We start from the raw sequence: 115,343 nt of genomic DNA, 5'->3' as shown, positions 1-115,343 counted from the left end.
CGAGGGTCGGGCCGGGAGCTAAGGTGTCGCTGCTGAGCGACCACCCGGGGCCGCGAACGGAGGACGTGTTCCCAATGACCGTGCATCGGGTACCGGCTCAGATCGGGCTTCCCGACGAAGCACTACCGCAGCCGGTCCTCTCACAGGGGCTCCCGCCACCCGGGGCCGGTCCGGAGATCCCGGCTTCGTCGGCCACGGAGGTGGAGCGATCCCGGCTCGACGGCGCATTGCATCGCCTCCGCGCCGGTGAGGTGCGATGCGTCTGCCTGTGGGCTGCCGCCGGTTCCGGCAAGACGACTCTGCTGGCCGCCTGGGCGCGTCGCCTCCAGCGGGCGGGGGAGTCGGTCACGTGGATACGCGCACCGGAGCCGGGTCGGTTCCGTCCCGACGATGTCTGGCGGACGGCCACGCTCGCCGGGCACTCCGATCGCGCCGATCTTCCCTCGGAGGTGCCGGGCGGCGGGGAGACCCGGTACGTCTTCATCGATGACCTGGACCCCGCCGGGGCGGACCGGCAGGGGATGCTGGGCGAGCTGGTCGCGTCGGCGCCCGCCGGCATCCGTCTCGTGATCGCGGGGCGCACGCCGCCGGGCGCGGAGTTGGCGCGCCTGCGTGCCTCCGGATCGATGGTGGAGGTGCCGCCCGCAGACCTCGCATTCGATCGAAGTGACCTGCTGGCGCTCGCCGCCGGTAATCGTCTTCTCCTGACCGAGGAGGAGACGGCGATCCTGCTACAGCGCACAGCGGGGTGGGCGACCGGGCTGGCGCTGATCGTGCCCTCGCTGCGGGGACGAGCGGACTCCGCCCGGCTGGTGCGCAGTTTCGACGGTGACGATCCCGCGGTGGCCGGCTTCCTCCGATCGGAGATCATCGCCGGCTGGGCTGACGGTGACGAGAACACGATGCTGCTCGCCGCCGTCAGGGCCGTCGTCTCGATCGATCTGGCCGTCGAGGTGACGAAGCGAGTGGATGCCGGGGCGGTGCTGGACCGGCTGGCGGGTCCGGGCGCCCTGATCACCAGGGAGAGCGGCGCGGGCACCGGTGGGTATCGCATCCACCCGATCCTTCTGGCCTATCTGCAGGCCGAGGCGCGGCGGCGTGACGTTGCCGCGGCCGTGGCGGCGCACGAGACCGCGGCCCGGTGGTGTGCGCGCCGCGCCGAGGGGAACGACGCCATCGAGCAGGCACTTGCCGCCCGGCTGCCGGGCCTCGTCGCCGAAATGCTCGCCGCCTTCGGTGTCGACCTTGTGCTCAGGGGAACGCCCGATCTCGTGCTCAGGGTTTTGGCCGAGCCGGCCGCGCTCGCCGGGTTCTCGGGGTCACCCGTGGTGGCAGCTTTGAGACTGCTCCTGGACGCGCCGTACTTTCCCGACCGTGGGCGGGCCCGCCACCTGATGGCGGAACTCGACGCGGCGGGCCGCCCGACCGGCACCGGCGCGGACATCTGGCCCGTGGTGACCGACGCGCTCACCGCCTTCTTCGCCACCGCCCCCGACGAGATCCGTGACCGCCTGGCCGGACTGAGTGCCGCCCGCAACGGCCCGGGGCGTCGGTCTGACCTCGGCGTCGAGCTGCTGGCCGCGACCGCGGAAGCCTGGTGCCACGCCGGACTCGGCGAAGCGGAGCGGTCGGAAGCGGGACTGCGAACGGTGGCCGTGACCGCGCGGAATACGGGCTACGCGTGGCTGTTCCTGCTCGCCGGTGATATCGCCGCCACCGCGGCCTCCCGACGCGGCGACTGGGCCGGTGCCGGTCTCATCGACGATCAGCTGGCTCTGGCCACTGCACCCGCAGCGGGCCCCATCACCGGTGTCAGGGGGTCCGTGGCGGGGGCGCCGTTCGACCGCGCCGCAGCCCGAGCCTGGGTCTCGCTGCAGATCCGACGGTACGAACGCTGCGAGCCGGTCGACTCGAGCACCCTGGAGCGACTCGTCACGGCCGACCCACTGGTATCCGATTCCGGACTGATCGTGCCCGCGCAGGCCCTGCTCGCCCTGTCCGCGGTGTCGGCGCACCCGAGGCCGCGCTCCGTGCTCGAGAATCTGAACAGGGTGATGCGGGAGAACGCGGTCGGCCACCCGCGCGTCCTGAGCCTGTGCTGCATCCCCTGGTTCGATCTGACCGGTGCGCTGGACGGGAGGACCGAGGCCCGTCGGGTCACACGCCTGGTGGATGCCGTGCTGGGCTCGGACTCGCTGGAGGCCGTGCTGCTCCGATCCCTCGCCGACCCGCCGCCCCGGGATCGCCACGGAGCCGGCGGTCGGCTGGAAGCCGCCGCAACACCGGCCGGCCGGTGCTGGCGCGGGTCCACGCTCGTGAGCGCCTGGATCGTTCTCGCCGACCTCGCCGAGGAGAGTGAACGTCCAGCCGAAGCGGATGCCCGTCTGGTGCGCGCGCTGCGCCTGGCCGAGCAGCTGCGTGTCGAGCGGGCCTTCCTGGCCATGGGCGGGCTCGGGGTGTCGCTACTCGAGGCCAGGATCGGGCGGCTGGCCGCCCTGGACGGTTTCGCCAACCGGATTCTGGCTCTGGCGGGGCGGGCACCGGGGGAGACCCGCCCGGCCCGGGTCCCGGCCACGGACGCACCGCTGACCGAGCGGGAGCGGAACCTGTTGCGCGAGTTGCCCTTCCATCAGTCCGTGGCGGACATCGCCCGCAAGCACAACGTCAGCCCGAACACCGTCAAAACGCATCTGCGCAACATCTATCAGAAGCTCGCGGCCACCGACCGGGCTCAGGCCGTGGTCATCGCGCACGAGCGCGGTCTGCTCTGACCGAGCCCCCCCCCGAATGGGAATGGTTCCGCCGGACTCGGACCACTAGGCTTCGAGGGTCTTGTGCCCCTGCGCGCCGCGCGGTGTGCCAGGCCGCGCGCATGATCTTCGTGCCGGCGGAACGGAAGGACCCCATGTTCGAATTCCTGCTCAGCCCCATCGCCGGTCTCATCACTCTGGGCATCGTCGTCTTCCTGGTCGGCCTGATCTACGCCAAAACCGTCTACAAGAACGCGGGGCCGGACGAGGCCCTGGTCATCACCGGCAAGAAGTCGAAAAAGACCATCGTCGACGGTGCCACGTTGGAGGAATCCGGGCAGCGCGTCGTTCACGGCCAAGGTGTGTTCATCACCCCCTTCTTCCAGAAGGCGTTCAAGATCAGCCTCCGGAGCCGGGCGATCGAGATCACGGCCCTCGCCCAGGACCAGAACGGCGTCACCCTGACCGTGGAAGCCGTCGCGATCGTCAAGGTCGGCGACGACCCGGCCGCCATCCGTGCCGCCGCGCAGCGATTCCTCGGCCAGGACAAGAACATCGACGGGTTCGCCCAGGAGGTGCTGTCCGGTTCGCTGCGGTCCTCGATCGGCGGAACCAACGTGATGACCATCATCCAGAAGCGTGACGAGCTCGGCTCCTCCGTGCTGGCGACCGCGCGGGAGTCCCTCGCGAACCAGGGAGTCGATGTCGACTCATTCGAGATCAAGGGCATCACCGACGAGAACGACTACATCCGCGACCTCGGCCGCGCGGAGCAGGCCAAGGTGCGGCGCCAGGCCGAGGTCGCCGAGCACCAGGCCAACCGGGAGGCCCAGGAGGCCTCCATCCTGGCCGAGCAGGCCATCGCCGAGGCCCAGAACACGCTGGCACTCCGGAAGGCCGCGTTGCAGCTGGATACCGACAAGGCCGCCGCGGAAGCCGCCGCGGCCAAGCCGCTGGCCGAGGCCAAAGCCCAGCAGGCCATCGTGCAGGAGCAGGAGCTCACCGCTCAGCGGCGCGCGTCGCTCCGCAAGGCCGAGCTGGAATCCGAGGTCAACGCGATCGCCGACGCCGACGCGTACCGCATCCGGGTGACCGCCAGCGCGGCGGCCGAGGCCGCCGTGGCCGGCGCGAACGCCGACCGCGATAGCCGTATCGCCAACGCCGAGGCCCTCCGCGCGGAGGGTCAGGCCGAGGCCGACGCCATCCTGGCCCGCGGTACCGCGGAAGCGACCGCCACGCGGCTGTCCGCCGAGGCCGTCGCCGAGCAGAGCGAGGCGTTGATCCAGCTACGCATGGTGGAGATGCTGCCCGAGATCGCCCGCGAGCTGGCCGCCCCGATGGCGAACATCGACAGCCTGACGGTCATCTCCACGGATGGCGCCAGCCAGCTGACCAAGAACGTCGCGTCCGGCTTCACCGAGGTCGACGGGGTGCTCAAGTCCACCATGGGCCTCGGCATCCGGGAACTGCTCGGCAACCTCGTCGGCGGAGTCGCTGCCGGTGCCTCCGCGGTGAAGACCGCCAAGCCGCAGGCGCCGCTCACGACCGCCCAGCAGGCCGACGTCGACCACGCTTTGGCCGCACCGGCCGTCGAGGCCTAGCGCCCGAAACGAGGGATCCCATGCTTGAAGCAGCACACACCAGCAGATGTCGGCGAGCATCGTCACGGTCCAGCGTCCGACGCGTCATGGCCGTTGCAGTCGGCTTGGTCATCGCCGTCGTTCTCACCGGCTGCGGCGCTGAATCGCACCGTGGGGGGTCGGCCTCAGCGACCGATTCCACCAGCTCCTCAGCACCACCCAGCGGGACCTCTGCACCGCCCACGGCGGCCTCCGCACCCTCGTCTCGTCTCGGCTTGACCTGTAGCGAGCTTCTTCCGGAGACAGTCGTCGCCGCGGCCGTAGCCCCTGGGCTGTCAGCGGTCGAGTTCACCGCGAATCCGGGTTACGCGACACCGGCCGCCTACTCCATCGGCCAGCGGGGCGGCACGGCCTGCGCTGCCAGTAACGGTGTCGTACCTGAGCCCGGCGGCACCGCCCCCGGCTATCGGGGCGTGACGCTGCTCATTCTTCCGGATTCCGTCGACCAGTGGGAACGCTACGCGACCATGTACGCCTCCGCACTCAGCACGGTGACGGCGACCTATGGGGAGGCCGGTGGAGTCCAATGCTTCGGCCGGGGCAACGATTCCAGCTGCACGGCGAACATCCTCGTTCACGGTGCCTGGATCGATCTGGAAATCCAGGGAATCGAGGTTGCCACCAACGTGGACGACCGCGGGGTAGCAGCCCGAGTGCAGCCGCTCCTTGAGGCCGTGGTCGGCCGGGTGTCGCGCGCATCTGCTGCGGGGCCGCTTTGGCAGCCGCCGGCCGATACCGCGACTCTCCCGGCCGATTGCTCGTACGCCACCGCCGCCGAAGTTGCCGACGCCCTGACCGTTCCGGGCGTCAGCATCGGTGGCGACGGAGGCTCCGGTGGCGGTTGGAGCCTGCTGGCCGCCGCTACGGAAGACGCCGGGGTGGACCGCTGTCTCTGGTTTCTGGAGGACGAGACCACGTTTGTCGGCTACATGGCTGCGCTGCACGGAGGCGCCTGGGCGTTCGATCGGGCAGCGGAGCTCCTCGTTCCCACAGGCGCCCTTCAGGTTGTCGAGGAGCCGATCGTGGGAGTGGACCGTGCCACCTTCGGCTGCGGATTCCACCTCGGGTGCAGTCTCAACGCCGTCATCGGAGGTAATTGGGTGAGACTGAACGCTGAATCGAGTCCCGAATCAAATGTCGACGAACTCAAGGCGAAATTGATCGGCCTGGCCGGTCACGTTGCCGGACGGATCAACTGATAGCGGGGTGTCGACCCTCAGCCCAGAATCAGCGGGCGATCGCCGTGCGGGTCGCCTTCAAATGAGTGTGGTGAAAATTGCCGTACACGCCCATGATGGCGGTAAGGCAGCAAAGCGTCGCGACTAATCTCGGCGGAAGGCCGGATTCGGCCGTATTTCAGCGGGTGAACGACTCCGTGGCGGCGAAGTGGAAGCGGTTCCCGGACGGGTAACGTGGTTGCTTGCGGGGCACATCCGGCCGCTCCGTGCAGCACGGCGAGCAAGGGGAGAATTCCAGATGACGGATGCCGCGATGGACCCGATCTCGGCGGTCGCGCCCCGCCTCGCCGGCCGGGCATCCTCCAGCCAGCGCTGGTCGAACCTGATGTTCGTGCACTGGCGTGTCGACGCGGCACTCGTTGCGCCGCTGCTGCCGGAGGGCCTGGCGCCCGACGAGTTCGACGGCACCAGCTGGGTCGGGCTGATCCCGTTCGTGCTCGACCGGGCCACCGTCTTCGGCAGCCCGCCCATTCCCTACTTCGGCACCTTCGTCGAGGTGAACGTGCGCCTGTACGCGGTGGACGCGAACGGGCGCCGCGGCGTGGTCTTCGTGTCGCTGGAGGCCTCCCGCCTCGCCGCGGTGCTGGCCGCCCGGGCACTGTTCTCGATCCCGTACATGTGGTCTCGAACCCGCCTCGAGGTTGCGGCGGGGGAGTACCGCTATACCTCACGCCGCCACCTGGCCGCCGCGGCGCACACTGACATCGTGGTGCGGCCGACCGCCCGTCCGGTCGTCGGCGACCCGCTCGCGGACTTCCTGACGGCGCGCTGGGCGCTGTTCACGCGCACACGAGGCCGTACGATGCACCTGCGGAACCACCACGAACCGTGGGAGCTCTTCCAGGCCGAGCTGATCAGTCTCGATGACACCCTGCTCGCCGTGGCGGGGTTCCCCGGGCTGGCCGGACGCGCGCCGGACTCGGTGCTTTACTCACCCGGTGTCACCACCTGGTTCGGTGCCGCCGGCTGAGCCTCGCCGGGATTGGTGAGGCTGAACTGCGTCCTCCACAAACCGGGTTTGATCGGGTTATCCACAGTGCGTTTGTGGGTGGGTGGATGCTGCGGACAGTGTCGGTGGGTGCCCGTAACGTGTGTGTCATGAAGCCCTCATTCATCGAAGAGCAAGAGGCCCTCGCGGCGCATTTCGAGGCGATCGCGGCGGCCGAACGGGCCATCGCGCAGGCGTTCGCCCGGCGGGCGGACCTGGTCGAGGCGGGTCGCCGGTTCGGGCAGGCGCGGGCGATCGCGGCGGCGAGGCTGCCGGGGTCCCGGTGGGGTGCCGCCGAGGTCGCGGAGCGGGAGTTCGTGAGCGAGCTGGCCTGCACGCTCCGGGTTCCGCGGCGTACGGCGGAGAACCTGATCGCGGAGAGCCGGGCCCTGGCCGACGAACTTCCCGCGACCCGCGCCGCGCTGGCGACCGGGGAGATCAGTTACCAGCAGGCGAGGGTGGTGATCGATCAGGCGTGGTCGGTGCCGGAGGAGGCGCGGCCGGCGTTCGAGGCGGAGGTGCTGGGGTCGGCAGGCACGCTGACGGCGTCGAAGCTCAAGTGCCGGGCGCGGCTGCTCCGGGAGCGCCTGCATCCGAGGACGATCACGGCCCGGCACCAGAAGTCCATCCGGGACCGGGCGGTGTTCTTCGAGCCCGAACCCGACGGTATGGCGTCGCTGACTCTCTATGACACAGCGGAGAAGGTGGCGGCGGCTCACGAGCGGGTGATGCTCGGCGCGGTGAGCCTGCAGGGCCCGGAGGAGGAGCGCACGCGGACCCAGTTGACGGCGGATGTGTTCGCGGACATCATCCTCGACGGGGTCACCCCGTCCGGAGTGGGCGAGGGCATTCGGGGCGCGGTGAACGTGACCGTTCCGGTGTTGACCCTGATGGGGGTAAGTGAGGAACCGGGGTTTCTGGAGGGGTACGGTCCGATCGACCCGGACACGGCTCGGCAGATCGCGGCCGGGGCGCCGAGCTTCAGCCGCATCCTGGTGCACCCGGAGACCGGGGCGGTGCTCTCCGTCGGCCGCGACCGGTTCCAGGTGCCCAAAGATCTGAAACGGTTCCTGCGGGTGCGGGACAAAACGTGTCGGTTCCCCGGCTGCAACCGGTCGGCGGCGCACTGTGATCTCGACCATTCCCTGGATTGGCAGTTCGACGGGCTGACCGCGCACGACAACCTCGCCCATCTATGCCCAGGGTGTCATGCATTGAAAAGCGAGACCGGATGGCAGGTGCGCCACCTCGGCGACGGATTGCTGCAGTGGACGTCACCGACCGGGCGCACCTTCGTGAGCGAGCCGGCCACGATCATCCGCCCGGCGTCACCTGTGCCGGCACGTGCACCGGCGCGCACGGGCGCGGCGTCGCAGGTTGAAGCCGAGCCCGCGCCGTTCTGATCGGCGGGAGCGACAGACGTCAAGTTCGACCAGTCCCTCGATCGCCCACCCGAAGCCGGCAACCGACTTCGAGGGGGCCGGCGAAGCCTGGAGCTACGCGCGTGCGCTCAGGTCGAGAAGTCGGTCGCGGTCGCGTCGGTAGAGTGCGGCGTGGTCGACGAAATCATTGCGACCGGTGTCGGTGGCACGTCGGTCCGTGAAAACGGCAAGATCTGCCAGGCGGTCTGCTGCTGTACGCAGAATGGCGGCCTGGGCGAAGTCATAACCGTAGGCACGAATGAGTGCAGCGAGCCGACCCGGGCGAGCATCCGAATCCGGCACGTCCTCGTCTGTGTACTCGCCGAGCGGGACCAGCCGATACGCGAGGTAAGCGAGATCCCAGATCCGAGGCCCGGGGGAGGCCATGTCGACATCGATCAGGCCCGTGATGTGCCCGTCTTGGAAAACCATGTTGTACGGAGCGACGTCGTTGAGGCACATCACCTCGATCGGCTCGTGCGCAGGCAGCTGCCATATGTCGGCTCGATGCGCGAGTGGCACGCTGGCGTCATGTACGCGCCGGAGCAAGGCCCCGGCCTCGAGCAGAATCGTCCGCGACCACATCCAGGGTGGCATCGGGTAATTGCCGACGATCCCCGGGAGGTAGGAGAGTACCTCGCGGCCCTCCTCGTCCAGGCCGAATGGCTCAGGGATTTCCGTCACGCCCGCCGCGCGGAGTGTGGTCAGAAGCTGATGGACCGCGGGAGTCCAGGGTCCGGACGGGCGGTGAACGGTGTCGCCGACCCGCACGACCGTGCTCGAGTTCCCTCCCACCAGAACCTCTTCATCCATTAGTCCAACCTAAGGGCCGCACGCGGTACGCACGCAGGGATGTCGAGCGAACGGCCCGACTATCGATATCTTCCGGATGTCAGAACTTTCGCAGCAGTGTGTCCCGACCTTGAGACACGTTCCAACGTTCGGTCGCATTATCGAGAAGACACACGGCCTAGGTGGTTGATTTCAAACCAGCCAGCCGGAGTACGGCTGATAGGCCTTCGGGAGTTCCTGGCCAATGTCGTTGGACCGCTTCACGACCCGCCCGGCGAGTCGCGAAGCGCAGAGCGATTGCGACCACGATTGCGTCGTCGGCGTAGCCGAGAACCGGGATGAAGTCCGGAATTAGGTCAATCGGCGACAGCAAGTAGACCAAAAGAACGGCAAGCCAGATTCGAACACCAAACGACACTTTGCGATCGCCCGAGAGACGGTTGAGCAGCCGTGCGACATCAGGCGCGAGGCGCAGAAGGTCAGGGAGCGAAAAACCGCCAGGGTGCCGCCTCTGTTCCAGCCAGAGGACAAGAACCAGGGCCAACCACAACACCACCAAACCGCCCAGCATGCCCAGCACGACTTCCAACCAGGACGTCATGAGCGGCGATCGGTGGAGGTCATATTCTGATTCTCGCATTGGGGACCGGCCACATCCGCTGCGGACAAAGAAGCGTGCAAGCACAATCAATTTCCGAGGTGCCTTCGGGTCGAACCGTGGATGTCTCGGTATCACGCACGCCCATCGTCCGTGGATTCCGTGCGCTGGACAAGCTGAGCCGCCGAAAGCCGGTCCCGGGTGCCGTGCCCGGCGCGACCGAGAACGTCGCGTCCTGAGCCGAAGCACCGGCAGGCCCGTCAACCGTCAGGCGGGAAACTCCCACCGGGCCCGGGTGGCATCAGCCGGACCAGGCACCCCGACCCCGTTCAGCGCCGGCGTCCGGATGCCGTCGCCGCGGCCAGCGAGACGCTGTGGGGACTGCTCGCCACGCACGGTCTTTTCGCCTCGGGCATGGTCGGCGTTCTGCTGGCCTCCCTGGCCCTCGTCGGCTGCCTGAACGCCTGGCGCAGCGGCAAGTCCCTTGCAGCGGCGAGTCCGTCTCCTGACGCGCGGGATGCGGGCAGGGGGAGTGCTGCCCCCCTAGAATCTGCGGTATGGCACTCCTCTATCAGGCCGAGCTGCGGCCGTCGAAGATCGAACTCATCGAGGCGTGGGCGCCGACCCAGCCGTGGTGTGAAGGCAGCGACGGCGCGAGCTTCACGAGCGTTGGCTCGTTCCGCTTCGACGACCCTGATGGCGAGGTCGGAATCGAAACCATACTGGTCACGGTTGGCGACGGCCCCGTTCTGCAGATACCGCTGACCTACCGTGGCGCACCGCTCGTGGACGGTGAGGCCTGGCTCATCGGTACGATGCAGCATTCAGTGCTGGGCCGGCGGTGGGTGTACGACGCTACCGGAGACCCCGCGTATCTGACGGCTGTCGCCACGGCCGCGCTCACGGGTGGGCGCCAGGCCGATCAGTACATCGACATCGACGGAGAGCGGGTCCTCCGTGAGTCGACGGCAGTCGTCGTCGGAAGCGGGAAGAGTGACACACCCTTGCCCTCGCTGTCTTCGGCCGGCCCGGTGTCCACCCGGCACGATCGTGGCACGACGGTTGTGGAATCGGGCACCCTCCGACTGGTCGTGGAGCGGCTGCTCACCCGGCGTGACTCCCAGAGCCGGGGATCGAGTCGGCCCGCCGCTTTCGACGACCACGCGCCAACAGCCGTATTGACCGGCACCTGGACGGACCAGCTCTCTCCGCAAACACTCGTTCAGGTCCAAATCCAGGTGCAGGCTCACTGAGTGGACGACGTCACCCTCACCCTTCCCACCGGATCCGCGGCCCTTCGGCGTGCCGTGTTGCAGGATCTGACAGCAATCGTGGGACTCCTTCATCCGATTCCATCAGCGCGTCAAGAGGCGACACGGGCAGTTCGGAGGATCGCCCCGCCTACGAGCGGGTAGGGCTCCGTCAGGCGAGCAGGCCGAGGAACCGTCCCGCGAGCCCCGCGCACGCAATCGTCGCGACGAAGAACACGGTCACCCAGACCACGCCCGGGATGTGGGTCAGACGGGCCAGCTGATCGGCGTCGGAAGTGGTGCCACGGCTCCGTGACCGGGACCGCTGCAGTTCGACCACGGTGCGCACCGCTCCGAGCAGCAAAAACGCGGTGATCAGCAGGACGAAGACGCTCTGCACCGGGGGGGTGCCGAACCAGGTGATGCCGAAGACCAGGCCCGCGGTGACGAGCACGGACCAGAGCCCGAACCAGTTGCGGATCTGCACCAGCAGCAGCGCCAGGGCCGCCAGCAGCAGCCACAGCAGGCCGATGTCGTACCCGAGACTGAGCATCCGTGCGGCGCCCAGCCCCAGCAGGGCAGGAGCCGTGTAGCCGGCCAGCAGGGTCAGGACCATGCCGAGTCCGCGCGGGCGCCCGCTGCTCACGGTCAGCCCGGAGGTATCCGAGTGCAACCGGATGCCACCGAGCCGCCGGCCGCTGAACGTCGCCACCACGGCATGGCCACCCTCGTGCGCGATCGTGATGACGTGGCGGCTGACCCGCCACAGGGCCGGCACCAGCACGAGCACGGCGGCGGCCACGATGGTCAGCCAGGCGGTGACCGCGGGCAGAGGTTCGTTGCGGGCGGAGAGCTGCCCCCAGATTTCGCTCAGCCCGTCCATGGTTGTCAGCCTAGATGAGACCGACCGGGAGCCATATACTGACCGCAGATACCGGCTACCAGTGAAAGGACCGTTTCTATGAGTGCTTCGGACAAGATCAAGAACGCCACCGAGGAGGCCGTCGGAAAGGCCAAGGAGTCCGTCGGCAAGATGACCGACAACGAGCGTCTCGAGGCTGAAGGAAAGGCCGATCAGACCAAGGCGAACCTCAAGCAGGCCGGTGAGAACGTGAAGGATGCGCTCACAGACTGACCGAGCCGGTTTCAGCGACCGACAATCGAACCGTCAAGCGAACCAACAACCAAAGAAAGGCAGGGGAGAATCATGAACATCCTCCTCATCGTCATCGCAATCATCGCCGTCGCTCTTCTCCTCACCGGAGGATTCGTCGAGTCGCTCAACTTCCTGATCTGGGTAGGCATCGTGCTCGTCGTCATCGCCGTGATCGTCTGGCTGGTCCGGATGATGTCCGGAAAACGGACCTGATCGGGCTGCGGCCAGTCGACTTCGACCCGCACCGTCAAACGAGAAAAGCCCCGGATTTCCGGGGCTTTTCCTGTGTGTGGGCGATACCGGACTCGAACCGATGACCTCTTCCGTGTGAAGGAAGCGCGCTACCAACTGCGCCAATCGCCCCGGCGGTTCATCTACAACCGCGAGTTCCGATACTAGCCCAGACCGGGCGGAAGGCGCACATCGAGGGGGCCGCAACACGCCGGGGAGGCTCGGTTTGAATATGAACCGGAGTATCGGCTAGAGTCTTCAAGCGCGCAGAAATGCGGGCAGTTGCGGATGTGGCGCAGTGGTAGCGCATCACCTTGCCAAGGTGAGGGTCGCGAGTTCGAATCTCGTCATCCGCTCGAATGGGATCGGCCGTGAGGCCGGTTCTTTTTGGTACGAATCCCAAGTGGTGGGTTGGCCGAGAGGCGAGGCAGCGGCCTGCAAAGCCGTCTACACGGGTTCGAATCCCGTATCCACCTCCACTTCTGGAAAGTCATTCTGGAAAATGGGCGATTGGCGCAGCGGTAGCGCGCTTCCCTGACACGGAAGAGGTCACTGGTTCGATCCCAGTATCGCCCACAGTTCTTGTGCGAGACAGATAAACCCCCGGTAACTCGGGGGTTTTTTCTTTCCCCGCGACTGGCCCGAAATCCCGGTGAAGTCGGGCCCTCCTCGGTCTCGCCGCGATGAATCGCCGGGGAGGGTGCGGCGGGGTCGGTCGGAATCGGCTAGAGTCTTTCAAGTCAGCGGAAACGTTGACAAGTGCGGATGTGGCGCAGTGGTAGCGCATCACCTTGCCAAGGTGAGGGTCGCGAGTTCGAATCTCGTCATCCGCTCGAATGGAATCGGCCGTGAGGCCGGTTCTTTTTGGTACGAATCCCAAGTGGTGGGTTGGCCGAGAGGCGAGGCAGCGGCCTGCAAAGCCGTATACACGGGTTCGAATCCCGTATCCACCTCCACTTCTGGAAAGTCATTCTGGAAAATGGGCGATTGGCGCAGCGGTAGCGCGCTTCCCTGACACGGAAGAGGTCACTGGTTCGATCCCAGTATCGCCCACAGACAAACCCCCGGTAAATCGGGGGTTTTTTCTTTGCCCAGAATGGCCGTGCCCGTCTGGGTCGAGGCGCGCCGCTAAAGTTGAGGGGGTTCGACCAATACTGAGGAGTAATACACGTGGCTGACGGCTTTGAGCTTTTCACCGACCGGTCCGTTGTCGCAATGCGCGTCAACGGCGAGCTCAAGGATCTCGCCACGACGGTGACTCCCACGGATGTCGTCGAACCGGTGACCATCGGCTCGCCCGACGGCCTCAGCATTCTGCGCCACTCGGCCGCGCACGTGCTTGCGCAGGCCGTGCAGACCGTGAACCCGTCCGCTCGCCTGGGCATCGGCCCGCCCGTCACCGACGGTTTCTACTACGACTTCGACGTCGAAGAGGCGTTCACCCCCGAGGACATCAAGTCTCTCGAGAAGGCCATGGACCGCATCATCCGTCAGGGTCAGCGGTTCGTGCGCCGCGTCGTCACCGACGACCAGGCCAGGGAAGAACTCGCGGCCGAACCGTACAAGCTCGAACTGATCGGGCTCAAGGGCGGGGCCGCGGAGACCGCCGACAACGAGTCGGTCGAGGTCGGCGGCGCCGAGCTCACCATCTACGACAATGTTGACCCGAAGACGGGGGAGACGGTCTGGAAAGACCTCTGCCGCGGCCCGCACCTGCCGAACACCCGCATGATCGGCAACGGGTATTCCCTGACCCGCCTGGCCGCCGCCTACTGGCGCGGGTCCGAGAAGAACCCGCAATTGCAGCGCATCTACGGCACCGCCTGGCCCACCAAGGACGAATTGCGCGCGTACCAGGCCCGCCAGGAAGAGGCCGCCAAGCGCGACCACCGCAAGCTCGGCGCCGAGCTGGACCTCTTCAGCTTCCCCGAGGAGATCGGCTCGGGCCTCCCCGTCTTCCATCCCCGGGGCGGCATCATCAGGCAGGAGATGGAGAACTACTCCCGCAAGCGCCACACCGAGGCCGGCTACGATTTCGTCTACACGCCGCACATCACCAAGTCGAACCTTTTCGAGACGTCCGGGCACCTCGACTGGTACGCCGACGGCATGTTCCCGCCGATGAAACTGGACGCTGAGTACGACGCCGACGGCCATATGACCCGCCAGGGCGTCGACTACTACCTCAAGCCGATGAACTGCCCGTTCCACAACCTGATTTTCCGTTCCAGCGGACGCAGCTACCGCGACCTGCCCATGCGGCTGTTCGAGTTCGGCTCGGTCTACCGCTATGAGAAGTCCGGTGTCGTGCACGGCCTCACCCGCGTGCGCGGAATGACGCAGGACGACGCGCACATCTACACCACCCGCGAAGGCATGAAGGAGGAGCTCACCAGCACCCTCAACTTCGTGCTCAAGCTGCTCGCCGACTACGGCCTCGAGGACTACTACCTCGAACTCTCTACGAAGGACCCGAAGAAGTTCGTCGGCACCGCGGAGGCGTGGGCGGAAGCGACCGACACCCTGCGCGAGGTTGCCGAAGCATCCGGCCTCGATCTCGTGGCCGACCCGGGCGGCGCCGCGTTCTACGGTCCGAAGATCTCCGTTCAGGCCCGCGACGCGATCGGCCGCACCTGGCAGATGTCCACGATCCAGCTCGACTTCAATCTGCCGGAGCGGTTCGACCTCGAATACACGGCTCCCGACGGCTCCCGTCAACGTCCGGTGATGATCCACCGGGCCCTGTTCGGGTCGATCGAGCGCTTCTTCGCGGTGCTCACCGAGCACTATGCCGGGGCCTTCCCAGTGTGGCTGTCCCCGGTTCAGGTCGTCGGCATCCCGGTGTCCGAGCAGTACGGCCCGTACCTGGACGAGATCGTCGGCCGCCTCAAAGCCGCGGGCGTGCGCGCCGAGGTCGACCACTCCGACGATCGCATGCAGAAGAAGATCCGCAACCACACCAAGGCGAAGGTTCCCTTCCAGCTGATCGTCGGCGAGGATGACCGCGATAACGGTGCCGTGAGCTTCCGGTTCCGCGACGGCACCCAGGACAACGGCGTGCCGGCCGACGAGGCCATCGCGCGCATCATCGCCGCGATCGAGACCCGCGCCCAGGTCACAACTACGGGCCAGGCCTGACATGGACCAGCACAGTGACGAGTTCGAGGGACTCGAGCAGTCATCGGAGTTCGCCGCGGTTCCGGATGCCTTCCAACGCCTCTGGACCCCGCACCGCATGGTCTACATTCAGGATGGTCAGCAGCCGCACCCGGACGATTGCCCCTTCTGCCTGGCTCCCGGCATGACCGACGAGAAGGCGCTGATCGTGGCCCGCGGCAAGCACGCCTACGTGTTGCTAAACCTGTTCCCCTACAACAGCGGGCATCTGCTGGTCTGCCCGTACCGCCACATCGCGACGTACGACGAGGCCAGCCCGGAGGAGATCGCCGAGATCGGCAGTCTCACCCAGGTGGCCATGCGCGTGCTCAAGGCGGTGTCGCACTGTGACGGCTTCAACATCGGCATGAATCAGGGCCGCATCGCCGGCGCGGGCATCGCCGGGCACCTGCACCAACACATCGTTCCCCGCTGGGCACTCGACTCGAACTTCTTCCCGATCATCGCCGGAACGAAGGCGATTCCCCGCCTTCTGGGCGATGTGCGGCGCGAAGTCGCAGGCGGCTGGCCGACGGACCAGAGCTAGCCTCACCTACCCCTCCGCGCAGGCACCCGCCGGGCGGAACCGACAACACGCAAGGAATAGAATCAAAGCTATGACTGAAACCACTTCCGCCTTTGGTTCGAGCCGCGTCAAGCGTGGACTCGCCGACATGATGAAGGGCGGCGTCATCATGGACGTCGTCAACGCCGAGCAGGCTCGCATCGCCGAGGACGCCGGTGCTGTCGCCGTCATGGCCCTCGAGCGGGTTCCCGCTGACATCCGTTCTCAGGGCGGTGTCGCCCGCATGAGCGACCCCGACCTGATCGACAGCATCATCGCCGAGGTCTCCATCCCGGTGATGGCCAAGGCCCGCATCGGCCACTTCGTCGAAGCGCAGATCCTGCAGGCCCTGAACGTCGACTACATCGACGAGTCCGAGGTGCTCAGCCCCGCCGACTACGTCAACCACATCGACAAGTGGAACTTCACGGTTCCGTTCGTCTGTGGTGCCACCAACCTTGGTGAGGCGCTCCGCCGCATCACCGAGGGCGCGGCCATGATCCGGTCCAAGGGCGAGGCCGGTACCGGCGACGTCTCCGAGGCCATGAAGCACATCCGCACCATCAAGGGCGAGGTTGCACGACTGGCCGGCCTGAGCAAGGACGAACTGTACGTCGCCGCGAAGGAACTGCAGGCACCGTACGAACTCGTCGCGGAGATCGCAGCCACCGGCAAGCTCCCCGTCGTCCTGTTCGTCGCCGGCGGCGTCGCCACCCCTGCCGACGCCGCCCTGATGATGCAGATGGGCGCTGACGGCGTGTTCGTCGGCTCCGGCATCTTCAAGTCGGGCAACCCGCAGGCGCGCGCGAACGCGATCGTCAAGGCCGTCACGTTCTACGACGACCCCAGCGTGATCGCATCGGTCTCCCGTGGGCTCGGCGAGGCCATGGTCGGCATCAACGTGTCCGACCTGGCGGCGCCGCACCGCCTCTCCGAGCGCGGCTGGTAGCCACCCGTCCGTGATCGTTGGAGTTCTCGCCCTTCAGGGTGACTTTCGGGAGCATGCCGGGGTGCTGCGGTCCCTCGGTGCCGACGTCGAACTCATCCGCCGCCCGGAGGAACTGGCCCGCATCAGCGGGCTGGTGATCCCGGGCGGCGAGTCCAGCGTGATGGACAAACTGGCCCGGGCGTTCGGCCTCGCCGACCCGCTCGCGGAGGCCGTGCGGAGCGGCCTGCCCGTGTACGGCACCTGTGCCGGTCTGATCATGCTCGCCGACACCGTCATCGACGGGATCAGAGGCCAGCAGACCATCGGCGGCCTCGACATCGCGGTGCGCCGGAACGCCTTCGGCTCGCAGACGCTGTCGTTCGAGACCGATCTTGATGTGCCCGTGCTGGGTGATCCGGCGGTGCACGCCGTGTTCATCCGAGCTCCCGTGGTGGAGACCGTCGGGCCGAGCGCACGGGCTCTGGCCACGCTCTCCGACGGGCGCTGCGTCGCGGTCGAGCAGGACAACTTGCTCGGCACGTCGTTCCATCCGGAGATCACCGGGGAGTACCGCTTCCACGAGTATTTCCTGCAGAAGGTGGCCGCCGCGAACTTCCGTCACTAGGCTCCGGTCATGGCCGACTGGGTGGCGCTCCTGCGCGGAATCAACGTCAACGGGATCACCATCGCGATGGCCGAGTTGCAGACCGTCTTCCGCGACCTCGGCTACGCAGACGTTCGCACGGTCCTGGCCAGCGGCAACGTGCTGTTCACGACGGGTGAAACGGATGCCGCGGCGCTCAAACCCCGGATCGAACGTGCCCTCTCGAGCGCCTTCGGCTATCAGGCCTGGATCGTGCTCGTGGGGGTCGGCACCCTCGATTCGGTGGTGCGGGCGTTCCCGTTCGACGCCCAGCGGGACGGCTGGCATCCGTACGTCGTATTCGGGGCCGGGCAATCAGCCCTCGAAGAGTTGCACGCGTCGGCCGGCCGGCTGGACCCGGACACGGAAGAGGTACGGCCCGGGGAGGGCGTGCTCTACTGGCAGGTGCGCCGGAGCGTCGGCATCAACAGCCCGTTCAGCAAGCTGAGCGGCAAGGCCCGCTACCGGTCGACCACGACCACCCGCAACCTCCGCACCCTGACCAAGCTGCTTGCCGCGGTTCCGGGCGCGTGAAGCCCGTCCCATCAGGCATCGCGGGTTAGAATGGGGCGCACCTCCAGGTGCAGCGATCAGTGGCACAGCAGTGCAGCGACCAGCGGCAGCAGGCACCCCGGCGCCAATCGACAGCCACGTCACGACAGCCAAAGACAACGGGAGACTCATGTCCGGACATTCCAAGTGGGCGACAACGAAGCACCAGAAGGCGGTCACCGACTCACGTCGGGCCAAAGCCTTCGCCAAGTTGATCAAGAACATCGAAGTGGCTGCCCGCATGGGCGGCGCCGACCTGTCGGGAAACCCGACCCTGGTCGACGCGATCCAGAAGGCCAAGAAGACCTCCGTCCCCAACGACAACATCGACCGTGCCGTCAAACGCGGCGCCGGACTGTCCGGTGAGGTCGTCGACTACACGACGATCATGTACGAGGGCTACGCCGCGCACGGCGTCGCCATCATGATCGAGTGTCTGACCGACAACAAGAACCGCGCCGCCGCCGAGGTACGCACGACCGTTTCTCGCAATGGCGGCAACATGGCCGATCCCGGCAGCGTGGCCTACAACTTCCACCGCAAGGGCATTGTCGTGGTGCCCAAGGGCAACAACGTCACCGAAGACGACGTGCTCGCTGCCGTGCTCGACGCCGGTGCCGAAGAAGTCGTCGACGACGGCGACAAGTTCGAGGTCTTCAGCGAAGCGCACGACCTCGTGGCGACCCGCACGGCCCTGCAGGACGCCGGAATCGATTACGACTCCGCCGACATCGCCTTCGTGCCGCAACTCAAGGTCGAGGTCGACGCCGAGACCGCCCGCAAGGTGTTCCGGCTGATCGACGCGCTCGAAGAGCTCGACGACGTCCAGAACATCTTCAGCAACTACGACGTGTCGCCCGAGGTCATCGCGGAACTCCAGGCCGAAACCGAGTAGCGACCATGTCAGTCCGGGTTCTGGGCATCGATCCCGGGCTGACCCGCTGCGGCGTCGGCATCGTCGACGTGGCCGGCAACCGCGCCGCGACCCTGGTCGACGTGACGGTGCTGCGCAGCTCACCCGACCTGCCGCTCGAACAGAGGCTCCTGCTGATCAGCCGCGGCCTGGAAGACATGTTCGACCGGCATAAGCCCGCGGTCGTCGCCATTGAGCGGGTGTTCGCCCAGAACAATGTCAGCACCGTGATGGGCACCGCCCAGATCAGCGGTGTCGCGCTGCTCCTCGCCGCCCAACGCGGACTGGCCGTGACCCTGCACACCCCGAGCGAGGTCAAGGCCGCGATCACCGGCTACGGATCCGCCGACAAGGCCCAGGTGGGCGCCATGGTGGCGCGGGTGCTGGGCCTGAAAGAAGTGCCGAGGCCCGCGGATGCCGCGGACGCGCTGGCCATCGCGATCTGCCACGCCTGGCGCACCGGGGCAGCCGGCGGCACCCTGCCCACCAGCGCCGAGGTGGTGGCCGGAACCCTGACCCCGGCCCAGAAGGCATGGCGCGCCGCCGAGCGCAGCCAGGTGTCCCCGGTGCCCCGTAGTCTGAAGCGGTGATTGCTTCCGTTCGTGGCCTTGTCCTGTCTGCCGTGGGTTCCGTGGTCGTGATCGAGCTCGGGGGATTCGGACTGGCCGTTCAGGTCACCCCGGCCACCGCCCTGTCCCTGCGCGTGGGCACGGAGGCTCGACTCTCGACCACACTCATCGTGCGCGAAGACTCACTCACCCTCTTCGGCTTCCCGTCCGCCGACGAACTCGAGGTCTTCGAGCTTCTGGTCGGAGTCACCGGGGTCGGACCGAAATCGGCCCTCGGTGTGCTCGCGGTGCTGAGTCCCGGCCAGATCGCCCAGGCCGTCTCAGCGGAAGACGACGGCGCGTTCCGCAAGGTCAGCGGCATCGGGCCGAAAACGGCGAAACTCATCGTGCTGTCCCTGGCCGGCAAGGTGTTCGTGACGACCGCGGCCGCGGCCTCCGCCCGCCCGGCGCCGACCAGTGCGTCCGCGAACGTGCAGGCCGCCTTGATCGGTCTCGGCTGGTCGGAGAAGGTGGCCGCCCAGGCCGTCGACGAGACCCTGGCCGAGAGCCCGGAACCCGATCAGGTCGGTGTGGCCGCGCTCCTCCGCCTTGTGCTCGCCAGACTCGGCCCGGCCCAGCAGGCATCGGAGCGTCGCTCGTGACCGGCGGACAGGGCCTGGCCGGCGACCCCGGCGTGGAGCTGACCAACCCGGTGCTCGAAGGCGACGCCGAGCTGGCCTTCGAGGGGGCCCTCCGTCCCCGCAGCCTGGCCGAGTTCGTCGGCCAGCAGAAGGTGCGCGGACAACTCCAATTGCTCCTGACGGCCGCCACCATGCAGAGCCGCACCCCCGACCACATCCTGCTGGCCGGCCCGCCCGGACTCGGGAAGACCACTCTGGCCATGATCATCGCCTACGAGGGCAACCGGCCGCTGCGGATGTCCAGCGGCCCTGCCATCCAGCACGCGGGTGACCTGGCGGCGGTACTCTCCTCACTGGTTCCCGGCGAAGTGCTGTTCATCGACGAGATCCACCGCATGGCCCGCTCCGCCGAGGAGATGCTCTACCTGGCGATGGAAGACTTCCGCATCGACATCATGGTCGGGAAGGGGGCCGGCGCCACCTCGGTCCCGCTCGACCTGGCACCGTTCACCCTGGTCGGCGCCACCACCCGGTCGGGGCTGCTGCCCAACCCGCTGCGCGACCGGTTCGGCTTCACCGCCCACCTGGAGTTCTACGCCGACCACGAACTCGAGCGGGTGCTCGAGCGCGCGGCCAAACTGCTCGACCTGGTGATCGACACGACGGCCATCGCCGAGATCGCCGGACGGTGCCGAGGCACACCCCGAATCGCCAACCGTCTGCTCCGACGCGTGCGGGACTACGCGCTGGTGCACGGCGGAGACGCCGACGTGGCCGCGGTGCACGCCGCACTGGAGCTCTACGACGTGGACGCGATCGGGCTGGACCGGCTGGACCGGGAGGTGATGCGCATCATCCTGACCCGTTTTGGGGGAGGGCCGGTGGGCCTCAACACCCTCGCCGTGTCCGTGGGGGAGGAATCCGAGACCATCGAGGCCGTCGTGGAGCCGTTCCTGGTGCGGATCGGGTTTCTGATGCGCACTCCACGCGGCAGGGTGGCGACCGCGGAAGCGTGGCGGCATTTCGGCCTTGCCGCCCCTCGAACGGGCGGGCCGCCAGTCCCTCTTATGCTGGATGACCTATAATTCGAGTTGGTTCGCCTAGAACCATTCGTGCGGGCTCCCCGGAGTCGGCACGCACAAACTTCGGCCTCGCGCCGCAACCGGAAGGTCTCACAGTTCTATGGATCCGTTGACTCTTGTCATGCTCGCCGTTCTCGCGGCGCTCGTATTCTTCATGTTCCGCAACAGCCGCAAGCGCCAGAAGGACCTGGCTGCCCTGCAGGCCCAGATGGTCGTCGGCGCCGAGGTCATGACCAACTTCGGCATGTACGGAACCATTCTGGCCATTGATGAAGAGGCGAACAAGGTCGCCCTCGAGATTGCCCCCGGAACCGTCGTGCAGCTGCACCGTCAGACCATCGCCCGCGTCGTCGAACCGATCGTGGCCGAGCCCGAGGCGGAGGGCGTCGCCGAGCTGAACCAGGGCAGCGCCACCGTCATGGGTGAACCTGACTTCGGCCAGCGCGTTGCCGACTCCGACGAAGAGCCCAAAAAGGGCGACGCGTAACCCATCCCTCCCCATGCCCGCTCCTCGGAGCGGGCATGAGCATAGAAAGCTGAGTTCTCTGGTGGCAAAGTCGTCTCCGGCCAAAAAGGCCTGGCGTTCCCTCACGTGGCTGGGCGTGATCATCGTCGGCCTGATTGCGCTCAACACGGCCGGCGTGCTCACCGGCGGCGGATCCTGGACGCCCAAGCTGGCCCTGGACCTCGAGGGCGGCACGCAGATCATCCTGGCGCCGAAGCTTGAGTCCGGTCAGTCCGTCTCCTCGGACCAGCTCAACGAGGCCGTGAAGATCATCCGGCAGCGGATCGACTCGGCGGGCGTCTCTGAGGCGGAGATCAACACTCAGGGCGGCCAGAACATCGTCGTGTCCATCCCCGGCGTGCCGGATGATGAGACGATCAACCGGATCGAGTCCTCGGCCAAGCTCGAGTTCCGCCCGGTCCTCGTGGCTGGAGCCCCGTCCGCGGCGAGCGTCGGCGAGGACGTCGTCGGAGAAGACGGGGTCGCCACGCCGGCCCCGACCCCCACGGTCGACCCGAACCTGGCAAGCACCCCGACCGCGGTGCCCACCGACGGGAGCGACCTGAACTGGATCACCCCGGCGCTCCAGGCCGAGTACGAGGCCTTCGACTGCAGCAAGATCGACACCACCAATGTGGCGCCGGCCGCCGAGCCGCTGGTCACCTGCGAAGCGGACGGCTCCACCAAATACATCCTCGGCCCGGTCGAAGTCAGCGGCGAGAACGTCTCCGACGCGACCAACGGCCAGCAGACCACGCAGAGCGGCGCCACGACCGGTGAATGGGTCGTCAACATCGTGTTCGACGGCACCGGAACCAAGGCCTTCGCCGACGTCAGCACCAGACTGAACGGGCTCACCGGAGCGCAGAACCAGTTCGCGATCGTGCTCGACGGCAACGTCATTTCCGCCCCCCGCACCCTGGCGGCCATCACGGACGGCAACGCCCAGATCAGCGGTGACTTCGACCAGGACTCATCGAAGGCCCTCGCCGACCAGCTCAAGTTCGGTGCCCTGCCGCTCAGCTTCACGGTACAGAGCCAAGACACCATCTCGGCAACCCTCGGCTCCAGTCAGCTCACCGGCGGCCTGATCGCAGGTCTGATCGGACTCATCCTGGTCGTGCTCTACTCGCTGATCCAGTACCGCCTGCTCGGCCTGGTCACCGTCGCCTCGCTCACGGTCGCCGCGGTCATCACCTACCTGCTGATCACGATCCTGTCGTGGCGCGAAGGTTACCGGCTGTCTCTGGCCGGCGTCGCGGGTCTGATCGTCGCGATCGGCATCACCGCGGACTCCTTCATCGTCTACTTCGAACGGGTGCGCGATGAGCTCCGGGACGGGCGTGGGCTCGAATCCTCGGTCGAAGCCGGTTGGAAGCGCGCCCTGCGCACGATCCTCGCCTCCGACGCGGTCAACATCCTGGCCGCCGGGGTCCTGTTCATCGTCGCCGTCGGCAACGTGAAGGGTTTCGCCCTCACCCTGGGCCTGACCACCCTCGTCGACGTGCTCGTGGTCATGCTCTTCACCCACCCGATGCTCCAGCTGCTGGCACGCACGAAATTCTTCAGCGACGGCCACAACCTCAGCGGCCTCGACCCGCGGGCCCTGGGCGCGACGTACCGTGGACGGGCGAAATTCCGCCCCTCGGACGACCTCCCGTCCGCCAAACTGTCCTCGGCCAGCCGTGAGGCAGCCAAGCGTCAGACCATCGCCGAGCGCAAGGCGTCAGAACTCGTCGGTTCCAGTGCGGATCGATCGACCGATGGGAAGGATTCCTAATGGCCAGCTTCTCCCAATTCGGCAACGACCTGCACACCGGCAAGCGCTCGTTCGACATCGTCGGGCGCCGCAAAACCTGGTACCTGGTCGCAGCGGTGGCGCTCCTCGTGGCCATCGTGGTTCCCCAGCTGCGTGGCGGCTTCGTCTTCGGCATCGAGTTCACGGGGGGCTCCGAATTCGTGGTCTCCCAGGTCGCCGACCAGGATCAGGGTGCGGCCACCGACGCCGTGACCGAGGTCGTCCCATTGGCGGCACCGAAGGTGTCCAGCGTCAGCACCACCGGCATCCGGGTGCAGACCGACCAGCTCACCAGCACCGAGACCCGTGAGGTTCGCGCCGCACTGGCGGATGCCTACGCGGTTCCGGTCGAACAGGTCACCGCGTCCTTCATCGGCGCGACCTGGGGCCAGGACATCACCGGGCAGGCCGTGCGCGGACTCATCATCTTCCTGGTGCTCGCCGCCATCGGCATGGCCCTGTACTTCCGTACCTGGAAGATGTCACTCGCGGCCATGACGGCGCTGATGCACGACCTCGTCATCACCGCCGGGATCTATGGCATCACCGGGTTCGAGATCACCCCGGCCGCCGTGATCGGGTTCCTCACGATCCTCGGCTACTCGCTCTACGACACGGTCGTGGTGTTCGACAAGATCCGCGAGAACACGTCGGAAGCGGGCGCCGAGACACGCACGTTCGCCGAATCCGTGAACCTCGCCGTGAACCAGACCCTGGTGCGCTCGATCAACACCTCGGTCGTCGCCGTGCTTCCGGTCGCCTCGATCCTGTTCATCGGAACCCTCGTGCTCGGGGCGGGCACCCTGCGGGACATCTCGCTGGCCCTCCTGATCGGAATCCTCGCCGGCGCCTACTCGACGATCTTCATCGCGTCGCCGCTGTACGCCCAGATCCGCTCCGCGGAGCCGGCGGTGCGCAAGGCCGACCTCAAGGTCCTCGCCCTGCGGGCGAAGGCCGGGCCGGCCCCGAAGGTCGCCGAGGAAGTCAGCGCTTAATCAGCGCCTAGTCAGCGCTGAGTCACCGGCGGGCAGCACCCCGCTCCCGAGCCGTAAGTGGTATCCGATCCGGCTCGGGAGCAGTAATAATTGATCAAACGGATGGAGGTGGCCCGATGGCCGAACTGACAACGCCTCCTGCCTCCCCGACTCCGCTCCCGCCGGCGTCGCTACGTCGCCTCGTGCCCCGGATCTTCTCCCGGGCCCAGCCGGTCGGCGCCGTCGACACGCTGCTGAAGACCGTGCGGATGCACCACCCCAAGGTCGACCTCTCGATCATCGAGCGGGCCTACGTCATCGCCGAGCAGGCCCACGAGGGACAGTTCCGCCGGAGCGGCGAACCGTACATCACGCATCCGGTCGCGGTCGCGCAGATCCTGGCCGACCTGGGCATCGGCCCCAAGACGGTCTCGGCGGCCCTGCTGCACGACACCGTGGAAGACACCGAGTACACGCTCGACCAGTTGAGGAGTGATTTCGGCGACGAGATCACCATGCTGGTCGACGGCGTCACCAAGCTGGACAAGGTCAAGTACGGCGACAGCACCCAGGCCGAGACCGTGCGCAAAATGATCGTGGCGATGTCCAAGGACATCCGGGTGCTGATCATCAAGCTCGCCGACCGCCTGCACAACGCGCGCACCTGGGGATTCGTCCCCGCCGAGTCCGCGACTCGCAAGGCCACCGAAACGCTGGAGATCTACGCACCGCTCGCACACCGGCTCGGGATCCAGACCATCAAGTGGGAACTCGAGGACCTCTCGTTCGCGGTGCTGTACCCCAAGCTCTACGCCGAGATCGACAGCCTCGTCAAACAGCGCACCCCGCAGCGCGAGGAGTTCGTGCAGCACGTCATCGACTCGATCGTCGATGACCTGAAGGCCGCCCGCATCCGGGGAAAGGTCGCAGGGCGCCCCAAGCAGTACTACTCGATCTACCAGAAAATGGTCGTGCGCGGCCGCGAATTCGACGACATCTACGACCTGGTCGGCATCCGGGTGCTCGTCAATTCGGTGCGGGACTGCTACGCGGTGCTCGGCGCGATCCACGCCCGCTGGACGCCGCTGCCCGGCCGGTTCAAGGACTACATCGCCACCCCCAAATTCAACCTGTACCAGTCGCTGCACACCACGGTCCTCGGCCCGAGTGGCCGCGCCGTGGAAATCCAGATCCGCACGCAGGAGATGCACCAGCGGGCCGAATTCGGTGTCGCCTCACACTGGAAGTACAAGGAACAGGTCACCGGCAAGAGCGCGGGACCCGGCCCGCAGAGCGACACCGACATGGCCTGGCTCGCCCACATCTCCGACTGGCAGGCAGAGACGGCCGACCCGGGGGAGTTCCTCGACTCGTTGCGCTATGAAATCGGCGCCAAAGAGGTTTACGTCTTCACCCCCAAGGGCCGAGTCATCGGACTGCCGGCCGACGCCACCCCGGTCGACTTCGCCTACGCCGTGCACACCGAGGTCGGCCACCGCACCATGGGCGCCAAGGTCAACGGGCGCCTCGTTCCCCTGGAAAGCCCCCTCGTCACCGGTGACGTCGTCGAGGTGTTCACCTCGAAGAATCCCGACTCCGGGCCGAGCAAGGACTGGCTGAATTTCGTCAAGAGCCCACGGGCCCGCAACAAGATCCGGCAGTGGTTCACCAAGGAGCGCCGCGACGAGGCGATCGAGCAGGGGCGGGACGCCATCGCCCGCGCCATGCGCAAGCAGAACCTGCCACTGCAGAAACTGATGAACCAGGATTCCTTCGCCGAGGTCGCCGCGGTGATGAAGTACGAAGACGTCTCCGCGTTGTACGCCGCCGTCGGCGAGGGGCATGTATCGACTCAGTCGGTGCTGGAGAAGGTCGTTGCCACCCTGCAGAGCGTCGAAGAGAGCGACGCCACCGATCTGCCGTTCATTCCCCACGGGCGCACGCAGACGCTGCGGAACAGCGACTCGGGAATCCTCGTGCGCGGCGCCCCCGACATCCTGGTGAAGCTGGCCCGGTGCTGTACCCCCGTTCCGGGAGACAAGGTCGTGGGGTTCATCACCCGTGGCGCCGGGGTATCGGTGCACCAGGCATCCTGTCGCAACGTGCAGTCCCTGCTCAAGGAACCCGAGCGCATGATCGATGTGGACTGGGCGCCGACCTCCAAGAGCCTGTTCCTGGTACAGATCCAGATCGAGGCGCTCGACCGCGCCGGTCTGCTGTCCGATGTCACCCGGGTCCTGTCCGAGCATCACGTCAACATCCTCTCGGCGACCGTGCACACATCGACGGACCGGCTCGCGATCAGCCGGTTCGTCTTCGAGATGGGCGACACCACCCACCTCGACCGCGTGCTCAACGCCGTGCGCCGCATCGACGCCGTGTACGACGTGTACCGCGTCAACGAGGGCTGAGCAAACCATCTAAACCGGCAGATCGTCGAGGTGCCTCTGTACCTCCCGCAACCGGGTCAGGGTGGCCGCCTTGAACGGCAGGTTGGGGGCGGCGCACAGGATTCGTGCAGGGTCGGCGCTGGTGCAGCCCGCCAGACGCAGCAGGGCGGCGATGAGGGGGACCAGACCCCGGTCGGCCGACTCGCCATGCCAGCGGGCCAGGTCCACGGCCGTGCGCAGCGGCCGCGTCACACGGAGGCCGGAGATCGTCTGGAGCTGGTCTGCCGGGCAGCTGACCTCGCGGATCTGCAGCCGGGGTGAGGGGACCAGCTTCATCCGGGCGGAACTCTGCACGCAGAACTGGTGCCGGTGGGGTTCCGGGGCCAGACCGTAGATCCAGGCGGCGGTCAACCGCTCCGCGATGGCCCGGGGCGATGAGAGCAGCATGCCGACGGCACGGGCGCGCCGCGCCGGGTCATCCACCTCGTCGACCGGGCACCAGAAGTCGCCCAGGGGGAAGAGCTCACCGTCGAGACGGGCGCAGCACAGCTCCGCAAGCGGCAGGTCATGGGCGGAGAGCACCGCGTTCAGGCGAGGGTTCATCGAACCAGCGTGCGGTGCGGTCCGGTCATCCGCCAACGAAAAACGGGGATCTGTGGACAGATCCCCGTTCGTCGAGCAGTGGACGGCCGGCTACTGGCCGATGGCCTTCAGCCACGCCTTGCGAGTCTCGAGAGCCTCGGTGGCATCCTTGATCGCCGCGGCATCCCCGCCGGCCTGCGCGGTGGCCAGTTCGGACTCCAACTTCGCGATGGCGTCGTGCAGCTGGCCGGCCAGACCCTCGGCGCGAGCCTTGGTCTCCGGGTTGTTGCGCTTCCAATGATCGTCGTCGAGCTTGCGCACGGCGGCCTCGACCTTGCGCATGCGGTCTTCGACGGATTTGACCGAGTCGCGCGGAACCTTGCCGATGTCGTCCCACCGGCGCTGGATGGAGCTCAGCGCGGTGCGGGCCTTGGCCCGGTCCGTCTCGGTCAGCAGCAGTTCGGCCTCGGTGAGCAGCTCGAGCTTGAGAGTCAGGTTGCCCGCGAACTCCTCGTCGTCGTGCGCGTCGATTTCGGACTTGACGGAGTAGAGCACGTCACCGGCCGCCTTGAACTTGGCCCACATCGCATCGTCCTGCTTCTTACCGCTGCGGCCCGCGAGCTTCCACTCGTCAAGCAGATTGCGGTAGGCCGGGATGCCGTCGGCGCCCTTCGGCGCGAGGGCCTCGGCCTGCTCGATCAGGCGCTGCTTGCGGTTGCGAACGTCCTTGTGGGCACTGTCGAGCTCCGCGAAGAATGCCTTGCGGTTCTGCTCGATCGTGGTGCGGGCCGCTCGGAATCGCTTCCACAGATCGTTGGCCTCGCCCTTGGGGATGCGCGGGGCGTCGTGCTGGTGGGCCTGCCACTTCGCGAAAAGCGCTTCGAGGGCGGCGCTGGTCTGCTTCCACTGCGTCTTGGCCGGGTCTTCCGCGGCGAGAGCCTCGGCCTCGGCGACGATTGCGGCACGCTCGGCGACGGCAGCGGTCGCGGCGGCCTTGGCTTCGGCTCCCTGCTGCTCGGTGAGCTCGGTCACGGCCCCACCGAGAGCACCCAGGCGAGCGGCCAGCGCTGCCAGGTTGCCGACCGCGTTGGCGTTCGCCACGGCCTCCGTCAGATGTTTGACGGACTTCGCGATGTCGGCGGCAGGTGCGCCGCCCTTGGCGCGCTGTTCGAGGAGCGTGACCTGGCCGTTGAGCTCAACGTATTTACGTTCGAAGTAGGCCAGTGCCTCCTCCGGCGTCGCGTCGGGATACTGTCCCACGGCGCGCTCGCCTGTTGCCTCGCGCACGTAAACCGTGCCGGTTTCGTCTACGCGACCCCATGGTTGCTGATCTGTCGTAGTCAAGAGCCTCACCTTATTGATGTCGTTGTGTGCTCACGAGTGAGCCAATACCCGGTCAAGCCTATTGCAAGCCCGCGCGCTGTTTGTCTGTTCTACTGAACTGATATCTGAGTGATGCTGGTCGGCACCGTGGGGGCGCCGTCGGAAGAGCCGTCGGCGACGCCGGCATCCGTGATCTGGGCCTTGACTTCATTCAGCCCGCTGGTCACCCGTCCGAGGACCGTATAACCGCCCACCGCGTCGGCAGGGATGGTCGTGTCGTCGTACACGATGAAGAACTGGCTGCCCATACTGTAGGCGTTGTCGCCCTGGCGGGCCATGGCCAGGGTGCCGGCCGGGTACACATCGTCGGCGGGAGCGTTCTCGATCGGTCCGTAGCTGTAACCGGGTCCACCCGATCCTGTTCCGGCCGGGTCACCGCACTGCAGCACGAAGAATCCGCCGTCGGTGAGTCGATGACAGGTCACGCCCTGGTAGAAGCCGTCGTTGATCAGACTGATGGTCGAGGACACGGCCTGCGGGGCGAGGCCCCCATCGAGCTCGATCCCGAGCGGGATGCCGTTGAGGGCCAGCGTGCCGGTCCAGGTGCGGTCTTCCGCAAGGGAGCTGGGCGGCACGTCGCCGCTGTTCGCACCGTCGGCCGGAGCGGCCGAAGCGCTGGGGGAGTCGGCGGGGGAGGCGACAGTAGACGGTGCCGTGCTGCCGGGGCCGCCACTGAAGAACAGAATCTGGGCGCCGATGGCCAGGGCCACTACCGCGACCACGCTGACGCCGGCGATGAGGTTGTCCCGCGCGCGCCGCTTCACCTGGTGCTCATGAACGAAGCGCCGAGCCTGGAACGTGCGCACACGCGAGCGCGCCTCGCGGGCTTGACGTTCTTGCTTCTTGTTCGGTAGCACGTTGCAGCCTCCAGGAGGCCTCCAGCGGAAGGCCAGGTCGAAAGGGACGGTCCCGGCGTCTGACGCCCGAACCACGATGAACTCTACGCAACCCGGTAAAGGCGGGCAAACATCCGCTCCGAAACAACGCGAACCGGATCGGCCCGGACACCGGCACAAACTACGCTGGACCCATGGTGGATTCACAACCGGGACTGCGCAGCGGCGCCACACCCCTCGCCGTGCGGATGCGCCCGACGAGCCTCGAGGAGGTCGCCGGCCAGAAGCACCTGCTCACGCCGGGCTCCCCGCTGGTCAGCCTGGCCGGAGACAAAACGGGGGAGCAGGGCGCGGTCTCGGTCATCCTGTGGGGGCCGCCCGGCACCGGCAAGACCACCCTGGCCCAGGCCATCGCGCGCAGCTCGGGCCGCCGGTTCGTGGAACTGTCCGCCGTGTCGGCCGGCGTGCGGGACGTGCGCCAGGTGATGGAAGAGGCGCGCACCAGCCGGGATCTCTACGGTCTGTCCACCGTGCTCTTCCTCGACGAGATCCACCGGTTCAGCAAGGCCCAGCAGGATGCCCTCCTCCCCGGGGTGGAGAACGGGGTCATCATCCTGGTGGCCGCCACCACCGAGAACCCGTCGTTCTCGGTCATCTCCCCGCTGCTGTCCCGCTCCCTGCTGCTGACCCTCGAAACGCTCAGCGACGACGATCTCGGTGTCGTCGTCGACCGGGCCGTCGTCGACCCCCGCGGCCTGGCCGACCGGTTCGTGCTCGACCCCGAGGCCCGGGCCGCGATCATCCGGCTCGCGTCGGGCGACGCCCGGCGGGCGCTGACCGCCCTGGAAGCCGGTTCGGTGGCGGCGGCGTCCTCCGTCGACGCGGAGTCCGACACCAAGCCCGTCATCACCACCGAGATCGTCGCCCTCGCCGTCGACCGGGCGCTGCTGCGCTATGACCGCAACGGCGATGAGCACTACGACGTCATCAGCGCCTTCATCAAATCGGTGCGCGGCTCGGATGTCGACGCGTCTCTGCACTACCTCGCGCGCATGATCGAGGCCGGCGAAGATCCCCGGTTCATCTGCCGCCGCATCATCGTGCTGGCCTCGGAAGACATCGGCATGGCCGACCCGCAGGCGCTCCTGATCGCCATCGCCGCCGCGGACGCCGTGCAGTACATCGGCATGCCCGAGGGCCGCATTCCGCTCGCCCAGGCCGTCGTTCACCTGGCCACCGCACCCAAATCCAATGCGGCCTACGTGGCGCTGGACGCGGCGATCGCCGACGTGCGGAACGGCAAGACCGGCCGGGTGCCGAAGCCGCTGCGGGACGCGCACTACCCGGGCGCCAAACGCCTGGGCCACGGCAAGGGCTACAAATACCCCCACGACGATGCCCTCGGCGTGCTCGCCCAGCAGTACCCGCCGGACGAACTCACCGACGTGCGCTACTACGCACCCACGGAACACGGGCATGAGCGTGAGGTCTCGGCCCGCCTCGCCAAGCTACGCAAGATCATCCGTGCCCGGTAGGCAGCCTCAGCGTGCCGTTGTGCTAACCTGAAGCCTGCCTACAACTGGAATCGGCATGCGGCTGCGTCCGATTTCAGTTCGGATGGGTTTCGCTCTGTAGCCGGGCGTCCCGTGGCACCACCCCTCTGAACTCCCATGACGCCGGCCTGTGCCGATTCACCATGCTGAATCGCGTTGCAGTCACGCGCCCTGGTTTCCCCTTGTTTGCAGTTCCATCGAAAGGACACCGTGTCTACCAAGTCACGTACCCGCAGTAAGACCCGCCTCTCGCGGGCCCTGGGCATCGCCCTGACCCCGAAGGCCGCACGCTACCTCGAGAAGCGTCCGTACGCACCGGGCGAGCACGGTCGCACCAAGCGCAAGACGGACTCCGACTACGCCGTCCGCCTGCGCGAAAAGCAGCGCTTACGCGCCCAGTACGGCATCCGCGAAGCTCAGCTCAAGATCGCGTTCGAGGAAGCTCGCCGCGCCCAGGGACTGACCGGTGAGAACCTCGTCGAGATCCTCGAGACCCGTCTCGACGCTCTGCTCGTTCGCTCCGCGATCGCCCGCACCACCGCTCAGGCCCGTCAGATGATCGTGCACCGTCACATCCTGATCGACGGCCAGCTGGTCGACCGTCCCTCCTTCCGCGTGAAGCCGGGACAGCTCATCCACGTCAAGCCCAAGAGCGAGGGTATGGAGCCGTTCCAGGTTGCAGCCGCCGGCGGCCACGTCGACGTTCTGCCGAAGCTCCCCGCATACCTCGAGGTCGAAATCGACAAGCTGCAGGCCCGCCTCGTGCGTCGCCCGAAGCGCATCGAAATCCCCGTGACCTGTGAAGTCCAGCTCGTCGTCGAGTACTACGCGGCCCGCTAGGCTCCTTTTCACCCGCACCGCCGTCCGGCGCTGCACCTGAACTACGCTGGAGAGCGGATCACCCCCGGGTGGTCCGCTCTTTGCGTACGCACCCGCTCGTGAATGCCGAATCTGGAATGGATGGTTGGTCAATGTCTGGTGGAGATATTGTCGGGCTCGTATTTGCGGGTGCCTTCCTGGTGCTGGTCGGATTCCTCGCCCTGCCCCTGTTCAAGCTCGGTCGCGTCTTCGACGAGACGACACTGGCCATCCGTGACCTGACGCACACCGTCACGCCGCTGCTGGAGGAATCCACCCGGACCATCCAGGAAACCAACGCGCAGCTGGCGCGGGTGGACACCATCACTGCGAACGTGGCAGATGTCACTGGCAACGTCTCCGCACTGGTGGCCCTCGTCGCGGCGACCGTCGGCGGCCCGCTGGTCAAGCTGGCCGGCTTCTCCGCCGGGGTTCGTGCGGCCCTCGGGGCGGCCCGCCCGGGCGGCACCCGCCGCCACCGCAGGTAGTCGGGTACTCTGGACAGGAGCCGTCCCCGCCTGGGATTCGCCGGTCAGAAAGTCGTTCGAGGCACGGGGACCGCTGAGCGATCGGCCGTTTCACCACCTATCAGGGTCGCCACACACACGTCAGGGAGCATTGTCATGAAGAATTTCATCTGGTTCGTCGTCGGTCTGACCACCGGGCTCCTCATCGCCCGTGAGGGTGGCAAGACGCGACAGGGCAAGCAGTTCTTCGCCGATCTCGACACCAAGGCGCGCGAATTCGGTGAGGCGATCTCGGACGGCTACCGCAAGCGCGAGGCCGAACTGAGAGACGCCATCGGCGACATCGCGTCGGGCACCGAGGACACGATCGAGCACCTCGCCAAGCATTAATACCCACTTCTTTTCCGCTTCAACGAACTACGGAACTAATGCAGACTGCTGAAATTCGCGGGCGCTGGCTCGACTTCTTCGCCGATCGCGGGCACACCGTTGTCCCCTCCGCCTCGCTGGTCAGTGACGACCCCACACTCCTCTTCACCGTGGCGGGGATGGTTCCGTTCGTGCCCTACCTGACCGGTCTTGTGCCGGCACCCTACCCGCGAGCGACGAGCGTGCAGAAATGCATCCGCACCAACGACATCGAAGAGGTCGGCAAAACGCCGCGTCACGGCACCTTCTTTCAGATGAACGGCAACTTCTCGTTCGGCGACTACTTCAAGGAGCAGGCGATCGGCTACGCCTGGGAACTGCTCACCAGTTCCGAGGCCGACGGCGGCTACGGCTTCGCCGAGAAAGACCTCTGGGTCACCGTCTACCAGGACGACGAGGAGGCCTTCCGCCACTGGCGCGCCCTCGGCCTGCCCGAGCACCGGATCCAACGCCTCGGCATGGACACCAACTATTGGTCGACGGGCCAGCCCGGGCCCGCCGGACCCTGTTCCGAGATCTTCTTCGACCGCGGCCCCGCCTACGGCCGCGACGGCGGCCCGGCCACCGACGACGACCGCTACGTCGAAATCTGGAACCTCGTCTTCATGCAGTACCTACGCGGAGAAGGAACCGGCAAGAACGACTTCGTCATTCTCGGCGACCTGCCGAAGAAAAACATCGACACCGGCATGGGCCTCGAACGTGTCGCCTTCCTCAAGCAGGGCGTGCAGAACATGTACGAGATCGACCAGGTTCGCCCGGTCCTCGACCGGGCCGCGGAATTGTCCGGCCGTCGCTACGGCGCCGTTCACGACGACGATGTGCGGATGCGGATCGTGGCCGACCACGTGCGGTCGTCCCTGATGCTGATGAGCGACGGAGTCATGCCGTCCAACGAGGGCCGCGGGTACATCCTGCGCCGCCTGATGCGTCGCAGCGTGCGCGCCATGCGCCTCCTCGGCGTCGACGCCGCAACCTTCCCCGAACTGTTCCCGGCCTCGCGCGACGCCATGGCCGGCGCGTACCCCGAGGTCAAAGCCGACTACGCGCGCATCAGCCAGGCCGCCTATGCCGAGGAGGAGACCTTCCTCCGCACCCTGGCCAGCGGCAGCGCCGTTCTCGATCTCGCGGTCGCGAAGACCAAGAAGGCCGACAAGGTCGTGCTGCCGGGTGACACGGCGTTCCTCCTGCACGACACCTACGGTTTCCCGATCGAGATCACGCTCGAGATGGCCGAAGAGGCCGGCCTCAGCGTCAACCGCGAGGCCTTCGACACCCTCATGGCCAAGCAGCGCTCGATGGCCAAGGCCGACGCAAAGGCCAAGAAGACGCACCTCGCCGACCTGTCGGTCTACAGCGCCTTCCGTGCGTCGGGGGAGACCGTCTTCACGGGTTACGACGCCCTGCAGGCCGAATCCAGCGTGCTCGGAATCATCGTGAACGGGCTTTCCGTCGACCGCGCCGTGTCCGGTGAGATCGCCGAGGTCATCCTCGCCGAGACGGCCCTCTACGCCGAATCGGGCGGCCAGGAGGCCGACGCCGGTCTGATCGTGGGAACCGGCTACGAGCTCGAGGTGCTCGACGTGCAGAAGCCCGTGAAGGGGCTGATCAGCCACAAGGTGCAGGTGCGCTCCGGCGAGGTCGGCGTCGGGGACGCGGCCACCAGCGTCGTCGACCCCGACTGGCGCCGTGGTGCCCGGCAGGCTCACTCCGGCACCCACGTGCTGCACGCCGCGCTGCGCCAGGTGCTCGGCCCGAACGCACACCAGTCCGGCTCATACAACAAGGCCGGATTCTTCCGCCTCGACTTCTCCTGGAACCAGGCTTTGTCCCCGGCGACCCGCAGCGAGATCGAAGAGATCTCCAACAACGCCATCCGGGACAACCTGCCGGTGCGGACCCGTGAGCTGCCGCTGGCGGAGGCGAAAGCACTCGGCGCGATGGCGTTGTTCAGTGAGAAGTACGGGGACCGGGTGCGCGTCGTCGACATCGGCGGCCCCTGGTCGCGGGAGCTGTGCGCGGGAACTCACGTCTCGTCCAGCGCCGAGATCGGCATGATCAACCTCGTCAGCGAGGGCTCGGTCGGTTCCACGAACCGCCGGGTGGAATCGCTAGTGGGCCTCGAGGCTTTTCGCGACCTGGCCGCCGAGCGCGCCCTCGTCTCCCAGCTGACGGCGAACCTGAAGACGCCGCGGGAGCAGCTTCCCGAGCGTATCAACGAGCTCGTGCAGAACCTCAAGGCCGCCGAGAAGAAGATCGCCGCGTTCGAGGCGCGGGCTCTCACCGACAAGGTGCCGGCCCTCGTCGCCTCGGCCGCCCTGGCGGGTTCCGTCAATGTTGTGGCCGAGCACGTCGGCGCGCTGGGGTCCGCCGACGACCTGCGGATGCTGGTCACGGCCACCCGCACCCAGCTCGGCAGCACGCCGGCGGTCGTGGCCCTCGCGGCCGTGGTCGCCGACAAGCCCGTCGTCATCGTGGCCACAAACCCTGCGGCACGGGAGGCCGGGCACCGCGCCGGTGCCCTGGCGAAGCAGGTCGCCGGCATCCTCGGCGGTGGCGGCGGCGGCAAGGACGACCTCGCCCAGGGCGGTGGCACCGACGTTGCCGCCATCCCGAACGCCCTCGCGGCCGTCCGATCCGCCGTTGCGGGCTGAACCATGCGTCATGGTGTGCGGGTCGGAGTCGATGTCGGGAAAGCCCGCATCGGCCTGGCCCGCAGCGACTCGCACGGCATGCTGGCCACCCCGGTCGAGACCGTGAGCCGCGATCACTCGGGCACCTTGGACGTGGCTCGAATCATGGCCGTCGTGGCCGACCTCGATGCCGTCGAGGTCGTGGTCGGGCTGCCGCTCGCGCTGTCCGGCAACAGAACGGCGTCGACCGACGACGCCGTCGGGTTCGCCGAGCTGCTGGCCCGGGCCCTGAGCATCCCGGTACGCCTGGTCGATGAGCGGCTCTCCACCGTCGCGGCACAGTCGGTCCTGCGCGCCGCGGGGCGGAAGGCCAAAACTCACAAACCCGTGGTCGACCAGGTCGCCGCGGTCATCATCCTCCAGCACGCCCTCGACACCGAGCGGTCCCTGGGCGCACCCGCCGGCACCGCCGTCGAACCCGGGCCCGACCAGCTTCCAGCCGCGCTGCCGCCGACTGCCGCACGCAATGAAGGGCAGCCTCCACGATGACACCCCATCCCGCCGACGTCCCCGGAGCTCCGACCGAGCCGAACGACCTCACGAACCCGATCGACCCGGGCGACCCGACCAATCCCCGAGACCCGGCCGAGCCTCTCGGCTCACGCCGGGCGATCCGGGAGTCACGGGAGGAGGGCACCCGGTCGAGTCGGCGCGCCCTGCTGTACTCCGCCCCGCCGCGGCCGAAGAAGCGCCGCCGGAGGGCCTGGGGCTGCCTGATCGTCTCCCTGGTGCTGGTCGGACTCGCCGGCGGCGCCGCCGTCCTGCTGCAGGAGCCGATCGGCGCGGTCATCGGCATGGTGCAGGGACCGGCGGACTACGACGGCGCCGGCGCGGGCGACGTCGTGGTGATGATCCACGAAGGCGAAACCGGTCAGGACATCGCGAACTCCCTCGTCGAGCAGGACGTGGTGAAGAGCTACGACGCTTTCTACCAGGTGCTGCGCACGGAGACCCCGGCGCCCGTGTTCCAGCCCGGCGCCTACCGTCTCGCCGGCAAGATGAGCGGCCGAGCCGCCCTCGACGCCCTGCTCGACCCGGACAACAAGCTCGAGCAGACGGTGGTGATACCCGAGGGGACCACGACCGCGCCGATTCTGCAGCTGATCAGCGAGGGCACCAGCATCCCACTGGCCGACCTCAAGGCTGCGGCCACCGACGTCTCGCCCTATGGCCTGCCGGCCGAGGCGAAAACCCTCGAGGGATTCCTGTTCCCGGCCACCTACACTTTCCCCCCGGAGACCACGGCTTCGGAGGCCATCCGCACGCTCGTCGAGCGCCAGTTCGAGGCCCTCGATTCGGCCGGTGTCGCGCCCGAGAACCGCTGGAAGACCGTCGTGCTCGCGGCCCTGATCCAGCGCGAGGCCGGGATCGAAGAGGACTTCTACAAGGTGTCCCGCGTGTTCCTGAACCGGCTCAACCCGGCGCAGTGGCCGAGCGGGCTCCTGCAATCCGACGCGACGGTGGCCTACGGAACCGGGGCGACGGAACGGGTGAAGACAACGGATGCCGAACGCGGCGATGTCTCCAACACCTTCAACACCTATGTGCACCCGGGGCTTCCCGTCGGGCCGATCTCGAACCCCGGCGACATTGCAATCGACGCCGCCGTGAACCCGGCCGACGGCACCTGGCTGTATTTCGTGTCCTGGAACCTGGACACCGGGGAGACGATCTTCTCCACCACGATCGAGGAACACGACGCCGCGGTGGCCAAGTGGCTGGCCTGGATGGCCGAGCACCCCGAGTATGGCTGAGCCGAGAGCATCCGCCCCCGTCCCCGCCCGGCGCCTCGCGGTGCTGGGCTCGCCCATCGTGCACTCCCTCTCGCCGGTGCTGCACCGTGCCGCCTATCGGGTGCTCGGCCTGGACTGGCACTATGACGCCGTGCGGGTGCCGGCCGGCGGACTTCCGGACTTCCTCGCCTCCCTGGGCACCGATTGGGTCGGTCTGTCCCTCACGATGCCGCTCAAACACGAGGTCCAGGTGTCTCTCGACGGCGTCGACCGGGTCGCCGCGCAGACCGGATCCGTCAACACGGTGCTGTTCGGCCAGTCCGACGGCCGACGCACGCTGCACGGTTTCAACACGGATGTCACCGGCCTGGTGCGCGCTCTCGCCGAAGCCGGCGTGCGGCGCGCGGTTCACGTGACCCTGCTCGGCGCCGGCGCCACCGCGGCATCCGCCCTGGTCGCCGCGGCCGAACTGGGCGCGGAGATGGTGGACGTGCTCGTGCGCACCCCGGCGAAGGCGGCCGACCTGATCGACCTCGGCCGAAACCTCGGGCTCGTGGTGACGGCGTTCCCGCTGACCGACCTGCCCAACCCCGCGCGCATCAGCGACCTGGTGATCAGCACCCTGCCCGGCGGCAGCGACCCGGGCGCCGAGTTCCCGGCGGAGCTTCGCCGTCAGGCGCTCCTGTTCGACGTGAGCTATGCACCCTGGCCCAGCGCCCTCGCCCGGTCCTGGTCGACGGCGGGCGGCACCGCGGTGTCCGGCGAGGGCATGCTGCTGCATCAGGCCCTGATCCAGGTGCGAATCTTCGTCACCGGGGACCCGTTCGAACCGCTGCCGAACGAGGCCGCGGTGCTGCACGCCATGCGCGGCGCCCTGACCCGACAGGCTGTGACAGGATAGTGGTCATGCTTCGTTGGCTCACTGCCGGAGAGTCCCACGGCCCCGAACTCATCGCTATCGTCGAGGGTTTGCCCGCTGGGATCCCGGTCACCCTGGATGCGATCCGCCTCGATCTCGCGCGCCGGAAACTCGGCTACGGCCGAGGTGCGCGGATGAAGTTCGAGCAGGACGAACTGAACATTTCCGGCGGCGTTCGCCACGGCCTCACCATGGGCGGCCCGGTCGCCCTGCGGATCGGCAACACCGAATGGCCCAAGTGGGCCGAGGTGATGAGCCCCGAGCCGGTGGACACCCCGTCCGGCCGAGGCCGCGGCGCCCCTCTGACCCGGCCTCGGCCCGGCCACGCCGACCTGGTCGGCATGCAGAAGTACGGTTTCGACGAGGCCCGACCGGTGCTGGAGCGCGCCAGCGCCCGCGAAACCGCGGCCCGCGTCGCGCTCGGCGCCGTCGCCCGGTCGTTCCTGGCCGAACTCGGCATCACCCTGATCAGCCACACCCTGTCGATCGGGCCGGTCCGCGTGCCCGACGACGCCCCGCTTCCCGCGCCCGGCGACGTCGACGCCCTCGACGCCGACCCGCTGCGCTGCTTCGACGCCGCCACCTCCGCCCGGATGGTGGCCGAGGTCGACCAGGCACACAAGGACGGCGATACCCTCGGCGGCGTCGTCGAGGTGCTGGCCTACAATCTTCCCCCCGGACTCGGTTCGTTCGTGCACTGGGACCGTCGACTCGATTCGCAGCTGGCGGCCGCGCTGATGGGCATTCAGGCCATCAAGGGCGTCGAAGTCGGCGACGGTTTCCTGACCACCACCCGGCGCGGCTCGGAGGCGCACGACGAGCTCGTCCAGTCCGACGGTCGCATCCACCGGGTCAGTGACCGGGCCGGCGGCACCGAAGGCGGCATGAGCACCGGAACCGTGCTGCGCGTGCGCGCCGGAATGAAACCCATCTCCACCATCCCGCGCGCCCTCCGCACGGTCGACGTGGCCACCAGCGAGGCGGCCCCCGCGCACCACCAGCGGTCGGATGTCTGTGCCGTGCCCGCCGCGGGCGTGGTCGCCGAGGCCATGGTCGCCCTGGTTCTCGCCAACTCGGTCCTGGAGAAGTTCGGCGGCGACGCGGTCGTGGAGACGCGCCGCAACCTGGACTCCTACCTGGCCGGCATCCCGGCGAACCTCCGGACGGGCGCGTCCAGCGACGCCTCCCTCTAACGCCGCCGGACTCCCGCAATGCCCGCGCCGACGCATCCGATCCTGCCTCTCGTCTTCATCGGGCCGATGGCCGCCGGCAAGACCAGGATCGGCAAGCGTGTGGCGAAGGCCCTCGACGTGCCGTTCATCGACACCGACCATCGCATCGTCGCCGAGCATGGGCCGATCAAGGACATCTTCGAGCAGCACGGCGAGGAACACTTCCGGGCGCTCGAACGCCTGGCCGTGGCCCGCGCCCTCACCGAGCAGGCCGTGGTCTCGCTCGGCGGGGGAGCCGTGCTCGACGCGCAGACCCAGGCCGACCTGGCCGGGTGCTCCGTGGTGTACCTGAGCGTGTCCGCTCGAGCCGTCGGAACGCGGATCGGCGGAGCCACACGACCGCTGCTGACGGGCGGCATCGCCGACTGGAAGCGGATCTACGCCCACCGGCGCCCCGTGTACGAGGCGCTGGCCGGCATCCGTTTCGACACCTCACACCGTCCCCTGGACGCCATCGCTGATGACGTCGTGAAATGGACCAAGAAAAGATCATGACCGGAGCACCTGTGCCAGATCCCACCGAACCCGCCGCCGAACCCGCCGCCGAGCCCACCACCGTCATCACGGTCGCGGGTGTCGACAGCTACCCCGTGCTGATCGGGCGCGGCCTGATCGACGACGTCGTCGAACAGCTCGGTCCGAAGGTGGCAAAGGTCCTCATCGTGCACACCTCCCACCTGGGCGCCCGGGCCGTCGCCCTGCGGGAGAGCCTGCTCGGCAAATTCGAGGTCCTGATCGCCGAGGTGCCCGACGCAGAGGCCGCCAAACGGGTCGAGGTGGCCGCCTTCTGCTGGCAGGTCATGGGCCAGGCCGACTTCAGCCGCACGGATGCCGTCATCGGCTTCGGCGGCGGTGCCGTCACCGACCTGGCCGGTTTCGTGGCCGCGACCTGGCTCCGCGGCGTGCGCCTCGTGCAGATCCCGACCAGCGTGCTCGGGATGGTCGACGCGGCCGTGGGCGGCAAGAACGGCATCAACACCGCCGAGGGCAAGAACCTCGTCGGCACCTTCTATGCGCCCGCCGCCGTCATCTGCGACCTGGACGTGCTCGACGACCTGCCGCGCAACGAGATCCTGGCCGGCTTCGCCGAGATCGTGAAGGCCGGGTTCATCCAGATTCCCGAGATCCTCGACATCGTCGAGGCGGATGTCGCGGCCGTCACCGACCCGCACACCCCGCAGTTCCGGCGCGTGCTCGAACTGGCGATCGGGATGAAGGCCCGGGTCGTCGGGGAGGACTTCAAGGAGTCCGGCCTGCGCGAGATCCTGAACTACGGGCACACCCTCGGCCACGCGGTCGAGCACGCGGAACGCTACGGCTGGCGCCACGGCGCGGCCGTCGCCGTCGGAATGATGTTCGCGGCCGAGGTCGCTCGGCTGAGCGGCCGGCTCTCGGACGAGGCCGTGGACCGGCACCGCCGCATCCTGGAATCGCTCACCCTGCCCACCAGCTACCCGGTCGGCCGCTGGAGCACCCTGCTGGCCACGATGCAGCGCGACAAGAAGACCCGCAGCGGCATGCTGCGGTTCATCGTGCTCGACGACATCGGCAAGCCGACGGTGCTGGAAGGACCGGACGCGTCACTGCTGTTCGCCGCCTACCAGGAGATCGGCTCCTAACCGGCATCAACCCAGCGGTGGCAGACTGGCACGATGATGGTCATCCACAAGCGATTCGTCAGAGCCGTCGTCGCTATGAGCGATCGGTCGACGGATGCCTGAGCGCACCCTGATCCTGTTGCGGCACGCCAAGTCGGACTGGTCGCACGGGCAGGCTGATGTCGACCGGACGCTGGCCGAACGCGGGCTACGGCAGGCGCCGCGCACCGGGGAGTGGCTGGCCGGCAGCAGCTACCGCATAGATCTCGCGGTCGTGTCTCCGGCGGAGCGCGCGCGGGCCACCTGGGACCTCGTCGTGGCCGAATTCGCGCACACCCCGCCGATCCAGGTCGACGACGCCGTGTATGCCGCCTCGTCCGGCGAGTTGATGGGCGTCGTGCGGGCACTGCCGGGCTCGGTTCGCACCGTCGTCCTGGTGGGCCATAACCCCGGGCTGGAGAATCTGGCCGGGGCCCTCGCGGGCCGGCCCGTGTCCCTGCCGACCTCGGCCCTCGCCGTGATCGGGTGGGACGGTCCTTGGTCGTCCGCCGGCCGGGTCCCGGCCGCCCTCCTGGCCCTGGGCCGCCCGCCGGCGGTGGAAGAGACGCATCTTTAGTGCGCGAGGGCCGGCAGCAGGACCGCCATGAACGCGGCGAGAATGAGGAGGCCGCCGCGGTGACCGATCCGGAGGCAGACCCCTGACGGTTGCCGGTGGCGCAGTGTGGACCGAACTGGGGGAAGTGCCGACGGATGCCGGTGCAGCCGCCCCGGGAGGCTTTCAACGGTGCCACCGCATGACATCTCCCTATAGTTTTCAGTCGGCGTGTTCGGCGCCGCCGTTCCGGCACATGTGCCCCGAATGTAGCCCCCCTGTGGCGCGGCCCGCGAGAACGGGCGGGGCCGGATCAGTCTCCGAGCCAGGACCAGTGGTTCATCGGCCAGTTGATCACCAACGCCCGGCCGACCACATTGTCGACGGGAACGAATCCGGTGCCGGCCGTGGCCGAGTGAAGCCGGCTGTCGGCCGAGTCGTAACGGTTGTCGCCCTCCACCCAGAGGGAGGCGGCCGGCACGGTCACGGAGAAGTCGAAGTCCGACGTGCGGGACACCCCCGGCGGCAGCTTGAGGTAGGGCTCGCTGATGGGCTCGCCGTTGACCGTCGTGCGGCCCGCGGCGTCGCAACAGGCCACGTCGTCCCCGGGCAGGCCGATGACGCGTTTGACCAGATGGCCGGTGGCGTCCGGATCACCGGAGAGCCTACGGATGCCGTCGAGCAGGGGGTTCCCCGCTTCCTGCGGGGCCGGCTCGGCCGGGCCCAACCATCCGCCGGGGTCTGTGAACACGACGATGTCGCCATGACCGATGTCGACGATGTCGGGAACGAGCTCGTTCACGATGATGCGGTCATTGATCTGCAGGGTGTTCTGCATCGATCCCGTCGGAATGTAGAACGAGCGGATCAGGAAGGCTTTGGTCAGGAACGAGACGACCAGTGCGATGGCGAGGATTGCTACCAGGCCTCGGAGGGCGCGACGCCTCCGACGTGTGCGGGCCTCGGCGGTGACCGGAGCGGGCCCGCGCCGACCGTCCCGGCGGCGCCGCCCCGAGATCTCGTGATCTGTCACTTCATCCCCTGACGTCTATGAACGCCGACGTTGATGAACGCCGCGGCCCGACAGGCCCCGCCCTCAGTCCGTGGGACGGCTGCGCGGGCTGACGTTGGAGCGCAGGGAATCGACCCGCTCTCGTGCCTCGTCTTCCGTGCGGTAGGTCTCCGGCGACGGGATGATCTGCCCGTTGTCCGCGGAGAAACAGAACCGGAAGCCCCCCGACGGGTCCTGGTAGATTTCGAATTTTCCGGCCATGTCACACCCTTGTCCTTGGCCTGGCACCGGCCAAACGACCGACATCGACACGTTACCGCCGCGGAACGGCGCCGGATAGGGGGCTCCTCGCGGCGAACCAACCCGATGTCTGCCGGCACGGGGCGCGAACAGATTTCGCGGCTTATGATTGGAGCAGACCGACGACCCGATGGGAACACTTTTCGCATGACTGCGCGCGCACCATTCTTCGTTCGCAATCGGGTGGACGGCACCGACGGGGCACTGGCCGAGCGGGCGGGCGGCACCGGCGTCCGTGACACGATCACGCGCTACTACTCCCTGACCAAGCCCGGCGTGCTGTACGGCAACGCTCTGACGGCCGCGGCCGGCTTCCTTCTGGCGGCCCGGGGTCAGGTGGATCTCCTCCTGTTCGCGGCGCTCTGCGTGGGGACGACGCTCGTGATCGCCTCGGCCACCGTGCTCAACAACGTGCTCGACCGCGACATCGACACGGTGATGGAACGCACCAAGAAGCGGGCCACGGTCACCGGCCGCATCGGCGTTCGAAACGCCGTCATCTTCTCGAGCCTGCTGTTCGTTTCCGGCATGGCGATGCTCATCGCCTGGACGAACTGGCTGGTGGTCGTGGTTGGCCTCGGCGGCTTCCTGGTCTACGTCGTGCTTTACGGCATGCTGTCCAAGCGCCTGTCGATCCACGGCACCCTGGTCGGCAGCGTCTCCGGTGCCGCGCCCATCCTCGCCGGCTACGTCGCCGTCACCGGCGCCGTCGACATCGGGGCTGTGCTCGCCTTCCTGGCCGTGTTCCTCTGGCAGATGCCCGAGTTCTACTCCATCGCCATCTACCGCCACGACGAGTACGCCCGGGCGGGTGTGCCCGTCATTTCCGTGGTGCGGGGGATCCCGAACACCACGGTGCAGATCCTCGTCTACACGGTCGGCTTCGTCGTCTCGACCCTGCTTCTGCCCGTGTTCGGCTACGTGGGCTACCTGTATACGGCTGTCATGGGCGTGCTCGGCCTCTACTGGATCTGGCTCGGCGTCGTCGGCCTGCGCGCCACCGATCCCGCCGCCTGGGCCCGGCGAATGTTCCGCTACTCGCTGGTCATGATCCTGGTCTACTGCGTGATGATCTCCGTCGGGCCGATTCTGCCCTGATCCGGCCCTGACCTCTGACGCCGGGCGCACTCCCTTAGGCTGTGGGGATGAGTACAGTCCTCGTTCTGAACGGCCCGAATCTGGGGCGGCTCGGCAGCCGTGAACCCGACGTCTACGGCTCGGCCGACCTCGACCAGCTGCGCGCCACGCTGAGGCAGGCCGCCCCGGAGGGGATGACGGTCGACGTGCGCCAGACGGATGACGAGGCCGAGCTCATCCACTGGCTGTACGAGGCCGTCGATGAGCGCATCCCCGTCATCCTGAACCCGGCGGCGTTCACGCACTACAGTTACGCGCTGCGGGATGCCGCCGCTCTCGTGACGAAGGCCGGCATCACCCTGGTCGAGGTGCACCTGTCCAACCCGCACGCCCGGGAAACGTTCCGCCACACGAGCGTCGTCAGCGCCGTGGCCACCGGCGTGATCGCCGGGTTCGGCTTCGATTCGTACCGCCTGGCCCTGGACTTCATCGCCCGGTCGGTGCCGCCGACCGCCTGATCGGCCGGATCCCGCGCCTTTGGTGCTCGGGCCGCGGGGCAACTACACTCATTTGAGGCCGATTCGGCCGCGCACCTTCCTAATTGAACCAAGTGAACGGAACACCTTTTCATGGCATCAACCGCCGATATCCGAAATGGCGTCGTACTCAACATCGATGGCCAGCTGTGGGCAGTCACCGATTTCCAGCACGTCAAGCCGGGCAAGGGCGGCGCCTTCGTCCGCACCAAGCTGAAGAATGTCGTGACGGGCAAGACCGTCGACCGCACCTTCAACGCCGGCGCGAAGATCGAGACCGAGAACGTGGACCGTCAGGACTTCCAGTACCTGTACGCCGACGGCGACTCCTACGTCTTCATGGACGTGTCCGATTTCGACCAGCTGCACGTGCCGGCCGTCGTCGTGGGCGATGCCGTCAACTTCATGCTCGAGAACCAGAACGTGACGATCGCCCTGCACAACGGCAACCCGCTCTATGTCGAGCTGCCGGCATCCGTCGTGCTGGAAATCACCTACACCGAGCCGGGCCTGCAGGGCGACCGCTCGACCGGCGGCACCAAGCCGGCCACCGTCGAAACCGGCTTCCAGATCCAGGTTCCCCTGTTCCTCGAGCAGGGCACCCGCGTCAAGGTCGACACCCGCACCGGGGACTACCTGGGCCGCGTCAACTAGTGAGCGCACGGACCAAGGCGCGCAAGCGCGCGATCGACATCCTGTACGCCGCCGACGTGCGGCAGACCACCATCCCGGAGTCCCTCGCCGTCGAAGCGGAGCGCGCCGCGAACGAGCCGGCCCGGATGGCGTCGTGGCTGTACGCCCGGGACATCATCGACGGGGTCGTCGACCACCGCGAGGAGATCGACGAACTCATCGAGACGTACTCGCAGGGCTGGACCCTGAAGCGCATGCCCGTCGTCGACCGCGCCATCCTGCGGATCGGCATCTGGGAGATCCTTTTCAACGACGCCGTTCCGCACGCTGTCGCCATCGATGAGGCGGTCGAGGCCGCCAAGATCCTGTCGACGGATGACTCGGCCGGCTTCGTGAACGGACTTCTCGGGCGCATCGCCCAGACCGCACCGTCCGCGTAATCCGTCCTACCAGGGGGCAGCATGACCGACAACGAGCCCGACCCGACCCGATCCCCGGAGCCGCCGGCCTACGCACGGCAGCCGGTCCCGGCGGCGCCGAAGACGAACACCCTCGCGATCGTCTCACTGGTGTCGGCCTTCTTCGTCTCCCTGGCCGCCGTGATCACCGGGCACCTCGCCCTGGGGCAGATCCGCCGCACCAATGAAGCCGGCCGGGGTCTGGCGGTCGCCGGGCTCGTGCTCGGCTACCTGGGAATCGTGAGCACCACCCTGGCGGTCGTGATCGCCATCGTCTTCGCCGCGACCGTGTTCCCCTTCATCCTGGCGGCGGTGGACGGCAACGGGCCCGGACTGCCGTCGATCTCCGCCACGAACGAGCCGCAGACGGAAGAGTCGGACCGGGATGCCTCGCGGGAGGCCCTGCCCACCGGTATCGTCGGCGCGGCCCACTTCGACGACGGCTACCTCTCGGTCGGTACCGGCGCGGCGCTGGTCGACGTCTACGTCGACCCGATGTGCCCGTACTGCCGCCAGTTCGAGGAAACGAACGGCACCCAGCTGGCCGCCCTCGTCTCCGACGGGTCCATCACCCTGCGGCTGCATTCGCTCACCTTCCTCGACCGGGTGTCGCAGGGAACGGCCTACTCGACCCGGGCATCCGCCGCGCTGACCTGCCAGGCCACCCTCAACCCGGGGCAACTGCTCGGCTACCAGGCGGCCCTGTTCGCGAACCAGCCCGCCGAGAACTCCGAGGGGCTCGCCGACTCCGAGCTCGCGGCCCTCGTCGACAGTCCCGTCGACATCAGCGCCTGCCTCGCCGCCGGCGAGTACCAGGCCTGGTCCCAGGCCAACACCGAACAGGCCCTGAACGGCCCGATCCCGGATGCCGAGATCACCCGGGTCCAGGGCACGCCGACCGTTCTCGTCAACGGCAGCGTCTATGCCGGCGGTCTGACCGACGCGGCGGAATTCCTGGCCTTCCTCACGGCTGAATCGGTCGGCTGAGTCGTCCCGTCGGCCGGTCTTCCGAGCCGGTTCGGGCTGGGGGAGCCCCGCCAGGTGCTAAGGTGAAGATCGGAAATGACATCCTTTAACAGCCGTCCGGTGAGGCGGGGAAGGAGGTCGGGTTGATGGCACGCACCGTGCTGAACCAGGCTGATATCGCCCGAGCGTTGACTCGGATCTCCCACGAGATCCTGGAGTCCAATCGAGGCGCCGAGAACCTCGTGATCCTCGGCATACCCACCCGTGGGGTCGTCCTGGCCCGTCGAATCGCCGAGACCATCCAGCGCATCGAGCCCACCGCGACGAATGTCAGGGTCGGCTCTCTGGACGTCACCATGTACCGCGACGACCTCGGCCACACCCGCACCCGGACGCCGTCGCGCACCCTGGTGCCCGGCAGCATCGACGGCGTCACGGTCGTGCTCGTCGACGACGTGCTCTACTCGGGCCGCACCATCCGCGCCGCCCTCGACGCCCTCGGCGACCACGGCCGCCCCACCATCGTGCGCCTGGCCGTGCTCGTGGACCGCGGCCACCGCGAACTGCCCATCCGAGCCGACTTCGTGGGCAAGAACCTGCCCAGCTCGACCGCGGAACGCATCAACCTGCACCTGCTCGAGGTCGACGGCGACGAATTCGTCAGCATCGACGGCGGGCCCCCTGGCGGCGAACACCCGGACGGTGTGGACACGGAGGCGGCGTCATGAGGCACCTCCTGTCGACCAAGGGCCTGAGCCAGGGCGAGGCGATCCGGCTGCTCGACATCGCCGAGGACATGGCGGATGTCGCCGACCGCGAGGTGAAGAAGCTCCCGACCCTGCGGGGCAAGACCGTGGTCAACCTGTTCTTCGAGGACTCGACCCGCACCCGGATCTCCTTCGAGGCCGCCGCGAAACGGCTGAGCGCCGACGTGATCAACTTCAGCGCCAAGGGCTCGAGCGTGTCGAAGGGCGAAAGCCTCAAGGACACCGCCCAGACCCTCGCAGCGATGGGTGCCGACGGGGTCGTGATCCGCCATCCCGCGTCCGGGGCCCCCCACGTGCTCGCCGAGAGCGGCTGGATCGACGCGGGCATCATCAACGCGGGCGACGGCACCCACGAGCATCCGACCCAGGCGCTCCTGGACGCGTTCACCATCCGTCGCCGGCTGCACCGGGGCGCCGCGCGCGGCAAGGGCCTCGACGGGGTCACCGTCACCATCGTCGGCGACATCCTGCACTCCCGGGTGGCCCGCTCGAACCTGTGGCTGCTCACCACGCTCGGCGCGCACGTGACGCTGATCGCGCCGCCCACCCTGCTGCCGATGGACATGAGCGGCTGGCCGGCCGAGTCGGGCTTCGACCTGGACGCGGCCATCGACGCCGGACCCGACGTGGTGATGATGCTCCGAATCCAGCAGGAACGGATGAACGCCGCCTTCTTCCCGAACAGCCGCGAGTACTCGCGCCGCTGGGGCCTGGACGATGAGCGCTTCGGCCGACTCGCTCCGACTACCATTGTGATGCACCCCGGCCCCATGAATCGCGGCCTGGAAATATCTTCAGCGGCGGCAGACTCGGCCGGCTCAACCGTGCGCGAACAGGTCGCAAACGGAGTTTCAGTGCGGATGGCGGCACTGTATCTGCTGCTGTCCGGAGATCGGGAGGATTCATAGATGTCCAGCGACAGCACTGCCAGCACGCCGTACCTGATCCGGGGCGCGACGCTCCCGGACGGCGCCCTTACCGACCTCGTCCTCGCGGACGGCCGGATCGCCGAAATCGGTTCCGGGCTCTCCCGCGCCGGCGCGACCGTCGTCGACGCGGCCGGCCTGATCGCTCTGCCCGGCCTGGTCGACCTGCACACGCACCTTCGCGAGCCGGGTTTCGAACAGAGCGAAACCATCCTGACCGGCAGCCAGGCCGCGGCCGTCGGCGGCTTCACCAGCGTCTTCGCAATGGCCAACACCTCACCCGTGCAGGACACCGCCGGCGTCGTCGACCAGGTCCTCGCCCTCGGTGAGCGCGCCGGCTACGTCACCGTTCAGCCGATCGGCGCGGTCACCGTCGGACTCGCGGGGGAGCGCCTGGCCGAATTGGGCGCCATGGCCACCAGCCGCGCCCGGGTGCGGGTCTTCTCCGACGACGGCTTCTGCGTCTCCGACCCGCTGCTGATGCGCCGTGCCCTCGAATACGTCAAGGCGTTCGACGGCGTCGTCGCCCAGCACTCCCAGGAACCGCGCCTGACCGAGAAGGCCCAGATGAACGAGGGCGCCCTCTCCAGCGAGCTCGGCATGGTCGGTTGGCCCGCGGTCGCCGAGGAGTCGATCATCGCCCGCGACGTGCTGCTCGCCGAACACGTCGGGTCGCGCCTGCACGTGTGCCACGTGTCGACGGCCGGCTCGGTCGACGTCATCCGCTGGGCCAAGGCCCGCGGCATCCAGGTGACCGCCGAGGCCACCCCGCACCACCTGCTGCTCACCGAGGACCTGGTCGTGGGCTACGACGCCCGGTTCAAGGTCAACCCGCCGCTGCGCCGCCGCGAAGACGTCGACGCCCTGCGCGCCGGCCTCGCCGACGGCACCATCGACATCGTCGCCACCGACCACGCCCCGCACCCGGTCGAGGCGAAGGACTGCGAGTGGGATGCCGCGGCGAACGGCATGGTCGGACTCGAATCCGCCCTGTCGGTGGTGCACGCGGCCGTCGTCGACACCGGGCTGCTCGACTGGACGGACATCGCCCGGGTGCTCTCCCGGACGCCCGCCCGGATCGGCCGGCTGTCCGGCCAGGGCCAGGGCCTGATCGTCGGGGCTCCCGCCGAGCTCACCCTCTACGACCCGGCCGCGAGCCGCGTCTTCGGGCGCGGCAACCTGGCCGGCAAGAGCGCCAACTCGCCCTACCTGGCGATGAGCCTGCCGGGACGGGTGCTGGCCACGTTCCACCGGGGCTACGCCACGGTCCTGGACGGCGCGCTGCGACCCGCCGCCGAAATCGCGGCGGTCGGGGGGCGAACCCATGGCTAGGACCATCGCCACCGTCATCACCGTCGCCGTGCTCCTCGGCCTGCTCGGGCTCATGCTGCGCAGCTGGCGGGGTCGCACCCGCCGGGATGCCGCCCTGCCCGCCGGGTACCCGCTGCCGGTCGACACGGCCCGGGAGCTGGTCTCCGCCGCGGTGCTTTACGTCGCCACCACCCTCCGCGCCCAGCCTCTGGAGCGCCTGAACATCCCCGGCCTGGGTTTCCGGGCCCGGGCCCGCCTGACCATCACCGAGGCCGGCGTGATCCTGGCCCTGGCCGGCGAGGAGGCCGTGTTCATCCCCACCTCGGCCATCGCCGTGCTGGAAGACGCCACCGTTGCGATCGATCGCGCCGTCGAGACCGACGGCCTGCTGCTGCTCGGCTGGCGGCTGCCCGGAGCCCCGGGTCAGATCGTCGACAGCTATTTCCGCATCCTGGACCCATCCGACCGCGTCAGCGTGAACGACGCCATCCGAACCATTGCGGCCGACGCCCTGCGCCCGGCCGCGCCTGATGAAAGCGAGGCGTAGCGTGAGCGACGCAACGACCCCCGACCGACCCACCCCTGCCGTGCTCGTACTCGAAGACGGCCGCCGCTACGAAGGCCGCGCCTACGGCAGCGTGGGACAGACCCTCGGAGAGATCGTCTTCGCCACCGGCATGACCGGCTACCAGGAGACCCTCACCGACCCGTCCTACGCCGGTCAGATCGTGCTGATGACGGCGCCGCACATCGGCAACACCGGCGCCAACGACGATGACATGGAATCCCGCCGGATCTGGGTCTCCGGTTTCGTCGTGCGGGAGCCCGCCCGCATAGCCTCCAACTTCCGGTCCACCCGCAGCCTCGACGACGACCTGACGGGTGGGGGAGTCGTCGGAATCAGCGGCGTCGACACGCGTGCGATCACCCGCCACATTCGCTCGGCCGGCGCCATGAAGAGCGGAATCTTCTCCGGCGACCGCTTCGCCCTCTCCGACGGTGAGCAGCTCGAGCTGGTGCGCTCCGGCGCCGGCATGCGCGGCCGCAACCTGTCCGACGAGGTCTCCACGGTCGAACCGTTCTCGGTGCCCGCGCAGGGCGAGAAGATCGGCACCGTCGCCGTGCTCGACCTCGGGGTCAAGACCGCCACGCTGGGCCACCTCGCCGCCCGCGGCTTCGAGGTGCTGGTGCTGCCGCAGTCGGTCACCGCCGAGCACGTGCTGTCCCTGAAGCCGTCGGCCCTGTTCTTCTCCAACGGCCCCGGCGACCCGGCCGCCTCCGACCTGCACGTCAACCTTCTGCAGGAGGTGCTGCGGGCCGGCGTGCCCTACTTCGGGATCTGCTTCGGCAACCAGCTGCTCGGCCGCGCCCTCGGTTTCCGCACCTACAAGCTGCCGTTCGGGCACCGGGGCATCAACCAGCCCGTGCTCGACAAGACCACCGGCCGGGTGGAGATCACCTCGCAGAACCACGGGTTCGCCGTGGACATGCCCATCGAGGGCGTGCACGAGTCCCGCACCGGCTTCGGCCGGGTGGAAGTGAGTCACTACAGCCTCAACGACCAGGTGGTCGAGGGCATCCGCTGCCTCGACATTCCGGCCTTCTCGGTGCAGTACCACCCGGAGTCGGCGGCCGGCCCGCACGACGCCGAGTATCTTTTCGATCGGTTCAGGGATGTGGTGGTTGCCAATCGAGCGGCCGCCGGAGCAGGAGACGCCAAGTAATGCCCAAGCGCGACGACATCAACAGCGTTCTCGTCATCGGATCGGGTCCGATCGTGATCGGCCAGGCCTGCGAGTTCGACTATTCCGGAACCCAGGCCTGCCGGGTGCTGCGGGCCGAGGGGGTCCGGGTCATCCTGGTCAACTCCAACCCGGCCACGATCATGACCGACCCCGACTTCGCCGACGCCACCTACATCGAGCCGATCACCCCGGAGATCCTCGAGACGATCATCATGAAGGAACGCCCCGACGCGATCCTGCCGACCCTCGGCGGGCAGACCGCGCTGAACGCGGCCATCCAACTGCACGAGCGCGGCATCCTGGCCAAGTACGACGTCGAACTGATCGGCGCCTCCTTCGACGCCATCCAGAAGGGCGAGGACCGGCAGATCTTCAAGCAGCTGGTGCTGGACGCGGGCGCCGGCGTCGCCCGCTCCCACATTGCCCACACGGTCGAAGAGGCCGTCGGCTTCGCAGGCGACCTCGGTTACCCGCTCGTCGTGCGCCCCTCCTTCACCATGGGCGGCCTCGGCTCCGGCTTCGCCTACACCGAGGCGGAACTGCGCCGCATCGTCGGCGACGGGCTGCACCAGAGCCCGACCAGCGAGGTCCTGCTCGAGGAATCCATCCTCGGCTGGAAGGAATACGAGCTCGAAATGATGCGCGACACGGCCGACAACACGGTCGTCGTCTGCTCCATCGAAAACGTCGACCCGGTCGGCGTGCACACCGGTGACTCGATCACCGTCGCCCCGGCGCTGACCCTGACCGACCGCGAATACCAGAAGCTGCGCGACATCAGCATCGACATCATCCGTGCCGTGGGCGTGGACACCGGCGGCTGCAACATCCAGTTCGCGATCAACCCGGCCGACGGCCGCATCATCGTGATCGAGATGAACCCGCGCGTGTCCCGCTCCTCCGCCCTGGCCAGCAAGGCCACCGGCTTCCCGATCGCCAAGATCGCCGCGAAGCTCGCGCTCGGCTACCGGCTCGACGAGATCCCGAACGACATCACCGGCGTCACCCCGGCCAGCTTCGAACCCACCCTCGACTACGTCGTGGTCAAGGTGCCCCGGTTCGCGTTCGAGAAGTTCCCCGCCGCGGACCGGCGCCTGACCACCACCATGAAGTCCGTGGGCGAGGCGATGGCCATCGGCCGTAGCTTCGCCTCCGCGCTGCAGAAGGCGCTCCGCTCGCTGGAGAAGCGCGGCTCGTCGTTCCACTGGGGTGCCGAGCCCCGCACGGTGGAGGAACTACTCACGGTCGCCGAGATGCCCACCGACGGCCGGATCGTGACCGTGCAGCAGGCACTCCGGAAGGGCGCCACGCTGGAGCAGGTCTTCGAGGCCACCAAGATCGACCCGTGGTTCCTCGACCAGATCGTGCTGATCAACGAGATCGCCGATCAGATCGCCGCCGCCGAACGCCTCGACACGGATATCCTCCGCATCGCCAAGGACCACGGCTTCTCCGACGCGCAGATCGGCGAGCTGCGCGGCTTCGGCGAAGCGGATGTGCGCACGGTGCGCCACATCCTCGGCGTGCGGCCGGTCTTCAAGACCGTCGACACCTGCGCGGGGGAGTTCCCCGCGCTCACGCCGTACCACTACTCCAGCTACGACCAGGAGACCGAGGTCGTGCCCAGCGACCGCAGGAAGGTCGTCATCCTCGGCTCCGGCCCGAACCGGATCGGCCAGGGAGTCGAGTTCGACTACTCCTGCGTGCACGCCTCGTTCGCCCTCTCCGAGGCCGGCTACGAGACCATCATGATCAACTGCAACCCGGAGACGGTCTCGACCGACTACGACACCTCCGACCGGCTCTACTTCGAGCCCCTGACCCTCGAGGACGTGCTCGAGGTGATCCACGCCGAAAGCCAGAGCGGTGAGCTCGTCGGCGTGGTCGTGCAGCTGGGCGGCCAGACCGCGCTCGGCCTCGCCAAGGGCCTCGAAGCCGAGGGCATCCCGATTCTCGGCACCACCCCGGAGGCGATCGACCTGGCCGAGGAGCGCGGGCTGTTCTCCGGCATCCTCGATCAGGCCGGCCTGCTCGCGCCCCGCAACGGGGTCGCCACCGACTACGCCGGAGCCTCGGTGGTAGCCGAGGAGATCGGCTACCCCGTGCTGGTGCGCCCGAGCTACGTGCTCGGCGGCCGCGGCATGGAGATCGTCTACGACTCCGCGTCGCTGGCCGACTACTTCACCCGGATGGCCGGCCAGGGCATCATCGGCCCGTCGCATCCGCTGCTCGTGGACCGGTTCCTCGACGATGCCATCGAGATCGATGTGGACGCCATCTACGACGGCACCGAGCTCTACATCGGCGGCGTGATGGAACACATCGAAGAGGCCGGGATCCACTCCGGCGACTCCAGCTGCACCCTGCCGCCGGTCACCCTCGGCCGCGCGGAGATCGACCGGGTGCGCGAGGCGACGCTGGCCATCGCCCGAGGCATCGGCGTGCGCGGACTGCTCAACGTGCAGTTCGCCATCGGCGCCGGCGTGCTCTACGTGCTCGAAGCGAACCCGCGCGCCTCACGCACGGTGCCGTTCGTGGCCAAGGCCCTCGGCATCACCCTGGCCAAGGCCGCCGCGCTGATCATGGTCGGCAAGACCATCGCCGAACTCAAGGTCGAGGGCAAGCTGCCCCTGATCGACGGTTCGCGGGTGCCGATGGATGCCCCGGTCGCCGTGAAGGAAGCCGTGCTGCCGTTCAACCGGTTCCGCACGCCCGAGGGTCTCGTCGTGGATTCCGTGCTCGGCCCGGAGATGCGCTCGACCGGCGAGGTCATGGGCATCGACCGCGACTTTCCGCGGGCTTTCGCCAAGAGCCAGCTCGCCGCCTACGGCGGGATCCCGCTGACCGGAACCGTGTTCGTGTCGGTCTCCGACCGGGACAAGCGCGCGATCATCCTGCCCATGCTGCGCCTGCAGCAGCTGGGTTACTCCATCATCGCCACGGAGGGGACCGCCGAGGTGTTGCAGCGCAACGGCATCCGCGCCGGCATCGTCACCAAATTCAGTGAGAAGGCCGACGAGGCGGACGTGTCGATCGTGGAACTGATCCGCCGCGAAGAGGTGCAGATCGTGATCAACACGCCCGGCGGCCGCACCGCCCGCGCCGACGGCTACGAGATCCGCGCGGCCGCGGTCGCCGCGGACCTCCCGCTGTTCACCACCATCGCCGAGTTGAGTGCCGCGGTGGCCTCGATCGACGCGATCCGCGGCGGCTTCGAGGTGACCTCGCTCCAGGACTACGCCCTCACCCGGGCCGCAGCCCTGTGAGCGGCGGGCAGGAACCGGCCGAGTCGACTGCGCCGGCCGCATTCGGTGACCGGCTGGGGAAGACCCTCGCGATCCGGGGACAGGTCTGCGTCGGCATCGACCCGCACGCCTGGCTCCTGACCGACTGGGGACTGCCGGACACGGCCGCCGGGGCGGAGTCCTTCGGCCGCCAGGTTGTGGCCGCCGCCGCCGGCCAGGTCGGCCTGGTGAAACCCCAGGTGGCCTTCTACGAGCGTTTCGGCTCCGCCGGGTACAGCGCCCTGGAACGGGTGCTGGCGGATGCCCGGGCGGCCGGGCTGCTCACGATCGCCGACGTCAAGCGTGGCGACCTCGGCACCAGCGTGGAGGCCTACGGCCAGGCCTGGCTGAGCGCGGGATCCCCGCTCGAGGTCGATGCCATGACGGTGAACGCGTACATGGGCGTCGGCTCGCTGGAACCGGTGTTCACCCTCGCCGCCCGGACCGGCAAGGGACTCTTCATGCTGGCCGCCACGTCCAACCCCGAGGCGGCGGCGTTCCAGCGCGCCGTGATCACGGAGGGAAACCAGACCGGCCGGACCGTCGCCCGGGCCGTCTTCGACGATGCCCGCGAGCGGAATGAGCGGTCCGGGGGCTCCGCACTCGGCTCGGTCGGGGTGGTGCTCGGCGCCACGCTGGACCTGGCCGCGTTCGGTCTGGACCTCTCGAATGCCCCTGCCCGAGCACTCACCCCCATCCTCGCCCCCGGGTTCGGCCACCAGGGAGCGCAGGTCGCCGATCTGAGGAACTTGTACGGGGGGTACGCTCAAGGCGTTATCGTGAGTGAATCGCGCAGCGTACTATCGGCCGGCCCCGACCGAATCAAACAAGCGATTGCGCGCCGAGTAGTTGAAGCAGGAGCTGCCCGTGGCTGAGAAACGCCCCACCCCGCCCGACGTCGATCGGGTTGCCGCCTCGCGAGCCGCCGTGGCCGCGCGCCGCGCGCGTGCCGCAGTTAAAGGCCAGATCGCGAAGGGAAAACGCACTGCGCTGGAAGTGCTGGCTGCCGCCATCGAGAGCCCGGATGGCGTCGAAGGGCGCCTGCGGGTGACCGAGTTCCTGATCAGCATTCCGGCGATCGGCGTCACCAAGATGCACCGCATCATGGAGAAGCTGGAGATCTCGCCGTCGAAGCGTCTGGGGGGCCTCGGCAAGCACCAGCGCGACCGGCTGCGAGAATTTCTCACCACGCGCACCGCCGCGAGGCGGTTGGATTCCTCCGCGAAGCTGGTCGTGCTCGCCGGTCCCACCGCGGTCGGCAAGGGGACCGTCGCGGCGCACATCCGTCAGCACTACCCGGACGTGCACCTGTCGGTCTCGGCCACGACGCGCAAAGCTCGACCGGGCGAAACCGAGGGCGTGAGCTACTTCTTCGTCGACGACGTCGAATTCGACCGGATGGTCGCAGCCGGCGAAATGCTCGAATGGGCGACCGTGCACAACGCGTACCGCTACGGCACCCCACGAAGTCCCGTCACGGACGCGTTGAACCAGGGCCACAGCGTGCTCCTGGAGATCGACATCCAGGGGGCCCGCGCGGTTCGGCGGGCCATGCCGGATGCCAGACTGGTCTTCCTGCTCCCGCCGAGCTGGGATGAACTGGTGCGTCGGCTGATCGGCCGGGACACCGAGACGCCCGCCGAACAGGCCCGCCGGCTGGAGACCGCCAAGCTCGAATTGGCCGCCCAGGGCGAGTTCGATTACCGGGTCGTGAACCACGACGTGGGCGAAGCGGCGCGCGAGGTCGTAGACTTGATGAATCTGCGTACGGCGCCGTTGCTGCCGTAGCGCCCGTTTTCCGTGATTCTGCGCAGTCCGCAGCACAAACCGCTCTGAAGGAGTGACACCAATGGCTACCAAGCTCACTGGCATCATCGACCCGCCCATCGACGATCTGCTCACCAAGGTCGACTCCAAGTACGCCCTCGTGGTCTTCGCCTCCAAGCGCGCCCGTCAGATCAACGACTACTACGCCGACCTGCACGAAGGCAGCCTGTTCGACAACGTCGGCCCCCTTGTCGACTCGACCGTCGACGACAAGCCGCTGTCCGTCGCGCTCCGCGAGATCAACGAGGACAAGCTCACCTCCCGCCCCATCGTCGAGTAATACGAGCGAACCCCAAGCGCGCAGGATGTCGTCAGGTCGCACGATCGTCGTCGGGATAACCGGCGGCATCGCTGCCTACAAGGCCGTCAACGTCGTGCGCGCTTTCGTGCTGCGGGGGGACTCGGTGCACGTCGTGGCGACGCCGGCAGCGCTGCGATTCGTCGGTAAGCCCACCCTGGAGGCCATCTCCCGCAACCCCGTGCACACGGACCTCTATGAGGGCGTCGCCGAGGTGCGGCACGTGGCCATCGGCCAGTCCGCCGACCTGATCGTCGTGGCCCCGGCCACCGCGAACAGCATCGCGAAGCTCGCCGCCGGCCTCGCCGACGACCTTCTCGGCAACACCATCCTGGCCAGCACGGCACCGCTCGTGATCGCCCCGGCAATGCACACCGAGATGTGGAACAACGCGGCCACGGTCGCCAATGTGGCCACCCTGCGCTCCCGCGGCATCGTCGTCGTCGGCCCGGGGGTCGGCCAGCTCACCGGCTCCGACACCGGGGCCGGCCGGATGGAAGAGCCCGACACCATCGTCGCCGCCGCCCTGGCAGCCCTCACCGCGGCCGACGGCGTCGCCGCGCACGGCACCGTTGAATCGACTGCCGATTTGGTCGGCAAGCACATCGTGATCACCGCTGGTGGCACCCGCGAACCCCTCGACCCCGTGCGTTTCCTCGGCAACCGTTCCAGCGGCAAGCAGGGAGTCGCCCTGGCGGAGGCCGCCCTCGCCCGGGGCGCCAGCGTGACCCTGATCGCCGCGAACCTCGAGGTTGCCGCCCCCGCGTCGGTCGAGCTGCGGCTCGTGGGCACGGCGCTCGAACTCGAGGCGGCCGTCACAGAGGCCGCCGCCGGGGCCGATGCGGTGATCATGGCGGCAGCGGTCGCCGACTATCGGCCGCTGCTGGTGCAGGACGACAAGATCAAGAAAGACGACACCGGCGATACCCTGCTGCTCGAACTGACCCGCAACCCCGACATCCTCGCCGGCCTCGCCCAGGCGCACCGGCCGGGCCAGGTCCTGATCGGGTTCGCCGCCGAGACCGAGACCGATCCGGTCCGACTGGTTGCCCTCGGTCGAGCGAAGATGGCGCGGAAGGGCTGTGACTTCCTGGTGGTCAACCGCGTGGGCTGGGCGGAGGGCTTTGCCTCGGACCGTAATGCGATCACGGTGCTCGATCACGCCGGAGATATAGTGTGTGAGGCATCCGGAACCAAACTGTCGGTGGCCGGGCGCATCCTTGACCTGATCATCTGAGCCCGCCCGGGCAGCCGTTCACCCGCACCGCCGTCGTCGGCAGCCGCGGTGGTCTGCACAGGCTCCGGAGCGGCTCGACCCGGACACCCGGCCTCCCGGCCGGGCGCACCTTGTGCCTTTTCACGTTCACTTCTTCTACACGTTGTTCAGCAACAGAGATGGGCCAGATGCGCGATCTACGCCTCTTCACTTCGGAGTCGGTCACCGAGGGTCACCCCGACAAGATCTGCGACCAGATCTCCGACAGCATCCTCGACGCCCTGCTGACGGAAGATCCGCACAGCCGGGTCGCCGTCGAGACCCTCGTCACGACCGGTCTGGTGCACGTCGCCGGGGAGGTCACCACCGAGGCCTACGTCGAGATCCCGTCGATCGTGCGCAAATGCATCACGGACATCGGTTACGACTCCTCCGACGTCTGGTTCGACGGCCGCTCCTGCGGCGTGGAGATCTCCATCGGCGGCCAGTCGCCCGACATCGCGCAGGGCGTCGACGACGCCTACGAGAGCCGCGAGGAATCCAGTATCGACGCGTTCGACCGCCAGGGCGCCGGCGACCAGGGCATCATGTTCGGCTACGCCACCCGGGAGACCCCCGAGCTGATGCCGATCCCGATCTGGATCGCGCACCGCCTCGCCGAACGCCTCGCCGAGGTGCGCAAGTCCGGCGAACTCGACTACCTGCGTCCCGACGGAAAGACCCAGGTCACCATCGGCTACGACGGCATCACACCACGCACCGTGGAGACCGTCGTGCTGTCCACCCAGCACTCGCCGACGGTGTCCAACGAAAAGCTGCGCGCGGAGGTGGAGGAACTCGTCATCCGCCCGGTGCTGGGCCGCGTGGAACTGGACTCGACCGGACTGAACATGCTGATCAACCCCACCGGACGGTTCGAGATCGGCGGCCCCCAGGGCGATGCCGGACTCACCGGCCGCAAGATCATCATCGACACCTACGGCGGATCCAGCCGGCACGGGGGCGGTGCGTTCAGCGGCAAGGACCCGTCGAAGGTGGACCGCTCGGCCGCCTACGCCATGCGCTGGGTGGCCAAGAACGCCGTGGCAGCCGGTCTCGCCGAGCGCCTCGAGATCCAGATCGCCTACGCAATCGGCAAGGCAGCACCGGTCGGGCTCTACGTGGAGACCTTCGGCACCGGGGTGATGGCGGATCGTGACATCACCGCGGCGATTCGCGAGGTCTTCGACCTGCGGCCCGCCGCGATCATCCACTCGCTCGACCTGCTGCGCCCGATCTACGCGCAGACCGCCGCCTACGGCCACTTCGGCCGCGAGCTGCCCGACTTCACCTGGGAGCGGCTCGACCGGGTCGACGAACTGCGAAGCGCTGCCGGACTGTGACCCGGCAAACGCTGTGACCCGGCAGACGCCGTGACCCGGCAGGCGCTGTGACCCGCCAGGCGGGCCGACGATGACCCGGCCAGGCCTCGTGGCCCGGGTGCTCATCGACTCGCCGCTGCCGCAGCTCGACCACCTCTTCGACTACAGCATCCCCGACGAGCTCGCCGGCATCGCCCTGCCCGGCGTACGCGTGCGGGTTCCGTTGCGCTCGGCCGGCCGCGTCGCCGACGGGTACCTGATCGAGGTACTCGGCGCCTCCGCACCGGACGCAGAACCCGCGGCGCTGCCCGGCCCGGACGCGGGCGCCGAGTTCCGCGGCGCACTCAGCCCTCTCGAGAGCGTGGTCTCGGCCGCCCGGGTGCTCACCCCCGAGGTCTGGCAGCTCGCCCGCCGGGTTGCCGACCGGGCCTCCGGGAACGCGAGCGACATCATCCGTCTCGCCGTGCCCCCGCGCCAGGTGCGGGTGGAGAAGGCCTGGCTCGCTGCGCGGGCAGCGGACGCCGCCGACTCGGCCGACACTGCCGAGGGTGCCGAGGTTGCCGCCGCCGCGGCGCCGGCCTTCGGCGACTACCCGGCCGGCACGCTCGACACGGCCGTCGCCGATCGCGCGCGCCTCTGCGTCGCCGCGGTGCCCGACCTGCGGCTGCTGCCGGACGGGCAGACGGTGGGGCAGTGGGCGCTCACCCTGGCCGAACTCGCGGTGGCCAGCCTGGCCGCCGGGCGGAGCGCCATCCTGGTCGTGCCCGACTACCGCGACCAGGACCAGCTGCAGGCGGCCCTCGACCTGCTCGCCCCGGCCGGCTCGGTCAGCCGTGTCGACGCGCGCCAGCCGAACCCGGACCGGTACCGGGCCTTCCTGGCCGCCCTCGCCCCGGCCCCCCGGATCGTGATCGGCAATCGGTCGGCGGTGTACGCGCCGGCCCACGACCTCGGTCTGATCGCGCTTTTCGACGACGGCGACCCGCTGCACGGCGAGCCGCTCAGCCCCTACGTGCACGCCCGCGACGCCGCGCTCGTGCGCCAGGGCCAGTCCGGCTGCGCCCTCGTCTTCCTCGGCCACGCCCGCACCGTCGAGGTGCAGCGACTGGTCGAACTGGGTTGGCTGAGCGCGGTGCACCCCGCGAAGAACCGACATCCGCGGGTCATCCCCACCGACTTCCAGTCCGAGCCCGACCAGCAGGCCCGCGCCGCCCGCATTCCGACGGCAGCCTGGCGGGCCGCGAAGGAGGCCCTCGCCCACGGTCCCGTGCTGGTGCAGGTGGCCAGCCCCGGCTACGCGCCGATGCTCGCCTGCCAGAGCTGCAAGAAGGCCGCCCGCTGCACCACCTGCCAGGGCCCGCTCGCCCTGGCCGCGAAGAACTCCACCCCCTCGTGCCGCTGGTGCGGGGCCCTCGCCGCCAACTGGAGCTGCACGCACTGCGACGGGCGGGCCCTGCGGGTCGTCACCCTCGGTACCGGGCGCACCGCCGAGGAACTCGGCCGGGCATTCCCCGGCGCGCTCATCATCGTCGCCGACGGCGACCATCCCCTGCAGCACCTCGGGCCCGAACCGGCCCTGGTGATCGCCACCCGCGGGGCCGAACCCATCCCCACCGGCGGGTACCGGGCCATCCTGCTGCTCGACGGCGAACGGATGCTGGCCCGGGAATCCTTGCGGGTGGGGGAGGACTGCCTTCGCTGGTGGTCCAACGCCGCGGCCCTCGCGGCCCCGGGCGCCGCCGTGATCCTGGTCGGCGTGGGCGGGCTCGTCGCCCGGGCCCTCAATTCCTGGCAGCCCGAGATGCTCGCCGCCTCGGAACTGGCCGACCGCCGCCAGCTCCGGTTCCCGCCGGCCGTGCGGGCGGCATCCGTCACCGGCACCGACGCCGACGTCGCCGCGGTCCTGGCCGACCTCGCCGGGATGGACGGCGTCGACGTGCTCGGCCCGGTCACCACCGAGGAACCGCTCGTACGCGCGATCGTGCGACTGCCCTACGCCAGCGGGGACGAGGTGGCCCGAGCGCTCAAGGCCGCGATCGTCCGGAACGCCGCCCGCCGCCGGCGCCCGAAGGGGGCGGCCTTCCGCCCCGCGCCTACACTCAAAGTACGATTCGACGACCCGGAGCTGCTCTAAATGAAACTCGTCTTCGCCGGCACCCCCCAGGCGGCCGTGCCCGGCCTGGTCGCCCTGGCCCGGTCCCACCACGAACTGGCGGCCGTGATCACCCGGGCGGATGCCCCGCTCGGCCGCAAACGCGTGCTGACCCCGTCCCCGCTCGCCAGCGCCGCCGAGGAACGCGGACTGCCCCTGCTCAAGACCAACCGCCTCGACGAGGCCGCGACCGCGCAGATCGCCGCGCTGCAACCCGACCTCGGCGTCATCGTCGCCTACGGCGGGCTCGTGCGCGAACCGCTCCTGTCGGTGCCCCGGCTCGGCTGGATCAACCTGCACTTCTCGCTGCTGCCGCGCTGGCGCGGGGCCGCTCCCGTACAGCGCGCCCTGATCGCCGGCGACGAGCTGACCGGCGCCGCCGTGTTCCAGCTGGTGCCCGAACTCGACGCCGGCGCCGTGTTCGCGTTCCTGACGCAGACCATCGCCGAGAACGACACCGCTGGCAGCCTGCTGCGGGACCTCAGCGACAGCGGCGCGCGCCTCCTGCTGCAGGTGATCGACGCCCTCGAGGCCGGCGCAATCCAATCGAACCCGCAGTCCGGCCCGGTCACCCTGGCCCCCAAGCTGACCCTGGCGGATGCCCGCATCGACTGGTCCGAACCGGCCGTCTCGGTGCGCAACCGGGTGCGGGGCGTGACCCCGGAACCGGGTGCGTTCACGGTGCTCGGCAACGCCCGCCTCAAACTTCAGGATGTTGCCCTGACCCAGGGTTTCGAGCCCCAACCGGCCGGCCTGATCCGAGAGATCGATAAGAAAGTGCTGATTGGAACGGGGACCGAGCCGCTCGAGCTGGTCACCGTGCAACCGGCCGGAAAGACACAGATGAAGGCAATCGACTGGTGGCGTGGAGTGAATGGGACGGAGGTGGTCGCCTCATGAGCGGCGACCGCGGCCAGGGCCGAGCGCAGGCCGGCCGCCAGCAGGCGCCCCAACAGGCCGACCTCGTGCAGCCGGCCCGGCGGGTGGCCTACGAGGTCATCGCCGCCGTGCGGGAATCCGACGCCTACGCGAACCTGCTGCTGCCCACCCGCATCAAACGGGCCGCGCTCAGCACCGCGGATGCCGCGCTGGCCACCGAACTGACCTACGGCACCCTGCGCATGCAGGGCTTCTACGACCGGGTGATCGCCGACGCGGCCGGCCGGCCCGTCACCGCGATCGACCCGGCCATCCTGGACGTGCTGCGTCTCGGCGCGCACCAGCTGCTCGCCACCCGGGTCGCCACCCACGCCGCCGTGAACGAGTCCGTCGAACTCGCCCGCCAGGTGGGCTCCCGTGCCGCGACCGGTTTCGCCAACGGGGTGCTGCGCACCATCTCCCGCTCCAGCCCCGAGCAGTGGCGCGAGCGCGTGCTGAGTGAGGCCGGCGACGACGACGACCGCCTCGCCGCGGAGCACTCGCACCCGGTCTGGGTGGTGCGGGCGTTCCGTCAGTCGCTGCGCCTCGAGGGCCGTGAGGCCGAGCTCGAGGAACTGCTGGCCGCCGACAACGCCGCGCCCAGGGTGAACATGGTCATCCTGCCCGGCCTCAGCAACACGGAAGACACCGTCGGGCTCGGAGTTGCCAACGATTTCTCGCCCGCCGGCTTCGTGCTGGCCGGCGGTGACCCCGTGCACCTGATGCAGGACAGCGGCGGCCGGCTCCGCGTGCAGGACGAGGGGTCCCAGTTGGCGGCCCTCACCCTCAGCCGGGCCCGCCCTGTCGCGCCGGGGGAGCGCTGGCTCGACCTGTGCGCCGGCCCCGGCGGCAAGGCCGCCCTGCTCGCCGCCGAGGCGTTGGCCGGCGGCGCCAGCCTCGTCGCCAACGAGCTCGTCCCGGCGCGCGCCACCCTCGTGCGCAAGGCGCTGGCCGCCGTGCCTGCCGAGGTGCCGGTCTGGGAAGAAGACGGCACCCGGTTCGGCGACGACCACCCCGAGGAATTCGACCGGATCCTGCTCGACGCCCCCTGCACCGGGCTCGGCGCGCTGCGCCGGCGCCCCGAGGCCCGCTGGCGCAAACAGCCCAAGGACGTCGCCGAACTCTCCGATCTGCAGTCCGGCCTGATCCACGCGGCCCTCGGCGCGCTCAAGCCGGGCGGTGTGCTGGCCTACGTGACCTGCTCGCCGCACATCGCGGAGACGCGTGGGATCGTGGCCACCGCGCTCAAGAGATGGGACGGCCGGGTGCGGACCCTCGACACGGCATCCGTACTGCAGGGGCTGAGCAGCTCCGAGCTCGATTTGCCCGGCGACGGGGGCAGCGTGCAGCTGTGGCCGCACCGGCACGGCACCGACGCCATGTTCATCACCCTGCTCGAGCGCACGGAGTAGTCGTCTCCACCTGGGCCCGGCCTCGATGCGCCGGGCCCGGGCACTCCCGCCGCCGGGGTGTGCCGCAGTAGGGTGAAAGCATGGTCACCCGGATTAACCCCAGCATCCTTGCCGCCGACTTCGCCAATCTCGAACGGGACCTGGGCCGCATCCGCACCGCCGACCTCGTGCACGTCGACATCATGGACAACCATTTCGTTCCGAACCTGACATTCGGCCCGCCCGTCGTCGACCGCCTCGCCCAGGTCTCCCCGCTGCCCTTCGACCTGCACCTGATGATCGAGAACCCGGAACGCTGGGCACCCGGCTATGCCGAGGCCGGCGCGTACTCGGTCACCTTCCACGCGGAGGCCACCACCAACCCGGTCGGCCTGGCCCGCAAGCTGCGCTCGATCGGCGCCCGCGCCGGCATCGCCCTCAAGCCCGGCACCGCCATCGAGCCCTACCTCGAGCTGCTGCCCGAATTCGACCAGGTGCTGGTGATGACGGTGGAACCCGGCTTCGGCGGGCAGAGCTTCATGCCATCCACCATGCGCAAGCTCCGCACCCTGTCGGCGGCCGTGAAAAAGTCCGGCCTGGATGTCTGGCTGCAGGTCGACGGCGGCATCACCGAGGACACCATCGTCATCGCCGCCGAGGCCGGGGCGAACACGTTCGTCGCCGGCTCCAGCGTGTTCAACGCCGCGGACCCGGCGAAGCAGATCGCCCTGCTGCGCGCCGCCGCGACCGAACACCAGCACGCGCACTAGTACCCTAGAGGAGTGAAGACTTTTGACGAACTGTTCGCTGAACTGAGCGACAAAGCACGGACCCGCCCCGACGGCTCAGGGACCGTGCGCGAACTCGACGCCGGCGTGCATGCCATTGGAAAGAAGATCGTCGAAGAAGCCGCCGAGGTCTGGATGGCCGCCGAGTTTCAGAGCGACGATGAGACCGCCGCCGAAATGAGCCAGCTGCTCTACCACGTGCAGGTGATGATGCTGGCGAAGGGGCTGACCCCTGCCGACCTGTACCGCCATCTGTGACGCGTCATCAGAGAGACTCCACCCGGTTGACCCCGTGAGACCTGTTCGCCAGAACGTGAAGACGCAGAGAGTGCCCAAATGCTGAGAATTGCCGTGCCCAACAAGGGCTCGTTGTCCGAAACCGCCGCGCAGATGCTGTTCGAGGCCGGTTACACCGGTCGTCGCGACCCGCGTGACCTCGTCGTCGCCGACCCCCGCAACGGCGTGGAGTTCTTCTACCTGCGCCCGCGCGACATCGCGACCTATGTGGGCTCCGGAGCCCTCGACGTGGGGATCACCGGCCGCGATCTGCTGCTCGACTCCGGCTCCACCGCCGAGGAGATCGCCAGCCTCGACTTCGGCGACTCCACCTTCCGCTTCGCCGGCCCGCACGGCCGGTTCACCGCCCTGGCCGACCTGTCCGGCCTCCGCGTCGCCACGAGCTACCCCGGACTGGTCGAGGCCTTCCTCGCCGAGCACGACGTGAGCGTGACCCTGGTCACCCTCGACGGGGCCGTCGAGTCCGCCGTGCAGCTGGGCGTGGCGGATGCCGTCGCCGACGTCGTCTCCACCGGGTCGACCCTGCGCAAGGCCGGCCTCGAGATCTTCGGCCCGGTCATCCTGCAGTCCACGGCCGTGCTGATCAGCTCCGACAACGACAAGCCCGCCATCGCGACGCTCCTGCGCCGGCTGCAGGGCGTGCTCGTGGCCCGCCAGTACGTGCTGATGGACTATGACATCCCGCGGACGCTTCTCGACGACGCCTGCCTGCTGGCGCCGGGTATCGAGTCGCCCACCGTATCGTCCCTGCACGACCCGGAATGGGTCGCCGTGCGCGTGATGATCCCGCGCCTCGACATGAACCAGGTCATGGACGCCCTCTACGAGCTCGGTGCGCGCGCCATCCTGGTCAGTTCCATCCACAACGCCCGGCTGTAATGGGCGGGTGCGGCGACAGACGGATGCGCGGACACACAATGGAGGCACAATCGTGAGTCTTTCGGTGCGGGTCATTCCCTGCCTCGACGTGGCAGACGGCCGCGTGGTCAAGGGTGTGAACTTCCAGAACCTGCGTGACGCCGGCGACCCGGTCGAACTCGCCCGCCGGTACTACGAGCAGGGCGCCGACGAACTGACCTTCCTCGATGTGAACGCCACGGTCGACAACCGCGCCACCACCTACGACGTCGTGCGCGCCACGGCGGAGCAGGTCTTCATCCCGCTCACGGTGGGCGGCGGCATCCGCACGGTCGAGGACGTGTCGCGGCTGCAGGCCAGCGGCGCCGACAAGGTGGGCGTCAACAGCGCCGCCATCAGACGGCCGGCCCTGATCGGCGAGATCGCCGACCGGTTCGGTTCCCAGGTTCTCGTACTCTCCCTCGACGTCAAGCGCAGCGGGCGCACCGAGTCCGGCTTCGTCGTCACCACCCACGGCGGCCGCACCGAAACGGACCTCGACGCCCTCGCCTGGGCGCGCACGGCCATCGAGCTGGGGGTCGGCGAGTTGCTCGTCAACTCCATCGACGCGGACGGCACGAAGGCCGGCTTCGACGTCGAACTCATCGCCCTGATGCGCGGCCTGAGCAGCGTGCCGGTGATCGCGTCCGGCGGCGCGGGCCGGGTCGAAGACTTCCCCCCTGCCATCGCTGCGGGGGCGGACGCCGTGCTCGCGGCATCCGTGTTCCACAGCGGCCAGCTGACCATCGGCGACGTCAAGGCGGAGCTTAGGCGCGCCGGACTGCCCGTGCGCTGATGGCGCCCCGCCTCACCCGACCCGAAACGGCTCTTCCATGACCGACGTGCTCTCCACCCCCGACGACGCCCTGGCGCGGGCCGTCTTCAACTCCGACGGCCTGCTGCCGGCAGTCATCCAGCAGTGGGACACCGGTGAGGTGCTCATGCTCGGCTGGATGAACCGGGAAGCGCTGCGCCGCACCCTCACCGAGGGGCGGGTGACGTTCTGGTCGCGCAGCCGCCAGGAATTCTGGCGCAAGGGGGACACCTCCGGGCACGGCCAGTACGTGAAGTCCGCCGCGCTCGACTGCGACGCGGACACCCTCCTGGTGCAAGCCGACCAGGTCGGGGCCGCCTGCCACACCGGCTCCCGCACCTGCTTCGACGGTCGCGGCATCGAGATCGTGACCGGCGCCCGCCCGTCCGCGCCCGACCAGGCACCCGACGGGCCACGCACCGACGAGCCGGAGGACTGACCATGGCACCGAACAGCGGCCAGTCGGCGTCGACCACCGCCGAACAGTTCGCGGGACTGATCGACAACCACCGGGTGTTCCCGGTGGTGCGCGAACTCTTCGCCGACGGGGAGACCCCGGTGGGCATCTACCGCAAGCTCGCCGCCGGCCAGCCGGGAAGCTTCCTGCTCGAGTCCGCCGAGCAGGGCGGCATCTGGTCCCGGTTCTCGTTCGTTGGCGTGTCCTCGTTCGGTGTGCTCACCCAGCAGGGCGACGAGACCCGCTGGCTCGACTACGGACTCTCGGCCGAGCGCGCCCTGGGCAACGCCAAGGACCTCGGCCCGCTGGCGGCCCTCGCGGCCCTCCACAAGCGCTGGGAAACCCCGCGGATGCCCGGCCAGCCGCCGCTGACCGGCGGCCTCGTCGGATTCATCGGCTGGGAGGCGATCCGCCAGATCGAGCGGCTGCCGAACCGTCCGCCGGCGGACTACGACGTGCCCGGACAGGCCTTCAGCTTCGCGGCCGACCTCGTCGTGATCGACCACAAGTACGGCACCGTGCAGCTCATCGCCAACGTGCTCAACGACGGCCACGACGAAACGGATGCCCTCTGGGCGGCCGCCCAGGACCGGCTCGACGCCCTGCAGACCCGCCTGGCCGAGCCCTCCGAGGCCTGGCTCGCCGAGGTCGACTTGAGCCAGCCCGCCTCCCCGGCGAACCGCACCCGGCGCGAGGACTTCCTCGCCGCCGTCGACGTCGCCAAGGAACACATCGTCGACGGCGACGTGTTCCAGGTGGTCATCTCCCAACGATTCGACCAGGAGTGCACGGCCGACCCGATCGACGTCTACCGGGTGCTGCGCAGCCTGAACCCGTCGCCCTACATGTACCTGCTGAGCCTGGAATCGCCGGAGAAGGAGACCTACTGGATCGTGGGCTCCTCCCCGGAGGCGCTGGTGAAGGTTCAGAACGACCGCGTGTTCACGCATCCGATCGCCGGGTCGAAGCCGCGCGGGGCGACCCCGGAGGCCGACGCGGACTTCGAAACCGAACTCGCCGGCGACCCCAAGGAACGCGCCGAGCACCTGATGCTCGTGGACCTGGCCCGCAACGACCTGCTCAAGGTCTGCGCCCCCGGCTCGGTCGAGGTGACCGAGTTCATGCGGATCGAACGGTTCAGCCACATCATGCACCTGGTCTCCTCGGTGGAGGGCAACCTGCTGCCCGGTCGGTCCGCCATCGACGTCTTCCGCGCCACGTTCCCGGCCGGCACCCTCTCCGGCGCCCCGAAACCGCGCGCCCTGGAGATCATCGACGCGCTCGAGCCCGCTCAGCGGGGCGTGTACGGGGGAGTGGTCGGCTACTTCGGGTTCGCCGGGGATGCCGACCTGGCCATCGCCATCCGTACCGCGACGATCATGAACGGCGTCGCCCGCGTGCAGGCCGGTGGCGGACTCGTCGCCGACTCGGACCCTGCTTCGGAATATCAGGAGTCGCAGAACAAGGCGGCGGCGCCCCTCCGCGCGGTCGCCGTCGCGAACGCCATGAAGCGGGTGCGCTAGGTGGCGTCCGCACGGCGTCTCAAGCTCGGACACATCCTTGTGATGCTGTTGGCCAGCGGCCTCGCCCTGCTGGCCTGGACCCAGGTCTGGGTGAACGCCGTCGTGGGGCAGTCCGGCTCGGCCCGGCAAAGCCTCGAGGTTTCCGGCTCCACGGCCGCCCCGGCCGTGACCGCTCTCGCCCTGGCCGGCCTGGCGTTGGCCGGCGCCGTCAGCATCGCCGGCCCCGTCATCCGGGTGGTCCTCGGTGTGCTCGAGGTGCTGCTCGGCTTCTCCGTGATCCTCTCCGCTTTTCTCGCCATCACCGCTCCGGCGGCGGCCAGTGCCGGCGCGGTCACGGACGCGACCGGGATCTCCGGCGTCGACTCGGTCGTCGACGCGGTCACCGAGGCCGCCCTGACGCCGTGGCCGTTCGTCGCGCTGCTCGCCGGCGTGGTCATGTTCGGCGCCGGGGTCGGGGTCCTCGTCACGGCCAGGCATTGGCCCGGGCCGACGTCACGGTACCAGGCCGTCCGCTTCGAAACGGCCGAGCCGGGCGAGATGACGGCTGTCCACGGCCCCGACGGTGCCGACTCCTCCACTCCCGGCTCCACTCCCGGCTCCACGTCCGACGCCGTCGACGACTGGGACGGCCTGAGCCGCGGCGAAGATCCCACCGCGCCGCGCTGAGTCCCGACCCGGTTCCGGGTTTCCCCCCACCGGCCGGGGAGGTCGGCGAACCGTGGGGGCCGCTAGACTTGCCGTGCCCGTCAACGCACAAAAAGGAGAATCATGAGCTTCGAATCGGTAGACCCAGGCGAAGGCCATTCGATCGCGGCCTGGACCGCCGTCACCATCATGCTTCTCGCCGTCGCCATCGGCACGGTGGCCTTCTTCCTCGTGATCCCGTGGCTCGTCTGGGCCTCCGCCGGACTGCTCGTGGTCGGTCTCCTGGTCGGCTGGGTCCTCGCCAAGATCGGCTACGGCGTAGCCGACACGGCACACCAGGAGCACTAGTCGAGTGCTGTCTGACCTTCTAGCCGGGGCTGTGGCCGACGCCGAGCAGCGTCGGGCCGAACGTCCGTTGTCCATCGTCGAGGCCGCCGCCGCCTCGCAATCACCCGCGATCGACGCCCTGTCCGTGCTCGCTCCCGCGGACCGGGTCAAGATCATCGCAGAGGTCAAGCGCGCCAGCCCGTCCCGCGGCACGCTGGCCTCGATCACCGACCCGGCGGCCCTGGCCGTGTCCTACGAGTTCGGCGGCGCCAGCGCGATCAGTGTCCTCACGGAGGGCCGCAAGTTCCTCGGCACCCTGGCCGACCTCGAACAGGTCCGGGCCGCCGTGAACATCCCGGTTCTGCGCAAGGACTTCATCGGTCTGCCCTACCAGGTCTTCGAGGCTCGGGCGGCCGGGGCCGATATGGTCCTGCTCATCGTCGCCGCCCTCGACCAGGCCACCCTGGTCTCCCTGCACGACCTCGTGCGCCAGCTCGGCATGACCGCGCTGGTGGAAACCCACAGCGCCGAGGAGGTCGACCGGGCCGTGTCCATCGGCGCAAGCCTCGTCGGGGTGAACGCCCGAGACCTGTCCACGTTCCAACTCGATCAGAACCTGTTCGGCCGGCTCGCCGACCGCATCCCCTCCGGCGTCGTCCGCGTCGCCGAGTCTGCAGTCAAAACCGCCGCCGACGTGGCTCATTACCGCTCCGACGGCGCCGACATCGTGCTCGTCGGCGAGGCCCTCGTCACGAGCGATCCCATCCGAACCCTCTCCGAATTCCTGGCGGTTTAAATGTCTACGTCCCTCAGAACAGAAACAGGCCCGTACTTCGGCGACTTCGGCGGAAGGTTCGTGCCGGAATCCCTCGTGGCTGCCCTGGACGAGCTGACCAACGAGTACGCGCTGGCCCGGCAGGACCCGGCCTTCGCGGCCGAACTGATGCAACTGCACCACAGCTACACCGGGCGTCCGTCCATCATCACGGAGGTGCCCCGGTTCGCCGCGCACGCCGGCGGTGCCCGAATCATCCTCAAACGGGAAGACCTCAACCACACTGGCTCGCACAAGATCAACAATGTGCTCGGTCAGGCACTGCTCACCAAGCGCATCGGCAAGTCCCGCGTCATCGCCGAGACCGGCGCCGGCCAGCACGGCGTGGCGGCCGCGACGGCCGCCGCCCTGTTCGGGCTCGACTGCGTCGTCTACATGGGCGAGGTGGATACGGAACGCCAGGCCCTGAACGTGGCCCGGATGCGTCTGCTCGGCGCCGAGGTCGTTCCGGTCAAGACCGGGTCCCGTACCCTCAAGGACGCCATCAATGAGGCCATGCGCGACTGGGTCACCAACGTCGAGACCACCAACTACATCTTCGGGACCGTCGCCGGGCCGCATCCGTTCCCCGCGATGGTGCGCGACTTCCAGAAGATCATCGGCGTAGAGGCCCGCCAGCAGGTGCTGGACCTCACCGGGCGCCTCCCCGACGCGGTCACCGCGTGCGTCGGCGGCGGCTCGAACGCCATGGGCATCTTCCACGCGTTCCTCGACGACCCGGAGGTGGCCCTGGTCGGCTACGAGGCCGGCGGCGATGGTGCGGAGACCCTGCGCCACGCCGCGACGATCACCAAGGGGCGCCCCGGCATCCTGCACGGCGCCCGCAGCTTCCTGCTGCAGGACGAAGACGGGCAGACCGTGGAGTCGCACTCGATCTCCGCGGGCCTGGACTATCCCGGTGTGGGCCCGGAGCACGCGTGGCTCGCCAGCATCGGCCGGGCCACGTACCTGCCGGTCACCGACGACGAGGCGATGAGCGCCCTCCGGCTGCTCAGCCGCACCGAAGGCATCATCCCCGCCATCGAGTCGGCTCACGCCCTCGCCGGAACCCTCGACCTCGGCAAGCAGCTCGGGCCGGACGCCACCATCCTGGTGAACCTCAGCGGGCGCGGCGACAAGGACATGGAAACCGCAGGCCGGTACTTCGACCTGCTCGACAAAGGCGCGGAACAGGTATGAATATCGACGCAGGTCACGGCCCCACGACCGGAACGACGAGCACGGTCGAGGCGACCATCATTCGCCGCCGCTCCGAGGGCGGAGGCGCCCTGATCGGTTACCTGCCCGTCGGGTTCCCGACCCTGTCCGAGAGCATCGACGCGGCCGTGGCGCTCGCGCACAACGGCGTCGACATCATCGAGTTGGGCCTCCCGTACACCGACCCCGTGATGGACGGACCCGTCATCCAGGCGGCCACCCAGCAGGCACTGGCCAACGGTTTCCGGCTGCGCCACGGGATCGAGGCCGTCGCGGCCATCACCGCCCAGGTGAACGTGCCCGTACTGGTCATGACCTATTGGAATCCGATTCTGCAGTACGGCGTCGACCGCTTCGCCGACGACCTGCTCGCGGCGGGGGGCGCCGGACTGATCACTCCCGACCTCATTCCCGACGACGCCGCCGCCTGGGTGGGCGCCAGCACGCGCACGGGCCTCGACCGCGTCTTCCTCGCCGCTCCGTCGTCCTCCGACGATCGGCTGCGCCAGGCAGTGGATGCCAGCCGCGGCTTCGTCTACGCGGTCTCCACCATGGGGATCACCGGCGCCCGCGGCGACGTGGATTCGGCCGCACGAGTGCTCGTCGACCGCCTCCGCGCCGTCGGCTCCACGAGCGCCTGCGTGGGACTCGGAATCTCCACCCCGGAGCAGGTGCGGGAAATCCTTGCCTACGCCGATGGTGCCATCGTCGGTTCCGCCCTGGTCAAGGCCCTGTCCGATGGGGGAGTGCCGGCTCTCGCCGCCCTCACCCGCGACCTCGCCGCCGGCGCCCGGGATCTTCGCCCCGCGAACTAATTCCCACTGGCTAGGGTAAGTTGACCGAGGCGGTCTCGGCCACTCCCCGACGCCATGATGAAAGGTAGTCCCCAGGTGTCTTTTCCTCTGAGCATCCCGAGCCCGAGCCCCGAATGGAGCTCGTTCACCCTCGGCCCGTTCACCATTCACGCCTACGCCCTGTGCATTCTGGCCGGGATCATCGCCGCGACCGTCATGACGAGCCGCCGGCTGACCAAGCGCGGCGGCGAGCCGGGAGTGGTGCTCGACATCATCCTCTGGGCCGTTCCGCTGGGCATCGTCGGCGCGCGCATCTACCACGTTCTCACGCACCCCTCCGACTACTTCTTCGAGGGCGCCGACCCGTTGGAGGTGTTCGCCATCTGGAACGGCGGGAACGCCATCTTCGGAGCGCTTCTGGGCGGTGCCGTCGGAGCGTACATCGGCTGTCGCATGTCGGGCATCCGGTTCTGGGCCTTCGCAGACGCCCTGGCACCCGGGATGCTGGTGGCCCAGGCCATGGGTCGCCTCGGCAACTGGTTCAACGAGGAGCTCTTCGGGCTGCCGACCGACCTGCCATGGGGCCTCGAGGTTTCCGCGGCGAACCCTGCCCTCCCGATCGGGCTTCCCCCCGAGACCCTGTTCCACCCCACCTTTCTCTACGAGATGATCTGGAACGTGGTCGGTGTCGTCTTGATCCTGGCCATCGAACGCAAGGTCGCGCTCCGCTGGGGTAAGGCCTTCGGCGTCTACCTGATCTGGTACGGCCTCGGCCGCAGCTTCTTCGAATCCATCCGGGTCGACCCGAGCGAGATCTTCTTCGGCCTCCGCACCAACGTCTGGGCCGCCCTCGCCGCGATCCTGCTGGGCATCATCCTGATCGCGGTGCAGAGCCGACGCCACACGGGACTGCCCGCGAGCGTGTATGTTCCCGGTCGCGAGTGGAAGGGCCCCGACGCTGAGGTAGAGTCTGAAGAGTCTGATTCGGACCCCGAAGATCACGGTGATGAGGCCGTCGGTCCCGCTGAAGCAGACGACGTTGCAGCCACAAGCACCAGCAACTCGCGCCTCTAGGCCCAGGTAACCTTCAACCTGTACCACGGCTTGTGACCCGGAATGACGGGCCGCCGCGCACATGTCTCCCTGAGCGGGCCAGCGTCGTCCCCACTCGCCAGTTACTTTCGTGAGGACGGTCCAATGCCGCAAACACCCCTCTTCTCGCGCTTCAGCGCCGTGCCGAAGCCGCAGGGCCTGTACAACCCGGCCGATGAACGCGACGCCTGTGGCCTCGCCATGGTCGCCACGCTTCGCGGCACCGCCGGGCACGACATCATCACTCTCGCCCTCGACGCGCTCCGCAACCTCGAGCACCGCGGCGCGGTCGGCTCGGATGCGGGCACCGGCGACGGAGCGGGCATCATCACCCAGGTTCCCGACGAGTTCCTGCAGGCGGTGACCGACTTCGCCCTGCCCGAGGCGGGCCGCTACGCCGTCGGCAACGTATTCCTGCCCACCGACCCCACCAAGCGCAGTGACATCAAGCGTCAGATCAATCGGATCGCCCTCGAAGAGGGTCTGGTCATCCTCGGCTGGCGCGAAGTGCCCGTGCGCCCCGAGGAGGTCGGCAACCTGGCCCGCGCGGCCATGCCGGCCATCCAGCAGCTGTTCGTGCGGAGCACCCGCACGACCGAGGCCGGGGACACGGTCAGAGACATCGCCCTGGACCGCCAGGCCGTCCGGCTGCGGAAGCGCGCCGAACGCGAGCTGACGATCTACTTCGCGTCGCTGTCCTGCCGCACCGTGGTCTACAAAGGCATGGTGACGACGCTCCAGTTGGAACCGTTCTACCCGGACCTGTCCGACCCGCGCTTTGTCTCGAAGCTCGCCCTCGTGCACTCCCGCTACTCCACCAACACGTTCCCGTCCTGGCCGCTCGCGCAGCCGTTCCGCATGATCGCGCACAACGGCGAGATCAACACGGTGCAGGGCAACCGCAACTGGATGCAGGCGCGCCAGTCCCAACTCGAATCCGAGTTGCTCGGCGACCTGGCGCCACTGCTGCCGATCGTCACCCCCGGCGGCAGCGACTCGGCCTCCTTCGATGAGGTGGTGGAGCTGCTCAGCCTTTCCGGCCGTTCCCTCCCGCACGCCGTGATGATGATGGTTCCGGAAGCCTGGGAGAACCAGACCGACCTCGACGAGGAGCGCCGCGCGTTCTACGAGTACCACTCCATGCTGATGGAACCGTGGGACGGCCCGGCCGCGATCGTCTTCACCGACGGATCTCTCGTCGGCGCCACCCTCGACCGCAACGGGCTGCGACCCGGCCGCTACCTCATCACCGATGACGGCCTCGTCGTGCTGGCCAGCGAGATCGGCGTGCTCGACATCGATCCCAGCCGGGTGGTGCGCAAGGGCCGCCTGCGACCCGGCAAAATGTTCCTGGTCGACACGGTTGCGGGCCGTCTGATCGAAGACGACGAGATCAAGGCCGACCTCGCGGCCAGTGAACCGTGGGGAACCTGGCTGGACGCCGGGCGGATCAACCTCAAGGACCTGCCCGACCGGGAGCACATCGTGCACCCGCCGGCATCCGTCGTCCGCCGCCAGCGCACCTTCGGCTACACCGAGGAAGAGGTGCGGATCCTGCTCGCGCCGATGGCGCGCCTCGGTGGGGAACCGCTGGGGGCGATGGGCTCCGACACCCCCATCGCCGTGCTCAGCGACCGGCCCCGGCTGTTGTTCGACTACTTCACGCAGCAGTTCGCCCAGGTGACGAACCCGCCGCTCGACTCGATCCGCGAGGAAGTCGTCACCTCCCTCAAGCTCGGACTCGGCCCGGAGCGCAACCTCCTGTCGGTGGGCCCCGAGCACGCCCGTCAGGTCGTGCTCGACTTCCCCGTGATCGACAACGACGAGCTGGCCAAGATCCAGCACATCGACACCGCGCCGGGCAGCCGCACCACCACGACCATCCGCGGACTCTACCGGATCGAAGACGGGCCGGACGCCCTCGCGGCACGCATCCAGGCGATGTGCGCCGAGGCCGACGCGGCCATCGCCGACGGTGCCATGTTCCTCGTCCTCTCCGACCGGGACTCCAACAAGGACCTCGCCCCGATCCCGTCGCTGCTGATGATCGCCGCGGTGCACCATCACCTGATCCGCACGCAGAACCGGATGAAGGTGGGCATCGTGGTCGAGGCGGGTGACGTGCGCGAAGTGCACCACGTCGCGCTTCTGATCGGCTACGGCGCGTCCGCCGTCAACCCGTACCTCGCGATGGAAACGTGCGAAGACCTGGTGCGCAGCGGCTACATCACGACCGGGACGCCCGAACAGGCCGTGCGCAACGTGATCAAGGCCCTCGGCAAGGGGGTGCTCAAGATCATGTCCAAGATGGGCATCTCGACCGTCTCCTCGTACGCGGGCGCGCAGACCTTCGAGGCCGTGGGCCTGAGCCAGGACTTCGTCGACCAGTACTTCACCGGCACCACCAGCAAGCTCGGCGGCATCGGCATCGAGGTCGTCGCGGCCGAGAACGAGGCTCGGCACCGGGCCGCCTACCCCGAGGACGCCGCGGTCACCGCGCACGAACGCCTCACCACCGGCGGCGAGTACCAGTGGCGCCGCGACGGGTCCCCGCACCTGTTCAACCCGGACACCATCTTCCGGTTGCAGCACTCCACCCGCACGCGCCGCTACGACATCTTCCGTGAGTACACGAAACTCGTCGACGACCAGGCGTCCAGCCTGATGACGCTGCGCGGCATGTTCACCTTCACCACCGGCAAGCGCCACCCCGTGCCTCTGGACGAGGTGGAACCGGTCTCCTCGATCGTGAAACGTTTTGCGACCGGGGCGATGAGCTACGGCTCGATCTCCGCGGAGGCGCACGAAACCCTCGCCATCGCGATGAACCGCCTCGGCGGCAAATCCAACACCGGCGAGGGCGGGGAGGACCTCGACCGTCTGCTCGACCCGGAGCGACGCAGCGCCGTCAAGCAGGTGGCGTCCGGTCGGTTCGGTGTCACCAGCATGTACCTGTCCCACGCTGACGACATCCAGATCAAACTGGCGCAGGGTGCCAAGCCCGGCGAGGGGGGCCAGCTGCCGCCCACGAAGGTCTACCCGTGGATCGCGCGCACCCGGCACGCAACCGCCGGCGTCGGCCTGATCTCGCCGCCCCCGCACCACGACATCTACTCGATCGAAGACCTCAAACAGCTGATCTTCGACCTGAAGCGGGCGAACCCGGATGCGCGCATCCACACCAAACTGGTCAGCCAGTCCGGCATCGGCGCGGTTGCCGCCGGCGTGGCCAAGGCCCTCTCCGACGTCATCCTCATCTCCGGCCATGACGGCGGCACCGGCGCGAGCCCGCTCAACTCCCTCAAGCACGCGGGAACACCCTGGGAACTCGGCCTCGCCGAAACCCAGCAGACCCTGATGCTCAACGGGATGCGCGACCGTGTCGTGCTGCAGGTCGACGGCCAGTTGAAGACCGGCCGCGATGTCATCATCGGCGCGCTGCTGGGCGCCGAAGAGTTCGGCTTCGCCACCGCGCCGCTGATCGTGGAGGGTTGCGTCATGATGCGCGTCTGCCACCTGGACACCTGCCCCGTCGGGGTGGCCACCCAGAACCCGGAGTTGCGCAAACGTTTCACCGGCAAGGCCGAGCACGTTGTCAACTTCTTCGAGTTCATCGCCCAGGAGGTGCGCGAGTACCTCGCCGAACTCGGTTTCCGCAGCCTCGACGAGGCCATCGGCCACCGCGAGGTGCTCGACGTCAACGGGGCTCTCACCCACTGGAAGGCCGCCGGGCTCGACCTGTCGCCCATCCTGGTCGGTCCGGACTTCTCCGCGGGGGAGCCCCGGCAGTCCGGTCGGGCGCAGGAGCACGAACTCGAGCTCCACTTCGACAACGAACTGATCCGGCGGAGTGCCAGCGTGCTCGAACACGGTGGGCGGGTCTCGATCACCATGCCCATCCGCAACACCGAGCGCGCCGTCGGCACCATGCTCGGCCACCAGGTCACCGTGCGCCACGGGGAGAACGGTCTGCCGTCCGGCTCCATCGACGTCACCCTCACCGGCAGCGCCGGCCAGTCCTTCGGCGCGTTCCTGCCGAACGGCGTCACCCTGCGGCTCGAGGGTGACTCCAACGATTACGTCGGCAAGGGCCTCTCCGGAGGCCAGATCACCGTTCGACCCGACCGGGGCAGCCTGTTCCCGGCCGAGCAGAACGTGATCGCCGGCAACGTCATCGGCTACGGCGCGACCCAGGGCAGCATGTTCATCCGCGGAATCGTGGGCGAACGCTTCCTGGTGCGCAACTCCGGCGCCACCGCCGTGGTCGAAGGCGTCGGCGACCACGCCCTCGAATACATGACCGGGGGACTGGCTGTCATCCTCGGCGAGACCGGACGCAACCTCGGGGCCGGCATGTCCGGCGGAACCGCCTACGTCTACGGTCTCCGCACCGAGAACGTCAACCGGCAGGCCCTCGACTCCGGCGAGCTCACGCTTCTGCCCCTCGGCGGCGCGGACCGTGAGATCGTGCTCGACCTGCTCGAACAGCATCACGACCAGACCGAGTCCGCGCTGGCGGCCCGGTTGCTGGCCGATTTCGAGACCACCATGTCCACTTTCGTCAAGGTGCTGCCGCGCGACTACGCGGCCGTCCTGGCCACCAGGCAGACCGCTGTCACCGAGGGTCTCGACCCCGATGGCGTCGTCGTCTGGAACCGCATTCTGGAGGCAACCAATGGCTGATCCGAAGGGATTCCTCAAGACCACGGACCGGGAGCTCCCGGCACGGCGTCCTGTCGCCGTTCGACTCATGGACTGGAAAGAGGTCTATGAGCAGGGCGACGCCACGCAGCTGAAACGCCAGGCCGGTCGCTGCATGGACTGCGGCGTGCCCTTCTGCCAGCAGGGCTGCCCCCTCGGCAACATCATCCCGGAGTGGAACGACCTCACCTGGCGCGACGAGGGCCGGCAGGCCATCGAACGTCTGCACGTGACGAACAACTTCCCGGAGTTCACCGGGCGCCTCTGCCCGGCGCCCTGCGAGGCGGCCTGCGTGCTCGGCATCAGCCAGCCGCCGGTCACCATCAAGCAGGTCGAGGTCTCCATCATCGACCAGGCGTTCGCCAACGGATGGGTGCAGCCCCAGCCGCCGGGACGCCTCACCGGCAAGACGGTCGCCGTCGTCGGCTCCGGTCCGGCCGGCCTCGCGGCCGCCCAGCAGCTCACGCGGGCCGGCCACACGGTCGCGGTCTTCGAACGAGACGACCGCATCGGCGGGCTGCTGCGCTACGGCATCCCGGACTTCAAAATGGAGAAGAAGCACCTCGAAACCCGTCTGGCCCAGATGACCGCGGAGGGCACCCGCTTCCGCGCCGGGGTCACCATCGGAGTCGACATCGGCTGGGACGAACTCCGGGCCCGCTATGACGCCGTGGTGGTCGCCACCGGTGCGATGGTGCCCCGCGACCTGCCGATCCCCGGGCGCGACCTGCCCGGCGTGCACTTTGCCATGGAATACCTGGTGCAGCAGAACCGGGTCGGCGCCGGCGACACGGTCGATCAGCAGATCACCGCGGAGGGCAAGCACGTGGTCGTCCTCGGCGGCGGCGACACCGGCGCGGACTGCATCGGCACGGCGCACCGTCAGTCCGCGGCATCCGTCACCAACCTCGCCATCGGTCGCCAGCCGGGCCGGGACCGACCGGAGCACCAGCCCTGGCCGCTGTCGCCGACGCTCTTCGAGGTGTCGAGCGCCCACGAAGAGGGCGGCAACCGGGAGTTCCTGGTGTCGACGGTGGAGTTCCTGGCCAACGAGGTCGGCGAGGTGCGCGCCATCCGCGTTGCTGAGACCGAGTTCCTGGACGGACGTCGCGTGCCCAAGGCCGGAACGGAGCGAGAGATCCCCGCGGATCTGGTGCTCCTGGCCATGGGGTTCTCCGGCCCCGAATCACGCGAGCTGACCGACCAACTACACGTACCGGTCGATGGGCGGAGTAATGTCGAACGCGACGATAACTACCAAACCAGCCATGAAGGCGTATTCGTAGCCGGTGATGCCGGTCGCGGCCAGTCACTCATCGTCTGGGCCATCGCCGAAGGCCGGGCTGCCGCGGCGGCCGTCGACAAATTCCTCGAAGGCGAGACGCAACTGCCTGCCCCGGTCAAACCGACCGACCACGCCTTCGCACTCTGATTGGTCACTGATCCAGTGATTCGATTCCAAGAGATCCACCACCCCGTGGTCTCCCACCCCACAACAGAAAACATGCGCCAAAGAAGCGCGGAAACCGGAGAATTTCAGTATGAGACGCGCCAAAATTGTTGCCACCCTCGGGCCGGCAGCGTCTAGTTACGACCAGATTCGAGCCATCATCGATGCCGGAGTCGACGTCTGCCGGATGAACCTCAGCCACGGGGACTATCAAGTCCACGAGGGTGTTTATGCGAATGTGCGCAAGGCCGCCAACGACTCCGGTCGCGCCGTCGCTGTCATGGTCGACCTGCAGGGGCCGAAGATCCGACTCGGAAAGTTCGAGGGCGGCCCTTACGAACTGGCCGTCGGAGACATCTTTAAGATCACCACGGAAGAAATCCTGGGCACCAAGGAACTCTCCGGCACCACGTACAAGGGTTTGCCCCAGGACGTCAAGCCGGGCGACTTCCTGCTGATCGACGACGGCAAGGTCAAGGTCGAGGTGGTCGCCACGAACGACACCGTCGTGACGACCACGGTCATCGTCGCCGGCCCTGTCTCGAACAACAAGGGCATCAACCTGCCCGGTGTAGCGGTCAACGTGCCGGCCCTGTCCGAAAAGGACGAGGCCGACCTGCGCTGGGGCCTCCGCCTCGGCACGGACCTGATCGCGCTGTCGTTCGTTCGCGACGCCGCCGACATCACCCGCGTGCACGAGATCATGGCTGAAGAAGGCCGTCGCGTTCCCGTGATCGCGAAGATCGAGAAGCCGCAGGCCGTGGAGAACCTCGAAGGCATCGTCGACGCGTTCGACGCCATCATGGTCGCCCGAGGCGACCTCGGCGTCGAGCTGCCGCTCGAGGCCGTCCCGATCGTTCAGAAGCACGCGGTCGAGCTGGCTCGCCGCATGGCCAAGCCGGTCATTGTGGCGACGCAGATGCTCGAGTCCATGATCCACAGCCCGGTGCCGACGCGCGCGGAGACGTCTGACGTCGCCAACGCCGTACTCGACGGCGCCGATGCGGTCATGCTCAGCGGTGAGACCAGCGTCGGTGAATACCCCGTCGTCACGGTCCAGACGATGGCGCGCATCGTCGCGTCGACCGAGGACCACGGTCTGGAGCGCATCGTTCCGCTGACGAACAAGCCCCGCACCCAGGGTGGTGCGATCACCCTCGCCGCCATCGAGGTCGCCGAGTTCGTCGAAGCGAAGTTCCTGTGCATCTTCACCGAGTCCGGTGACTCGGCACGGCGGATGTCCCGTCTGCGTTCGAAGATCCCCATGATGGCCTTCACCCCGGAGCCCGGCATCCGTCGTCGCCTGGCCCTCACCTGGGGCATCCAGACCTACCTGGTGGACCGCGTCACCCACACGGACGCCATGTTCGGTCAGGTCGATGACATCCTGCTCGGCCAGGGCCTGGCCCAGCTCGGTGACAAGGTCGTCGTCATCAGCGGTTCCCCTCCCGGAATCGCGGGTTCCACGAACGACATCCGTGTTCACCGCGTCGGCGATGCGCACAATGAAGTTCACCCGGCCTACGCGAAGAGCTAGCGCCGCCTGAACGAAAATAAGCCCCGCCTCCCGGTTTCGGGTGGCGGGGCTTCCTCGTGCCGCAAGTTTCGTGCTGCACCCACCGCCTCCGGGCGACACCCTGTTCCCCTTCAGTGTCGCCCATGAGGCTGTGCGCGTGAACACTCCTGAACGGAGCGCGACCGGACGGCCTGTGGCGTGTGCGGGTCCCCCGACCCGGTAGCGTAGACATGTCCAACCAGGGTTTCAGGCTAGCACCTGTTGGACATGTCTAATGTCACGTCCCGTCCGCGCACGGGGCGTCGGCGCGGAAGGGGGGGCAGGACGTGAACTACGAAGCACGCACCGAACGGGCGCGGGAGCTGGTGTCCGCCCTCGAACTCCCGCGTCCGCTGACCGCCGAGAAGCTGCACCAGCACATGGAAGGGCTGCGCGGCAAAGCGATCGTGATCCGGGCGGCCAGTCCGCGCCTGATCGAATCCGGAGTCTGCGGGCTGTGGATCGAAGTCGCGGGGGAGGAGTTCGAGCGCATCCACCATGCCCCGACGGACTCAGTCGTTCATCGGCAGCAGTTCATCAACCACGAATTCGGCCACATGATCCTGCGGCACGAGAAACAGCTGGTGTCCGCCGAGCGGATCGCGCTGCTCACTCCGCTCATCCCGCTGGACTCGATCGCGTACGCGCTGTCCCGCAGCAATTTCACCGATGAGCAGGAAGCCCTGGCCGAGGCGATCGGCGACCGGCTGGCACTGATCATGCTGCGCGACAATGCGGACGCGGCCCACGGCCCCCGCACCGGTTTCGGCCGGGTGCTGTGATGCAGATCATCCTCCTGACGGTGTGCGCGCTCATCTGGATCGCCGTAGCCCTCTCCCTGCCGTCCGTGCTGGGCGGTCGTCGTCACCGCCTCTTCTGGGCACTGGTTGCTTTCGCCACGACCATGACCTTGCAGCCTCACGTCGTGTACGACGCCGTGGAAAAGCTGCTCGGCGGGGACAACGTCACCTACTTCATCTTTCATGCCACAGCGATCGTCGCCATCGGCCTCCTGGACGGCATCGTGCAGGAGGCAGTGTCGGTCGGTGGTCTCACCCGGCAGCGAAAAAAACTGACCGCCGTCGTCACCGCCGCAATCGTGGCCGCCCAGGCCGTCCTGTTCTTCGGCGGGGACTGGCGATTTCGAGACCAGATCCACGAGTCATTCCCGAATCGCTGGGATTTCGCAGCCTACTCGGCCACCACGTGGATTGCGATCGCACTCTTCTCCGTTTCGGTGGGGTGGGCATGTGCGTCCGACCTGCGCAATCAGCGTCGGTTGATCACTCGGGTGTCCCTGGCTCTCGTGGTCTTCGGTTGCCTCGGGGCACTGGCCTACACGACCATCAGCCTGGCGAGCGTAACCGAAGCCTTTTTCAACCCGGACTTTGTTTTCGAGGGCTGGCCGCGCATTCTTTACAACATCGCTCTCGCTACGGCTCCCATCGGTCTCGGCCTGGGTTTGGGGCTGACGGCCATGGCTGACGGGGTCCTCTGGTCACGGAAGACCGTTCGCGATCGGGCGCTGCTCTGGCGGATCACCCCGCTGTGGGAGCGCCTTGTGGCAGACTCCCCGGAGCTCAGCATCGAGCTGCACCTTTCGCGTCCGGGGCTGCTCCTCGTACGGTCTCCCGGTGCTCACCTGTACCGGCGCTATGTCGAGGTTCGGGACAGCCTGCTCCTCGATCCCGGCCAGAACCTGGCGGCATCCGAGCGGATGCTGATCGACGTCGTCGAGGACCACGTTCGGGCGGTCCCTGCCGCAGCCCCGATGGTCACCACCCTTGCCCGTTCAGCGACACCCCGACAGGACCACACATCGTGATTGACCAGCGCTTAGCCGACGGAAGGCCCAGCACGCCCGGCGAATCGATCAGCCCGCAGCGCGAGCTGGCACGCAAGCTCAACCTCCTGCTCGACGTCGTCGTCGCCGAGGGCAACACGCCGCACACCTACAAGCAGATCGCGGCGGGGCTCCAGGCTCGGGGCCTGTCGTTGTCCCGTGCCCGCTGGGCCTACATGATCACGGGGGACGGACCCCTCGTGACCGATATCGACCTGCTCGTGGGCATCGGCGAGTTCTTCCGCATCCCCCCTGAATACCTGCTGGGCTCCGACGGAGACCTCCCGGAACGCGTCGACTCCCAGCTGGCGTTCGTGAAGAGCCTCCGCGCCCAGCGAGTCGTCAACTTCGCCGCACGAACGCTCGGGGATGTGTCTCCGGAGACGCTGCGGTCGATCACCGCGCTCCTGGAGGAAGACATGCAGGGCGGTGCCGAGCCTCGGCCCGCTCAGGACTGAGCCAGGACCGAGGCAAAACTGAGCCAGGACCGAGTTCGGGAGAGAGGCGAAATAGCCCGTCCCAGTAGGGATTTCGGTCTGGGGTGTTGGTACCGGTGGTGGGACTCGAACCCACACGTCCTTGCGAACAAAGCATTTTGAGTGCTCCGCGTCTGCCATTCCGCCACACCGGCTCACAACACCTGCATCAGAATACCGTAGGCTTTCCCCCGTGACCGACCAAGATTCCATCCCAGTACCTCCTCGCCGCGTTGTCGTTGCCGAGGATGAGTCCCTCATCCGCCTCGACATCGTCGAAATCCTCCGTGACGCCGGATTCGAGGTAGTCGGTGAAGCCGGCGACGGTGAAACCGCCGTCGCCCTGGCCACCGAGCTGCGACCCGACCTGGTTATCATGGACGTGAAGATGCCGCACCTCGACGGCATTTCCGCGGCGGAGCGCATCACCAAGGCGCACATCGCTCCCGTCGTCCTGCTGACCGCCTTCAGCCAGAAGGAACTGGTCGAGCGGGCAACGGAAGCCGGCGCGCTGGCCTACGTGGTCAAGCCGTTCACGCCCAACGACCTGCTGCCGGCGATCGAGATCGCCCTCTCCCGCTACAGCCAGATCATCACCCTCGAAGCCGAGGTGGCGGACCTCGTGGAGCGCTTCGAGACCCGCAAGCTCGTCGACCGGGCCAAGGGCCTGCTCAACGAGAAGATGGGGCTGACCGAGCCGGAGGCGTTCCGCTGGATTCAGAAGGCGTCCATGGATCGCCGGCTCACCATGCATGACGTCGCCCAGGCGATCATCGAGCAGCTCAGCGCCAAGAAGTAGCCTCCGGGAAACGACCAGAGCGCCTCAGACTTCGACGGCCGGGCAGAACACCTTGCGGGGTGTGCTGCCCGGCCGTTTTCACGCCGCGGTTCTCTGTGCTTTCGGTGCGGCCGTTCTTATGCCTCGGGCCGGTTCGGCAGGTCCTTGATCAGGTTGGTGATCCGGATCGTCGAGCAACGGCGACCCTGGTCATCCGTGACCGCGATCTCGTGGGTCGTGAGCGTGCGGCCCAGGTGCACCGGCGTGCACACGCCCGTGACGAAGCCCGACGTAGCCGACCGGGTGTGGGTGGCGTTGATCTCGATGCCCACCGCCAGGCGTCCGGGGCCGGCATGCAGATTGGCCGCCATCGATCCGAGCGACTCGCCGAGAACCACGTAGGCCCCACCGTGCAGGAGCATCGCGGGCTGCGTGTTGCCCTCCACGGGCATGCGTGCGACGGCCCGCTCGATCGTGAATTCGACGAACTCGATGTTCATCTTTTCGGCCAGGGAGCCGGCGCCCCGCTGCTGGACCCACTCAAGGGCGTCCGTGGTCTGCTGGATCATATTCACCTTCGGTCGCTGCACCTGCCCGCGCCGGATGACGCTTGTAGGCTGTCTCTGTGTCAGATTCCGAAAAGCCTACCCTGATGATCATCGACGGCCATTCCCTGGCCTACCGGGCGTTCCACGCCCTCCCGGTGGACAGTTTCCAGACCCACGACGGGCAGCACACCAACGCCGTCCACGGCTTCCTGTCGATGCTGCTCAGTCTGTTGCGCAACGAAAAGCCCACCCATATCGCCGTGGCCTTCGACATCTCGCGGTTCTCATTCCGCACCCGCGAATACGCCGACTACAAGGGCACCAGGGCCAGCACGCCCAGCGAGTTCATCGGGCAGGTGCCTCTGCTGCAGGAGGCTCTGGCCGCGATGAACATCACGACGCTGACCAAGGAAGACTACGAAGCCGACGACATTCTGGCGACCCTGTCCGTGCGCGGCAACCAGGAGGGGTTCCACGTCCTGGTGGTCTCGGGGGACCGCGACACGATCCAGCTCGTCAACGAGAACGTCACCCTGCTCTACCCGGCGAGCCAGGGCGTCTCGGCGCTCACCCGCTACGACCCGGCCCGGGTGCGCGAGAAGTACGGCATCGAGCCGGCCCAGTATCCGGATGTCGCGGCCCTGGTCGGCGAGACCAGCGACAACCTGATCGGAATCTCCAAGGTGGGAGAGAAGACCGCGGTGAAGTGGCTCGGCCTCTACGGCAGCCTCGACGGCATCCTGGAGCACGCCGAGGAGATCAAGGGTGTCGTCGGCAACAACCTGCGCGAGCAGAAAGAGAACGCGATCCGCAACCGCCGGCTCAACCGCCTCGTCACCGACCTCGACCTGCCGGTGCAGCTCCCCGACCTCGTTCGGTGCGCCATCGACGAACCGGCCGTGCGGGATGTGTTCGGCCGGCTCGAATTCCGTACCCTGCTCGATCGGGTGATCAAGCTCGAAGGGGCCGGCGCGCCCGAGGGTGCCGCCGTGGCCGTGCCCGAGGAGATTCTCGTCGCCGCGCCCAAGGCCCCCATCGCGCAGGACCTGCTCGACGAGGAACTCGCGGCCTGGATCGCCCGGGCCGTCTCCGCCTCCCCGGCCGGACTCGGCCTCAGCGTCGAGGTTCAGGACGGTCTGGTCATCGGTTTCGGACTGTCCGGCCCGGCCGAGTCGGTCAACCTGCCCTGGCAGCCCGGGCGCGCCGACTACCTGGCGTTCGAATCGTGGCTGGCCAGCGATTCGCCCAAGATCATGCACGACGCCAAACGCCAGGTGAAGGCGTTGCGCCGCAGCGACCTGAACTTCTCCGGCCTGGTGTTCGACACGCTGGTCGCGGGCTGGCTGTTGCGTCCCGGTGGCCCCGACAAGACCCTCGCCAACCTGGTGACGCGGTACCTCGACGAGACCCTTCCGGTGAGCGACCCCAACCAGCTGATCCCGGCCGAGAGTGAAACCGGCGGCGTGCCCACCGAGTCCTGGTACACGTTCCGGGTGGCCGCGGCCATCGAGGCGCTGCTCGACGACGGGTCGCGTGAGGTGCTCACGGCCATCGAGATGCCCACCCTGCTGACCCTGTCCGACATGGAACTGGCCGGCGTTGCCGTCTCCCACGACCAGCTGTCCGCGCTGTCCGGCCAGCTGGGAGAGCGCGCCGCCGGTCTGGCCGCCGGCGCCTACGCCGAGATCGGCCGTGAGGTGAACCTCGGCTCACCCAAGCAGCTCCAGGAGGTCCTGTTCGAGCAACTCGGCATGCCGAAGACCCGGGCGAACAAGACCGGGTTCTCGACGGATGCCGGGGCTCTCGCCGACCTGCAGGCCAGCAACCCGCATCCGTTCCTCGACCTGCTGCTGCAACACCGCGACGCCACCAAGCTGCGCCAGATCGTGGAAACCCTGGACAAGGCCATCGACGAGACCGGTCGAATCCACACGACCTACGTGCAGATCGGCACGGCCACCGGCCGGATCTCCTCCACCGACCCCAACCTGCAGAACATCCCGGTGCGAACCGAGGAAGGCCGTCGCATCCGAGCCGCGTTCCAGGCGGGCAACGGGGCCGAAAGCCTGCTCACCGCCGACTACTCGCAGATCGAGATGCGCATCATGGCGCACCTCTCCGGCGACCCGGGTCTGATCGAGGCCTTCAACGCCGGCGAGGACCTGCACCGCTTCGTCGGCGCCAGCGTGTTCGGCGTGGCGCCGGAAGACGTCACGAACGAGATGCGTTCCAAGGTGAAGGCCATGTCCTACGGCCTGGCCTACGGACTCAGCGCCTTCGGGTTGTCCCGACAGCTGCGCATCGACACGAAGGAGGCCAAGCAGCTCATCACCGACTACTTCGCCCGCTTCGGGGCCGTGCGCGATTACCTGCGCAACGTGGTCGAACAGGCGAAAGTGGATGGCTACACCGCCACCATCTTCGGCCGCCGCCGTCCGTTCCCCGAGCTGCACAGCTCCAACCGGGTGCTGCGCGAGAACGCCGAACGTGCCGCCCTGAACGCGCCGATCCAGGGTTCGGCCGCCGACATCATGAAGATCGCGATGAATGGTATCGCGGTGGACCTGGCCGAGGGCGGACTGGAGTCACGCATGCTGCTGCAGGTGCACGACGAGCTGATCTTCGAGGTGGCACCGGGGGAGTGGGATGCGCTCCGTCAGGTCGTGACGCACCAGATGGAAACCGCCGCGGACCTCCTCGTACCCCTCGATGTGCAGGTCGGCCGCGGGGACAATTGGGACGCCGCCGCCCACTAGGCGCGACCGTCCGGCCTCCATGTTGGGAAGGCCGGCCCTTCACTCCGCGGTGTGACGGCGTGTCCTAGGCTTCGGACATGACAACCGACAACCAGCGCACCCCCACGGCGATCGACCGGATCGCCGAGGACTGGGTGGACACCCTCGTCGACATCGACCCGACCGTGGGCACGTACATCGGCCGCACCGAGGCGGACGGCCGTTTCGGCGACTACTCGCCGGACGGCCTCGACCGCAGCGTCGACGCGGCCCGTGCCTTCATCGCCCGGCTCGACGCCGCCACGGCGGTCGACGACGTCGACGTCGTCACCCGCACCGACCTGCGCAGCTCGCTCGCCCTCGACGTCGAGAGCGCCGAGGCCGGTCTGCCGCTGCGGGACCTGAACGTGATCGCCTCGCCGGCCCAGGGCATCCGGGAGATCTTCGACCTCATGCCCACCGCCACGGTCGCGGACTGGGACACCGTCTCCACCCGTCTGGGCGCCCTGCCCGCGGCCATCGACGGGTATATCCAGACCCTGCGCCTCGGTATGGAGCGCGGCAGCATGCCCGCCCGCCGCCAGGTGCAGGAGGTCATCCTGCAGGCCAGGCGCCACGCCGCGAACGACGGCTTCTTCGCCGAGTTCGCCGCCAGCGCGGGCCCCGACACCGGGTCCCTCCCGGCCTCGCTGGCCACGGACCTCGGCACCCGCGCGCGCGCCGCGGCCGCGGCCTACGGCACGCTGGCCGAGTTCCTCGGCACCGAGCTCGAGGGCAGGGCCCCCACCCGCGACGCCATCGGCCGCGACCTCTATGCGCTGCAGTCCCGCCGTTTTCTGGGTGCCACCATCGACCTCGACGAAACCTACGACTGGGGGGTGCAGGAGCTGGCCCGGATGACCCTGGAACAGGAGGGGATCGCCGACCAGATCAAGCCGGGCGCGAGCGTGCTCGAGGCCATCGCGTTCCTCGACACCGACCCCCGCCGCAAACTGCACGGCACCGCCGCCTTGCAGGAGTGGATGCAGGAAACCAGCGACCGCGCCGTCGCCGAGCTTTCCGATACCCAGTTCGACATCCCTGACGAGATCAAGCGTCTCGAGTGCATGATCGCCCCCACCCAGGAGGGCGGCATCTACTACACCGGGCCCACCGACGACTTCTCCCGCCCGGGCCGGATGTGGTGGTCGGTTCCGGTCGGGGTCACCGAATTCGACACCTGGCGTGAACTGACCACCGTCTATCACGAGGGCGTGCCCGGGCACCACCTGCAGATCGGCCAGGCCGTCTACAACCGGGCGAAGCTGAACACCTGGCGCCGCCAGCTGGCCGGGACCTCGGGCCACGCCGAGGGCTGGGCGCTGTACGCGGAGCGGCTGATGGAACAGCTCGGCTACCTGGACGACCCGGCCGACCGGCTCGGCATGCTGGACGGACAACGGATGCGCGCCGCCCGGGTCGTGCTCGACATCGGCGTGCACCTGGAGAAGCAGCTGCCCGACGGCTCCGGTCCCTGGACCGCCGAGTACGCTTTCGACTTCCTCGGCCGGAACGTGAACATGAATGCCGGCTTCGTCAAATTCGAGGTCAATCGGTACCTCGGCTGGCCGGGGCAGGCGCCGTCCTACAAGGTCGGGCAGCGCATCTGGGAAGAGCTGCGGGACACCTATGCGGCGCGCGAGGGCGACGCGTTCTCGATCAAGGAGTTCCACCGCAAGGCACTCGACCTCGGCGGGGTCGGCCTGGACACCCTCCGGGCGGCGATGCTCGGGTAGCGGCCCGCGCCGATCGGCGTAGCGTTGAGGGAGAGGTCGGCGGGTTGCCGGTCCCTCCCGCAAACAGCTAAGCTTGACTGTCACGTTTGTGACGAACCGTCCACTGCCATGCACGGTGCACGAGAACAAGATTTTCCCGTGCGTGGCCCGAGCTATGTCCATCCTGGAGCAACTACTACATGACAATCGCAACGACCGAACGGGCACCCAAGCAGGTCGCCATCAACGACATTGGATCTGCTGAAGACTTTCTTGCCGCGGTCGAAAAGACTCTGAAATTCTTCAACGACGGAGACCTCATCGAGGGCACCGTTGTGAAGATCGACCGCGACGAGGTTCTCCTCGACGTGGGCTACAAGACCGAGGGTGTCATCCCCTCCCGCGAACTTTCCATCAAGCACGACGTTGACCCCTCTGAGGTCGTCAAGGTCGGCGACCTGGTTGAGGCCCTCGTTCTTCAGAAGGAAGACAAAGAAGGCCGTCTCATCCTGTCCAAGAAGCGCGCTCAGTACGAGCGTGCATGGGGCGACGTCGAAAAGATCAAGGAATCGGATGGCGTTGTCACCGGTTCGGTCATCGAGGTTGTCAAGGGTGGCCTCATCGTGGACATCGGACTCCGCGGGTTCCTCCCGGCTTCGCTCATCGAGCTGCGCCGCGTTCGCGACCTGACCCCCTACCTGGGCCAGGAGATCGAGGCCAAGATCCTCGAACTCGACAAGAACCGCAACAACGTTGTGCTGTCTCGTCGTGCGCTGCTCGAGCAGACCCAGTCCGAGAGCCGCACCACGTTCCTCAACAACCTCCAGAAGGGACAGGTCCGCAAGGGCGTCGTCTCGTCGATCGTCAACTTCGGTGCGTTCGTGGACCTGGGCGGCGTTGACGGTCTGGTTCACGTCTCCGAGCTCAGCTGGAAGCACATCGAGCACGCCAGCGAGGTCGTCGAGGTCGGTCAGGAAGTCACCGTCGAGATCCTTGAGGTCGACCTCGAGCGCGAGCGCGTGTCGCTCTCCCTCAAGGCCACGCAGGAAGACCCGTGGCAGGTCTTCGCCCGCACCCACGCCATCGGCCAGGTTGCACCGGGTAAGGTCACCAAGCTCGTTCCGTTCGGCGCGTTCGTTCGCGTTGCCGAGGGCATCGAGGGGCTCGTCCACATCTCCGAGCTCTCCGGCAAGCACGTCGAGCTCGCCGAGCAGGTCGTGTCGGTCGGCGACGAGGTCTTCGTCAAGGTCATCGACATCGACCTCGAGCGTCGCCGCATCTCGTTGAGCCTCAAGCAGGCCAACGATGGTGTCGACCCCGAGGGTACCGAGTTCGACCCGGCACTCTACGGAATGCTCACCGAGTACGACGACCAGGGCAACTACAAGTACCCCGAGGGCTTCGACCCGGAGACCAACGAGTGGCGTGAAGGCTTCGAAACCCAGCGCGAGAAGTGGGAGCAGGACTACGCTGCAGCCCAGGCTCGCTGGGAAGCCCACAAGAAGCAGGTTTCTTCCGCGAACGACGAGATCACCGCCGTCGGCGATGTCCCGTCCGCCGCTGGCAACACCTTCTCGAGCGAGACGGCCGGCGCCGGCACGCTCGCGGACGACGAGGCCCTCGCAGCACTGCGCGAGAAGCTCTCCAGCTCCAACTAGCACTGCCGCAAGAAGAAAGGCCGGTCCCCGCGGGGCCGGCCTTTTTGCGTTGCCCTGTCTCAGGCTCCCGCCTCTGTTGCCCGTTCGGACGACTGTTGCCGGTGCGCGGGCAACAGTTGTCCGGACGGGCAACCATTGCCCCGTGGCGAGAAGCCGCACGAGGGCCGTTAGCATGGCAGGCGTGTACTTGATTGGACTGACCGGCGGGATCGCATCCGGAAAGAGCACCGTGGCGCGCCGGCTCGTGCGGCACGGCGCCGTGCACATCGACGCCGACCACCTCGCGCGGGTCGTGGTCGGGCCCGGCACCCCGGGGATCGCGAGGATCGCGGAGGCGTTCGGGGACCCGGTCCTGCTGCCCGACGGCAGCCTGGACCGGGCGGCCCTCGGTGCGGTGGTGTTCCGCGACCCGGAGGCCCTCGTCCGCCTCAACGCGATCGTGCACCCGGAGGTGCGCGCGCGTTCGAACGCCCTGATCCGGGCGGCGGAAGCGGCGGACCCGAGCGCGATCGTCGTCTACGACGTCCCGCTGCTCGTGGAAGCCGGCGTCGACCATCCGTTCGACCTCGTCGTGGTCACCCAAGCCGACGAGTCGACCCGGGTGCGCCGCATGGTGGAGCTGCGCGGCATGGATGCCGGTGAAGCGGAGCGCCGGATCCGTTCCCAGGCCAGTGACACCGACCGTCAGCGGATCGCCGACGTCGTCATCGACACCGGCGGAACCCTCGAGCAGACCCTGGCCCAGGTCGACGCGCTCTGGGACCAGATACGGGTGCAGAGCCGGCAGTGCACTGTCAGAGGCGCTCCGTAGACTGGTGGGCATGGAACCCACGCGCTCTGTCAATCCGTTCGAGGTGGTGAGCGAGTACACGCCGAGCGGCGACCAGCCCACCGCGATCGCCGAGCTGGCCGGCCGGATCAACGCCGGTGAGACCGACATCGTGCTGCTCGGCGCCACCGGAACCGGCAAATCCGCCACCACGGCGTGGCTGATCGAGCAGGTGCAACGACCGACCCTGGTGCTCGCCCACAACAAGACCCTCGCCGCGCAGCTGGTGAACGAATTCCGCGAGCTGATGCCCAACAACGCCGTCGAATACTTCGTGTCGTACTACGACTACTACCAGCCCGAAGCCTACGTGCCCCAGACCGACACCTTCATCGAGAAGGACTCCTCGATCAACGCGGAGGTCGAGCGGCTGCGGCACTCCACCACGAACTCCCTGCTCAGCCGGCGGGACGTCATCGTGGTGTCCACGGTCTCCTGCATCTACGGCCTCGGCACGCCCGAGGGTTACCTGCAGGCGATGGTCGCCCTGCAGGTCGGCCAGCAGGTCAACCGGGACTGGCTGATCCGCAAGTTCGTGGCCATGCAGTACCAGCGCAACGACATCGACTTCTCCCGCGGCCACTTCCGGGTGCGCGGGGACACCATCGAGATCATCCCGATGTACGAGGAACTAGCCATCCGCATCGAGATGTTCGGCGACGAGATCGAGGCTCTCTACAGCCTGCATCCGCTCACCGGCGACATCGTGAAAAAGCTCGACTCCGTGGCCGTGTTCCCGGGGTCGCACTACGTGGCCAGCACCGACGTCATGCAGCGGGCCATGGTCACCATCCAGGCGGAGCTCGACGAACGGCTCGAGCAGTTGGAACGCGAAGGCAAACTGCTCGAGGCCCAGCGCCTGCGCATGCGCACGCAGTTCGACCTGGAGATGATGGAGCAGATCGGCTTCTGCTCCGGCATCGAGAACTACTCGCGGCACATCGACCAGCGCCAACCGGGGGAGGCGCCGCACTGCCTGCTCGACTATTTCCCCGACGACTTCCTGATGGTCATCGACGAGTCGCACGTCACGGTGCCGCAGATCGGCGCCATGTACGAGGGGGACTCGTCCCGGAAGCGCACGCTCGTCGACCACGGGTTCCGGCTGCCGAGCGCCCTCGACAACCGGCCGCTCAAATTCGGGGAGTTCAAGGGGCGCGTCGGCCAGACCGTCTACCTGTCCGCCACGCCCGGCAAATACGAGATGGGCATCGCCGACGGTGTCGTCGAGCAGATCATCCGTCCCACCGGACTGATCGACCCGCAGATCGTCGTGAAACCCAGCAAGGGCCAGATCGACGACCTGCTCGAAGAGATCCACAAGCGCGTCGACCGCAACGAGCGCGTCCTGGTCACCACCCTCACGAAGAAGATGGCGGAAGAACTCACCGACTTCCTCACCGAGGCCGGCGTGCGGGTTCGCTACCTGCATTCGGATGTCGACACCCTCCGCCGCGTCGAACTCCTCACCGAGCTGCGGGCCGGCGTCTACGACGTGCTGGTGGGCATCAACCTGCTCCGCGAGGGCCTCGACCTGCCCGAGGTGTCGCTGGTCGCCATCCTCGACGCCGACAAGGAGGGTTTCCTCCGTTCGGCGACCTCGCTGATCCAGACCATCGGGCGCGCGGCCCGTAACGTCTCCGGTGAGGTGCACATGTACGCCGACCGGCTCACGGCCTCGATGGAGCGCGCCATCGACGAAACCGACCGCCGCCGCGAGAAGCAGGTGGCCTACAACACGCTGCACGGCATCGACCCCACCCCGCTGCGCAAGCGGATCGCCGATATCACGGAGGTGCTCGCCCGGGAAGAGGCCGACACCGCCGAGCTCCTGGCCGGCCGGGACACGCGACGCAAGGGCGTCGCGGCGACCCCGCGCCGGCAGGGACTGGCCGCCAACGGCGCGAACGACCTCGAGTCGATCATCGCCGACCTCAACGGCCAGATGCTCGAGGCTGCCGGAGAGCTCAAGTTCGAGCTCGCGGCCCGCCTCCGGGACGAGGTGTCGGAGTTGAAGCGCGAGTTGCGCCAGATGGAGAAGGCCGGTCACATCTGATCTCCCCGCGACCAATCGAATATCGAACGTTTGTTCGCTCAGGGCGTGCGGATTCGCAGGGTTCGGCCGGTGGCGCTGCATAGAATCGGATGGTGTCAATTTCCCAGGTAGATACCGGTTCAAAACTCCACGTCCGCGGCGCCCGTGTGCACAATCTGCACAACGTGGACCTCGAGATCCCGCGGGATTCGCTTGTCGTCTTCACCGGGCTGTCCGGCTCGGGCAAGTCGTCGCTCGCGTTCGACACCATCTTCGCGGAGGGCCAGCGACGCTACGTCGAATCGTTGTCCGCGTATGCCCGCCAGTTCCTGGGCCAGGTCGACCGTCCCGATGTCGACTTCATCGAGGGGCTGAGCCCGGCCGTCTCGATCGACCAAAGATCGACCAACCGCAACCCGCGCTCGACCGTGGGCACCATCACCGAGGTCTACGACTACATGCGGCTGCTCTGGGCGCGCATCGGCGTACCGCACTGCGCCGTGTGCGGCGAGGTCATCCAGGCTCAGACCGTGCAGCAGATCGCCGACCAGCTGATGGAGCTCGATGAGGGCATCCGTTACCAGGTGCTCAGCCCGGTCGTGTCCCAGAAAAAGGGCGAATTCGTCGACCTGTTCAAGGAGCTGGCGGCCGGCGGCTACTCCCGGGCCATCGTCGACGGCACCCAGATCCAGCTCAACGAGCCGCCCGTGCTGAAGAAGCAGCTCAAGCACAACATCTCCGTGGTCATCGACCGCCTGGTCGCGGGCCCCGACCTGCTGAGCCGGCTCACGGACTCCCTCGAGACGGCGCTGAAGCTGACCGACGGCATCGTGGAGATCAACTATGTCGACCGGGAAGGCGACGAGGCCTGGCAGAGCTACTCGGAGAAGCTCTCCTGCCCCAACAACCACCCCGTGCAGCTCACCGAGATCGAACCGCGCACGTTCTCCTTCAACGCGCCCTTCGGCTCCTGCCCGGAGTGCTCCGGCCTCGGCACGCGCATGTCGGTAGACGCCGACCTGCTGCTCGGCGACCCGGAACTCAGCATCGCGGACGGCGTCGTGCTGCCCTGGACCACCCAGGGCAAGGGGCTGTTCCAGTACTACGAGAAGCTCCTCGACGGGCTCGCCCGCGACCTGGACTTCTCCCTCGACACCCCGTGGGGCGAACTGCCCGCCGAGGTGCAGGACGCCGTGCTCCGCGGCGACAACTTCGAGGTCAAGGTGAAGTGGAAGAACCGCTACGGCCGGGAGATGAGCTACACCTCCGGCTTCGAGGGCGTCGTACCCTACATTGAACGCCAGTACCTGCAGGCAGAGTCCGACACCCAGCGCGCCCGCTGGGGCGAATACCTGCGCGAGGTGGACTGCCCGGTCTGCTCCGGAACCCGGCTCAAGCCCGAAGTCCTCGCCGTCCTGGTGCACGGGGCCAGCATCGCGGATGTCTGCCTCTTCAGCCTCACCGACGCCCGCAGTTTTATGAACAAGCTCGAGCTCACCGACCGGGAGGCCGTCATCGCCGCGCAGGTGCTGCGTGAGATCAAGGCGCGCCTGGACTTCCTGATCCGCGTCGGCCTGAACTACCTCAACCTGGCCCGGGCGGCGGCGACCCTGTCCGGCGGGGAGGCGCAGCGCATCCGTCTGGCCACCCAGATCGGGTCCGGCCTGACCGGGGTGCTCTACGTGCTCGACGAACCGAGCATCGGCCTGCACCAGCGTGACAACCGCCGCCTGATCGAAACCCTGGTCTCCCTGCGCGACCTCGGGAACACCCTGATCGTGGTCGAGCACGACGAGGACACCATCAAGACGGCCGACTGGGTCGTTGACATCGGCCCGGGCGCCGGCGTCAACGGCGGCAACGTCGTGCACTCCGGGTCCTACGCCGACCTGCTCACCAACACGGATTCGCTGACCGGTGACTATCTCGCCGGCCGTAAGTCGATCCCGACCCCGGCCACCCGACGCCAGATCGACCCGTCCCGCGAGATCTCGGTGATCGGGGCGGAGGCCAACAACCTCCAGAAAGTGTCGGTCAGCTTCCCGCTCGGCACGTTCACCGCCGTGACCGGCGTCAGCGGATCCGGCAAGTCATCTCTCGTCAACGACATCCTCTACCGGGTGCTGGCCAACCGGCTCAACGGCGCCCGCAAACTCCCCGGCCGGCACACCCGAGTCACCGGGCTCGACCAGCTCGACAAGGTGATCCACGTCGACCAGGCCCCGATCGGCCGCACCCCGCGGTCCAACCCCGCCACCTACACCGGCGTCTTCGACAAGATCCGCACCCTGTTCTCCGAGACGATCGAGGCCAAGGCGCGCGGCTACCTGCCCGGCCGGTTCAGCTTCAACGTCAAGGGCGGCCGCTGCGAAGCCTGCTCCGGCGACGGCACGATCAAGATCGAGATGAACTTCCTGCCCGACGTCTACGTCGCCTGCGAGGTGTGCGGGGGAGCGCGCTACAACCGGGACACCCTCACCGTGCATTACAAGGGCAAGAACATCGCCGAGGTGCTGGACATGCCGATCAGTGAGGCGGCCGAGTTCTTCGAGGCGATCACGTCCATCCACCGGTTCCTGAACACCCTCGTCGAGGTCGGCCTCGGCTACGTGCGGCTCGGCCAGAGCGCCACGACCCTGTCCGGCGGCGAGGCCCAACGCGTCAAGCTGGCCACCGAACTGCAGCGGCGCTCCAACGGCCGCAGCGTCTACGTGCTCGACGAGCCGACCACCGGCCTGCACTTCGAGGACGTGCGCAAACTGCTGCTCGTGCTGAACAGCCTCGTCGACAAGGGCAACACCGTGATCGTGATCGAGCACAACCTCGACGTGATCAAGTCCGCCGACTGGGTGATCGACCTCGGTCCCGAGGGCGGATCCGGCGGCGGGCGCGTGCTCGCCACCGGAACCCCGGAGCACGTCGCCACCGTGAAGAAGAGCCACACCGGCATGTTCCTGAAGGAGATCCTGGCGGCGCACTGACCGCCAACGGAACCATCATGTCCGACGCGCTGAGCTACCGCCCCAGGGCGGGCGAGATTCCGACGAGCCCCGGGGTGTACCGGTTTCGTGACGAAACCGGGCGGGTGCTCTACGTCGGCAAGGCGAACAATTTGCGGGCCCGCCTCGCGAACTACTTCGCCCCGCTGAGCAGCCTGCACGAGCGCACTCGGCGCATGGTCACCACGGCCACCTCGGTCGAGTGGACTGTCGTCGGCACCGAGGTCGAGGCGCTCCAACTGGAGTGGACCTGGATCAACGAGTTCGACCCACCTTTCAACGTGAAGTTCAAGGACGACAAGTCGTACCCGTACCTCGCGGTCACCCTCGCCGACGAGGCGCCGCGAGCCCTGGTCACCCGCACCACGGGCATCCGCGGGGCCCGGTATTTCGGGCCCTATCCGAAGATCTGGGCCGTGCACGAGACCATCGAGCTGATGCTCAAGGCCTTCCCGATCCGCACCTGCAACAACTCCAACTACAAGCGCGCCATGCAGTCCGGCAAGCCGTGCTTCGCCGGGCAGATCGGCCGGTGCTTCGGACCCTGTTCGGGCACGGTCTCGATCGAGGAGCACCGGGTGATCGTCAACGAGTTCGTCAGCTTCATGGGCAGCCAGGATCGCAAGCTGATCAACAAGCTGACCGCGGAGATGAAGGATGCCGCGGTGACCCAGGACTACGAGGTCGCCGCGAAACGGCGCGACCAGGTGCGGGCGCTGAACGCCGTGCTCGAGAAGAGTGCCGTGGTGCTCCGGGACAGCGTCGACATCGACCTCTTCGCCATCGACCAGGATGAACTCGCCGCGGCGGTGCAGCTCTTCATCGTGCGCGGCGGCCGCATCCGCGGTGTGCGCGGCTGGATGGTCGACAAGGAACTCGATCTCAGCACCGGCGACCTGATCGACTCGATCATGCTCACGGCCTACGGGTCTGGGGTCGTGCCGCCGCGGGAGATCGTGGTGCCGGAGCTGCCCGACGACGCCGAGGCGCTCGAGACCTGGCTGGCCGGAATCGGCAAACGCAAGGTGCGTCTCGTCGCCGCCCAGCGCGGCGAGAAGGCTGCCCTGCTCGCCACCGCCACCCAGAACGCCAAGCACGCCCTGATGCTCTACAAGACCCGGCGGAGCTCAGACTTCGTCGCCCGGTCCAAGGCCCTCGAAGACATCCAGGAGGCACTGGAGATGCCCTCTGCTCCGCTCCGGATGGAATGCTACGACGTCTCGCACCTGAGCGGCACCAACATCGTCGCCTCCATGGTGGTGTTCGAAGACGGGCTTCCGCGCACCGACGAGTACCGCCGGTTCAGCATCCCCGAGTCCACGGATGACACGGACTCCATCTACCGCACCCTCACCCGCCGTCTGGCCTACCTGGTCCCCGACGAGGAAACGGTGCCGGAGGGCGAGAGTGACGCCAGTCTCAAACGTAAGAAGTTCCGCTACCAACCGAACCTGCTCATCGTCGACGGTGGTCAGCCTCAGGTGGCCGCCGCTGCGCGGGCGCTACGCGAATCGGGCGTCACCGGCATCCAACTGTGCGGAATCGCCAAACGGCTCGAGGAAATCTGGCTGCCGGACTCCGACTACCCCGTGATCCTGCCGCGCAACAGCGACGCCTTGTTCCTGATCCAACGCATCCGCGATGAGGCGCACCGCTTCGCGATCGTGCACCAACGCTCAAGAAGGAAACGGGACATCACATCGGTGCTGGGCGAGATCCCGGGCCTCGGGCCCGCCAGGGTCAAGGTTCTCCTGCAGCATTTCGGCTCCGTCGCACGGCTCAAGGAGGCGCCCGCCGAGGCGATTGCCGACGTCCGCGGCATCGGCCCGGTGCTGGCCGAGGCGATTCATCATCACTTGCGCGCCTGAACGGCCCGGCTGATCGGTAGGCTGGGCACTTAGGTTCCACCCGATCGAAGGCGCAGTCCAGTATGAGCACGGAGAACGACAGGCAGGAAATGCTTATCGTGACGGGGATGTCCGGTGCAGGCCGCTCCACCGTGGCCAATGCCCTGGAAGACCTGGGCTGGTACGTCGTCGACAACCTGCCGCCGCAGATGCTGCGCCCCCTGGTCGAACTGGTCGGCCGCGCCGGCACCAGCCTGCCCAAGATCGCCGCCGTGGTCGACATCCGGGGCAGGGACTTCTTCTCCGACTTCCAGGAGATTCTGCACGCGCTGCGGAAGACCTCGCAGGTGCGGGTCATCTTCCTCGAAGCCCGCGACGACGTGCTCGTGCGACGGTTCGAATCCGTGCGGCGACCGCATCCGTTGCAGCGCGACGGCACCATCCTCGACGGGATCTCGGCCGAACGCACCAAGCTCAGCGCCGTGCGCGAGTCCTGCGACCTCGTCATCGACACCTCCGATCTCAACATCCACCAGCTGGCCACGTCGATCTCGGACCGCTTCGCCGCCGAGGACGCCGCCGGGGTGCACGTCACCCTGATGAGCTTCGGCTTCAAGTACGGCCTTCCCACCGACGTCGACATGGTCGCCGACGTCCGCTTCCTGCCCAACCCGTTCTGGGTTCCCGAGCTCCGCACCCACAACGGCCAGGATGCCGAGGTGCGGGACTTCGTTCTCTCCCAGACCGGGGCGCGTGACTTCATCCGGCACTATGCGGCGGCCCTGGAACCGGTGCTCGCCGGTTACCAGCGGGAGAACAAACGTCACGCGACCATCGCGGTCGGATGCACGGGCGGCAAGCACCGCTCCGTCGCCATGGCCGCGGAAATCGCGGCCTTGATCAAGGACTTCCCCGGTGTCGCGATCAGCGTCAAGAATCGCGACCTCGGACGGGAATAACACGGCGACGGCGACTGCACCCAGCAGGCCGCCGGCTCCGGCCAGCAGGAACACAACTCGGCCCCACATCAGGCCAGGACGACAGAATGGACAAGCGATTGGCACTCACCGCCGACGTTAAAGACGAGCTTGCTCGCGTCGAAATTTCAAAGACCACGGTGCGTGCAGCGGAACTGGCCACCATTCTCCGGTTCTCCGGCGGATTACACATGATTTCCGGCCGGATCGCCATCGAGTCGGAACTCGACACTCCTCTCCTCGCCCGGAGAGTGCGAAAAGACCTCGCCGAACTCTACGGTGTGCGCAGCGACGTGACCGTGATCCCCGCCGCCGGGCTGCGGCGCGCCAGCCACTACCTGGTCCGGGTGCTCGATGGCGGCGAGACGCTCGCACGCCAGACCGGCCTGCTCGACGCCAGACGGCGCCCGATTCGCGGGCTGCCGAACCGGCTCACCACGGGCTCGAAGGAAGAGATCGCCGCCGTGTGGCGCGGAGCCTTCCTCGCCCACGGCTCGTTGACCGACCCGGGCCGTTCGGCGGCGCTGGAAGTCACCTGTCCCGGAAACGAATCCGCGATGGCCCTCGTCGGAGCCGCCGGCCGCCTCGGAGTCGTCGCCAAGGCCCGCGAGGTGCGCGGCGTGCACCGGGTCGTCATCCGTGACGGCGACGCCATCGGCACCATGCTCGTGCAGATGGGGGCGCAGGAGACCGTGCTCAACTGGGAGGCCCTCCGCCAGCGCCGCGAGGTGCGTGCCACCGCGAACCGGCTGGTCAACTTCGACGACGCGAATCTGCGTCGTTCCGCCCAGGCCGCCGTGGCGGCGTGCGCGCGCGTGCAGCGCGCCATGGAAATCCTCGGCGAGGAGATCCCGGAGCACCTCCGCTATGCGGGCGACCTGCGCCTCTCCTTCCGTGATTCCAGCCTCGACGAACTCGGCCACCACGCCGACCCGCCCATGACGAAGGACGCCGTCGCCGGCCGCATCCGTCGCCTGCTCGCCATGGCCGACAAGAAGGCCGCCGATCTGGGAATCCCGGGCACCGACGCGAACCTTCCGGCCGACCTCGACGACGTCTGACGCGCCCGGCGTTCAGCGTCCATCCACGATCGTCACAGCCACAGCGCATCCTGAGTAGACTGGCATGGTTGCTCACGAACTGGTGGCGGAGCATTTCGCGCCGACAACGACAGAGGAGATGCACATTGGCTGAATACACACTTCCGGCTCTCGCGTACGACTACTCGGCCCTGGCGCCGAGCATCAGCGGAACCATCATGGAACTCCATCACAGCAAGCACCACCAGGCATACGTGACCGGGGCCAACACCGCCCTGGCCCAGCTGGCCGAGGCTCGCGACACCGGCAATCTCACCTACGTGAACAAGCTCGAGAAGGACCTCGCGTTCAACCTCGGCGGCCACGTCAACCACTCGATCTTCTGGACCAACCTGTCGCCCGACGGCGGAGACAAGCCCACCGGCGACCTGGCCGGCGCGATCGACGACAACTTCGGTTCCTTCGACAAGTTCCAGGCCCATTTCGCGGCCACGGCACTCGGCGTCCAGGGGTCCGGATGGGCCGTTCTCGCCTGGGACTCGATCGGCCAGCGCCTGATCATCCAGCAGTTCTTCGACCAGCAGGCCAACTTCGCTGCCGGCACGATCCCGGTGCTGATGCTGGACGTCTGGGAGCACGCCTACTACCTCGACTACCGCAACGTTCGTGCCGACTACGTGAAGGCATTCTGGAACATCGTCAACTGGGCCAACGTCCAGGAGCGCTTCACCGTCGCACGTGAAAAGACCAACGGACTGCTGCTCCTCTCCTAGAGGAGCCGGGCCCCCGCGGGGGCCCGCAGCCCGTCCCGTTCACCCACCAAAACGCGCTTCGGCGCACAAGAATCAAGGAGACATACGTGTCTGTAAAGATTGGTATTAACGGATTTGGCCGCATCGGCCGTAATTATCTTCGCGCCGTCCTGGCCCAGGGCAGCGACATCGAAATCGTCGCCGTGAACGACCTCACCGAGGCCAAGACGCTGGCTCACCTTCTTAAATATGACTCCATCACCGGTCGCCTGCCCGCCACCGTCGAGGTCGACGGAGACACCATCCTCGTCAACGGCAAGCCGATTAAGGTCCTCGCCGAGCGCGACCCCGCCAACCTTCCCTGGGGCGCCCTGGGCGTCGACATCGTGATCGAGTCCACCGGACGCTTCACCAAGGCCGAGGATGCGCAGAAGCACATCACCGCCGGCGCCAAGAAGGTCATCGTCTCCGCTCCCGCCACCGGCGACGTTGCAACCGTCGTCATGGGCGTCAACGAGGCGGACTACGACCCGGCCAAGTTCGACATCATCTCCAACGCGTCGTGCACCACGAACTGCCTCGCGCCCCTCGCGAAGGTGTTCAACGACAACTTCGGCATCAAGCACGGCCTGATGACCACGATCCACGCGTACACGGCCGACCAGAACCTGCAGGACGGCCCGCACTCCGACCTGCGTCGCTCCCGCGCCGCCGCCCTGAACATCATCCCGACCTCGACCGGCGCCGCCAAGGCCCTCGGTCTGGTTCTGCCTGAGCTCAAGGGCAAGCTCGACGGTTTCGCGCTGCGCGTTCCGGTTCCCACCGGTTCCATCACCGACCTCACCGTCGTTGCCGAGCGCCCCGTCACCGTCGAAGCCATCAAGGCTGCGTACAAGGCTGCCGCCGAGGGCCCCCTCAAGGGCATCCTGATGTACACGGAAGACGAAATCGTCTCCAGCGACATCGTCACCGACCCGCACTCCTCGATCTTCGACGCCGGCCTGCTGCGCGTCATCGGCGACCAGGTCAAGCTGTCCGCATGGTACGACAACGAGTGGGGTTACTCCAACCGTATGGTTGACCTCACCGCCCTCGTCGCCAAGAGCCTCTAACGGAGTCCGCAGTGACGCTGCGTACTATCGATTCGCTGGGGCAGCTCGGCGGAAAGCGCGTCATCGTCCGATGTGACCTGAATGTGCCGTTGCAAGACGGTCAGATCACGGATGACGGCCGCGTGCGGGCATCCCTGCCCACCATCAAGGCGCTCATCGAACAGGGTGCACGAGTCGTGATCGTCTCCCACCTCGGACGTCCGAAGGGTGCCCCGGAAGCCAAGTACAGCCTGGCCCCCGTCGCCGTCCGTCTCGGTGAGCTCCTGGGCGCGGACGTGGCCTTCGCCACGGACACGGTCGGCGCGTCGGCTCAGGCTGCCGTCGCCGCACTCGCCGACGGTGAGGTGGTCGTTCTCGAGAACCTCCGCTTCAACGCGGGGGAGACCGCCAAGGATGACGCCGAGCGCGGCGCCTTCGCCACGGAGCTTTCCGCTCTGGGTGATGTGCTCGTCTCGGACGGCTTCGGCGTCGTTCACCGCAAGCAGGCCAGTGTGTTCGACCTCGCCGGGATCGTTCCCAGCGCGGCCGGACTCCTGATCGCCGCTGAGCTCGAAGTTCTGGACCGCCTCACCGAGAAGCCGGAAGCACCGTACACGGTGGTTCTGGGCGGCTCGAAGGTGTCCGACAAGCTCGGCGTCATCGGCCACCTGCTGCCCCGTGTGAACTCGCTGCTCATCGGCGGCGGTATGGCGTACACCTTCCTCGCCGCTCAGGGCCACAAGGTGGGCGCCAGCCTGCTGGAAACCGACCAGATCGAGACCGTCCGCGGTTACCTTCTGGAAGCGGAACGCCTCGGCGTGAAGATCGTGTTGCCGACGGATATCGTCGTCGCCTCCAAATTCGGGGCCGACGCCGAGCTGGCGGTCACCCCGGCCGACGCGATCGAGGACACCCCGTTCGGTGCCTCCGGTCTCGGCCTGGACATCGGACCGGAATCGGGTGCGGCATTCGCCGACATCATCCGGTCGTCGAAGACGGTCTTCTGGAACGGCCCGATGGGCGTGTTCGAGCTGGCACCGTTCGCGGAGGGCACCCGTGCGGTGGCCGGCGCGCTGACCGAGGTCGACGGCCTGAGTGTCGTCGGTGGTGGAGATTCGGCCGCGGCCGTCCGCATCCTCGGTTTCACCGATGACCAGTTCGGTCACATTTCTACCGGCGGCGGCGCCAGCCTCGAGTTCCTCGAGGGTAAGCGCCTGCCAGGACTGGAGGTCCTCGGATGGCAGTAAACGAACACCCACGGCGTACTCCGCTGATTGCCGGCAACTGGAAGATGAACCTGGACCACCTCCAGGCCATCGCGTTCGTCCAGAAGCTCGCCTGGAATCTCAAGGATGCGAAGCACGATGTCGCAGCGGTCGAGGTTGCGGTGTTCCCACCGTTCACCGACCTCCGCTCCGTCCAGACGCTCGTCTCCGCGGACAAGCTCCCGATCGCTTTCGGCGGCCAGGACGTGTCCGCTCAGGATTCAGGCGCGTACACCGGCGAGATCTCCGGCGCGTTCCTCGCGCAGCTCGAATGCAAGTACGTGTTGATCGGTCACTCCGAGCGACGCACACTGCACGCAGAGACTGACGAGATTGTCGCGGCGAAGGTCACCGCGGCGCTCAAGCACAACCTGGTTCCGATCATCTGCGTCGGCGAGACCGCCGCGGACCTGGAACTGCACGGCCCGAGCGCCGTGCCGGTTGCCCAGCTGCGCACGGCCCTGTCCGGTGTGACCAACGCGGCCGACTTCGTCGTCGCCTACGAGCCCGTATGGGCGATCGGCTCCGGCCAGGCGGCAACGCCTGAGCAGGCCGAGCAGGTGGCGGCGCAGCTGCGTCTCGTGTTGAAGGAAACGCTGGGCCAGGATGTGGCCGACAAGACCCGCATCCTGTACGGCGGTTCCGTGAAGGGTTCGAACATCGCGGGCTTCATGCGCGAGCCGAACGTGGACGGCGCCCTTGTCGGCGGCGCCAGCTTGGATATCGACGAATTCTCGAGCATCGTCCGGTTCCAGCAGCACGTCGGCCTGTAACAACTGCTCCACCCCGCTGCCTCTCGTCGGCAGCAGACCACGAGTCAGCCCATCGCCCCCAACCGGGGGTCGGTGGGCTGGTTCGTCAGTCAGGCTATGATTATCACTGATCTTGATGGGTTTATTGTGCCCATCGCACTGTGAAAGGTTTCGCGTGGAGATTCTCCAGGTTGTGTTGCAGGTGTTGCTCGGAATTACGAGTCTCCTGTTGACCATGCTCATTTTGCTTCACAAGGGGCGTGGTGGTGGTCTGTCCGACATGTTCGGCGGAGGTGTGACGTCCAACCTCGGCGCGTCCGGGGTTGCCGAGCGCAATCTCAATCGGATCACCGTTATCCTGGGGCTGCTCTGGATCACCTGCATCGTGATCCTGGGGCTCATCACCAAGTTCGACACGGGGCTTTAGCCTCCCGTTTCACAGGTTCGACGAGCTTCGGCTCAACCGGTCAATCGGCTTCAACGCCCTTTTCAAGCGGAGGAACAAAATGGCATCTGGTGGCAGCGCAATCAGAGGATCCCGGGTCGGGGCCGGCCCCATGGGCGAGCAGGACCGCGGTTTTCACGCGGACCGCATCAAGGTGTCCTACTGGGACGCTCTCGGCAACGAGACCGTGCGTTACTTCGCGGCGAACCTCCCTGACGAGGAGATCCCGGCAACGATCGATTGCCCGTCGTCCGGACTCCCGGCCGGCCGCGATAAGGCGAATCCGCCGTCGGTCGTCAAGCTTGAGCCGTACAAGACGCACCTTGCCTATGTGAAGGAACGTCGCACCGAGGCAGAGGCAGAGTCACTTCTCGAGGAGGCGCTGCAGCAGCTGCGCGTGCGCCGAGGCAAACTGACCGCGACGAACTGACGCTCTTCGCTCACGCTCTTCGTGAACCGCGAAAGGCCCCGACTTCGGTCGGGGCCTTTCGCGGTTCACGGGTTTGCGGGGGGAACGGTGTTCGCGCTAGAACGTCGACGCGGTGAGGTTCTCGGGGACTTCCGCGGCGGCCTCCCGGTCGACGAAGAAGTTCGTGTACCGTCGGCCCTTGATGCCCGCCACGGGCACCTCGTCGCGGCTTGCGCCTGCCAGGGCGAGACCGAGTGCCGACGCCTTGTCCGGGCCGGCCAGCACCATCCACACGCACCGGGAGGAGTTCAGGGCCGGACGGCTGAGGCTGAGCCGCTCGGACGGGGCCTTGGGAGAATTGCGCACGGCGAGAACGCTCTTGCTGTGTTCGCGGATGCCGGGCTGGTGCGGGAACAGGGAGGCGACGTGACCGTCCGGGCCCACGCCGAGGAAGGTGATGTCGAAGCGCGGCAGGTCGGTCCCGTCGATCGAGGAGGACTCGAGCTGGACGGCGTAGTTCTCTGCGGCAGCGTCGAGGTCGACGCCCTCGTCGGAGGCGGCGAACGGGTGGATGTTGGCTTCCGGGATCCGGATGTGGTCGAGCAGTGCCGCGCGGGCCTGGAGTTCGTTGCGTTCGGGGTTGTTCTTCGGAACCCAGCGCTCGTCCCCCCACCAGAATGTGACCTGGTTCCAGTCGATGGTGTCGCGGGCCGCGGAGGTGTTGACAGCCTGCAGGACCTCCATGGCGACGGTGCCACCGGCCAGGACAACATTGACCTCACCCTGTTCGTGCAGGAGATCTACGGTCGTTGTGATGAAACGGGCCGCCACCGAGGCAGCCAGGGCCGCCCGATCGGGGTGCACGAGTACGCGTCGTTCGTTGGTCACGGTCGTCCTTCGTCTTGTTCTGCGACCACATCGTCAAGGTGCGGTAGGCCGCGCGTGATGACCTCACCATACAGCTCATCGGGGTCGAGCCGGCGCAGTTCGTCGCTGAGGCAGTCGCGCAGGCTCCGTCGCTTGAGGGTGAGATCCTGCACGGGCTGGCCGGGTTGGGTCAGTCTGGCGACGTCGGGAACGTCCCGCTCGAGCGAGATGAGCCCGGCGGAGCGCGTGAGGTGCACACTCCGGATGCCGTGGGACAGCGGGCCCGTGGTGAACGCGTAGTCGACGGGGATCTGCAGCTGCAGGGCGAGCCAGGCGGCGAGCAGAGTCGTCGACGGCGAGTCCGCGGCGCCGGACACCTGCACCGCGGTCACGGGCAGGTAGGGCGGCTGGTCGAGGACCGCCGCGAGCTGGGCGCGCCACAGGGTGAGGCGGGTCCAGGCGAAGTCCGTATCGCCGGGACGGTACGAGCTGCACAGGTGGTGCAGTGCGGCCTGGGGGTCAGGCTGCGCGGAGGCATCCGTGATGCGTCGGTGGGCGATGCGCCCGAGGGGAGAATCCGCGGGCACGGCCGGCGCCACACCGGGCCACCAGGCCACGACGGGGGCGTCGGGCAGGAGCAGACCCGTGACGAGGCTTTCCGGGTCGCTGGCGGCCTCGCCGTAGGCGCGCAGCACGATGACCTCGCTGGCGCCCGCGTCGCCGCCGACGCGGATTTCCGCGTCAACCCGGGGGGCGAGCGGGGAGGCCGTGGCGTCCTGGTCCATCGTCGACAGCACGATCACGCGCATGGGGTGTTCGCGGGATGCGTCGTTCGCGGCCTCGATGGCCTCTTCCTCGCGGCCCATGGTGGACGCGATGATCAGCGTCAGCACCCGGCCGAGGGCCACGGCACCGCCTTCCTCACGGATGCGCACCAGGGCCTTCGAGATCTTGGAGGTGGTGGTGTTGGGCAGATCGACGATCATGGGCGTCTCCAGTGTCGGCCATCGCGGGACAGCAGTTCATCGGCTGAGGCAGGACCCCAGGTTCCCGGACGGTATTGCTCCGGCTGGCCCTGCTTCGCCCAGAACTCCTCGATCGGATCGAGGATCTTCCAGGACAGTTCGACCTCTTCGTGCCGTGGAAAGAGAGGCGGATCGCCCAGGAGCACGTCGAGAATCAGCCGCTCGTAGGCTTCCGGGCTGGCCTCGGTGAACGCGTGGCCGTAACCGAAGTCCATCGTCACGTCGCGCACCTGCATACCGGCGCCGGGAACTTTGGAGCCGAACCGGATGGTGACACCCTCGTCGGGCTGAACCCGGATGACCAGGGCATTCTCGCCCAGCGGTGTGGAGTTCCCCTTGCCGAAGAGATGCTGCGGTGCTCGTTTGAAGACCACTGCGATCTCGGTGACCCGGCGGCCCAGCCGCTTGCCCGCACGCAGGTAGAACGGCACGCCCGACCAGCGGCGGTTCTCGATGGTCAGCCGCAGCGCGGCGTACGTTTCGGTGAGGGATTCGGGGTCCATCCCGTCCTCGTCCAGGAAACCCCGGACCTTCTCGCCGCCCTGCCAGCCACCGGCGTACTGGCCGCGGGCCGTGCCGGTTGCCAGGTCATCGGGAAGCCGAATGGAGGCGAGGACCTTCTCCTTCTCCGTCCGCAAGTCGGACGCGTCGAAGGAGATGGGTTCCTCCATGGCGGTCAATGCCAGCAGCTGCAGCAGGTGGTTCTGGATGACGTCCCTGGCGGCGCCGATGCCGTCGTAGTAGCCCGCCCGTCCGCCCACGCCGATGTCCTCGGCCATGGTGATCTGCACGTGGTCGACGTAGTTGGCGTTCCAGATCGGTTCGTAGAGCTGGTTCGCGAACCGGAGGGCCAGGATGTTCTGAACCGTCTCCTTGCCGAGGTAGTGGTCGATGCGGAAGACCGAGTCGGGCGGGAAGACCGACTCGACCACGGCGTTCAAGTCGCGCGCGGTCTGCAGGTCACTGCCGAACGGTTTCTCGATCACGACCCGGCGCCACTGCCCGTCCGTCTGCTCGGCCAGGCCGGAGCGGCGGAGCTGCTCCGTGACCTGCGGGAACGCTTTCGGCGGGATGGACAGGTAGAACGCATGGTTGCCCATCGTCCCGCGCGCCCGGTCCAGCTGCGCGATGGTGTCCTTGAGCAGCTGGAACGACGCGGCGTCGTCGAACGACCCCTGCACGAAACGGATGCCTTCAGCCAGCTGGGCCCAGACGTCCTCGTTGAACTCGGTGCGCGCGTACTCCTTGACGGAGTCGTGCACGACCGCCATGAAGTCCTCGTTGGTCCAGTCGCGGCGGGCGAATCCGACGAGCGCGAAACCCGGCGGAAGAAGACCGCGGTTGGCGAGGTCATAGACGGCCGGCATGAGTTTCTTCCGCGACAGGTCACCGGTGACGCCGAAGATCACGAGGCTGCTGGGCCCCGCGATGCGATTCAGACGGTAGTCGTTCGGTGAACGCAGTGGATTGAACTCCGGGGTGATTTCCACCGGGGACATGCAGCTCCTTCGAAGTGTGACGGTCGAACACGGACGGGTCGGGCGCCGGCTCTCGGCCGGCGCCCGACGGGTCAGCGCAGTGCGTCGAACAGGGTGGTGATGTTCTTCGCGGGGTCGGTCAGCGTCAGCGTCAGCACCGGGCGACCGTGGTCCGCGAGCACGCTGGCGTCACCGCTGGCCTGGGCCTGGATGAGTTCGCCGAACGTGAACGGGCGGTCCGGGATGTCCAGGTCGACGGCCGGGGTGGTGAGGATCTGCAGAAACACCCCGGTGGTCGGTCCGCCCTTGTGTAGCTGGCCGGTGGAGTGCAGGAACCGGGGTCCCCAGCCGAACGTGACCGGGCGCTTGGCCAGTGCAGCCAGCAGGTCGCGGATTTCGGCGAGCTGCGGCAGCGCCAGCCGGTTGACGTAGGCCTGTACGGAGAGGTAGCCGTCCGGACCGAGTTCCTCGATCAGGGCGTCGACGGCCGACGCGAGGTCGCTCGCGGCGCCGATCACGTGCGCCGTTCCGCGGATCTCGATGCCGTCCGAAATGAAGGCCGCCGGCGCGGGCTCGGGGCTCGTGTTGAGGAGCGCCCTGGTGGCGTTCTTGGCGGCCTCGACATCAGGCTGGTCGAACGGGTTGATGCCGAGCAGGCGGCCGGCGACGGCCGTGGCATACTCCCAGACGAGGAACTGCGCGCCGAGGGTGCCGCTGACCCGGATCTCGTCCCGTCCGTCGTTGTCCGTGAACACGTGCAGGCCGGCGTCGGCGACCAGGCGCACAACCTGCAGGTCCGGCAGGTTCAGCGACAGCTCGGGGGCCTCCCGGTCGAGCACGACGGGAAGGATGCCGACGCCCTGCTTGCCGGTCGACTCGGCGATGAGCTGCTCGGCCCAGTCGGCGAACCCCACGATGTGGGTACCGTCCTCGACGATCGCGAGCTTGTCGCGGCGCGGGGTGGTCGCGGCGATGGCCGCACCCAGGATGAGTCCCGGGTTCTCGGGGCGGTCAATGGCGAGGGAGAGCGAAATGGCCTCGGCCTCGTCGAGCAGCTCGGCGATGTCCACGCCGGCGAGACCGGACGGAACGAGTCCGAACGCGGTCAGCACCGAGAAACGTCCACCGACCGTGGGATCCGCGTTGAAGACGCGGTAGCCCACGGAGCGGGCGTCGGCGTCGAGCGGGGAGCCGGGGTCGGTGACGATGATGATGCGCTCGACCGGGTCGATCCCGGCCTCACGGAAGGCGCGTTCGAAGACGCGCCGCTGGCTGTCGGTCTCGGCCGTCGATCCGGACTTCGACGACACGACGAGCGCGGTGGAGGCCAGATTCTGGCCGAGGGCCGAGAGGACCTGGCCGGGGTCGGTCGAATCGAGCACGGTGAGCGGCACACCCGAGGTGCGGGTGATGACCTCGGGGGCCAGCGAGGAGCCGCCCATTCCGGCGAGGGCGATGCGGGTGACACCGGCAGCCCGCAGTGAGTCGCGCAGGGCGAGGATCTCCGGAATCAGCGGGCGGGAATCTGCGACTGACTCGGTCCAGCCGAGTCGCTTCGCGGCTTCGGCCTCGGCGTCCGGGCCCCAGAGGGCCGGGTCGAGTGCGGTGATTCCGGATGCGACGAGGTCGGCAACCAGGGTCGGGACGGTGGTGCGCACGGCGTCGGCGGCAGCGCCGCTGACGGAGATGCGGAAGCTCACAGTGCTGCGCCGGTCGCGGTCGTCCTGGCGGAGTCGAGGGCGGCGGTCACGGTGTCCAGGAGCTCGTTCCACGAGATGATGAACTTGGCGACGCCTTCGGCCTCGAGAACCTGGGTGACGTCGTTGTAGGAGACACCCTCGTCGGCCAGGGCGTCGAGGACCCGGTTGGCTTCGTCGTACGCTCCGCTGACGGAGTTCGCGGGAATGACGCCGTGGTCGAGTGTGGCCTCGAGGGTCTTCTCCGGCATGGTGTTGACGACCTCGGGCGCAACCAGGTTGGTCACGTAGAGGGTGTCGGGGAGGGCGGGGTCCTTGACGCCGGTGGAGGCCCAGAGGGGACGTTGCTTGTTGGCGCCGGCACTGATCAGACCGAGGGAGCGCTCCGTGGAGAAGGCTTCCTCGTAGACCTGGTAGGCGAGCTGGGCATTGGCGACGCCGGCCTTGCTCTTGAGCGAGAGCGCGGTATCCGTCCCGATGACCTCGAGGCGGCCGTTGATCTCGGTGTCGACCCGCGACACGAAGAACGACGCGACGGAGTGGATCGTGCTGAGGTCGATGCCGGCGGCCTTGGCCTTCTCCAGACCGGACAGGTACGCGTTGATGACCTGGCGGTGACGCTCGAGGCTGAAGATCAGGGTGACGTTGACGCTGATGCCGAGGGCGATCGTCGCGGTAATCGCTTCGAGGCCTTCCACCGTTGCGGGGATCTTAATCATGGCGTTGGGCCGATTGACCTTCGCCCACAGTTCCTGGGCCTGCGTGACCGTGCCGGCCGCGTCGTGGGCCAGTCCGGGCTCGACCTCGATCGAGACGCGCCCGTCGACGCCGTGGGTGCGATCGTAGACCGGACGGAAAATATCGCAGGCCGCGGTCACATCGTCGGTGGTGATCTCGAACACGGCGTCGTGCACGCTGGTGCCGGCGGCGGCCAGAGCCGAAACCTGCTCGGCGTACGCCTCACCCTTGCTCAGGGCGCCGGCGAAGATCGTCGGGTTGGTGGTCACGCCGACGACGTTCTTCGTGTCGATCAGGTTTGCCAGGCCGCCGGAAGCGATGCGCTCCCGGGACAGGTCGTCCAGCCAGATGCTGACGCCGGCTAGTGACAGCTCGGCGAGGGGAGTGTTCTCAGTCATGTTTCGTATCTCCTTTAAAATGCAGGGTGTTCAGGTGTGTGGTGTCGCCGTGCGGCAGGCTCAGTGCGCGGCGAGGGATTCCTTGGCGGCGGCCACGACGGCATCCGTCGTGATGCCGAATTCACGGAACAGGGTCTTGTAGTCGGCCGACGCACCGAAGTGCTCGATCGAGACGCTGCGGCCGCGGTCGCCGACGAATCTGTCCCAGGTCAACGCGATTCCCGCCTCGACCGATACCCGGGCGGTGATCGATGCCGGCAGCACGGCCTCGCGGTACTCGGCGCTCTGCTCCCGGAACCACTCGAGGCTGGGGGCGGAGACGACGCGCGCGCTGATGCCCTCGGCCTGGAGCTGCTCGCGGGCCGCCAGGGCCAGCTGCACCTCGGAGCCGGTGCCGATCAGGATCACGTCGGGGGTTCCGCCCTGTGCCTCGGCGAGCACGTAGGCGCCCTTCGCCACGTTCTGGGCGGATGCGAGCACGTCGCCGGTGGCGTCGCCCTCGCCGCGCTCGAACACGGGAATGTTCTGGCGGGTCAGCACGATGCCGGCCGGTCCCTGGCGGCGCTCGAGGATGGTCTTCCATGCCCAGGACACCTCGTTGGCGTCGCCGGGGCGCACCACGTCGAGTCCGGGGATGGCGCGCAGGGTCGCAAGCTGCTCGATCGGCTGGTGGGTGGGGCCGTCCTCGCCCAGGGCGACGGAGTCATGGGTCCAGACGAAAATCGACGGGGCCTTCATCAGCGCGGCCAGACGGATGGCCGGACGCATGTAGTCGCTGAAGATCAGGAAGGTGCCACCGAAGGGGCGCGTGTTCCCGTGCAGCACGATTCCGTTGAGGATGGCGGCCATGGCGTGTTCGCGGATGCCGAAGTGCAGCACGCGGCCGTACGGGTTGCCGGTCCACTCGCCGGTGGAGTGCTCGCTCGGGATGAACGAGGCCGCACCATTGATGGTGGTGTTGTTGGATTCGGCGAGGTCGGCGGAGCCGCCCCAAAGTTCGGGGATGACGGCGCCGAGGGCGGTCAGGACCTTGCCGGACGCGGCCCGGGTCGACACCTCGGTTCCGGCGGGGAAGACGGGGAGGGCAGCGTCGACGCCGTCGGGCAGGTCGCCGGAGAGCACCCGGTCGAGCAGGTGCTTGCGCTCGGGGTTGGCGGTCGCCCAGGCGTCGAACGCGGTGGTCCACGCGGCGTGGGCGATGGCGCCGCGGTCCACGGCCCGTCGGGTGTGGGCGATGACCTCGTCGGTGACCTCGAAGGACTGCGCGGGGTCGAAGCCGAGGACCGTCTTGACGGCGGCCAACTCCTCGGCGCCGAGCGCCGATCCGTGGATCTTGCCGGTGTTCTGCTTCTTCGGGCTGGGCCAGCCGATGATGGTCTTCAGGATGATCAGCGACGGCTTGTCGGTGACGGACTGGGCCGCCTCGATCGCGTCGTTGAGCGCGGCGACGTCTTCGACGTATTCGCCGGTCTTCTTCCAGTCCACCGTCTGCACGTGCCAGTCGTAGGCCGCATAGCGGGCCGCGACGTCCTCGGTGAAGGCGATGTTGGTGTCGTCCTCGATGGAGATCTGGTTGCTGTCGTAGATCGCGATCAGGTTGCCGAGCTGCTGGTGGCCGGCGAGGGAGGAGGCCTCGCTTGTGATGCCTTCCTGCAGGTCGCCGTCGCCGGCGATCACGTAGACGAAGTGATCGAACGGGCTCGTGCCGACCGACGCATCCGGGTCGAACATGCCCCGCTCGAAACGGGAGGCGTAGGCGAAGCCGACGGCGGAGGCCAGACCCTGGCCGAGGGGACCGGTCGTGATCTCGACCCCGTCGGTGTGGCCGTATTCCGGGTGCCCGGGGGTCTTGGAACCCCAGGTGCGCAGCGCCTTCAGGTCGTCGAGCTCGAGGCCGTAGCCACCGAGGTACAACTGAACGTACTGGGTGAGCGAGCTGTGGCCGACCGAGAGAATGAAACGGTCACGACCGATCCACTCATTGTCGGACGGGTCACGACGCATCACCTTCTGGAACAGAAGGTAGGCCGCGGGAGCAAGGCTCATGGCGGTACCCGGGTGCCCGTTCCCGACCTTCTCCACGGCATCGGCCGCGAGGAGGCGTGCGGTGTCGACCGCCTTGCTGTCAATCGAATCCCACTGCAGTGCTGCCACTTGGTATTGACCCTTCTGAAGGGGAGAAGGTTGCTGAGAACCCGCACCCGCTGTTGTGCGCGCCCGAGGACATCAGCGTCATCACGGTGTCGCAGCAGATGCCCGGTTCCGGTGGATCATGCCTGCATGCACCGAGATTGGCGAGCATGTCCCAGTATAGGCAACGTCGGTTCGGACCCCGTGATGCGTTCTCGCGCAGCGAAGAGCTCCCGGTGGTCACCGCTCCCGGGTATTCGCTACCGTCGACCGACCAGGTTCGGGTTGGTGGCTCGGGGGGACACCCGCGCATCGACCGGCGTGCTGAGGTTCAGGATCAGCGCGGTCATCACGGCGACGAGCACGCAGGACAGCACCATGTGGATGCCGACCAGCCCGGCCGGGAGACCCGTGTTCGACTGGATCAGGCCAACGCCGACCTGCATGGCCTCGACGAGCAGTAGCAGCAGGGCCCAGCCCTGCGTCGGCAGAGCCCGTGAGAAGGCCGCGATCAGGAGCACCAGGGTGAGGGCAACGGTGGCGTAGGCGGGCCAACTGTGCACGTGCTGCAGGATTTCAGGGTCAAGTCCCGTGCGTGGAGCATCCGCGTCGCCGGCGTGGGGACCCGAGCCGGTGGTGAGGATACCGACCAGAATCGTGACAAACACGACCCCGCTCGTGACATACGCCAGAACCCGGTACCAGACCGGTACGGCGAGGGTGCGTTGCACCCGGCCGGTGTAGACCCGGTGCACGAAGACGGTGCACAGCGAGACCAGGATCACCGAGATCACGAAGTGGAAGCCGACCACGTAGGGGTTCAGCTGCGCGAGAACACTGATGCCGCCGATGACGGCCTGAGCGGGGATACCCAGCCCCGCCAGCAGTGCAATCCAGAACAGGTCCGGGCGCTCCTTGCGGAGGCGCACCACGGCGAGGAACGCCGCGATGGCGATCAGGCCGAGGGCAACCCCGAGCATGCGATTACCGAATTCGATGACGCCGTGGATGCCCATCTCGGGTGTGTTCACGACGGAATCGGCGGTGCACTTGGGCCAGGTGGGACAGCCGAGGCCCGAGCTGGTCAGGCGCACCAGGCCTCCCGTCCCGACCAGAAGTATCTGGGCTGCGAGGTAGACCCACGCGATCACCCGCACGCGCCTGTCGATCCTCGTCGGCAACCACGCCGCAATTCGATTCACCGGTTCTTCTTCCTCTTCGATGACCCACATGTGAAAACGCCGGACCGCACTCCTGAACCCGTCGTCAGCCTGTAGAATTAGGTGTTTCATGGGCGGGAACACAGCGGTTGAGATAATCGCGGCGCATCACCCCCGTCGTCCTTAAACATCTTAGGTACGCAACGTAGCCGCCCACACAACCCGCTCCTCGACCGGGTCTCCACTGGAGGCCGCTCGGGGGATGACCGGACTAATATCCGGGTTGTCGTGGATGGGAGAAGAGGTATATATGTCTGACGTCCTGCTTGACCGTCCCGAACTTGCGGGGTTGGGTGTGTACGAGTTCGGTTGGTCGGATCCCGACGCCGCGGGCGCATCCGCTCGCCGTGGGATTTCGCCGCAGGTGGTGACT

Annotated in this window: 101 protein-coding genes, 8 tRNA genes and 1 pseudogene; 92 read left to right on the top strand and 18 right to left on the bottom strand. The window is 67.9% G+C overall.

The genetic code is table 11. From position 1 onward, the window contains the following. The first annotated feature begins 74 nt into the window (after positions 1 to 74). The 5 genes from E3T23_RS12570 to E3T23_RS12550 all read left to right on the top strand — a co-directional run bounded on the left by E3T23_RS12570 (position 75) and on the right by E3T23_RS12550 (position 8,019). Positions 75 to 2,771, top strand: coding sequence for a LuxR C-terminal-related transcriptional regulator (locus E3T23_RS12570; protein WP_134370766.1), 2,697 nt, complete (start codon positions 75 to 77; stop codon positions 2,769 to 2,771). 101 nt (positions 2,772 to 2,872) lie between these two features. After that, positions 2,873 to 4,351: a flotillin family protein gene (locus E3T23_RS12565; RefSeq protein ID WP_134370765.1), complete on the top strand. Its 1,479-nt coding sequence runs from the start codon at positions 2,873 to 2,875 to the stop codon at positions 4,349 to 4,351. A gap of 254 nt (positions 4,352 to 4,605) precedes the next feature. Continuing rightward, positions 4,606 to 5,589, top strand: a complete 984-nt coding sequence (locus tag E3T23_RS12560) for a hypothetical protein (RefSeq protein ID WP_134370764.1) — start codon at positions 4,606 to 4,608, stop codon at positions 5,587 to 5,589. Between the two features lie 277 nt (positions 5,590 to 5,866). Then, positions 5,867 to 6,598: a YqjF family protein gene (locus tag E3T23_RS12555; RefSeq protein WP_134370763.1), complete on the top strand. Its 732-nt coding sequence runs from the start codon at positions 5,867 to 5,869 to the stop codon at positions 6,596 to 6,598. Positions 6,599 to 6,726: 128 nt separating this feature from the next. Beyond that, entirely contained in the window at positions 6,727 to 8,019 is a 1,293-nt protein-coding gene (locus E3T23_RS12550) for an HNH endonuclease signature motif containing protein (RefSeq protein ID WP_166806284.1), read from the top strand. A 93-nt stretch (positions 8,020 to 8,112) separates the two neighbouring features. Here E3T23_RS12550 and E3T23_RS12545 read toward each other — a convergent pair whose 3' ends face one another. Together E3T23_RS12545 and E3T23_RS16040 are read right to left on the bottom strand one after the other, a co-directional pair. Next, a complete protein-coding gene (locus tag E3T23_RS12545) occupies positions 8,113 to 8,850 on the bottom strand; it encodes an aminoglycoside phosphotransferase family protein (RefSeq protein WP_134370761.1) in 738 nt (245 codons plus the stop codon). Positions 8,851 to 9,135: 285 nt separating this feature from the next. Next, positions 9,136 to 9,220 (bottom strand): annotated as a pseudogene (locus E3T23_RS16040) (YkvA family protein); the annotation flags it as partial. A 764-nt stretch (positions 9,221 to 9,984) separates the two neighbouring features. On the opposite strand from E3T23_RS16040, the gene E3T23_RS12535 reads away from it, so the two are divergent. Then, a complete protein-coding gene (locus E3T23_RS12535; protein ID WP_134370759.1) occupies positions 9,985 to 10,680 on the top strand; it encodes a CG0192-related protein in 696 nt (231 codons plus the stop codon). Positions 10,681 to 10,849: 169 nt separating this feature from the next. On the opposite strand, the gene E3T23_RS12530 is transcribed toward E3T23_RS12535, so the two are convergent. After that, positions 10,850 to 11,560, bottom strand: a complete 711-nt coding sequence (locus E3T23_RS12530; protein WP_134370758.1) for a M50 family metallopeptidase — start codon at positions 11,558 to 11,560, stop codon at positions 10,850 to 10,852. 78 nt (positions 11,561 to 11,638) lie between these two features. On the opposite strand from E3T23_RS12530, the gene E3T23_RS12525 reads away from it, so the two are divergent. Continuing rightward, the gene (locus E3T23_RS12525) at positions 11,639 to 11,812 is read left to right on the top strand and encodes a CsbD family protein (RefSeq protein WP_134370757.1); all 174 of its coding nucleotides are present in this window, start codon (positions 11,639 to 11,641) and stop codon (positions 11,810 to 11,812) included. Between the two features lie 72 nt (positions 11,813 to 11,884). Next, a complete protein-coding gene (locus tag E3T23_RS15280; protein WP_166806283.1) occupies positions 11,885 to 12,046 on the top strand; it encodes a hypothetical protein in 162 nt (53 codons plus the stop codon). A gap of 77 nt (positions 12,047 to 12,123) precedes the next feature. On the opposite strand, the gene E3T23_RS12520 is transcribed toward E3T23_RS15280, so the two are convergent. After that, a tRNA-Val gene (locus E3T23_RS12520) sits at positions 12,124 to 12,196 on the bottom strand. A 152-nt stretch (positions 12,197 to 12,348) separates the two neighbouring features. Here E3T23_RS12520 and E3T23_RS12515 point away from each other — a divergent pair. From E3T23_RS12515 to E3T23_RS12425, 19 genes are all read left to right on the top strand, one after another. Beyond that, positions 12,349 to 12,420: transfer RNA gene (locus E3T23_RS12515), tRNA-Gly, on the top strand. Positions 12,421 to 12,469: 49 nt separating this feature from the next. Beyond that, a tRNA-Cys gene (locus E3T23_RS12510) sits at positions 12,470 to 12,543 on the top strand. 25 nt (positions 12,544 to 12,568) lie between these two features. Beyond that, positions 12,569 to 12,640: transfer RNA gene (locus tag E3T23_RS12505), tRNA-Val, on the top strand. 185 nt (positions 12,641 to 12,825) lie between these two features. Beyond that, positions 12,826 to 12,897 (top strand) — tRNA-Gly (locus tag E3T23_RS12500). Between the two features lie 49 nt (positions 12,898 to 12,946). Then, a tRNA-Cys gene (locus tag E3T23_RS12495) sits at positions 12,947 to 13,020 on the top strand. A gap of 25 nt (positions 13,021 to 13,045) precedes the next feature. Beyond that, a tRNA-Val gene (locus E3T23_RS12490) sits at positions 13,046 to 13,117 on the top strand. A 162-nt stretch (positions 13,118 to 13,279) separates the two neighbouring features. Further along, positions 13,280 to 15,202, top strand: coding sequence for a threonine--tRNA ligase (gene thrS / locus E3T23_RS12485; RefSeq protein ID WP_241977906.1), 1,923 nt, complete (start codon positions 13,280 to 13,282; stop codon positions 15,200 to 15,202). A 1-nt stretch (position 15,203) separates the two neighbouring features. Beyond that, the gene (locus tag E3T23_RS12480) at positions 15,204 to 15,767 is read left to right on the top strand and encodes an HIT family protein (RefSeq protein ID WP_134370755.1); all 564 of its coding nucleotides are present in this window, start codon (positions 15,204 to 15,206) and stop codon (positions 15,765 to 15,767) included. Positions 15,768 to 15,837: 70 nt separating this feature from the next. Further along, positions 15,838 to 16,734 (top strand): pyridoxal 5'-phosphate synthase lyase subunit PdxS, encoded by an 897-nt coding sequence (pdxS, locus tag E3T23_RS12475; protein WP_134370754.1) that lies wholly within the window; start codon positions 15,838 to 15,840, stop codon positions 16,732 to 16,734. Positions 16,735 to 16,744: 10 nt separating this feature from the next. After that, on the top strand, positions 16,745 to 17,338 hold the full coding sequence (gene pdxT, locus E3T23_RS12470; RefSeq protein WP_134370753.1) for a pyridoxal 5'-phosphate synthase glutaminase subunit PdxT: 594 nt from the start codon (positions 16,745 to 16,747) through the stop codon (positions 17,336 to 17,338). Positions 17,339 to 17,347: 9 nt separating this feature from the next. Next, the gene (locus tag E3T23_RS12465; RefSeq protein ID WP_134370752.1) at positions 17,348 to 17,890 is read left to right on the top strand and encodes a DUF1697 domain-containing protein; all 543 of its coding nucleotides are present in this window, start codon (positions 17,348 to 17,350) and stop codon (positions 17,888 to 17,890) included. A gap of 148 nt (positions 17,891 to 18,038) precedes the next feature. After that, positions 18,039 to 18,803, top strand: a complete 765-nt coding sequence (locus E3T23_RS12460; protein ID WP_134370751.1) for a YebC/PmpR family DNA-binding transcriptional regulator — start codon at positions 18,039 to 18,041, stop codon at positions 18,801 to 18,803. Between the two features lie 5 nt (positions 18,804 to 18,808). Continuing rightward, positions 18,809 to 19,411 (top strand): crossover junction endodeoxyribonuclease RuvC, encoded by a 603-nt coding sequence (gene ruvC, locus E3T23_RS12455; RefSeq protein ID WP_134370750.1) that lies wholly within the window; start codon positions 18,809 to 18,811, stop codon positions 19,409 to 19,411. Next, positions 19,408 to 20,031: a Holliday junction branch migration protein RuvA gene (ruvA, locus tag E3T23_RS12450; protein WP_134370749.1), complete on the top strand. Its 624-nt coding sequence runs from the start codon at positions 19,408 to 19,410 to the stop codon at positions 20,029 to 20,031. Before ruvC ends, ruvA begins: the two co-directional genes overlap by 4 nt. A 14-nt stretch (positions 20,032 to 20,045) precedes the next feature. Beyond that, positions 20,046 to 21,095, top strand: coding sequence for a Holliday junction branch migration DNA helicase RuvB (gene ruvB / locus E3T23_RS12445; RefSeq protein ID WP_166806288.1), 1,050 nt, complete (start codon positions 20,046 to 20,048; stop codon positions 21,093 to 21,095). 118 nt (positions 21,096 to 21,213) lie between these two features. After that, the gene (gene yajC, locus E3T23_RS12440) at positions 21,214 to 21,579 is read left to right on the top strand and encodes a preprotein translocase subunit YajC (protein ID WP_241977896.1); all 366 of its coding nucleotides are present in this window, start codon (positions 21,214 to 21,216) and stop codon (positions 21,577 to 21,579) included. Between the two features lie 61 nt (positions 21,580 to 21,640). Next, on the top strand, positions 21,641 to 23,377 hold the full coding sequence (gene secD, locus E3T23_RS12435; protein ID WP_134370747.1) for a protein translocase subunit SecD: 1,737 nt from the start codon (positions 21,641 to 21,643) through the stop codon (positions 23,375 to 23,377). Further along, entirely contained in the window at positions 23,377 to 24,390 is a 1,014-nt protein-coding gene (gene secF / locus E3T23_RS12430; RefSeq protein ID WP_134370746.1) for a protein translocase subunit SecF, read from the top strand. Before secD ends, secF begins: the two co-directional genes overlap by 1 nt. A gap of 116 nt (positions 24,391 to 24,506) precedes the next feature. After that, positions 24,507 to 26,780 carry a RelA/SpoT family protein gene (locus E3T23_RS12425; RefSeq protein WP_134370745.1) on the top strand — a complete coding sequence of 758 codons (2,274 nt, stop codon included), beginning with the start codon at positions 24,507 to 24,509 and terminating at the stop codon, positions 26,778 to 26,780. 9 nt (positions 26,781 to 26,789) lie between these two features. Here E3T23_RS12425 and E3T23_RS12420 read toward each other — a convergent pair whose 3' ends face one another. The 3 genes from E3T23_RS12420 to E3T23_RS12410 all read right to left on the bottom strand — a co-directional run bounded on the left by E3T23_RS12420 (position 26,790) and on the right by E3T23_RS12410 (position 29,488). Continuing rightward, positions 26,790 to 27,362, bottom strand: coding sequence for a type IV toxin-antitoxin system AbiEi family antitoxin (locus E3T23_RS12420; protein ID WP_134370744.1), 573 nt, complete (start codon positions 27,360 to 27,362; stop codon positions 26,790 to 26,792). Between the two features lie 90 nt (positions 27,363 to 27,452). Next, the gene (locus E3T23_RS12415) at positions 27,453 to 28,685 is read right to left on the bottom strand and encodes a DUF349 domain-containing protein (RefSeq protein WP_134370743.1); all 1,233 of its coding nucleotides are present in this window, start codon (positions 28,683 to 28,685) and stop codon (positions 27,453 to 27,455) included. A gap of 89 nt (positions 28,686 to 28,774) precedes the next feature. Further along, positions 28,775 to 29,488, bottom strand: coding sequence for a peptidylprolyl isomerase (locus E3T23_RS12410; protein ID WP_241977894.1), 714 nt, complete (start codon positions 29,486 to 29,488; stop codon positions 28,775 to 28,777). Positions 29,489 to 29,754: 266 nt separating this feature from the next. Between E3T23_RS12410 and E3T23_RS12405 the strand changes: the two genes are divergently transcribed. The 12 genes from E3T23_RS12405 to E3T23_RS12350 all read left to right on the top strand — a co-directional run bounded on the left by E3T23_RS12405 (position 29,755) and on the right by E3T23_RS12350 (position 41,658). Beyond that, entirely contained in the window at positions 29,755 to 31,095 is a 1,341-nt protein-coding gene (locus E3T23_RS12405; protein ID WP_134370741.1) for a replication-associated recombination protein A, read from the top strand. A gap of 228 nt (positions 31,096 to 31,323) precedes the next feature. Beyond that, entirely contained in the window at positions 31,324 to 31,953 is a 630-nt protein-coding gene (gene rpsD, locus E3T23_RS12400) for a 30S ribosomal protein S4 (RefSeq protein ID WP_134370740.1), read from the top strand. 131 nt (positions 31,954 to 32,084) lie between these two features. Then, complete coding sequence (locus E3T23_RS12395; RefSeq protein WP_134370739.1) at positions 32,085 to 32,459, top strand: DUF948 domain-containing protein; 375 nt, start codon at positions 32,085 to 32,087, stop codon at positions 32,457 to 32,459. 135 nt (positions 32,460 to 32,594) lie between these two features. Then, entirely contained in the window at positions 32,595 to 32,828 is a 234-nt protein-coding gene (locus E3T23_RS12390; RefSeq protein ID WP_134370738.1) for a hypothetical protein, read from the top strand. 38 nt (positions 32,829 to 32,866) lie between these two features. Then, entirely contained in the window at positions 32,867 to 35,521 is a 2,655-nt protein-coding gene (gene alaS / locus E3T23_RS12385; protein ID WP_134370737.1) for an alanine--tRNA ligase, read from the top strand. A 3-nt stretch (positions 35,522 to 35,524) separates the two neighbouring features. After that, a complete protein-coding gene (gene ruvX / locus E3T23_RS12380) occupies positions 35,525 to 36,049 on the top strand; it encodes a Holliday junction resolvase RuvX (RefSeq protein WP_174843882.1) in 525 nt (174 codons plus the stop codon). Next, positions 36,046 to 37,314 (top strand): endolytic transglycosylase MltG, encoded by a 1,269-nt coding sequence (gene mltG, locus E3T23_RS12375; protein WP_134370735.1) that lies wholly within the window; start codon positions 36,046 to 36,048, stop codon positions 37,312 to 37,314. Before ruvX ends, mltG begins: the two co-directional genes overlap by 4 nt. Beyond that, a complete protein-coding gene (locus tag E3T23_RS12370; RefSeq protein WP_134370734.1) occupies positions 37,307 to 38,194 on the top strand; it encodes a shikimate dehydrogenase family protein in 888 nt (295 codons plus the stop codon). Before mltG ends, E3T23_RS12370 begins: the two co-directional genes overlap by 8 nt. A gap of 5 nt (positions 38,195 to 38,199) precedes the next feature. Beyond that, positions 38,200 to 39,405: a chorismate synthase gene (gene aroC, locus E3T23_RS12365; RefSeq protein WP_134370733.1), complete on the top strand. Its 1,206-nt coding sequence runs from the start codon at positions 38,200 to 38,202 to the stop codon at positions 39,403 to 39,405. A gap of 18 nt (positions 39,406 to 39,423) precedes the next feature. Continuing rightward, on the top strand, positions 39,424 to 39,939 hold the full coding sequence (locus E3T23_RS12360; RefSeq protein ID WP_174843881.1) for a shikimate kinase: 516 nt from the start codon (positions 39,424 to 39,426) through the stop codon (positions 39,937 to 39,939). Next, positions 39,936 to 41,063 carry a 3-dehydroquinate synthase gene (gene aroB, locus E3T23_RS12355; protein ID WP_134370732.1) on the top strand — a complete coding sequence of 376 codons (1,128 nt, stop codon included), beginning with the start codon at positions 39,936 to 39,938 and terminating at the stop codon, positions 41,061 to 41,063. The genes E3T23_RS12360 and aroB overlap by 4 nt, the downstream gene beginning before the upstream one ends. 94 nt (positions 41,064 to 41,157) lie before the next feature. Next, positions 41,158 to 41,658: a SixA phosphatase family protein gene (locus E3T23_RS12350; RefSeq protein WP_134370731.1), complete on the top strand. Its 501-nt coding sequence runs from the start codon at positions 41,158 to 41,160 to the stop codon at positions 41,656 to 41,658. Between the two features lie 289 nt (positions 41,659 to 41,947). Here E3T23_RS12350 and lepB read toward each other — a convergent pair whose 3' ends face one another. Then, positions 41,948 to 42,667: a signal peptidase I gene (gene lepB, locus E3T23_RS12345; protein WP_241977892.1), complete on the bottom strand. Its 720-nt coding sequence runs from the start codon at positions 42,665 to 42,667 to the stop codon at positions 41,948 to 41,950. A 63-nt stretch (positions 42,668 to 42,730) separates the two neighbouring features. Next, positions 42,731 to 42,907: a YegP family protein gene (locus tag E3T23_RS12340; protein WP_166806282.1), complete on the bottom strand. Its 177-nt coding sequence runs from the start codon at positions 42,905 to 42,907 to the stop codon at positions 42,731 to 42,733. Positions 42,908 to 43,093: 186 nt separating this feature from the next. On the opposite strand from E3T23_RS12340, the gene cyoE reads away from it, so the two are divergent. The 37 genes from cyoE (at position 43,094) to E3T23_RS12155 (ending at position 83,485) form a co-directional block, all read left to right on the top strand. Next, positions 43,094 to 44,044, top strand: a complete 951-nt coding sequence (gene cyoE, locus E3T23_RS12335; protein WP_166806281.1) for a heme o synthase — start codon at positions 43,094 to 43,096, stop codon at positions 44,042 to 44,044. A gap of 47 nt (positions 44,045 to 44,091) precedes the next feature. Further along, complete coding sequence (locus tag E3T23_RS12330; RefSeq protein WP_134370728.1) at positions 44,092 to 44,541, top strand: type II 3-dehydroquinate dehydratase; 450 nt, start codon at positions 44,092 to 44,094, stop codon at positions 44,539 to 44,541. 111 nt (positions 44,542 to 44,652) lie between these two features. Further along, positions 44,653 to 45,213, top strand: coding sequence for an elongation factor P (efp, locus tag E3T23_RS12325; RefSeq protein ID WP_104100509.1), 561 nt, complete (start codon positions 44,653 to 44,655; stop codon positions 45,211 to 45,213). Next, complete coding sequence (gene nusB / locus E3T23_RS12320; RefSeq protein ID WP_134370727.1) at positions 45,213 to 45,632, top strand: transcription antitermination factor NusB; 420 nt, start codon at positions 45,213 to 45,215, stop codon at positions 45,630 to 45,632. The genes efp and nusB overlap by 1 nt, the downstream gene beginning before the upstream one ends. Positions 45,633 to 45,653: 21 nt before the next feature. Continuing rightward, positions 45,654 to 46,637 (top strand): DUF4190 domain-containing protein, encoded by a 984-nt coding sequence (locus E3T23_RS12315; protein ID WP_134370726.1) that lies wholly within the window; start codon positions 45,654 to 45,656, stop codon positions 46,635 to 46,637. 122 nt (positions 46,638 to 46,759) lie between these two features. Then, positions 46,760 to 47,344, top strand: coding sequence for a bifunctional pyr operon transcriptional regulator/uracil phosphoribosyltransferase PyrR (gene pyrR, locus E3T23_RS12310; protein WP_134370725.1), 585 nt, complete (start codon positions 46,760 to 46,762; stop codon positions 47,342 to 47,344). Next, complete coding sequence (locus E3T23_RS12305) at positions 47,341 to 48,291, top strand: aspartate carbamoyltransferase catalytic subunit (RefSeq protein WP_134370724.1); 951 nt, start codon at positions 47,341 to 47,343, stop codon at positions 48,289 to 48,291. The genes pyrR and E3T23_RS12305 overlap by 4 nt, the downstream gene beginning before the upstream one ends. Further along, positions 48,292 to 49,641 (top strand): dihydroorotase, encoded by a 1,350-nt coding sequence (locus E3T23_RS12300; protein ID WP_134370723.1) that lies wholly within the window; start codon positions 48,292 to 48,294, stop codon positions 49,639 to 49,641. Next, positions 49,634 to 50,167, top strand: a complete 534-nt coding sequence (locus E3T23_RS12295; protein ID WP_134370722.1) for a PH-like domain-containing protein — start codon at positions 49,634 to 49,636, stop codon at positions 50,165 to 50,167. Before E3T23_RS12300 ends, E3T23_RS12295 begins: the two co-directional genes overlap by 8 nt. Next, positions 50,151 to 51,344, top strand: a complete 1,194-nt coding sequence (gene carA / locus E3T23_RS12290) for a glutamine-hydrolyzing carbamoyl-phosphate synthase small subunit (RefSeq protein WP_174843880.1) — start codon at positions 50,151 to 50,153, stop codon at positions 51,342 to 51,344. Before E3T23_RS12295 ends, carA begins: the two co-directional genes overlap by 17 nt. Beyond that, positions 51,344 to 54,631, top strand: a complete 3,288-nt coding sequence (gene carB / locus E3T23_RS12285; RefSeq protein ID WP_134370721.1) for a carbamoyl-phosphate synthase large subunit — start codon at positions 51,344 to 51,346, stop codon at positions 54,629 to 54,631. The genes carA and carB overlap by 1 nt, the downstream gene beginning before the upstream one ends. Continuing rightward, positions 54,628 to 55,524, top strand: coding sequence for an orotidine-5'-phosphate decarboxylase (gene pyrF / locus E3T23_RS12280; RefSeq protein WP_174843879.1), 897 nt, complete (start codon positions 54,628 to 54,630; stop codon positions 55,522 to 55,524). The genes carB and pyrF overlap by 4 nt, the downstream gene beginning before the upstream one ends. Then, positions 55,517 to 56,437, top strand: coding sequence for a guanylate kinase (gene gmk / locus E3T23_RS12275; protein WP_134370720.1), 921 nt, complete (start codon positions 55,517 to 55,519; stop codon positions 56,435 to 56,437). Before pyrF ends, gmk begins: the two co-directional genes overlap by 8 nt. Before the next feature lie 61 nt (positions 56,438 to 56,498). Next, entirely contained in the window at positions 56,499 to 56,756 is a 258-nt protein-coding gene (gene rpoZ, locus E3T23_RS12270; protein ID WP_134370719.1) for a DNA-directed RNA polymerase subunit omega, read from the top strand. 25 nt (positions 56,757 to 56,781) lie between these two features. Beyond that, positions 56,782 to 58,011: a bifunctional phosphopantothenoylcysteine decarboxylase/phosphopantothenate--cysteine ligase CoaBC gene (gene coaBC / locus E3T23_RS12265; RefSeq protein WP_134370718.1), complete on the top strand. Its 1,230-nt coding sequence runs from the start codon at positions 56,782 to 56,784 to the stop codon at positions 58,009 to 58,011. A gap of 167 nt (positions 58,012 to 58,178) precedes the next feature. Then, a complete protein-coding gene (gene metK / locus E3T23_RS12260) occupies positions 58,179 to 59,372 on the top strand; it encodes a methionine adenosyltransferase (RefSeq protein ID WP_134370717.1) in 1,194 nt (397 codons plus the stop codon). A gap of 70 nt (positions 59,373 to 59,442) precedes the next feature. Then, positions 59,443 to 61,485: a primosomal protein N' family DNA-binding protein gene (locus E3T23_RS12255; protein ID WP_134370716.1), complete on the top strand. Its 2,043-nt coding sequence runs from the start codon at positions 59,443 to 59,445 to the stop codon at positions 61,483 to 61,485. Beyond that, positions 61,486 to 62,403, top strand: coding sequence for a methionyl-tRNA formyltransferase (gene fmt, locus E3T23_RS12250; RefSeq protein ID WP_134370715.1), 918 nt, complete (start codon positions 61,486 to 61,488; stop codon positions 62,401 to 62,403). Further along, on the top strand, positions 62,400 to 63,833 hold the full coding sequence (locus tag E3T23_RS12245) for an RsmB/NOP family class I SAM-dependent RNA methyltransferase (RefSeq protein ID WP_134370714.1): 1,434 nt from the start codon (positions 62,400 to 62,402) through the stop codon (positions 63,831 to 63,833). The genes fmt and E3T23_RS12245 overlap by 4 nt, the downstream gene beginning before the upstream one ends. Before the next feature lie 80 nt (positions 63,834 to 63,913). Then, complete coding sequence (gene rpe / locus E3T23_RS12240) at positions 63,914 to 64,582, top strand: ribulose-phosphate 3-epimerase (RefSeq protein WP_134370713.1); 669 nt, start codon at positions 63,914 to 63,916, stop codon at positions 64,580 to 64,582. 12 nt (positions 64,583 to 64,594) lie between these two features. Continuing rightward, positions 64,595 to 64,858, top strand: coding sequence for a phosphoribosyl-ATP diphosphatase (locus E3T23_RS12235; RefSeq protein WP_134363662.1), 264 nt, complete (start codon positions 64,595 to 64,597; stop codon positions 64,856 to 64,858). Positions 64,859 to 64,936: 78 nt separating this feature from the next. Continuing rightward, the gene (gene hisG / locus E3T23_RS12230; RefSeq protein ID WP_134370712.1) at positions 64,937 to 65,776 is read left to right on the top strand and encodes an ATP phosphoribosyltransferase; all 840 of its coding nucleotides are present in this window, start codon (positions 64,937 to 64,939) and stop codon (positions 65,774 to 65,776) included. Between the two features lie 52 nt (positions 65,777 to 65,828). After that, complete coding sequence (hisF, locus tag E3T23_RS12225) at positions 65,829 to 66,590, top strand: imidazole glycerol phosphate synthase subunit HisF (RefSeq protein ID WP_134370711.1); 762 nt, start codon at positions 65,829 to 65,831, stop codon at positions 66,588 to 66,590. Positions 66,591 to 66,627: 37 nt separating this feature from the next. Next, positions 66,628 to 67,047: a phosphoribosyl-AMP cyclohydrolase gene (hisI, locus tag E3T23_RS12220; RefSeq protein WP_134370710.1), complete on the top strand. Its 420-nt coding sequence runs from the start codon at positions 66,628 to 66,630 to the stop codon at positions 67,045 to 67,047. A 2-nt stretch (positions 67,048 to 67,049) separates the two neighbouring features. Beyond that, positions 67,050 to 68,588: an anthranilate synthase component I gene (locus E3T23_RS12215; RefSeq protein ID WP_134370709.1), complete on the top strand. Its 1,539-nt coding sequence runs from the start codon at positions 67,050 to 67,052 to the stop codon at positions 68,586 to 68,588. Beyond that, entirely contained in the window at positions 68,589 to 69,254 is a 666-nt protein-coding gene (locus E3T23_RS12210; RefSeq protein WP_134370708.1) for a Trp biosynthesis-associated membrane protein, read from the top strand. Positions 69,255 to 69,356: 102 nt separating this feature from the next. After that, entirely contained in the window at positions 69,357 to 69,581 is a 225-nt protein-coding gene (locus E3T23_RS12205) for a DUF6704 family protein (protein ID WP_134370707.1), read from the top strand. A gap of 4 nt (positions 69,582 to 69,585) precedes the next feature. Beyond that, positions 69,586 to 70,356: an indole-3-glycerol phosphate synthase TrpC gene (trpC, locus tag E3T23_RS12200; protein WP_134370706.1), complete on the top strand. Its 771-nt coding sequence runs from the start codon at positions 69,586 to 69,588 to the stop codon at positions 70,354 to 70,356. Next, complete coding sequence (gene trpB / locus E3T23_RS12195) at positions 70,357 to 71,574, top strand: tryptophan synthase subunit beta (protein ID WP_134370705.1); 1,218 nt, start codon at positions 70,357 to 70,359, stop codon at positions 71,572 to 71,574. It begins immediately after the preceding gene. Beyond that, entirely contained in the window at positions 71,571 to 72,407 is an 837-nt protein-coding gene (gene trpA / locus E3T23_RS12190; protein ID WP_134370704.1) for a tryptophan synthase subunit alpha, read from the top strand. Before trpB ends, trpA begins: the two co-directional genes overlap by 4 nt. 57 nt (positions 72,408 to 72,464) lie before the next feature. Beyond that, complete coding sequence (gene lgt / locus E3T23_RS12185) at positions 72,465 to 73,460, top strand: prolipoprotein diacylglyceryl transferase (RefSeq protein WP_134370802.1); 996 nt, start codon at positions 72,465 to 72,467, stop codon at positions 73,458 to 73,460. Positions 73,461 to 73,583: 123 nt separating this feature from the next. Continuing rightward, entirely contained in the window at positions 73,584 to 78,161 is a 4,578-nt protein-coding gene (gltB, locus tag E3T23_RS12180; protein ID WP_134370703.1) for a glutamate synthase large subunit, read from the top strand. Beyond that, positions 78,154 to 79,611 (top strand): glutamate synthase subunit beta, encoded by a 1,458-nt coding sequence (locus tag E3T23_RS12175; RefSeq protein WP_134370702.1) that lies wholly within the window; start codon positions 78,154 to 78,156, stop codon positions 79,609 to 79,611. Before gltB ends, E3T23_RS12175 begins: the two co-directional genes overlap by 8 nt. A 109-nt stretch (positions 79,612 to 79,720) precedes the next feature. Then, positions 79,721 to 81,166, top strand: coding sequence for a pyruvate kinase (pyk, locus tag E3T23_RS12170; protein ID WP_134370701.1), 1,446 nt, complete (start codon positions 79,721 to 79,723; stop codon positions 81,164 to 81,166). 305 nt (positions 81,167 to 81,471) lie between these two features. Further along, positions 81,472 to 81,966 carry a hypothetical protein gene (locus E3T23_RS12165; RefSeq protein ID WP_134370700.1) on the top strand — a complete coding sequence of 165 codons (495 nt, stop codon included), beginning with the start codon at positions 81,472 to 81,474 and terminating at the stop codon, positions 81,964 to 81,966. After that, entirely contained in the window at positions 81,966 to 83,009 is a 1,044-nt protein-coding gene (locus E3T23_RS12160) for a DUF6545 domain-containing protein (protein ID WP_134370699.1), read from the top strand. Before E3T23_RS12165 ends, E3T23_RS12160 begins: the two co-directional genes overlap by 1 nt. Continuing rightward, entirely contained in the window at positions 83,006 to 83,485 is a 480-nt protein-coding gene (locus tag E3T23_RS12155) for a hypothetical protein (protein WP_241977886.1), read from the top strand. Before E3T23_RS12160 ends, E3T23_RS12155 begins: the two co-directional genes overlap by 4 nt. Before the next feature lie 87 nt (positions 83,486 to 83,572). On the opposite strand, the gene E3T23_RS12150 is transcribed toward E3T23_RS12155, so the two are convergent. Beyond that, positions 83,573 to 83,658 (bottom strand) — tRNA-Leu (locus E3T23_RS12150). Between the two features lie 38 nt (positions 83,659 to 83,696). On the opposite strand from E3T23_RS12150, the gene E3T23_RS12145 reads away from it, so the two are divergent. Further along, entirely contained in the window at positions 83,697 to 84,302 is a 606-nt protein-coding gene (locus E3T23_RS12145; protein WP_134370698.1) for an ANTAR domain-containing response regulator, read from the top strand. A gap of 116 nt (positions 84,303 to 84,418) precedes the next feature. On the opposite strand, the gene E3T23_RS12140 is transcribed toward E3T23_RS12145, so the two are convergent. Then, positions 84,419 to 84,850: a hotdog fold thioesterase gene (locus E3T23_RS12140; protein WP_134370800.1), complete on the bottom strand. Its 432-nt coding sequence runs from the start codon at positions 84,848 to 84,850 to the stop codon at positions 84,419 to 84,421. Between the two features lie 56 nt (positions 84,851 to 84,906). Between E3T23_RS12140 and polA the strand changes: the two genes are divergently transcribed. The 15 genes from polA to E3T23_RS12060 all read left to right on the top strand — a co-directional run bounded on the left by polA (position 84,907) and on the right by E3T23_RS12060 (position 105,438). Further along, complete coding sequence (gene polA, locus E3T23_RS12135) at positions 84,907 to 87,585, top strand: DNA polymerase I (RefSeq protein WP_134370697.1); 2,679 nt, start codon at positions 84,907 to 84,909, stop codon at positions 87,583 to 87,585. Between the two features lie 77 nt (positions 87,586 to 87,662). Continuing rightward, positions 87,663 to 89,339 (top strand): DUF885 domain-containing protein, encoded by a 1,677-nt coding sequence (locus tag E3T23_RS12130; protein WP_134370696.1) that lies wholly within the window; start codon positions 87,663 to 87,665, stop codon positions 89,337 to 89,339. A 179-nt stretch (positions 89,340 to 89,518) separates the two neighbouring features. After that, a complete protein-coding gene (gene rpsA, locus E3T23_RS12125; protein WP_134370695.1) occupies positions 89,519 to 90,976 on the top strand; it encodes a 30S ribosomal protein S1 in 1,458 nt (485 codons plus the stop codon). Between the two features lie 181 nt (positions 90,977 to 91,157). Next, positions 91,158 to 91,787: a dephospho-CoA kinase gene (gene coaE, locus E3T23_RS12120; RefSeq protein ID WP_134370694.1), complete on the top strand. Its 630-nt coding sequence runs from the start codon at positions 91,158 to 91,160 to the stop codon at positions 91,785 to 91,787. A gap of 10 nt (positions 91,788 to 91,797) precedes the next feature. Further along, entirely contained in the window at positions 91,798 to 93,861 is a 2,064-nt protein-coding gene (gene uvrB, locus E3T23_RS12115) for an excinuclease ABC subunit UvrB (RefSeq protein WP_134370692.1), read from the top strand. Positions 93,862 to 93,953: 92 nt separating this feature from the next. After that, positions 93,954 to 96,821 (top strand): excinuclease ABC subunit UvrA, encoded by a 2,868-nt coding sequence (uvrA, locus tag E3T23_RS12110; RefSeq protein WP_241977884.1) that lies wholly within the window; start codon positions 93,954 to 93,956, stop codon positions 96,819 to 96,821. A gap of 17 nt (positions 96,822 to 96,838) precedes the next feature. Further along, positions 96,839 to 98,707 carry an excinuclease ABC subunit UvrC gene (uvrC, locus tag E3T23_RS12105; protein ID WP_134370690.1) on the top strand — a complete coding sequence of 623 codons (1,869 nt, stop codon included), beginning with the start codon at positions 96,839 to 96,841 and terminating at the stop codon, positions 98,705 to 98,707. Positions 98,708 to 98,769: 62 nt separating this feature from the next. After that, the gene (gene rapZ, locus E3T23_RS12100; protein WP_134370689.1) at positions 98,770 to 99,645 is read left to right on the top strand and encodes an RNase adapter RapZ; all 876 of its coding nucleotides are present in this window, start codon (positions 98,770 to 98,772) and stop codon (positions 99,643 to 99,645) included. 98 nt (positions 99,646 to 99,743) lie between these two features. Next, positions 99,744 to 100,724, top strand: coding sequence for a DNA-binding protein WhiA (gene whiA / locus E3T23_RS12095; RefSeq protein ID WP_134370799.1), 981 nt, complete (start codon positions 99,744 to 99,746; stop codon positions 100,722 to 100,724). A gap of 125 nt (positions 100,725 to 100,849) precedes the next feature. Further along, entirely contained in the window at positions 100,850 to 101,476 is a 627-nt protein-coding gene (locus tag E3T23_RS12090) for a superoxide dismutase (RefSeq protein WP_134370687.1), read from the top strand. An 86-nt stretch (positions 101,477 to 101,562) separates the two neighbouring features. Further along, the gene (gene gap / locus E3T23_RS12085) at positions 101,563 to 102,567 is read left to right on the top strand and encodes a type I glyceraldehyde-3-phosphate dehydrogenase (protein ID WP_134370685.1); all 1,005 of its coding nucleotides are present in this window, start codon (positions 101,563 to 101,565) and stop codon (positions 102,565 to 102,567) included. Between the two features lie 11 nt (positions 102,568 to 102,578). Continuing rightward, positions 102,579 to 103,793: a phosphoglycerate kinase gene (locus tag E3T23_RS12080; protein WP_134370684.1), complete on the top strand. Its 1,215-nt coding sequence runs from the start codon at positions 102,579 to 102,581 to the stop codon at positions 103,791 to 103,793. After that, positions 103,784 to 104,584, top strand: coding sequence for a triose-phosphate isomerase (gene tpiA / locus E3T23_RS12075; protein WP_134370682.1), 801 nt, complete (start codon positions 103,784 to 103,786; stop codon positions 104,582 to 104,584). The genes E3T23_RS12080 and tpiA overlap by 10 nt, the downstream gene beginning before the upstream one ends. Before the next feature lie 154 nt (positions 104,585 to 104,738). Then, complete coding sequence (gene secG, locus E3T23_RS12065) at positions 104,739 to 104,990, top strand: preprotein translocase subunit SecG (RefSeq protein WP_104170978.1); 252 nt, start codon at positions 104,739 to 104,741, stop codon at positions 104,988 to 104,990. Positions 104,991 to 105,069: 79 nt separating this feature from the next. Then, positions 105,070 to 105,438, top strand: a complete 369-nt coding sequence (locus E3T23_RS12060; protein WP_134370680.1) for an RNA polymerase-binding protein RbpA — start codon at positions 105,070 to 105,072, stop codon at positions 105,436 to 105,438. Positions 105,439 to 105,534: 96 nt separating this feature from the next. Here E3T23_RS12060 and pgl read toward each other — a convergent pair whose 3' ends face one another. The 7 genes from pgl to E3T23_RS12025 all read right to left on the bottom strand — a co-directional run bounded on the left by pgl (position 105,535) and on the right by E3T23_RS12025 (position 114,952). Beyond that, positions 105,535 to 106,305: a 6-phosphogluconolactonase gene (gene pgl / locus E3T23_RS12055; protein ID WP_134370678.1), complete on the bottom strand. Its 771-nt coding sequence runs from the start codon at positions 106,303 to 106,305 to the stop codon at positions 105,535 to 105,537. After that, positions 106,302 to 107,270 (bottom strand): glucose-6-phosphate dehydrogenase assembly protein OpcA, encoded by a 969-nt coding sequence (locus E3T23_RS12050; RefSeq protein ID WP_134370676.1) that lies wholly within the window; start codon positions 107,268 to 107,270, stop codon positions 106,302 to 106,304. The genes pgl and E3T23_RS12050 overlap by 4 nt, the downstream gene beginning before the upstream one ends. Beyond that, positions 107,267 to 108,808 (bottom strand): glucose-6-phosphate dehydrogenase, encoded by a 1,542-nt coding sequence (zwf, locus tag E3T23_RS12045; RefSeq protein WP_134370674.1) that lies wholly within the window; start codon positions 108,806 to 108,808, stop codon positions 107,267 to 107,269. Before zwf ends, E3T23_RS12050 begins: the two co-directional genes overlap by 4 nt. Before the next feature lie 71 nt (positions 108,809 to 108,879). Then, positions 108,880 to 110,487 carry a glucose-6-phosphate isomerase gene (locus E3T23_RS12040; protein WP_134370672.1) on the bottom strand — a complete coding sequence of 536 codons (1,608 nt, stop codon included), beginning with the start codon at positions 110,485 to 110,487 and terminating at the stop codon, positions 108,880 to 108,882. Next, positions 110,484 to 111,620: a transaldolase gene (tal, locus tag E3T23_RS12035; protein ID WP_134370670.1), complete on the bottom strand. Its 1,137-nt coding sequence runs from the start codon at positions 111,618 to 111,620 to the stop codon at positions 110,484 to 110,486. The genes E3T23_RS12040 and tal overlap by 4 nt, the downstream gene beginning before the upstream one ends. Before the next feature lie 60 nt (positions 111,621 to 111,680). Then, positions 111,681 to 113,774: a transketolase gene (gene tkt, locus E3T23_RS12030; protein WP_134370668.1), complete on the bottom strand. Its 2,094-nt coding sequence runs from the start codon at positions 113,772 to 113,774 to the stop codon at positions 111,681 to 111,683. A gap of 236 nt (positions 113,775 to 114,010) precedes the next feature. Beyond that, the gene (locus E3T23_RS12025; RefSeq protein WP_134370666.1) at positions 114,011 to 114,952 is read right to left on the bottom strand and encodes a COX15/CtaA family protein; all 942 of its coding nucleotides are present in this window, start codon (positions 114,950 to 114,952) and stop codon (positions 114,011 to 114,013) included. Positions 114,953 to 115,343: the final 391 nt, after the last annotated feature.

The sequence above is a fragment of the Cryobacterium cheniae genome (genome assembly GCF_004403395.1).
Classification (GTDB): Bacteria; Actinomycetota; Actinomycetes; order Actinomycetales; family Microbacteriaceae; genus Cryobacterium; species Cryobacterium cheniae.
Note: the sequence above shows the minus strand (reverse complement) of the source record. Positions and strands in the feature narration are given on the sequence as shown.

Coding starts and splice junctions, on each gene's coding strand:
- E3T23_RS12570 (WP_134370766.1), top strand. CDS start 75: ATGACCGTGCATCGGGTACCGGCTCAGATCGGGCTTCCCGACGAAGCA.
- E3T23_RS12565 (WP_134370765.1), top strand. CDS start 2,873: ATGATCTTCGTGCCGGCGGAACGGAAGGACCCCATGTTCGAATTCCTG.
- E3T23_RS12555 (WP_134370763.1), top strand. CDS start 5,867: ATGACGGATGCCGCGATGGACCCGATCTCGGCGGTCGCGCCCCGCCTC.
- E3T23_RS12550 (WP_166806284.1), top strand. CDS start 6,727: ATGAAGCCCTCATTCATCGAAGAGCAAGAGGCCCTCGCGGCGCATTTC.
- E3T23_RS12545 (WP_134370761.1), bottom strand. CDS start 8,850: ATGGATGAAGAGGTTCTGGTGGGAGGGAACTCGAGCACGGTCGTGCGG.
- E3T23_RS12535 (WP_134370759.1), top strand. CDS start 9,985: ATGGCACTCCTCTATCAGGCCGAGCTGCGGCCGTCGAAGATCGAACTC.
- E3T23_RS12530 (WP_134370758.1), bottom strand. CDS start 11,560: ATGGACGGGCTGAGCGAAATCTGGGGGCAGCTCTCCGCCCGCAACGAA.
- E3T23_RS12525 (WP_134370757.1), top strand. CDS start 11,639: ATGAGTGCTTCGGACAAGATCAAGAACGCCACCGAGGAGGCCGTCGGA.
- E3T23_RS15280 (WP_166806283.1), top strand. CDS start 11,885: ATGAACATCCTCCTCATCGTCATCGCAATCATCGCCGTCGCTCTTCTC.
- thrS (WP_241977906.1), top strand. CDS start 13,280: ATGCGCGTCAACGGCGAGCTCAAGGATCTCGCCACGACGGTGACTCCC.
- E3T23_RS12480 (WP_134370755.1), top strand. CDS start 15,204: ATGGACCAGCACAGTGACGAGTTCGAGGGACTCGAGCAGTCATCGGAG.
- pdxS (WP_134370754.1), top strand. CDS start 15,838: ATGACTGAAACCACTTCCGCCTTTGGTTCGAGCCGCGTCAAGCGTGGA.
- E3T23_RS12465 (WP_134370752.1), top strand. CDS start 17,348: ATGGCCGACTGGGTGGCGCTCCTGCGCGGAATCAACGTCAACGGGATC.
- E3T23_RS12460 (WP_134370751.1), top strand. CDS start 18,039: ATGTCCGGACATTCCAAGTGGGCGACAACGAAGCACCAGAAGGCGGTC.
- ruvC (WP_134370750.1), top strand. CDS start 18,809: ATGTCAGTCCGGGTTCTGGGCATCGATCCCGGGCTGACCCGCTGCGGC.
- yajC (WP_241977896.1), top strand. CDS start 21,214: ATGCTCGCCGTTCTCGCGGCGCTCGTATTCTTCATGTTCCGCAACAGC.
- secF (WP_134370746.1), top strand. CDS start 23,377: ATGGCCAGCTTCTCCCAATTCGGCAACGACCTGCACACCGGCAAGCGC.
- E3T23_RS12425 (WP_134370745.1), top strand. CDS start 24,507: ATGGCCGAACTGACAACGCCTCCTGCCTCCCCGACTCCGCTCCCGCCG.
- E3T23_RS12420 (WP_134370744.1), bottom strand. CDS start 27,362: ATGAACCCTCGCCTGAACGCGGTGCTCTCCGCCCATGACCTGCCGCTT.
- E3T23_RS12405 (WP_134370741.1), top strand. CDS start 29,755: ATGGTGGATTCACAACCGGGACTGCGCAGCGGCGCCACACCCCTCGCC.
- E3T23_RS12395 (WP_134370739.1), top strand. CDS start 32,085: ATGTCTGGTGGAGATATTGTCGGGCTCGTATTTGCGGGTGCCTTCCTG.
- E3T23_RS12390 (WP_134370738.1), top strand. CDS start 32,595: ATGAAGAATTTCATCTGGTTCGTCGTCGGTCTGACCACCGGGCTCCTC.
- alaS (WP_134370737.1), top strand. CDS start 32,867: ATGCAGACTGCTGAAATTCGCGGGCGCTGGCTCGACTTCTTCGCCGAT.
- ruvX (WP_174843882.1), top strand. CDS start 35,525: ATGCGTCATGGTGTGCGGGTCGGAGTCGATGTCGGGAAAGCCCGCATC.
- mltG (WP_134370735.1), top strand. CDS start 36,046: ATGACACCCCATCCCGCCGACGTCCCCGGAGCTCCGACCGAGCCGAAC.
- E3T23_RS12370 (WP_134370734.1), top strand. CDS start 37,307: ATGGCTGAGCCGAGAGCATCCGCCCCCGTCCCCGCCCGGCGCCTCGCG.
- aroC (WP_134370733.1), top strand. CDS start 38,200: ATGCTTCGTTGGCTCACTGCCGGAGAGTCCCACGGCCCCGAACTCATC.
- E3T23_RS12360 (WP_174843881.1), top strand. CDS start 39,424: ATGCCCGCGCCGACGCATCCGATCCTGCCTCTCGTCTTCATCGGGCCG.
- aroB (WP_134370732.1), top strand. CDS start 39,936: ATGACCGGAGCACCTGTGCCAGATCCCACCGAACCCGCCGCCGAACCC.
- E3T23_RS12350 (WP_134370731.1), top strand. CDS start 41,158: ATGCCTGAGCGCACCCTGATCCTGTTGCGGCACGCCAAGTCGGACTGG.
- E3T23_RS12340 (WP_166806282.1), bottom strand. CDS start 42,907: ATGGCCGGAAAATTCGAAATCTACCAGGACCCGTCGGGGGGCTTCCGG.
- cyoE (WP_166806281.1), top strand. CDS start 43,094: ATGACTGCGCGCGCACCATTCTTCGTTCGCAATCGGGTGGACGGCACC.
- E3T23_RS12330 (WP_134370728.1), top strand. CDS start 44,092: ATGAGTACAGTCCTCGTTCTGAACGGCCCGAATCTGGGGCGGCTCGGC.
- efp (WP_104100509.1), top strand. CDS start 44,653: ATGGCATCAACCGCCGATATCCGAAATGGCGTCGTACTCAACATCGAT.
- E3T23_RS12315 (WP_134370726.1), top strand. CDS start 45,654: ATGACCGACAACGAGCCCGACCCGACCCGATCCCCGGAGCCGCCGGCC.
- E3T23_RS12305 (WP_134370724.1), top strand. CDS start 47,341: ATGAGGCACCTCCTGTCGACCAAGGGCCTGAGCCAGGGCGAGGCGATC.
- E3T23_RS12300 (WP_134370723.1), top strand. CDS start 48,292: ATGTCCAGCGACAGCACTGCCAGCACGCCGTACCTGATCCGGGGCGCG.
- E3T23_RS12295 (WP_134370722.1), top strand. CDS start 49,634: ATGGCTAGGACCATCGCCACCGTCATCACCGTCGCCGTGCTCCTCGGC.
- carA (WP_174843880.1), top strand. CDS start 50,151: ATGAAAGCGAGGCGTAGCGTGAGCGACGCAACGACCCCCGACCGACCC.
- carB (WP_134370721.1), top strand. CDS start 51,344: ATGCCCAAGCGCGACGACATCAACAGCGTTCTCGTCATCGGATCGGGT.
- rpoZ (WP_134370719.1), top strand. CDS start 56,499: ATGGCTACCAAGCTCACTGGCATCATCGACCCGCCCATCGACGATCTG.
- coaBC (WP_134370718.1), top strand. CDS start 56,782: ATGTCGTCAGGTCGCACGATCGTCGTCGGGATAACCGGCGGCATCGCT.
- metK (WP_134370717.1), top strand. CDS start 58,179: ATGCGCGATCTACGCCTCTTCACTTCGGAGTCGGTCACCGAGGGTCAC.
- E3T23_RS12255 (WP_134370716.1), top strand. CDS start 59,443: ATGACCCGGCCAGGCCTCGTGGCCCGGGTGCTCATCGACTCGCCGCTG.
- fmt (WP_134370715.1), top strand. CDS start 61,486: ATGAAACTCGTCTTCGCCGGCACCCCCCAGGCGGCCGTGCCCGGCCTG.
- E3T23_RS12245 (WP_134370714.1), top strand. CDS start 62,400: ATGAGCGGCGACCGCGGCCAGGGCCGAGCGCAGGCCGGCCGCCAGCAG.
- rpe (WP_134370713.1), top strand. CDS start 63,914: ATGGTCACCCGGATTAACCCCAGCATCCTTGCCGCCGACTTCGCCAAT.
- hisG (WP_134370712.1), top strand. CDS start 64,937: ATGCTGAGAATTGCCGTGCCCAACAAGGGCTCGTTGTCCGAAACCGCC.
- hisI (WP_134370710.1), top strand. CDS start 66,628: ATGACCGACGTGCTCTCCACCCCCGACGACGCCCTGGCGCGGGCCGTC.
- E3T23_RS12215 (WP_134370709.1), top strand. CDS start 67,050: ATGGCACCGAACAGCGGCCAGTCGGCGTCGACCACCGCCGAACAGTTC.
- E3T23_RS12205 (WP_134370707.1), top strand. CDS start 69,357: ATGAGCTTCGAATCGGTAGACCCAGGCGAAGGCCATTCGATCGCGGCC.
- trpB (WP_134370705.1), top strand. CDS start 70,357: ATGTCTACGTCCCTCAGAACAGAAACAGGCCCGTACTTCGGCGACTTC.
- trpA (WP_134370704.1), top strand. CDS start 71,571: ATGAATATCGACGCAGGTCACGGCCCCACGACCGGAACGACGAGCACG.
- lgt (WP_134370802.1), top strand. CDS start 72,465: ATGAAAGGTAGTCCCCAGGTGTCTTTTCCTCTGAGCATCCCGAGCCCG.
- gltB (WP_134370703.1), top strand. CDS start 73,584: ATGCCGCAAACACCCCTCTTCTCGCGCTTCAGCGCCGTGCCGAAGCCG.
- E3T23_RS12175 (WP_134370702.1), top strand. CDS start 78,154: ATGGCTGATCCGAAGGGATTCCTCAAGACCACGGACCGGGAGCTCCCG.
- pyk (WP_134370701.1), top strand. CDS start 79,721: ATGAGACGCGCCAAAATTGTTGCCACCCTCGGGCCGGCAGCGTCTAGT.
- E3T23_RS12160 (WP_134370699.1), top strand. CDS start 81,966: ATGCAGATCATCCTCCTGACGGTGTGCGCGCTCATCTGGATCGCCGTA.
- E3T23_RS12140 (WP_134370800.1), bottom strand. CDS start 84,850: ATGATCCAGCAGACCACGGACGCCCTTGAGTGGGTCCAGCAGCGGGGC.
- E3T23_RS12130 (WP_134370696.1), top strand. CDS start 87,663: ATGACAACCGACAACCAGCGCACCCCCACGGCGATCGACCGGATCGCC.
- rpsA (WP_134370695.1), top strand. CDS start 89,519: ATGACAATCGCAACGACCGAACGGGCACCCAAGCAGGTCGCCATCAAC.
- uvrB (WP_134370692.1), top strand. CDS start 91,798: ATGGAACCCACGCGCTCTGTCAATCCGTTCGAGGTGGTGAGCGAGTAC.
- uvrC (WP_134370690.1), top strand. CDS start 96,839: ATGTCCGACGCGCTGAGCTACCGCCCCAGGGCGGGCGAGATTCCGACG.
- rapZ (WP_134370689.1), top strand. CDS start 98,770: ATGAGCACGGAGAACGACAGGCAGGAAATGCTTATCGTGACGGGGATG.
- tpiA (WP_134370682.1), top strand. CDS start 103,784: ATGGCAGTAAACGAACACCCACGGCGTACTCCGCTGATTGCCGGCAAC.
- E3T23_RS12060 (WP_134370680.1), top strand. CDS start 105,070: ATGGCATCTGGTGGCAGCGCAATCAGAGGATCCCGGGTCGGGGCCGGC.
- E3T23_RS12050 (WP_134370676.1), bottom strand. CDS start 107,270: ATGATCGTCGATCTGCCCAACACCACCACCTCCAAGATCTCGAAGGCC.
- zwf (WP_134370674.1), bottom strand. CDS start 108,808: ATGTCCCCGGTGGAAATCACCCCGGAGTTCAATCCACTGCGTTCACCG.
- tal (WP_134370670.1), bottom strand. CDS start 111,620: ATGACTGAGAACACTCCCCTCGCCGAGCTGTCACTAGCCGGCGTCAGC.